The sequence below is a fragment of the Psychrobacter sp. BF1 genome, assembly GCF_019279065.1.
In the GTDB taxonomy this organism is placed as follows: domain Bacteria; phylum Pseudomonadota; class Gammaproteobacteria; order Pseudomonadales; family Moraxellaceae; genus Psychrobacter; species Psychrobacter urativorans.
This window is the reverse complement of record NZ_JAGYWV010000008.1, coordinates 1-115,343: the sequence shown is the minus strand read 5'-3', so window position 1 is coordinate 115,343 and position 115,343 is coordinate 1. Positions and strand designations below refer to the sequence as shown.

Here is a 115,343-nt window from a genome sequence, read left to right as displayed (position 1 = left end):
CTCATTAAGTTAAATTTTTTATAAAAATTATCTATGTTAATAGCATCTCCATCATCTATGGCTTGCCATAAATTTAATATGGCCTCTGTTCTATCCTCAACATTACAAGAGCTTTTCAAACGTTCAATATATCTTAATGTACTAATAGTTAGAGCTTGTTCAGTTGATGGGAATGTAAACCCTAAGCCATTGACAACCTTTATAAAACCGTTGAAGTTATCAACTTGTTTAGAGTTTAAACCTTCTATTGGTTCGTAATACCAAAAATAAAGCATAGCGTCATGGTAGTAACCCTGTTTTTGCCACTCCTCGATATAATAGCTGTAAAAACCATATTCTTGTTCATCGATTCTCCAGTGTTCAATCATAAGCTCTACTAGTTCGTCGAGGAACGCTATCTGAGTAACGCTAAGCGCAGAATTTAAGTCCATTTAAATAACTCCCAATCATCCAACCTCAACACTAGTCACATTCTAAAAGCCTCTTGGTAACTGGCCACCACGGCTTAAGGTATCGTCAATATCAAAAAATATCATTTTTGGCGTGGGGATAGAGACGGGGTTGATGTTTTCTAAGCTTTTGGTTTTGTTTGAGGTGGGCATGAGTGTCCTTTTGTATTAAAGCAGCCTTGCTTAAGGCAAGGATTATTTTAGCACTGTGATTACCAGTGAGTATAGAAGTGGCCTTAACCATTTGTAAGCGGTTATTCTGTAACGGATTTTCTCACGCTATAATTAAATACAAGCTAGGCCGTAGGCTGGGCTTTTAGCCCAGCATTCTATCTAGGCAGACAAAATAAAGGTAAAAAATATGCGAAACTACCTTAGAAACAACTGTAAAGGTGGCACTTATTTTTTCACCATGAATTTATTAGATCGAAAAAGCCAGCTTCTTACCACTCATGCTAATCAATTTCGACAAGCCTATCGAATAACCAAACAAAATCATAATTTTCAACTTCATGCGCTAATATTACTGCCTGATCATATTCATATACTGATTACTTTAGCAGAAGAAAGCGATAATTATGCTGTCATTATTTCAAGTTTAAAAACTCATTTTTCTCGTCAGATAGCCAAGTCAGATGATGAGACGATTAACCAGTCTAGAATTAAAAAGCGTGAACGCGGTATTTGGCAAAGGCGATTTTGGGAACATAGAATCAGGGATGAGTTAGATTACCAACGCCATATGGATTATATTCATTACAATGCAGTCAAACATGGTTATGTGGAGCGTCCTATTGATTGGCCGTATTCGACTTTTGAAAAATGTGTAGATGAGGGGTTTTATTCTTCTGATTGGGGTGGGGCAGGTATTGATGGGTTTGATTTAGATTATGATTGATTTTAGGGATTTGGGTTCAGTTTTTTGGCATAGTTTTGCTGGGCTAAAAGCCCAGCCTACGCTAATTATATCTCGATAGTTAAAATAATTACTTGTTATAGTTTAACAGAACTTTTTCAACTGACTCTTTTAACAAGTAACTATTTTTGATGAGGTAAGCATTAATATCAATCCATTCACTTTGCTTCTCATACTGCCAACTATCATTACTGATGACGGCAACTTTTCTTATATAGGGTGACTCCTTCCAGTACATCTTCTCAGAGAAGTGTTTTTGAATCTCGTTTGAATTTTGCTTTAAGTATTCGAAAATTCTAATATTTTGCTCTAAACCAATAGCATTTCTTTCATCTTTTGAAAGCTTAGATTTTCTAGGAACTTCAGGACTTGAGTAAATAACCAGAGTAACATTTACACTAGTTTGATTTAAGTTCACATACACGCTGACGCCATTGAACTCAGTTTGCTTTACTATACCCTTCTTACTAGTTGTACTATTATTTGCATAGATATTATCATAACCTGAGATTCTGGCTTGAATAAACTGATTCCAAAATTGCTTTTTAAGTTCATCCTTTGCTTTATTCATAATGTTCTCTTTTATGTTTATATCAAATGAATGGAGTACAGTTGAGCCATCGTAGGTTAGCATTTTAAACGCAAAAAATACGAAATCACCCTACCTCAACACTCGTCACATTTTGAAAGCCTCTTGGTAGCTGACCACCACGATTACCCCGAGTCCCTGTGTAATTCGCTAAGTCCATTGGTTTCAAGGTCACATGACGTTTGCCAGCAGTGATAACTAAGCTGTCTTGCTTGCTTAACGGAGTGATAGCTAGCACTTCTTCACCCGTTTTTAGAGTAATCATCTTGTTGCCTTTACCACGAGCCTGTTCCGGCAAATCATCCAAAGCAAAGATCAATAAATAGCCAGCGTTAGTCACCACAGCGATATGATCAGGTGTAGCTTCTATAGAACCATCATCGCCGCTATTAGCATCAGTACTAACATTGTAATTGGCGTCAATACGAGCGACTGGTAATAGGCGACTATCAGCCGCTAGAGTGATGATGTTTTTACCGGCTTTTTGATTGCTATCAAGATTGCCAATGGTATTGATGAAGCCGTAGCCTTGCGAGCTGGCAAGGATAATACGCTGCTCATTATTGCCAGTTAATAGCTGCTCAAAGTGTGCGCCAGCGGGTGGCTTCAGCACACTAGTCAATGGATCGCCTTGACCACGCGCGGAGGCTAAATTATGGGCGTCAATACTATAGCTACGTCCGGTACTATCAAGGACATAGATCTTCTCATTAGACTTGCCACGCACATAAGCTTGGTAACCATCTCCAGAGCGATAGCTCATAGTGGTAGCGTCAACATCATGACCTTTGGCAGCACGTATCCAACCAGCTTTTGATAGCACAGCAGTGATTGGCTCGCTCGGTACTAGATCAGACTCTTTTAGCGCTTGTGCCTCTTCACGCTCTGCTAGTGGTGACATGCGATTATCGCCATGAGCTTTCATATCTTCAGTGAGTTCATCAATAATCAAGCCAGTTAGGCTTTCAGGATTATCTAAATACTCTTGAATAATGGCCCGTTCTGCGACTAGCTCATCCTGCTCACGTCTAAGCTCGAATTCTTCTAGTTTTGCTAATTGACGCAGACGAATATCTAAGATGGCATTGGCCTGAATCTCACTCAGATCATAGCCTTGCATCAGCGCCAGCTTTGGATCTTCCTCTTCACGAATGATGCGAATCACTTCATCGATATTAAGATAAGCAATCAGTAAGCCGGCTAAAATGTGCAGACGCTTATCGATCTTATCGAGGCGGTACTGCAAGCGGCGTACGACCACTGAGCGCCGACAGACTAGCCATTCTTCTAGGATATCTTTCAAGTTTTTGACTTGTGGCTTACCATTTAAGCCAATCATATTCATGTTGACCCGGTAGTTACTCTCCAGCTCAGTAGTGGCAAACAGATGACTCATTACTCGTTGCACATCGACGCGGGTAGAACGTAGCTCCAAGACGATACGACAAGGGTTTTCGTGATCAGATTCATCATGAATATCGACTACCCAAGGCAGTTTTTTATCGGTCATCAGTTTAGCGATTTGCTCTTGGATCTTATTACCCGAGACTTGATAAGGTAGCGCATCGATGATGACGAGGTTCTTTTCCTTATCATCGATATGGTAAGTGGCGCGCATCTTATAACTGCCACGTCCAGTCTCATACAGCGCTTGCAGATCTTTTTTGCTAGTGATGATTTCGGCACTAGTAGGTAAGTCTGGGGCTGGTATTGATTGGGTGAGCTGCTTAACCGATAGCTCAGGGTTTTTGAGCAGACGGATAGCCGCACGGACTACTTCATTAAGATTATGCGGCGGAATATCGGTGGCCATACCAACGGCGATACCTGTCGTGCCATTTAATAAAATATTTGGCAAACGTGCAGGCAAAGTGGTTGGCTCTTGCATGGTGCCATCGAAGTTATCTTGCCAATCAACGGTTCCTTGCCCTAATTCTGCCAGTAAAGTATTGGCATAAGCCGACATTTTAGCTTCAGTGTAGCGCATAGCAGCAAAGGATTTAGGATCATCAGGACTACCCCAATTCCCTTGACCCGTAATCAGCGGATAGCGATAACTAAACGGCTGCGCCATGAGTACCATAGCTTCGTAACAAGCACTATCGCCGTGCGGATGATATTTACCCAGCACATCACCGACAGTACGTGCCGACTTTTTGGGTTTAGCTGTAGACTTAAGACCTAGCTCGCTCATGGCATAGATGATGCGGCGCTGGACAGGTTTTAGACCATCAGCAATATTGGGCAGTGCGCGATCCATGATGACGTACATGGCATAGTTGAGATAGGCTTGCTCAGTAAACTCGGCTACTGAGCGCGTGTCTAGCGCATCGTCCGCTAGAAGGGCAGTATCGTTATCGATAATATCAGACATAGAATAAATTTCGCTTTTATAGTGATCAAAAATTTGCTGCAAATAGGGTGCTACGTATAAAGGGTCTACTGTTAACTAGATAAGTATTTATTATTATAAGTAGAATAAATATAAATATCCTGCATTCAAAGGCGCTTGGCCTAATTAGCATAGTGCGTTCAGCATCTAGGCCAAAAATAAAATAAGCTAGCGCTATCGTAAAGGATATTGCCGCAATTAAAAAGCCATCTATGACAATAAACGACAGGTCATGACGTGCCAATGCTGATTTTGTTTATAGCTTTTATCCTCTAAGATTAGTATAGTGATTTTAATGGTTTTTTATTATTTACTTAGTTGATTAGCAGCTAGTAACTGGGGCTGCAAAGGCATTATCGCTGAAGCAGTACTTAGTAGTCCCCAATGACTTTAGAGCTATGACTTTAGAGCAATGATAACTATCTCCTCACTAAACAGGACGCCACTCATGTCATCAATTCAGTTAGCTCATACTCGTATAACTATTATGACTCGCAAAGCGTTAGTGTTAACGACACTAGCTGGCTTAGGACTGAGCGCCTGTAGCACGCAACAGATGGTTCAATCTAGCGCCGAAAGTGTCAGTACCATTGCTAGTACAAGTGCTAGTACCACTAATACTCAAGCTGTTGCTCCAGCGCCAGTTGTAGTGGTCTCAGCAACAGCAGCACCGCAACAAATGGCTAGCGCTGATTACGCGGCTAACCCTAGTATGCTTATCCGTGCTGTGCCACAGAGCAAGATAGTCCGACCATCGCCCTTTATAGTAGCAGAGTCTCAGTCAGGCGATAATTATCAGGATATAAAACCTAATTTAGTACATAAGACTAGTGAGATGGCGGTAGCTACTTTATCTATAGATACTGATACTGGCAGCTATGCTAACGTGCGCCGCTATCTTAATGAAGGTCGGCTGCCGCCAGTTGACGCCGTACGTGCTGAGGAGCTGATCAACTATTTCAATTACCAATTCGCTGATGGTAAGCGTTTAGGAGCAGCACCCTTTTTGGTAGCCACCGAAGTGGTTGATTCGCCGTGGGATAGAGCCGATCAAGGTAATAAGATTGTCAAAGTCGCTATCAAAGCGGTCGATACTAGCTTGGCAACGGCCAGTAATACTAACTTGCCGCCAGCGAATTTAGTGTTTTTAGTTGATGTCTCTGGCTCTATGTCCTCCAACGATAAGCTGCCGCTAGCACAAGCCTCTCTTAAACTGCTAACTCAGCAGTTACGGGCGCAAGACAGCGTTAGCATTGTCACTTATTCTGGTAGTACTAGCGTCGCCTTACCTGCCACTAGTGGTGATAAAAAATCAAAAATAATAGCGGCTATCGATAGCTTGACGGCAGCAGGCTCGACTAATGGTGAAGACGCCCTTATGCTCGCTTATAACCAAGCTGAACAAGCGATGCAAAAAAAGGGTATTAATCGTATTGTCATGCTCACTGACGGTGATTTTAATGTTGGCATTAGTGACGTCAATGAAATGCTAGATTTAGTTAAAGCCAATCGTGATCGTGGCATTTCTTTATCAACTTTAGGGTTTGGTCGCGGTAATTTGAATGATTATATGATGGAGCAGATGGCCAATAATGGTAATGGCAACTATAGCTATATTGATAGTCTGACAGAAGCTAAAAAGGTCTTTACTGATGAGCTAGGAGCGACTTTCAATACCGTAGCCAAAGATGTGAAGATTCAGCTTGAGTTCAATCCGGCTGTGGTTAGTGAGTGGCGCTTAATCGGCTACGAAAACCGAGTGCTTAACGAGCAAGATTTTAATAATGATAAAGTTGATGCTGGCGAGTTAGGCGCGGGTAAAGCAGTGGTTGCTCTATTTGAAGTCACGCCGACCGGCCAAGTTGGTCTCTATAGTGAGCGTCGCTATGCCAGTGATAAACGGGATAAAACAGTAGCTACTACGCAAAAAGCCAATGAGCTGGGCTTGCTAAAAATACGTTACAAGTCTCCTGAAGGGGGCAGCTCTAAACTCATTAGCCAAGCTATTATCAATAATAATCGTGACTTGAGTAATGCTAATATCGATACCCAATTTGCCATTGCAGTCGCCGGATTCGCGCAGCGCTTAGCTCAAAGCGATTATATCAACGAGTGGAGCTTTAGGGATAGCGGTAAGTTGGCTAGTAAAAGCATCACTAGCCAGCCGAGCAGTGATACAGACGGTATACGGCGTAATTTTGTTAGCTTAAATGAACTGGCCGACGCTCTTAAGAACCATAATTAAAGACAAGCTAACCATAAAAATATGCTCCAACTTATACCTAGTTGCTTATAAGTTGGGGCTATTGATTGTTAAAAGTGCTTAAGGCTATTAACAAATGCCCCCTTACTTGGGCAGACGAGCTTAGTCAATAAGGTGAGGGCTTTATAACAATATACTGATCTAACCAATGATATTGAAGGTCAAGTGTCTTTAAGGACTGAAGTAGCAATCTTTTGTATTGAGTAGTCTGTGCAAAGTGTGTATGTTAAAGAATAAAGGGCTATTTAGCATATTACCATTAGGAGAAACCAGATTATGGACAATCAAATGCCAAGCAATCCAACCCGTCATAATAAAAAAGTTTGGCTCAAAACGTATGAAGATCTTGGGCTCACTTATGATATCGTAATGCCAGCCGATAATACCTCGCTGATTGATATTTTTGAGAATAGCTTTGCCAAATATGGTAATAAAACCGCCTTTATATGTATGGGTGCATCCATTACCTTTAAAGAAGTGGATGAACGCAGCAAACAAGTAGCCGTTTATTTGCAGTCTCTAGGGTTAGTCAAAGGCGATAAAGTAGCCGTAATGATGCCTAATGTTTTGCAACTTCCAGTTGCGGTCATCGGTGTATTACGTGCAGGCCTGACCTTAGTGAATGTCAACCCTTTGTATACTACTAAAGAGCTTGAGCATCAACTAACAGACTCCAATGCCAAAGCATTGATCATGGTAGAAAACTTCGCTAAAACTTATCAAGATATAGGTCGCAAAGTAGTCGAGCATGTGGTCATTACTGGTATGGGCGACATGATGGGTACGCTTAAAGGCTTTATGGTCAATGCTGTCGTTCGTCATGTCAAAAAAATGGTCCCAGAATACAATATTGCTAACAGTGTCAGCTTTAAAGCGATGCTAAAAAAATCTTCTGCCAGTAAATACAAGCGTCCAACCGATATCAGTCTGGCAGACATTGCGGTACTACAATATACCGGTGGTACTACTGGTGTGGCCAAAGGGGCTATGCTGACCCATAAGAATCTAGTGGCTAACTTAGTACAAAGTAATACTTTTTTAGGCACCGCTTTTGACGAGTTCGATAAAAGAGGTGAGCAGCCTGTTATCCTGACCGCTTTGCCGCTTTATCACATCTTCTCCTTCACTGTCTGCGGTATGTTTGGTATTTATCGCGGTTGTGCTGGTCTACTAGTGCCTAATCCACGCGATCTTGATAGTTTGATAAAAGCCTACAAAGCCAATCCACCCTCGTTCTTCCCAGCAGTCAATACTCTATTCAATGCTTTAGCTAATAATGAAGAGTTCAAAAGTATGGATCACAGTAAGCTAGTGGTCTCTATGGGCGGTGGTATGGCGGTAGTCAGTGATACGGCAGAGAAATGGCGTCAAATCACTGGCAATATTATCCTACAAGGTTATGGTCTCTCTGAAACCTCACCAGTAGCGACCGCCAACCCTATTACTAGTGTAAGCTTTAGCGGTACTATAGGCTTACCTATGCCCTCAACTGATATCGCTATCATAGATGATGCTGGTAATGAAGTAGAGTTAGGCGAGCGCGGCGAAATAGGGGTTCGCGGTCCACAAGTGATGAAAGGCTATTGGCAGCGTGAAGAGGCGACTCGTGAATCTATGACTGACGATGGATTCTTCTTAACAGGTGATATCGGCATTATGGCTGATGATGGCTATGTGACTATTGTCGATCGTAAAAAGAATATGATCTTAGTATCAGGTTTTAACGTCTATCCGAATGAAGTCGAAGAAGTGATGGCGGGTCATCCTCAGATCATAGAGTGTGGCGTTATCGGCGTTCCCGATGAGAAGAGTGGCGAGATACCGAAGATTTTTGTGGTGCGTAAAGACGCCAGCTTAACTGAGGAGCAAGTCCTCGATTATGCTAAAGAGCATTTAACTGGCTATAAGCGTCCTCGTTATGTTGAATTTATCGATGAGCTGCCTAAATCAAACGTTGGTAAAATTTTGCATAAAGATCTGCGTACGATGGAAGAGAAAAAAAATGCCTAGTACGGGGTGGTTATAGTGAGTTGCTAATAGCTATATAAGTATAAGCTGCTTCAGTGCTATAACTCACTCACTACTGCGTTAGCATTAAATAAATGGATGATAAGGCAGCTTAATAACTGCTTTATCATTTTTTTATGTCAAAGTTTTGAGCAAGAGTAAACTATAAAAGATAGGATGATAAGGCTATAGATCGATAGTGTTGATGCTAGAGAATTTACCACAAAACTGCTATAGTGCCAGCAAATACAGGCTCAAAATCAGTAGCCTGGGCATAGTTTTTTGCTATAAATTGATATCAATATAAGTTTTTATAGAACTCAAAACCCTAGATTATAAGCCAGTCAACTACAATAAAGCACAGGATAATCAACCGATGGCACACGCTACCCAATTCCCTACGATGCCGAATATTCCGAGCGATAGACCTTGGCTCGCTGCTTATGAACGTTATAATATCGATGCGACTATCGACATGCCTGATGACGAAACCTCACTACTAGAAGTCTTTGAGCGCAACTTCCGTCGCTATGGTAAAAAGCCCGCTTATATCTGTATGGGCGCTGCTATTACCTTTAAAGAGTTGGACTTATATAGCCGCCAAATAGCCAGTTATCTGCAATCTCTAGGCTTAGACAAAGGGGACAAAGTCGCAGTGATGATGCCGAATATCTTACAGTATCCGGTGGTGGCTTTGGGTATTATTCGTGCCGGTATGGTACTAGTGAATGTCAATCCGATGTATACCAGCCGTGAGCTTTCACATCAGCTGCATGACAGTGGCTCTAAAGCTTTGTTCATCGTTGAGAACTTTGCAAAAACTTATGAAGACGCCGAAGACAAAGGCGCAGTTAAGCATGTAGTGGTCTGTAAGCTGGGCGATATGCTGGGTCTGCTAAAAGGCACGGTAATCAATCTAGCAGCTCGCTATGTCAAAAAAATGATCCCTGCTTATAGCTTGCCCCATAGCACTAGCTTTAAGGAGGCTTTGAGTAAAGAGTCAGCTAGCGCATATCAGCGCCCTGACTTGAACCTCAGTGATGTGGCATTGTTACAATATACGGGTGGTACTACGGGCGTTGCTAAAGGGGCTATGTTATCGCATGGCAACTTAGTGGCCAATATGCTACAGATTAACGCTTTGATGAATAGCGCCTTTGAAGATGATGCTACTGCTGATAACGTTATCTTGACTGCACTGCCACTTTATCATGTGTTCTCCTTTATGGTCTGTGGTATGTATGGCATGTACAAAGGCTATGCGGGACTATTAATTCCTAACCCTCGTGATCTAGATGGCCTCATCAAAGAGATGGGCAAATATAAGCCATCGTTTATCCCAGCGGTAAATACTTTGTTCAATGGCTTAGTCCATAAAGAAGCCTTTGCAAACTTAGATTTCTCTAATCTAAAAGCAGCTATCGGTGGCGGGATGTCGGTATTGCCAAGTGTAGCTAAAGACTGGCACAAAATCACCGGCTTACCTATCGTTGAAGGATATGGTTTATCTGAAACTTCGCCAGTAGTAGCCTTTAACCCGATGACCATCGCTGAGTTCACTGGCAAAATCGGCATACCTGCTTCTAGTACTGATGTCATATTAATCGATGACGAAGAAAATGAAGTGGCTATCGGTGAGCGTGGAGAGGTTAGTGTAAAAGGCCCACAAGTGATGATTGGCTATCAAAACCGTCCGGATGAGACCGCAGAAACTTTTACTGCTAATGGCTACCTAAAAACTGGTGATATCGGCATCATGGACGAAAAAGGTTTTATTAAAATCGTCGATCGCAAAAAAGATATGATTATTGTTTCAGGCTTCAATGTCTATCCCAATGAGATTGAAGAAGTGATGTCTGAGCATCCAGGAGTCTTAGAGTGTGGAGCTATCGGCATACCCAACGATCAGCGTGGTGAAGATCCGAAGCTATTTGTGGTCAAAAAAGGCGAAGTTACTGAGCAAGAGCTAATAGATTTCGGCAAAAAACAATTGACTGGCTATAAGCGTCCTCGTCACATACAGTTCGTTACTGAACTACCAAAATCTAATGTAGGCAAAATACTACGTAAAGAATTACGTAAGATGGAAGGCTTAGAATAATCAAATATTGATCGTTTGTCGTTTGTCATCAGCCATCAGCCATTAACTCAGCTGCTGTGATTTTTTAGCCAATAATTAGGGCTGCAACCAACCAGTTGTCAGACCAGCAATGCAATTGTAAAAAGCTATAGCGCTATTAGAATAAGTTTTGGTAGTCGCTATAGCCTTAACCCTAGTAACAGGCCTAGATATTCACCGCAGTGTTTTATTTTACCTTGGCTAGGGTTTAAATCGGTTGCAGTTCCCGTTGATTATAGTTAGGATTTAGGCTTAATAAAGTATCACTGCTATCTGCTTTTCTTGCTATTGAATCGAGGTCACGTTAGGATATCTCAGTTATTTTGTCCTCAATCATTACAAGATATTGTCGTTAATAGCTCTATATCTAGCAGTAAAGGCTGCATTTGTCTGATAACAAGCGCTGTTTATGTCATTGAAAATATATGATCACTCATTGTTTAGCCCTCTAAAACTATTTATTATTTCTATACTAGGATACCTTATGCGTATTGATAACCGTGAGCTAGACCAACTTCGTTCGATCAGCTTTGAGCGTCATTATACCAAGCATGCTGAAGGATCAGTGTTGGTCAGCTTTGGCGATACTAAAGTATTGTGTACTGCCAGTGTTGAGTCCGGTGTCCCGCGCTGGCTAAAAGGCAAAGGTAAAGGCTGGATCACTGCCGAATATGGCATGTTACCGCGCGCCACTAATACTCGCAATCAACGCGAAGCTGCCCGTGGTAAGCAGTCAGGACGTACCCAAGAGATTCAACGCTTGATCGGTCGTAGCCTAAGAGCGATGATAGATCTCAGCAAGTTAGGCGAAAATACCATCTACCTTGACTGTGATGTACTCCAAGCAGATGGCGGTACTCGTACTGCTAGTGTCACTGGTGCAGCCATTGCCCTAATTGATGCCCTAGAAACTATCCAAAAAACTAAAAAACTAAAAGCCGATCCGTTAATTGGCTTAGTGGCTGCGGTCTCCGTCGGTATGAAAGATGGCGTGGCATATTTGGATTTAAATTACCAAGAAGATGCCAGTTGTGATACTGATCTAAACGTAGTGATGACCCAAAAAGGCGAGTTCATTGAGCTACAAGGGACTGCTGAAGAGAAGCCATTCACCCGCGCGCAAGCAGATGATATGTTAGCATTAGCTGAAAAAGGCATTGCTGAGCTTATCATTATGCAAAAAACAGCTTTAGGCTGGTAAGTAGTAGTAAGTACTGGTGATTTTGTTTTATTCAGCAGTTGAGACGTTTTATCCGCTAATTAATAGGTAGTACTGCATGCTTAAACTGACTGATGATGGTGCCAAAATCACTTTGCAAGGGCAGCCGCCAGCAGGGGATAACGGGCTATTTTGGTTTGGTTCAGCACTGTTGGTAGGGGCAGTAGCCGTAGTATTGGCTATGAGCCTGCTACCGGAGCGCTTATCGATCGGCGCTCTAGCATTACTTATTATTGGCAGCTTTTTCTTTAATCGCCAGCGCCAACAGCGCAAAAAAGCTATGAGTGGCGTTATTAGTAACGGTATTCTATGGGTGCGCAATAGCGAATTAGTCCATGATAATCAAGGCAAGCGTGAGCAGATTCATCTAGCTGATGATGATCAAATCACTGTGCATGGCGAGCAACTGCAAATTATTGCTGCTGATAATAGCTGCAAATACCACATCATTGGCTTCGATACTATGCAAGAGGCGCAGGCCACCAAAGCTATCCTACAAGGGCAAGTGATTAATAAACGCTCTGTCAATATTAAGCTCAATGCTGACTAAACCTTTGGTCTGATTTTATATACCTGCTATCCCTGTCAAATAACTAATAGTACTTGCGACTTGCCCCTATAATAGTTTATAACTACAGCTTCTACCTTTATCGCTGCCGAATTTAATGTCCTAGCGATTTTGTTTTTTTGCTGTTTTGCCAGGAGCTGATCATGTCGTTAACATGGATGATTGCATCGAAAACTGTTTCATCTAAGACCATAAATCTGATACCAGTAGCGATTTTGGCTTTGTCTGTTTTGAGTGTCCCAAGCTTTGGACACGCTGATGATATGAGCCAGATGATTGCTCAAAAAACCACACAAACTATGCTGCCAGTACCCGCCGCTAGGGTTAGTACTAGTTCAAGCATTCGACGTGCAGCGCCCCCTTCAGCAGCAACGCCTACTTATAGTAATATTACTAATTACAAAGCTAACAACTCTAGCCTCAACAGCTCTAGCTCTAATAGCTATGCCTCTAACAACTCTACCCTTAACCCTTCTAACGCTATTAGCTATACCTCTAACAACTCTAACCTTAACCCTTCTAACGCTATTAGCTATACCTCTAATAACTCTAACCTTAATAGCGCTAATCCCAACAGCTCCAATCCTAACAGCTATGAGCCTAGTAGTTCTAAACCTAGTGCATCTCGCGTTATCACCGCCTCTGCTGCTAGCAGTTATCGTTATCCTCAAGTATCAGTAGCGTCGCCAGTAGTATCCTCTGGCTGGTCAAACACTAGTAGCTCCAAGATTACTGCGTCTGCTGCTATCACGGCCTCCGCCCCTAGTAGTTATCGCTATCCTCAAGTATCGGCAGCGCCAGCAGTACTACCAGCGTTCTTATCGGGCAACTATGACAATGTAGATAGTGAGTATTTGCCACTACTCAGCACTGCTGAATTACAGAGTAGCAAGGCGGCTCGTGGGGTGATCAGCATTGCACGTACTATGGCGCTCAATGAACGTACTATCATTCAAGGTGGCTGCTGGGACTATCTAAATGCCGTGTTTAACCGTGCTGGAGTCAGCCGTAATACGCTACACAAAGGCACTTATAGAGAAGGGCCTTATGCTAATAGTAGTGAGATTGAAATTGGTGATTGGCTGTATTATATTAACCACGGCTATAAAGGTATCGAACACAGTGGTCTGTTCGTCGGTTGGGTTGATGAGTCAGCCAAGCAAGCGTTAATGCTCAGTTATGCGGGCGAGAATCGCCGCGAGCCTGCACGTTATCGAGTTTATGACTTGAGTAATGTCTACCAAATCATGCGCCCCATTATTTAAGCTATAGTCGATCTACTATAAAATACTAGGTTAACCAATGAAGTGCTACTGGGATGAATTTTGTGCAGTCTCTGGGCACGCAGCACACCAGAAAAATTCATACCATTAGCACGCGGTAATGGCTGTACTCTTTTGATTTAGGATTAACTCTAGTTTGAGTATCCGCTTTATAAAGCAGTCGGTTTCATTGTAGGGTTAAACAAAAAAGCGTCCATAGCTAATAAACTAGGGACGCTTTTTTAGGACTTATACTAAGCTTTCACCTTACTAATAGGGGACAGCTTAGCTGCGGTAAAATCAGCTTTAAAAAGGTTTTACTATTACTAAAATCACAATAATCACTAAAGCAAAGACTGGCACTTCATTAAACCAACGCCAGAATACATGAGACTTATACTGTGGGTTGTCTACTAGCTTTTTACGATAGAAGCCACAAGCGCCATGATAGCCTGAAAGCAGGATGACTAGTACTATCTTAACGTGCAGCCAGCCTTGAGTTTTGTATACTTCCCAGCCCGATATCACCATCCACAAACCAAAAATCCAAGTAGCGATCATCGCTGGCGTCATGATACCGCGATACAGCTTACGCTCCATAATAACAAAGCGCTCTTGGCTAATAGTGTCTTCACTCATTGCATGATAGACAAACAGTCTTGGTAAGTAAAAAATAGCTGCAAACCAACAAACCACAGAGATAACATGCGCCGCTTTAACCCAATTAAAATAATCTGCCATACTCATTTTCCTAATGTCGATATGCTGATAGCTATATTTGAATGCGGGCAAGCTTAGCGCAGATTGCTTTAGTTTGACAGTGCTACTTGTGACTTATGACCACTCATAGCGTCGAGCACAGGCAATAGTTTTGCAGCTTTTGGCGCTGCAAATTGCTTAGTTAAGCCCAGTTCGCGCAGTAAGCGATCATCATTGGCTTGACTGGCATTACCAGTGGTTAACAGCTTATCACCATAAAAGAATGAATTAGCCCCTGCCATAAAGGCTAAGGCTTGCTCGGCATCAGATAGACTCTCACGTCCGGCTGATAGGCGCACATAGCTAGTAGGGCAACAAATACGAGTTACCGCAATAGTGCGAATCCACTCAAGCACAGATAGCTCACCTTCTGCTAGTACTTTATCGCCTATCGGTGTGCCAGCAATAGGAACTAGTAAGTTGACAGGGATAGATTCAGGAGCCTTAGGCATTTTGAGTAATTCGTATAACCAATCTACACGATCATCACGGCTTTCACCCATACCGACGATATTGCCACTACAGACATTAATACCTGAATCACGCACATTGTTCAGAGTATCTAAGCGATCATCATAGCTGCGCGTACTTACCACTTGCTCATAGTAGCTTCTAGAAGTATCGAGATTATGATTATAATAGTCTAATCCAGCATCGGCTAATTGGCCTGCTTGTTCAGGGTTGAGCATACCCAAGGTCATGCAGGTTTCAAGCCCTAAACCTTTGACTTCTTTGATTAGCTCCACTACATAAGGCATATCTTTGGCACTTGGATGTTTCCAAGCGGCACCCATACAAAACCGTGATGAGCCAGTCGCTTTAGCACGTTTGGCCGCAGCAATAACTTTATCAATCTCTAAGCGTTTTTCTGCTTGTAGCTTAGTTTTGTCACGATGATGACCAGACTGCGAGCAGTAACCACAGTCCTCAGGACAGTTGCCAGTTTTGATCGATAATAAAGTGCTAATTTGCACCTCGTTAGCGATGAAGTGTTGGCGATGAATGGCTTGGGCTTGCGATAATAAATCTAGCAATGGCAATTCAAAAAGCTGAGCGACTTGCTCACGGCTATAGTTATTAACAGGCTCAATAGCTTCTGTAGCTAATGCTTCAGGATTGAAATATTTGCCTTTGGGGAGAGTAGAAGTAGGAGTAGGTTCGGTAATACTAAGCAATCCTGCCATGATAAATCCTTGGGTAATAAGTAGCACAACATTTGAAAAAGCTTCGATAATAAAATTTCATTAGGGTGTATTGAGTTATTCAAAAACTAAAGCGTGGTTTATAAGAAGAGTAGCACTAATAGTAACAGCGACTATTAATTAGTAAATAAAAAATTTAGATTATAAAAAAATTACCACATAAAAAAAGGTTGCAGCAACCGTAGTATACCGCAACCTTTATAATAACAGCAGAGTAGTGCTAAGTGACAGCAATAATGCTTCGTGTCATACAGCAGCTACCTACTAGGGCAATTATTTACCTAGTTTATGCTTGGCAAAGCCGATCCAATGCTCAGCGAACTGCTGGGCTTTATAAACATAAGGCTTAGCATTTTGGATATGAGGTTTTAGCTCTTCTGGGATCTCTGGTACGATATGTTTTGCCAGTTTATTGAACCACATTAGCAAACTATAATCGCCCTCAATGCTTAAGTTACCTTCTTGAACAGCAGTCATAAAGGCCGGCAAGCTACCTTTAGTCAATAGCTTAACACCAGTCATTGAATCTTTAAAATTGATAGTTAAGTCAGCTTTTTCAGCATGACCACTACGCTGACTAAACTCACCATTATCGAAGCTAAAGTAACGAGCAATATCAGACTCTTCGCTTGCAAACTCAATAGTTACCTTACGCTCAGTCAATAGTGCTTTGAAGTCTTCGTTATTGCTATCAGCAAGCATAGACAAGCGATAACCAACTACCGCTAATAGTACATCTAAAGGATCAGATTTTACATCCAAAACAGGAACAGTAAACATGGTCAAACTCCTAAAAGTGGCTAAAAATAAAACGTACTTTATAGCAATTATCACTATAATCATATAGTTAAATTATAACTCATTCTTCAGCCGCTACTCATTAGTATTTGCGTAGACAGCTTTAAGTATGTGTAACAAAGTAATAATAATCGATAAAAAAAGCGCCAATAGTAGGCGCATGCTTTTACCATAGTTTGATAACCATAGTTATCAGCCAACGCCGCCTCTAAACCAGCGGTGTTTTTAAATATTAGTCGTGTCTTTAATCAATAGTAGGCCAAATTAACTACTGAAGATACTATTCAAAACGTGGCGTATAGTCATCATCATAAATGGGACTGTGCTCAATATAACGGGCTGTTTCAATCTCACGCTGCTGTTGCAAAGCTGCACTAACATCATCATAGCGTAGGGCTCGATACAGCACCCAAGCGAATAAAGGTAGCCAGCTAATGCCCATAGCAGCGACATAACCATGCCACTCTGTTAGGAATGTCCAGCTCATGAGTAGGCTGTGAATGACCTCAACGGCTAACCAATACACCACCCCGCCCAATACGTACCAAAGTAGCCAGCGCTGCGAAGAGAGCGCAATAGCCATGATTAGACTGATTAACAAGCCATAGCCCAATAGGGCGCCACTGCTCAAGGTGGCTATCGACATGCTGGATAAGTAGCTACTAGCTAATAATGTTAAAAGCATCATTCATCTCGCTCTGCAAAAGGTGAATTTCAATAACACCATTATGAGAGTTCTACTGGTAAACCGAAAGGCTAAAAGGCGACTTTGCGACAACCGTTGACGTCTATTTTTAGCAGCAATAGGCCACTTTTTTAGCGAGGTGTAAGTGCGTCTTCAAGCTTAGCACTGACAGCTACTAAGCTTAGCTTTAGTGAGTAGATTGCTTGAATTAGCTGCTACGATGACCCCACCAAGATAGCAACGATACTAATATAGCACCTATTAACATAAGGCCTAAAGTCGTTAACCAATGAGGGCCAGTAGGGTATAGCCAAGGGGCGACATTATGGGTAGCTTCTGTCGCTAAAGTCCCTAAAGAATCAGTTTTCCAAGGCCATACTTTTACTAAGGAGCCAGCGATAAAGCCAGTCAGAAGCGCTAAAGTCGCTTGATAATAGCGTGACAATAGCCACTTAAGCATTCGAGTAAATAACAATAGCCCCGTTAGCATGCCAGCCATTAAAGTGAAGATAATAGTTAGATTAAAGCTATGTACTGCCTCCAACACGGTGTCGTAAGCGCCTAATAATAATAAAATAAAAGAGCCGGAGATTCCGGGTAGTATCATGGCACAAATCGCTATGGCTCCAGCGAAAAACAAGTAAGGTAAGCTTGGAGTAGTAGTCAGCAAGGGCAGACTGCTAATAGCTACTGCTGCAATCGCACCGATAATGAATAGACCCATTCGTGCTACAGTCCAGCGAGTAATCTCGGTCAATAAAATAAGTACAGTGGCAACTACTAAGCCAAAGAAAAACGACCAGATCAATAGCGGCTGATGCTCTAATAGGCCTTTAATAATACCAGCCAAAGTGACAATACTAGTGCCAATACCTAGCAATAAGAACAACAGAAAAGTCGCATCAACTTGACGCCATACGGCTAATAAGCCTTTGACTCCGCCTTGCAGACGGAACACTGACCACAGATGAGGACCGATGCTACTAATAGCATTGATCAAGCGCTCATAGATACCAGCAATCAGGGCAATAGTACCGCCAGATACGCCAGGGACAACATCCGCAGCCCCCATAGTCATGCCTTTAATATATATCGCTAGTAGTTGCTTAGGGCCGTCTTTACTAGAGGGTGCTGGCTCATGAGACAAGCTTGACGACTTTGTTGATGTTACAGTGGATGGCTCTACTAACGAGTCATCTTGCTGTGGGGATTTCAATGCCGTCATGGACGACTCCTTGTACCATAATAAGGGTGAAAAATAAGCCGAGAGAACGATATAATCGCTGACTCAGCTTATAGAGTAGGGAATGATAACAGTAGGTAGTGGTCAGCTTAAGCAACGCTCTATAGTCGGGCAATTGCTTGAGCTTATAAATATTTACGACTGTTTGGCAATAAATGCTGGATAGCCAAGAGCGTAGAGGACGCCTTCAAGGCCAGTGACATTCACCGCAGCATCAGCACGCGCTTGTACGATAGATTTAGCACGGTAAGCTACCCCTAAGTCAGCACTAGCCATCATTGGTAAATCATTAGCGCCGTCTCCAACACAGACTACTTGCGACATAGCGATACCTAAGCGTTCGGCGGTATGGGCAACGATAGCGGCTTTTTTGGCACCATTGATAATAGGCAATTGAACATGACCGCTGACTACACCTGCACTGATATCTAGGTTATTAGCATGGACTTCATCTATGCCCAGTTGCTCAGCGATATAGCGGGCAAAATAAGTGAAGCCACCAGAGACTAGTACGGTGTGATACCCTAACGCTTTTAGAGCGCTGATAGTAGTATGAGCACCTGTCGATAGGCTGAGTCGTGCACAAATCTCATCAAGTACTGAAGTTGGAACCCCTTTTAATAACGCTACTCGTTGGGCAAAAGACTCATCAAAGTCGATCTCACCGCGCATGGCCGCTTCAGTGATGGTGGCTACTTCTTGGCCAACCCCAGCAGTCTTAGCCAACTCAACGATGACCTCTTGTTCAATCAAAGTTGAGTCCATATCGAAACAAGCCAGTTTATGGGTGCGCAACATATGGCCAATAGATAAAATATGACAATCTACTAAGTCTGCGTTATCGAGCCTAGGTTTTGCTGAAGTATTGGCAGAATGGCTATTGTTTTGCGCCAGTTGATGCTCTGCTAAGTCATGGCGTAGGCGTGAAGTCAGCTGCTCGTCAATCATATGCGCAGCGGCTACTTTTTTGCCAGCATGCATTAGGGTATCGGTGACTGGTACTAACAGATAACGAAAAACTTGCGCAGAGACAAACGCCGGCTTAGCAGTAGTGTTAGGAGCTGCAGAGCTATCTGATGGGTTATGGGGTTCTACCTTACTACTGTTAGCATTATTCTCATTACTGCTATGGATACGGACGCCTGCCGTTACATAAGCTGGGCTAGTCATTGTGTGCTCAATAGGAACCTCTACAAAGCTGGCTTCTTTATCTTCGGCTACAGTCACTAAATGCCAGTTCGGTTGCTCGTCAACCCAAGACTGTACATACTGATGAATGTCTAGAGTAGGTACTTCTACCGGCAGCACTACTATCAACGCAAACAAAGGCAAAGATTGCAGCGCATCAAAATCATGCAAATTAATATCATCAGGTAGTAATTCCGCGATAGAATTGACGGCCTGTTGCCAGGCTTTGCTGTCTTTTGGTAACGAGTATGATGTATTTTTTGCCATGGCTTAATTGTCCCTTGTATGCGCAGATAAGATTAGGAATAATAACAGCTTTACTAGGTAGCGCCTATAGATGAGCTGTGAAGTAATTTTGCCATAGTTTGGTAAGCTTGGCTTATCATAATGGCTGTTATAAGCGGTTATACATTAACCGTTACTAATTATGAGACACTATTGATTATAAAAGGTAAATCCCTCGACAAAAAAGCGTTATGATAATAAGGTACGCTTATTTGCTTGTTAAAATAGGGCTTTGAGCAATAGATCGTCATTTTGTCACTGCTGTGGTCGAGTGTTCAACACGCCCTAGTAGTACAAGCAGCATACTTTTCTGGAAAATAAGCGAAAGTCTTGTTTTTTAATTTTCTCCTTCAAATAAGTCTACTCTATCATGATGTATTTAGCGCCGCGGCAAGGGTTGTTTGCCATTATTATTCTGGTTAGTTTTTGTCTGCAAACTCTGTTATTGGTGATCAGTACCGATCAACAGTTGAGCAAAAGTCGGGCGCACAAAGGCGAACAAATGGTCACCCAGTTGATCGATGAGGCACGCCTGTCTTTAGAGAATAAAGACCGAGTCAGCCTCAGTGTGATCGCCAATCGTTATACTAGCGAGCAGGACGTTGCGCGTTTAGTGATCAAAGACAGCAATAATGAGATTTTGGTGCCAGTAGGTAATGCACCTATGCAAAAAGGCATCACTATTGATCAGAAAGCGACTAAGGGTGATGCGGTAATTGGCAGTGTGGCGCTAACCTTAAAAGATATCAGTAAAGGCGAGATTATCGCTATGCAGTGGCCATTTGTCATTGGCTCGCTATTGTTACACTTATTACTATTAGCCGCTTACGGCTATATCGCTCGTCCTACTAAGCAGCAAATCAACGCTTTAAGTCGCGAAATTGACAACTTGCATCGTGATACTTATGCAAAAACTAATTCGTTAGACAGCAGACGACAGTCGAATGCTGATACAGAAGATGCTGATAGTAAAACCTATGATAGGGAAGACGCTAATAATAAAGCACCCAACAGCAGTGCTAATCCTATATCTACTAAAGGAAAAAGTACGGGTAGCGCTGTTAATACTGCGGTCATTCATAACGAGCTCAATGCTTATCTCAAGTCGCAACAGGGTACTGGCAGTGTAGAGGAGCAGGCGTTAGCCTCTGCTGATAGTCGCTCATCAGCTACTGAAACCACTATCGACCTATTACAAAAACCAACTTTTAAGTCGCAAAAATCCGTTATAGCTACTAATAAATTGTCTGCTTCGCGCAGTTATGATAGCGTAAGCGTGCAAGTTAGATTCCATGATGAATACAAGATGCTAGAGCGCTTAGCGCCTGAAATGCGTGTGCCTTATCTGGCACTATGTACCCAGCTATTTAATGAGGCTTTGTCTGAGCTATTACAGTTGCCTTTGTTATTAGGGGTTAGCGTGATTAATGAGCCTCAGTTTGAAGGTAATGGTGCAGTAGCATTACTAAAAGCGAATAACAGTCATGCTAAAGTTGCGCTGGCAGGAGTGATGTTGGGTAAGCTGTATTTGATGCTTAATAAAATCATTCATGACAAGCACATCGAGCTGTCGAAATTTGCCTTGCCAGTGACGGTTGGGGTCAGTGATGAAGCGCAAAGCGAAGCCATGGCACAATTGCTCAAAAGTGTGGGAAAAAAAGAGCAGATGCTGATCTTGCTACCTAATGAGGGGCTGAAGCAAATTGCTCATCATGTCAAAGTCTATAGCCTCAAGCGCCCAACCACCGTTTATGAACGTGAATGTGCCGTATTTGAAGGTGGTAATGATGCTATGATTCAGCGCTTAGCAGATGTGCGTAATGCCGTATTAATGACTGGGAATGAGTGATAAAAATAGCTAGCAGCGCCGCACGGCGCTAATAGCAAACTAACGATAAATGCAAAAACTATTGACAACGTCTCATAGAGACTTTATAAGGCATAGGTATCTATGTTTTTTACCCTTTTACTACTGACAGGAGCTTGCCATGAGCGATGCTGATATCGACGATGATTTTGACGATGATTTTAGCGATGATGATGATGCAAAGATGGTTGAAGAAGCAGAGACTAGTGTGCGTACGCGTTTAAGCAGCCTAGAAAAACGACGCTTGATTGACAATTTATTAGAAGAAAAACGTCTGGCTAAAGAGCTAAAAGACGAGCTTGATGATTTAGATAACTTTGATGAAGATGGTGATGATTGGGAAGATTAGCATAAAGGATTTTCATCTTATTTAAATAAGCTATCAAAGTAGTTATATTGACTATCAAAATAGCTATAGATGTCACTATCCAATCCCTTATCACAATTAAGTTATGCTAAGCTAGTTACTGTATTAAGACGGTTATTTTACCTATTTTTGCTATCTCTCTTTTATGATAATATTTTCCCATTTGACAGATGATATGTTGTGAACCAAGCTGATTCTTGAGTTCGCAGCGTTACTGTACGGATGTAAGGACCACTGTAATATGAGTAATCCAATGAGCTTTGACGAATTATTAGACTACTTGGATAACCAAGAGAGCCAATATGTGCTGGATAGTGTGGCTATGCATGGTTTCTTAACTGCTACGATTATCGGTCCTGCATTACCGAACTGGCTAGACGCACTGTTTGAAGGTCAAGTGAGTAAGCTTCCAGAAAACGTGGTTGACGGTGTTAAGCGCTGGCGCAAGTCGATTATGGACGAGCTAAAAAATGAGACACCTATCGAGCTACCGTTTAGTGAAGATGTCGGTAATGAAGAAGTAGACTTCGATTTCTCTGAGGAATCTGATATCGTTGCTTGGTCGATTGGTTTTGTCGATGCCATGTATGGTGATGAAGCCAGCGATTGGATTCAAAACGAAGATACCGCTGAAGATGTGGCAGTATTGACTTTGCCTATGATTGTACTTAGTGGTATCGACGATGAAGACCCTGAGCTATTACAGATGCGTAGCGATGAAGACAAAATGGCGCAAATGGCCAATAGTATCGAAGGCAATTTAACTGAGTTGTTTTTATTGTTCCATACTAATGACTAGTTGCTGATAGTTAGCTACTGATAGTGAATAGACGCGCCTATTAAGCAAAAAGTTACCTATCAATAAGTTATTACTAGCTACTATATTAGTAACTTTGAGCGTGGTGGGCTGCACGACAGTGTTTTTATTATAAAAACCATAGCAACGATGCGCTTAGGCAGTACTAATAAAAGTTCAGAACACGCTTATCTAGATGCACTCTGTAAACATATAATCGATGAGGTTTATTAATTGAGTAATATTCAACTGTCCAATCTTGAGCACTTGCCTAATTACCAAATCACTGAGCGTTTAGATGTGGTTTATGGTAGTACTGTGCGCTCAAAGCACGTAGGTAAAGACTTATTTGCTGGACTAAAAAACATCGTTGGTGGTGAGTTGACGGCTTATACTGAGCTGTTAGACGAGTCTCGCCAACAAGCCATCGATCGTATGATAGTTAAGGCGGAAGCTTTAGGCGCTGATGCGGTAGTGGGTCTACGTTTCTCAACCTCAAGCATTGCTCAAGGAGCCGCTGAGCTGTTCGTCTATGGTACGGCAGTCAAAGTAGTAGCTCTTCAGCAGCAACAAGCTACGCATTATCAGCCACCCAGCGCTCCTCATGATCAAGCAAGCCAGTACCCAAGTGCGCCAGATCAAGCGCCAGCACCTGCCGAAGATTTACCGCGTTTTAATCCTTTTGGCTAGTTGATTAGTTAAACAGCTAATGCTTTTTATGATAAGAGACAAGCCATGAATAACTCTGTTACCCAAGTGCTGTTTAATTATGCGCCGCTTGTTATATTGTTTGTGGTCGGCTGGTTCTTTGGCTCACGTCATGAGCGTCAACATTTAGCACGACTTGCGATCTCTGAACAACAAGTAAGTCACGTGATCGTTTCTACGGAACGTTTTTATCAGCCAGCATTAGCTGATCATAGCCAAGGCGAGCTGGTATTAGGTAGTGTCGTTATTGCCCAAGATTATTTTAAGATGATCATTGCTAGAGTGATGAGTCTATTTGGCAAAAACCTAACCACTTATGAGACTTTGCTAGATAGAGCACGTCGTGAGGCAGTAGTGCGTATGCGTAGCCAAGCTCATGCTAAAGGTTATAACCACATTTATGGTTTACGCCTTGAAGTTAGCAATATTAACCAGCTTGGCAGTATGGTAGAAGCTATCGCTTATGGCACAGCAGTAGTAAGTATTAATCCTTAAGTGATAAGCATTAAGTGCTAAATAACAAAAGAACCAGCTAACACACTGCAATAACGATTTTATAATGACCAACGATGCCACAAAGCTAACCCTTAAGCTTGTGGCATTTTTTATGAGTTAGTACTCAGACACACAGTTAGATAGCTAGTTAGATAGATAGATACATAGCTAGACAAGTCTACTCATTCACTACTTTTCATACCTCACAACTGATAGCTGACAACTGCTAGCGTAGCCGTGAATTCATCCGTGCCGCTTTATGTCTTTTTTCATCCTTAGCTTGCTGTTTATTCTGTTCAAAATCAAATAAAAAGGTGCGGTTTTTAAGAATAGCTACGAATACTACGCCGCCAATAGTATTACCGACTAGTACAATCCCTAAGAAATATAAGTAGCTCAGCAAGCTCACTGTATGACCATATACTAAGGCCGAAAACACTTCGATGTTACCCACAATACTGTGATGCAAGCCCAAAAAGCCAATGCTACCAGTAATCAAAGACACTAGTAAAATACGGCTTAGAGTGTCGCGTGCCGAAGTCACTAGCCAAGCGGCAACCCCCATCATCCAACCGGCTAGGATTGAACTCCCAAAGATCACCCGCCACTCAAAATCTAATACGTGCTGTGCATAAGCATCTATATCAGCGCTGCTGAACAGCTCCATATTAATCCCTAAGCCGATCACTAAGGCTGCAAATAGACAGCCACCGACGACATTACCAGCGATAACAATACCCCAAAGCCGCAGCAGTTTTCGCAGTGGCTCTATGCCGTTGAGGACTGGTAGACTAAGTAACGAGGTTTGCTCAGTAAATAATAGGGATTGACCGATAACGACGATAATAAAGCCGAGTGGATAGAGTAGCGAGGCCAATACCATAGCGTAATGACTCGGTAGAACTTCGCTCAAGAGTGCAAAGGCTGACAAAATGACAAACAAGCTAAAGCCTATCTCCAGACCTGCGGTAAAAGCACTAGTAAACAGCGACCCTAAAGAGCGATTAAAGGTTTCGTTAGCATCAATGACTTGCTCAACTAAGATGCTGGCATAGCTTTTAGGCGCGCTGACATTGTCATCGTTAGCGACTTTTTTAATCGCTTCTTTATCTTCCTCACTAATGCCTTCAGAAAAATCTTCGTCTTTTAGATTTTCAGTGACAGCCTCAGTGACGATCTCAGTAACCGGCTCAGTAACGGACATAGCACTATTTTCGTTGATTTGACTGTTGTCACGGTCGCCACTAGCATGAGCACTAATGACTTGAGAGTCGCAAGCGAGTTTAGCTGATTTTGACTCAATAGCGGTTGACTCATCGCTGTTTGCGTTGAGGGCGCTTGACTTACTAGGGGTTGACTCAGGAGTTTTGGTCACAGGCAGCTCGCTGTTTATAAGAGGATAGCTTTAAGCTTAGCAACGTCTATTTTAGAGCATAAGCGCTGTCTATTATGTTGAGTGTTAAACCGATTGCTGTTGTTAATTGTTTATCGGGTGACTTAACTGATTTTACCTCTCTACTATGCTTATCTATCTACTGTTGTTAACCTTTTACCATAGCGCTAAATATACAGGGCATTGATGATCGACATATAGGCTATCTGTAAACAGGCTATAATGACTTTAAAGACCTATTAGTTATAGTTAGAAAATAGCTATTACTCTACAGTTAGCAGCGGTGGTTAGATCGTAATAAGCAAAAAATAGACGCTATTTTTAAGCGGCTATACGCTTAAATTAGCTAAGCGCTAACAAAATTCTGTCATCTGCGTTAAAATCACTTTATCAATTATTTTAAATTTTTTATATCCATTTTTTACCACCTCCATTATTAACCATAAGAATTTTTTATTATGAGCAATCCCACTAACAAAACCAACTTAACCCAATCTATTCAAGCGGCCTTAAACCAACTTGAAAACGCCTATAGTCCAAGCGATGTTGAAGCTGGCATGTATCAAGGTTGGGAAGAAAGCGGTTATTTTGCCCCGACATTTGATAAAGAACAGTCCTTCTCTATTGCCTTGCCACCGCCGAACGTCACAGGCTCGCTACATATGGGTCATGGCTTTAATAATGCCATTATGGATGCGCTAACTCGTTATCATCGGATGGATGGTGACAATACGCTATGGCAACCAGGTACTGACCATGCTGGTATCGCCACCCAAATGGTGGTTGAGCGTCGTCTCAATGCTGAAGGTATCAAGCGCCATGACTTAGGCCGTGAGGCTTTTATTGATAAAGTCTGGGAGTGGAAAGAAGAGTCGGGTGATAATATCACTACTCAAATTCGTCGTTTGGGCAGCTCTGTTGATTGGAGCCGTGAACGCTTCACTATGGATGATGGCTTATCTAATGCAGTAAAAGAGGTGTTTGTACGTCTGTTTGATGATGGCCTAATTTATCGCGGTAAGCGTCTAGTCAATTGGGACCCTAAGTTTCAGACTGCTTTGTCGGATTTAGAAGTAGAGAACCATGATGAAAAAGGCTCGTTATGGCATTTCCGCTATTGTTTCACTGATAAAGATATAACCACTCAAGATGGCAAAAACTATCTAGTAGTAGCGACCACTCGCCCTGAAACCTTGTTAGGTGATACCGCAGTAGCAGTTAATCCTAGCGATGAGCGCTATGCGCATTTAGTGGGCAAAACCATTACTTTGCCCGTTACCGGAAGAGTAATCCCTATCGTAGCTGACGATTATGTCGATATTGAATTCGGCACGGGCTGTGTAAAAATCACTCCTGCTCATGACTTTAATGACTATGAATTGGGTCGCCGTCATGAGTTGCCATTGATTAATATTCTTGATGGACACGCTAATATCTTAGCGGATATGGAAGTGTATCCGGATCTGCAAACTCGTGACCCTGAGCTTGAAGCCACGCCAACTGACCATAATGGTAGCCCTTACGCTGGCGTGGAACGCTTTGCTGCCCGTAAGCAAGTAGTCGAACAAGCCAAGGCAGAGGATTGGCTAGAAGATATCGAGGACTACGCACTTAAAGCGCCACGTGGTGATCGTAGTGGCGTTATCGTTGAGCCTTGGTTGACCGATCAATGGTACGTGGCAGTAGACAAGCTAGCTAAGCCAGCCATTGATGCGGTAGAAGACGGTAGTATCGAGTTTGTGCCAGCGCAATATAAAAATATGTATATGGCTTGGATGAATGATCTGCAAGACTGGTGCATTAGCCGTCAGCTATGGTGGGGACATCGTATCCCAGCTTGGTATGACGAAGAGGGCAATATCTATGTGGCACGTGATGAAGCAGAAGTGCGTAGCAAATATAGTTTAGCCCAGAGCATTAAACTGCGCCAAGATGAGGATGTCCTCGATACTTGGTTTAGCTCGGGTCTTTGGACTTTTAGTACTTTGGGTTGGGCTGATGCCGATGCCGATGCAAAAGTGATGGAGACTTTCCATCCTACTAGCGTGTTGGTCACGGGCTTCGACATTATCTTCTTTTGGGTAGCCCGCATGATCATGATGACCATGCATTTTGTCAAAAACGAAGATGGCACACCGCAAGTACCGTTTAAGACCGTTTATGTGCATGGTCTAGTTCGGGATAGCTTTGGACAAAAAATGTCTAAATCTAAAGGCAACGTGCTCGATCCTATCGATATCATCGATGGTATCGATCTTGAGACGCTAGTCAATAAGCGCACTAGCAATATGATGAACCCGAAAGACGCGGCTAAAATTGAAAAGCAAACCCGTAAAGAGTTCCCTGAAGGTATCCCAGCCTTCGGTACTGATGCACTACGCTTTACTTTTACCTCTTTAGCTAGTACTGGCCGTGATATCAATTTCGATCTAAAACGAGTTGAGGGCTATCGTAACTTCTGTAATAAAATCTGGAACGCCAGTCGCTTTGTATTGATGAACTGCGTCGATAGTGAAGGTACGGCTAAGCCTATCGATCAAATGGCTCGCCCAGAAGTTTGGGAGTTACCTGAGCGCTGGATCATGAGCCGTCTGAACTCTAGTATCCAAAATATCCATCAGCATTTCGCTCAGTATCGCCTCGATATGGTCAGCCACGATATCTATGAGTTTATCTGGAATGAGTATTGTGATTGGTATGTTGAGCTTGCCAAAGCGAGCTTGAATGATGACTCAGTATCTGCTGAGCGCAAGGCGCAAATCCGCTATGTACTGCTACATGTCTTAGAGACGGCGCTACGCTTTACTCATCCTATTATGCCGTATCTCACTGAGCAGATTTGGCAAACTATTGCACCGCTATTAGATCGCAAGGCTACTGAGAGCATCGTTATCGCTAGCTATCCAAAAACTGACTCCACACAAATCAGTGAGCAAACCGAAGCTGATATGGCCTGGTTACAACAGCTAATTGCGAGCGTGCGTAACATTCGTGGTGAGATGAAGCTGGGCAATGCGGTACGTCTGCCTGTGTTATTACAAAACATCTCGCAAGCGGAAGATGAGCGCCTAGCCCGTATCGCTAATCAGTTTAAGGCACTAGCAAAAGTAGAGAGCTTAACGATCCTAAAAGCTGGTGATGAGGTGCCACTGTCCTCATCGAGCATGATTGGACAGCTACGCATATTAGTGCCTATGAAAGGGCTGATCGATCCAACCGCTGAGTTAGCTCGTTTGGGCAAGTCATATGACAAGCTAAAAGGACAAGCGGAAGGTATCGCCCGTAAGCTAGGTAATGAAGGCTTTGTCAGTAAAGCGCCTGTCGAAGTGGTAGAAGCTGAGAAAGCAAAACTGGCTGAGTTAGAAGGGCAGTTGACAGCGATGACCGCCCAGATGGAAGAGTTAAAGGCTTTGTAGGTTAAGCCTGCATTATTATCAGTAGTGTGGCTTATTATAAAATCTATAATAAGCCATATTTTTAAGCTTTTGTAGGGTGCGCTGTGCGTCCAATAGTTAGTTAGAACCCTGTTAATGGGGCGCACGGCGCACCCTAGGCATAGAAACGTCGAGAGTCATGATGTTTTTAATCAATTATTAACAATCCCCACTATTCATAACACCTCATTTAAACCGGAACCTGCTTATGGATAGTATTTATTTCAAACTGCTCATTATCCTATTGCTACTAGCTATTCCTAGCTATTTATTCTATCGCAGCAGGATGCAGGACTCGCCAAAATATCGTCAGTTAAAGACCTACTCCAATATTGATTATGATAGAGAAGAGTACTATGAGAGTCCCTCTAAAAGTGCTCTATTATATGTAGCGACTTTAGGCAATCATGAAAACTCAATAAAAAGTAGACACTCCTACGATAATACTTATGAGCAATATAGCTTTATCTTTAATAAAGTCACTGAACTGCAAGAGAAGATCAATCTTGGCATCGCTAAGTTGGAACAAAATATAGCTTTGATCCTAAAAGAGCTAAAGACTAGCAGCCGCTTAGTTACTGACCCGACTAGGGTAAGAACGGTGATAGAAGCGATCAAAAGCACTGATAAGATTGATAGCCAAGTTGATACTATCGATGGTCTTGGCTTCACTAAAGCCGCTCGGTTGAAAACTTGGTTTCCATCATTCACCGTCTTCACTGGCATTATGGCCGGGCTACTGACCATAATGGTCATCTGGTTCTTACTGTTAGCGTTGGGCGGTAGCGGTACTAGCCTTCTGAGCTATGTGATAGTGCTGGTTATTATGATCGTGCCTATGATTGCTTTTTCGGCCTTTAAGTCGCGTGCCAATACTAGCAAGTTTGCGCAGCAAGATAAGGTACTGATCGAGAAAATACAGTCCATTTTAGATAATTCAGAAAAGCTGGAAAATACGGTTAGGTTGCTCAGCACTAACAATCGTACATTAGAGTCTTATCTGAGTCAGATCACGGCTATCAATGCTGAGGTCACTGCGGCGCTGTATAAGAATAGTGCTTATATTAAGGCGGCTAGGAAGTCGAGGGCGCTATTTAAAAGGGATGATTATAGTAAAGAAGAAATTGAGTTATCAAATAGGATCAATATGGCAGTTGATGGCTTGCGAGCAGAGGTCGAGATTAGTTCTTTGTTGGGTTAGGATGTTCTGATTTAATATATGGGTAAACTTTAGTTTAAGTTATTAATTAGATTTAACAAAGGATTCAACTGTATGCAAAGTCAGTCTATGGATTTCAGTGATAAAGCTTCAAAACTACTCTGTGAATATGAATCAGATTGTCAGAACGATGACGAAATGGGGGATAAGTCACATAATTACTTGATGAAATTCTATGAAATACTGGGCGAGTATATAGCAGCAGAAACTTTCATTAAACTTGAAGAGTTACGGTATGAATGTACGAGTGAGCAAGAAGCTTATGAGTTAGATGAAGATATTAAGGAGTTGCACGTTCATTTGGCAGTCGGAGAGTATTCAGGAGTTTCTGGCACTTTAAGTGAAAGACTGGGAAATATAAATATCGTAATTGAGAACATTGTTTTTCCTAATGACGATAATTTAAAGTATCTTGAAAGTGAAATTCGTGAGATATTATGGAGAATGGGTAGGATAGATTTTATAAATTGTAAATTTAAATCCAATAATTTTAGAATAAATAATAATGTTTATTTTGAAGACTGTATTTTTCAAAAGAGTCTTTCTATCAAGCCATTTTCTAAAAATAAATTTAATGATAGATATCGTTATTTAGACTGTACTTTCGATAAAGAAGTTTACGTAATACCCTCAAATGAAAATGAAGCAGTATTATGCAATTTATTCAAGGAATGCAATTTCCTAGATAAACTAAATATTCGAGATTTAGTATTCAAGAAATTCTTGTTTAGTTTTTCAGATCCACTGAGTATATTAGAGAACCAAAGTGTTACTAATCCACAAACTAATGAGAAAATAAATATAGAAAAGATAGAAGAACGTTATATTTTTGATGATTTAATAATAAATAACTGTGTATTTGAAAAAGATTTAAAATTAAATGGTTTTAGTGAAGATTATCTTCAAAAAATTAGAAATTTAGGTTGTAAACTCCAAAAATCTGATTTAATAATAGGAAATTTAGAGATAATAGACACTAAGTTTGAATCTAAGCTCGAAATAAAAAGTACAAGTATCGAAAATTTTAAGTTTACTAACTCTAATGTAGAAAAGATATTCGATACGTTTCAAAGTAAGTTCATCAAAGCAAAATTTAGTAAAAGCATTTTTAGTGATTTTGCAGGGTTTGAAGAGGTAAAATTTGGGTCAATAGATAAGAAAGATAATATAAGTTTTATAACTATATTTGAACATGTGACATTTCTAGACTTCTCGAGTTTTAGGGAAGCTAATTTCAAATCAGGTTTAGATTTTTCAAAAACGAATCTAAAAGATAAGCCTAATTTTCTAGGTGTAAAGATTGACTCATTAAATACCAAACGCGAAACGTTTAGAATTGTGAAAAGTTCTTTTGATAACGCAAGTAATCAAATTGAAGCTAATAAATATTTTGTTAAAGAAATGAATGCTTATAGAAGAGAGTTAAGAGAGAATAAAGGTGATTGTTCAGAAAGAGTTATATTGTTTTTTAATAGAATAATATCAAATTTTGGAACTAGCTACATTTGGCCAATACTATATTTAATCTTATTTATAATTGTGTATACATTTTTACTGCGGACTTACCAAAATGAGATGCAATATAGAACTTATGCTTTACCATTATATTTAGATTGTATAACTGAATGGCTAAACACTGGAGCTAGAAATTTTTTACCTTTTGCAAGATTTGTAGGCGGTAGTAAGGGTTTCGAATTTGTAAGCTTACTTTTTTATATTATTTTTGGTGTTTTTATATGGCAGATTATAGTAGCAGTTAAGAGACATACGCAACGTTAATTCAAACTATGAACCATCTAACCATCGTACAACGTCTACCTTTAAGTAATCTTAACATTGACGATGCTGCACCAATCATTCTTAGAGTCACTCGACAAAGTCCGATAGAGATGGATATTAGCTGCTTCGCATTAAATACAGCGGGTAAGTTGATTAACGATGATTATATGATGTTCTATAACCAACCAGCCTCGCCATGTGGTCAGATAAAGCTGATTCATTATGAAGCTGCTCTGACACCGGATAAAGGCATCCAAGCAGAGTTTGAGATTAACTTAGCTAAACTGTCTGCAAACGTAGATAGTTTATTCTTTGTGTTATCAGCCGATACGCCACTAAATAAAATCCAATCTTTAGAAATAGGTATTTGGCAGCAGACCCAAAAAGCACAAGCGCATTATCAAGCCGCAGATTTTGCTCAGCAGCAAGCCAGCATGTTACTGCAACTTTATCGTAAAAACGGTGTTTGGCGCTTAGCTAATGTGGCACAAGGTTTTAATGGTGGTCTAGCTGCGATTGTGCAGTATTTCGGTGGTGATGTAGCAGCCGAGGTAGTAGAAGATAAAAATGCTACTGCCAATCAAACGCTATCTACAGCGAACATAAACACCTCTAAAGTATCGTTAGAAAAGGTGATGCTACAAAAAGCACCAAAGTTAGTTAACCTTGCCAAAAAAGCTAGCGTTTCACTAGAGAAACGCCAATTACAGCAATTAACGGCTAAAGTTGCCTTAGTATTAGATGCTACAGGCTCAATGAATCGGCAATATAAAGAAGGTCGGGTACAGGAGGTGGTCAATCGCTTACTGCCATTAGCCGTAAGTTTTGATGACGACCAAGCGTTAGACTGTTGGGCGTTTAGTGAGCATTCACAATATCTAGGCGAGGTTGGGCTAGATAATTACGAAGGCTTTATCGACAGTGTACAAGGCGGCTGGCGCAAATGGGAGCTAGGATCGAGAACCAATAACGAAGCAGGGGTGATGGAAAAAGTCACTCAGTTTTATAAAGATGACGGACTTGATGTACCCGTTTATATTTTGTTTATCAGCGATGGTGGTGTACGTGACACTCGTGGTATAAGTAGAATTATGACTGACGCTGCAAAGTTACCGATATTTTGGCAGTTTGTTGGTTTGGGTGGTAGTAGCTACGGTATTCTAAAAAAATTAGATGATATGACCGGACGACTTGTTGATAATTGCAGCTTTTTTGAGCTAGATGACTTGGATGATATCAGCGAAGAAGCTTTATATGAGAATATGCTAGAGGAGTTTCCTAGCTGGCTAAAAGAAGCCACTGAGCTAGGATTAATAGCGAAATAATATAACAGTTACAACCCTAATATCAATGTTTAAAACCGCTCTAGCCTAGACTGTGAGCGGTTTTTTTACGGTAAAAAATAAATCTCAGTTATAGGCCAATCACTAAAGCAACTAGCAGCATAGGCAGCCATAGCTGAGGCTGCTACTAGGGCACACTTTTTTACAAATCAAAGTAATGGTACTGATAGTATGAGTAGGTAAACAGTAACTTTTACAAGGGCTGAGGCTCTACTATCACTAAGCATTATATTGAATTTTATTGATACAGAAAATATTTTTAAATCGAGTTTCCACGGATTTAGGGGTAATGACTATCATAAATATACATGTATTCTTCTGGGTCGGTCTGACATTCTTCGTCTTCCTCATTACCGCTAGTAATGTCAAAGGTCATAAATTAATCATGACTGGAGACTCTGTCCCCAAAGCCCTTAGTAGTGACAAACTTAATATTGAACACAGTTTTTATAAAGCTGATGCCACCTTGCACGATGTTATATTTTTTCATGCTTCAGCGTCAGGTGTAGCAGTTGTTCTATTAGTCTTGATCATCAAAGGTGAAGTTCTATTTCCTGGCACAGTGATATTTTTTGGTGCAGCGTCTTCTTTGGCCATATTTGCTATTAGGACCGTGCTGCTGTTATTAGCATTTTACTTTTATACTATCTCTATTTTAAAGCTCGGTGATACTTTAGCTAGACTGAAGATCGATGGTAAAGACGTCAACACCTTGTATGCACTGTTAGCAGTCTTTGGTTATTTTCTAATATTTCCGATAATGGCATTGATACTAGTTTAGAACCTCTCTATTAACACGGCTTTATATAGTAAGCAAAAACCGCTCCTAGCTTAGACTGTGAGCGGTTTTTTATCGGCTATAACTGGTTAAATAGTCAATATCTGCTTAGCTAACAGAGACTATAGTAAGCATATAAAAGTTTAATAGTTTTCTATAGGGCATAGTGCTTATTGACAGCTCCGCTTAAGCTATAGTCATCAGCCAGCAACTGTTATAGCCACTGAATTTCAATGACAGGTATTAATCACAGGTTTTAGTGACAAATTTTAATAATGGCTCGGCCGCTATAGTGCAGTATTCTGCGCGCTATAATAATATACTAAAGGGGGTTCTTAGCTGGCTTAAGTTGCTACAGAGCTAAGGGATTAGTAGCGAAATAACTGGAGAGTAACTATTATGAAAATAATGCCGATACTATCAACTGCCAAATTAACCGCCCTAAGCGCCTTAATAATAAACCTAGCAGCTTGCGTTACTGCGCCTACTAACGAAGACACTATGACTGATGCTGATCTCATTCAAGCGGCAGAGCAAAAAGAGTCTGCACCAACACAAGGGGCGCAGCAATGGGTCATCGGCTATCATCATGGCACTGAAGTTATGAAATCTTTCCAGTGCTCAGATCTGTGTCCTCAGAACACTTTGCGAGTTATCTACTATAACGTTGCTGATAAAGCAGCGTGCGACAGTATCGGTGGCGTGACTAAGTCAATATTAGTACCAATCGCTATAACAGTGATGCCCAAAGACTATTGCTTCCCAAAAGCCATTGCCAAATATTGGGGGAGTGAGGCTTAGTAACAAAATCACTCAGTAATAAGCCCTACCTATTATCTTTGTGATAACAGGTAGGGCTTATATTTGACCTGACTTAGTCGAACTTAACTGTGAGCCAATACAGTATCTAAGGGTTTTGACCTACTCATAATTATCGATATATTCTTTTACTTCATAATAGCGCTCGCCTATTAGTTCAGTAATGCATTCTGTACGCACATATTCTTGCCAAGCAGGATCTGCCTCTCGAGCACGATTAACACAAATCTCATCACGCTCTGCAACCCACTCTCTTTGTCCTTCTGCTAATGACTCTTTTACTTCATCTGATGCTGAATTCCACAGCTTATTGAGCTCACTACGTTTGTAATCCATAGTGGCTTTGGATTTGGCTTGTTCAGCAGACACTTCAGCCAGTTCACCTGCCGCTTCACGACGTGCTAAAACCGTTGCTTCTGCCACCAATGCCCTCTCATCTTCCTGCGCCTTGCTTTGCGCCAGCTTAGTGGCTACCTTAGCTTTTTGTTGCTGAGACTTTAAGGATTGCACAGAATTTTTTTGCATAGAATTAACGATAGCAGTCCCTATGAAATCAAACAGCTCAGTGCCATTTTGTAGTTGACCGTAGATGTTGGTTCCGTCATCAGTAGGTTGTATCGCATACTCTAAGGAATAACTTATAGTGTTGTTGTCCATCTCAATATCTTGTTCAAATGCCAGCTCACTAAGGTTAACTTGCTCATAGTAATCAGTGACAAAGTTAGCCCGATTCACTAGCTCTGAATTCAGAGTAGTAGATAGCGCTGCAACACAAAACACTTTAGTACTATTAGGATCAGTCTTTGAAGTACGAACATCTGCCAAAGTAAAATCAATTTGGCTAGCACTAGCTCTCAACGCCGCACTGTCAGTCGTTACTCCCTCATTGGATGCGATGTTTTTTACATAAGATTGAGTATTGTCTTTTAATAGGGTTTTAATGAGCTGTAGCGAGTTCTCGTCACCGCACTTCACGGCATTACCGGAGATAGTGCTAATGCCTTTATCACAGCCAACTAGCCCTATTAGAATAGGAAAGGATAGTACCAGCGCAAATTGTAGTTTCATAGCCTACCTCGTACATACCGTGGCTTATATATTTACGGTTTTGATGATTTATATTAGGGAGCTGTTTTATTAATACAAAAAATAAACTGGCTATAAATAATATAGCAACATAAGCAGTATGGCTCATTAGCGTCCAAGTTTCTATCACTTTAAATGTAATCAATTCACTATTTCTATAGTTATCTAGAAACTATCTTGCCGTCAAAAAACCACATAAAGCTGCAAAACTAATCTTGTGTGAATTTGGGGCTTATTGCATGCTAAGTTGAGTTTTGTAGAGTAGCTTTTTAAAGTAGCTTTCTTTTTTAAAGTAGCTTTCTTTTATAACAAGCTGTCACCTCTTATCGTTATCTTTGCTTACTTAATAGGGTTGTAGTTAATAAACTTATGATTGAGAAGAAAAAAGCTTTTTATTATCGTCCCAAGACCAACCAGTCCGCTAACCCTACGGTTCGTTGGACTTTTCTTATTACCGGTTGGATATTTTTTGTACTGGGTATTATTGGGGTAGTGCTGCCAGTGATGCCGACTGCGCCTTTTATATTACTAGCTGCTGGATGCTGGGCACGTAGCTCACGACGCTTTCATTTTTGGCTAATTAATCATCGATTCTTTGGTAAGTTCGTGCGTGACTGGGAAAATAATCATGCCGTACCACGCTATGCCAAATTTTTGGCAACCCTGATGATGGCCATATCAACCACTATGTTGTTTTATAAATTGCCAGCCGATATGTTATGGATGGCTTGGGTCGTAGCCACCGTCTGTACTGGGGTCGCCATCTACCTGTTTCGGTTACCTGATGCTTAACTTGACTGTCAACGCTCATTGCATCGATGGGGCTATACAAGGAATAAAAGGGGGCAAGGCTAATTATTTTTTAGGCTGTTACACAAAAGATTTAGATAATACTTGCCATAATTCTGGAAGCCCCCTATAATACGCTCAAGCTTAAGAGCAGTTCTGCACCAAATCATTACCACGTAGTATTAGTTATAATCCTTCGTTTTAATATTTACCGTCAGTAGCTATTTGCAAGCATTATCGGTCATTTGACCATCAATAGATTAAAATTAGGATTAGAATTATGTCAGATACTATGAAAGGTACAGTTAAATGGTTCAACGAAGCTAAAGGCTTTGGTTTTATCGCTCCAGAAAGCGGCGCAGACGTTTTTGCTCATTACAGCGAAATCACTGGTTCAGGCTTCAAAACTTTAGCTGAAGGCCAAGAAGTTGAGTTCACTGTAACTCAAGGTCAAAAAGGTCCACAAGCTCATAACATTGTTGCTATCTAATTTTTAATTAGAGAATAATGTGTTAAAAAAGCGAACCTCCGGGTTCGTTTTTTTTGCTGTGTGATTTGCCGGTTTAGGATAAGGGTAACTTAGCTAATGCTTTAGGGTAACTTAGTTAACGCTTATTGAAACCGCCTGAACGCAAAAAGCCTAAGTTATGGTAACCATAACTTAGGCTTTTATACTTTTAACAGCTGGATTGACAGTACCAAGGGTTAGTAGTAATAAAGGTTAGCAGTAATAAAGGCTAATGCTTACAGACTGTTTAGATAAAGCTAATACCGATGTTGATCAGGCCACCGCCAATGATCAGCCAAGCAAACATTATCGCTCCTAAGATTAGCGGTTTAGCGCCAGCTTGTTTGATAGCGCTTAGATGGGTAGTTAAGCCTAAGGCGAACATAGCCATAGCTAATAATATATCATCGAATTTGACCATAATAGCTTCAAAGCCTGCGCTCATAGTCAGCCAAGTATGCAGCACTACAATTAAGATAAAGATAAAAGCGAACCAAGGCACTTTTACTTGTTTGACCCGGCTCATGACAGATAGTTTTTCACCATTAGCGCCACCGCTTTTGGTTAAGGCAAATGACAATATCAATAAAAAAGGCGCAAGCATCATCACTCGAATCATCTTAGTGACTACCGCTGTATCACCGACTTCAGGACTAACGGTATTACCAGCGACGACTACTTGTGCCACTTCGTGAATAGTTGAGCCAGTGTAGATACCGTAGCCTTGCGCAGTTAACCAAGGCTGTAGCCAACCCAAATGATATAAAAACGGATAGAGCAGCATAGCGATAGTACCGAAGACTACCACCGTTGCAACAGCGATAGTGACTTTATGCGCTTCGGCTTTGACTACTGGCTCGGCTGCAATCACTGCCGCCGCTCCGCAAATACTAGCCCCAGCACCAATTAGCAAGGTGGTCTGCTTATCCACTTTTAGCCACTTAGTGCCCAACCAATAAGTTATTAAAAACGTTGAAGTCAGCACTAAAGCATCACTCATCACGGCTGGCATACCGACGCTAGCGACTTCTGTTAAAGTCAATTTAAAGCCATAAAACATAATGGCTAAGCGTAAAACTTGCCCTTTAGCAAAGCCAACCCCTTCAGATAAGCTTGGCGCAAACTTAGGATAAATGGTATTACCTAAGATCATACCGAGCAAAATAGCTAGAGTTAAGGATGAGAGACCAATGATGCGTCCATTGCTCCATACATCCAAGCTAGTATTGAGCCATAAACAAAATAAGCTGCCGATTAATACTAGGATAAGTCCTAATAAATGGCGGGTCCGGGGAATATAACTGCTAACGGCTTGGGTAAAAGCGTTCATGAGTTTCCTATTGACGCGTTTGTTATTTTAATAATGCTAGTTATAGCGTTGAGCTGATAAGTAGACATTATAAACAAAGCTTATCTATAATAAAAACAGATTAATAAGATACGAACTATCTATTTTTTGGGTAGGTTGATATACCTTAGACCTATACAAGTAAACTTGATAAAGTCGCGTAGGCTGTGGCTTTAGCCCAGCAAACAGTAATGTAATATCGCAATAGGGAAAAATAACACCACGATTAACGGAATATAAAATAGTAAATGAGCTGTTTATTCCTAGAAGATATAAATAAAAATGCTGGGCTAAAAGCAGCAGCCTACGAAATAGCTAGCTTAGCTAAGAAAGTCGTGTAGGTTTACGAAACGCACCTCATTATTTGTTAACGTTAATTTTTTTATTTGTGAGAGAATAATTCAGCACTTTTTTATGATAAACAAACGCAAAGATAAAAAAGAGAAGCCAAATGCAAACTATAGCGCAAACCTTACCGAAAATTACGCTAAAACAGCTAGCAGTATTTGTCAGTATTTATCAAACCGGTAGCACTAGTCGTGCCAGTGAGCAGCTGCATTTATCGCAGTCGGCGGTTAGTAGCGCTTTGAGCGAACTTGAATCTCGCATGCAAATGCCCTTGTTTGAGCGAGTAGGGCGCCGCTTGAATCAACACCCTAATGCGCATGCCGTTTATGTGCAAGCTCAAGCTATATTGGGTCAAGCCGTGACCCTTGAGCACTATCATAAACACCAAGCTGGGCAGATTCATATTGGAGCAAGTACCACTATCGGTAATTATGTATTGCCACCGCTACTAGCTAAGCTGTATCAAGTATTACCTAATGCCAATGTCAACATGTACATAGCCAATACTCAAGAGGTGGTCAGCGAAATTGAGCAACTCAATATAGATATTGCCTTAGTCGAAGGCATGCCGCGCCCTATAGACAGTAAAGTCATTGAGAAGCGTGCTTGGCGAACCGATACGCTCATATTATTTGCTAAGCGTGATAGCAAATGGTTGGCTGATCTGACAGCTTATGATCAGGGCGAAAACTGCTATCGGCTGACTATTGAGCAATTAGCCCAGCTGCCATTGTTAGTTCGAGAGCCGGGTTCAGGGACTCGGCAAATTATAGATGAGCAGCTATTACAACACCTGCCCAACGCTGAAGTAATCATGGCGATTCAGCAGTCAGAAGCCATCAAGCATATGGTCAGCGCTGATATTGGTTTAGGCTGTCTATCGCAACATGTCATCGAGACCGAGTTAGCTTGCGGTAAGTTAGTACCAGTCAAAGTAGCTGGCATAGATTTGGCGCGCAGTTGGTGGTTAGTTTGGCATAAAGCTCGTCACCAAAGCGCTATTTGGCAGACCTTTATTGATATCATTCAGGCTAATTAAACTTAGAAATAGCTCAAACACAGCCATTAAAAAAGCGCCGCATAGATAAGATTCTATAGGGCGCTTTTTTAGGGCTTTGATACTGGGCTTTAATTCTGGGCTTAGCTATTTTTTCGTTACTTGTTTATTAAGTCTGACTACTAAGCTGTCACAAGGTACGTTGGGTAAGATATTATCCGCTGTAGCGCCACTGATCCAAGCGGCTATACCATGACGCTCATGGCGACCGATGACTAATAAGTCTACGTCGTTTTTTTCGCAATAAGTGACGATGCCTTCACTGTTGGAGATGGCAGTAGTGACTTCTGAGTTTACCGCATTTAGTTCATTACGCTCTAAGAACTGTGCCAGCTTTGCTCGCGCTTCTTGACAGCGTTCATCATCAATCTCATCGTATAGACTAGAGGCGGGCACTAGCTCATAGCCAAAGCCGACCATAGTATCTTTGACAATATGCAATACTGACAGCTTAGAACCTGGACGATTAACCACGATATGCTTAGCTTTTTGAGCTACGATATCAGCATCAGGTAATAAGTCGGTGACTAGTAATATATGTTGATAACTCATGAGTGTACTCCTCTTAGCAAGTACCCTTAACTATAACACTAGTAATGGCTGCTGTTAAGTAGCTACAGCAGCTTTGCTAGTGCTGGGATCAATTCTATCTATTGATAAATTCATTAATAATCTATAAGTAGTTAAATAGGTTTTGTATATCCTGTAGCGTCGTACCTTGTAGCTTAGTGCCTTGACTTCTAACTAAGCCAACCCCATCTAACAGCGTTAGGCAATTTCTATTTTTACTTTAGCCAATCGATATAAGCCTTAGAATATAGGCTTGCCACCATAAGCCGAAAATATCTCCACTGACAGTTATCCATAATATTTTTATAAAATTATTTTCATTTATTTGCCGCTATTGAACGGCACGCCAAAAGGACTATTATGACTGATACCGCATTTAGCGCTGACTTAACCTTGCACCCTGCATTTGAGCTGCTTGAGCACCGCCATATTGAGGCACTATCGATGGATGTGCTGATCAGTCAGCATGTGCAGACTGGGGCAATGCACTATCATCTGGCCCATCCTAGTGATGAGAATGCGTTTTTAGTTGGCTTTCGTACTCAGCCGATGGACTCCAAAGGCGAAGCTCATGTATTGGAGCACGTGGCTTTATGTGGCTCTGAAAAATTCCCAGTACGTGATCCGTTCTTTTCGATGATCAAGCGCTCGCTCAATACTTTTATGAATGCGATGACGGCTGCTGATTGGACCGCATATCCGTATGCCACTCAGAATAAAAACGACTACTTTAACTTATTAGCTGTCTATCTTGATGCTTCGTTTTTCCCTAATATTCATCCGTTAGATTTTGCCCAAGAAGGCATTCGCGTGGAGTTAGATAGCGATGACAAGCCACAGTTCAAAGGTATTGTCTTCAATGAGATGAAAGGCGCAATGAGTGATGAGGTTGATCAGCTTTATCATGCGGTTGCCCATCATTTATTCCCGACTACCACTTATCATTATAATTCAGGCGGTGATCCTGCTGATATTCCAGACTTAACTCATAACGAGTTGGTTGAGTTTCATCAGAGCCATTATCATCCTTCTAACAGTGTGATAATGAGCTTTGGTAATATTCCAGTAGCGCAAACGCAAGCAAAAATGCATGAAGATGCGTTGATTCAGTTTGAGACTGGCAAGAAGCATGTATCACGTCCAGAGCAGCGCTTCACTACGCCTGTCATTGCTACTGATACTTATACCGCTGATGAAGCTGGCCCTGATCAGACGCATCATGTTATCGCTTGGCTATTACCTTCGATTACAGATCCCAAACAGCGTTTAGCACTGCGCTTATTAGAAGGGGTATTGATTGAGCATGCTGGTTCGCCATTACGTGCGTACCTCGACAGCCATCCATTAGGTAAAGCACCAAGTCCATTATTAGGTCTTGATGATAGCCATTTCGAGATGGTGTTTTATACCGGTCTGCGTGGCTCTGAAGCTGAACATGCTGAAGCGGTCGAGCAAGGTATTATTGACTTACTAACTGAAGTGGCCAGTAAGCCTGTCGATGATGAAACAATCGAAACTATATTGCATCAAATCGAGATTGACCAGCGCCATATCGGCGGCGATAGTATGCCTTATGGACTGAACTTATTGCTTGAGGGCTTTAGTACTGCCATTCATGATGGTAATCCTCTCGACGTTTGGGAAGTGGATGAACACTTATTGTGGCTGCGTGAGCAAGTCAAAGATGAGCAGTGGTTGCCTAACTTAATCAAGACTCATCTACTCGATAATAAGCATCGGGTACGAGTAACCATGACTCCTGATAGTGAAAAAACGGCTCGTCTTGCTGCTGCTGAACAAGTGCGACTAGATACTATCGCTATGGATATGACGGCTAATGATATCGAAATTCTACGCCAACAAGCGTTAGATTTAGCTCAGCGTCAAGCGGCACCAGATGATCTAAGCTTATTACCTAAAGTCGGTCTAGAAGACGTACCTACGGATATTAGCTTTAAGCAAGGCCGTCAAAAACAAATCATGTTAAGCGGTCAACAAAGCACCCTATTTGAATATGAAGCGGGTACTAACGGTCTTTACTATTATCAAGTCATCGTACCTTTAACTGACCCTATTAATGCTGAAAATGCGGACGAGCTCCCAGCTAATGACGTGATTAATCATCCGCTGCTGCCTATTTATTTGAGCTTGTTATCAGAATTAGGCACTGACTCACTGGATGCTTATCAGTTGCAAGCTAAGCAAGCCGCACACTCCTCAGGGGTGACTGCACGAGTGAGCCAACGTACTACTATTGATGATAGCCGTGCTATTAGCAGCTACTTCGTTATGGCTACCCGAGCATTGAATCGTAAGCCTGAAGCAATCGATTTGCTCAAAGAAGTGATGGAGCATAGTGTCTTTACTGAGCATGACCGTATCAAAGAGATATTACAGTCACGTCAGGCCTCTTGGCAGTCGCGTTTATCTAGTGCCGGACACGCTTATGCGTTACAAACAGCTAGCCGTGGTATGAGTCGCCAAGCCCAGTTAGAATATGTGCGTAGCGGTCTACCTGCTCTCAATGCGCTAAAAGACTTTTTGACGCATGCTAGTAGCGATGATCAGCTTTGGGATCAATTAGCGACTAGTTTGATGGCCTTACATCAACGCTTAATCAGCTTACCTAAGCACGCCGTTATTATCTGTGAAGGTGATCAAACTGAGCGCTTAAGCAACTTAGTAGTGGAGAGCTGGAAGGAAAGTAAAGCCAGTAATCAACAAGATACAACAGCTACAAATATTGAGGCTAATATTCCAGCTGAGTTCGCCGATTTGGTTTTAGATACCGCTTTAGATGGTGAGCAAGACCCAGTCAGAGCTATCGAAAGTGGGGCAATAGTTGATGTCGAAGATCTCGCTTGGTTAGTGGCTACTAACGTTTACCATAATGCTAGTGCTTATACGGTACCTGCTGCCAACCATCCTGATACCGCAGCGTTAATGGTGCTAGCGCCTTATCTACGTAATGGCTACTTGCACAGTGCTATCCGTGAACGCGGTGGCGCTTATGGTGGGGGTGCAGGCTACGATGCCAATGCTTGCGCCTTTAAGTTCTTTAGCTATCGTGACCCGCATTGTGCGGAGACTTTTGATCATTTTGATGCCAGTATTGAATGGTTACTAAATGAGCCACAAAGCGATGAGCAGTTAGAAGAGGCTATCTTAGGTATCATCTCAGGTATGGATAAGCCTGGCTCTCCAGCTGGCGAAGCAATTAAAGCCTGTTTTGCTAATCTGCATAATCGTGGTGAGGCTTGGCAACGTAAGATGCGTGCTGCGATACTAGCAGTAACTATCGCTGACTTACAGCGTGTGGCTAAGCAGTACTTGCAAGGTCAGAAGCATGTGCGCTCGGTCCTAGCACCATACGACAAAGAGCAGCAAGTAAGCGCTTTAGGCTTTAAAGTGTGTAAAATTAAAAGCTAATATCAGCCGTTAAAGCATCACTTTCAAGCGTCATTTTCAAGCATAGCTTTTAAGAATAGCCTTTAAGCATAAAAAGCAGATAATAGTTAACTATTATCTGCTTTTATTTGTGCTATCGATAACTTAAGCTATAGTTGGCAATGCTTTCATTAAACCAGTAAGCTATTAATAGCGATAACCCAGATTATAGTTAACAAAGCAGACAGACTAATAGTGATACGCTGTACAAGGCAGGCAAGTTGACTACACAGGAGTAGCAAGCAACGTGGCAAAGCATCATCCTATGCTGATCTCTGAGCATACTCAGTCTTTTAAAAGCTTATCGGCTTATGCTATACCTTATGGCATTGGTTATATGGTGCTGCCTTATTTTTTAAGCTACTCAGGCTTTATGCTAGGTGGTTTTGTATTAACTATTTTTATAGTCATTGTACTCAATATTGCTGTCATTATCCTATTTCGCCAGCGCCAGCATAGGGGGCTTGAGAAGATAGAGTGTAGCCGTATTGCCTTAATATCGATGCTGTTGACCCTTATAATGTCTATGGCTGCATTTTATTTTAATATTATGGAGGTTCCTTGGCTACAACTAGGCGATAAAGGTATCTATCGACTCATTAGCATAGTTGGGCTAATGGCCTTTGTTATCAATTATGCAGTGATTTTTTATAGCTTATGGCTGATGCAGAGGTTTTGGCGACGCTCATAAATAATGGCGTTGTTAGACCAGTACTTTTATAATCAGCAGCTAGTAATAAACCATAAAAGCCAGCGCTGTTAGATAAGACGCTGGCTTTTATAGTTACTTCAGTTACTTCAGTTACTTCAGTTACTTCAGTTACTTCAGTTACTTCAGTTACTTCAGTTACTTCAGTTACTTCAGTTAGTTTGGTGCTAGAAACAGTTGGCAGTGCAGCTTAGTAGCGCTTAATGCTCTGATCTTTGGCGATTTGATCTTGATGAATCGGGAACTGTTCACGACTATCATACTTTTTACGATCAGCAAAATAGCTAGTCAAAGTTCGACGTACGGCTTCAAAAGCGATAGTGTCCCAAGGAATATCTTCTTCACTAAACAAGGCACAGTCTAGGCTTTCAGAGCCAATACCATAAGCGCCATCTTTTAGATCCGTCAAGTAGATAATATAAATTTGGCCGATATCTGGAATGTCATAGATACTGTATAGTTGCGGATTAGTGACTACCGCATCTGCCTCTTCAAAGCTCTCGCGTGCCGCACCTTCAGCGATAGTCTCACCGTTTTCCATAAACCCTGCTGGGATAGTCCACAAACCATACTGTGGTTCAATCGCCCGACGACATAACAATACTCTATGCTTATGCACTACCAAAGAGCCACAAATAACTTTAGGATTTTCGTAGTGAATATAGTTGCAATTGGGACATACCAAACGCGGTATATTATCAGTTGCGGGGATTTTGCGTTCAGCTTCGTGGCCGCATTCGAGACAATAGCGCATATTAACTGCCTTGTTTTGATAGAGGTAAGGGATAAGATTTTATTATTGAATGTTAACAGGCGTGCAGGTTGTTTTTAGTTAATACTATTTAGCTTAAGATAGCACAGATTTGCTAAGCATTGAGCGCTGATAAAGCTATAAACCAATTTTTGCTGCTATTATTATGCCTTATTTAGGCAAAAATAAGCGTTTATTGCTAGGCTTAGTTTTAGGGTGTAGATCCTAAATAAGTAGAAGGTTTATATTTCTATCATAAGCGTATTATAGGCAAAATGTAGCTACTCTATGCAGCACTACTGAGTTTGTAACTGATGACTGTGCAGGTTAACCGCTAGTCTAAGCATAAGGTTTAGACTATCATATAAATAGTCATAAAAACCTAGGGCAGCTCTATACAGGCCGCTTCACTCTAAGATGAGTGCTCTCTAGCAAAGACTTATCCGCTAAAATCCAGTACCGAAAAACAGAAGGTGATTCTAATGACAATCTCGCAGTATTCTGCAGATTATAATGAATTGGCAGTGGCTCTGCCAGCCTATATTCAGCAGCCAAGGCTAAGACAGCTGGCTGAGAGAATGCAGCTTGAGCTATTGGCAGCAACCGCAACAACTGCAGCATCGATGTCGCCGCAAGCTACTGACATAGCGCAAAGCGCACGTATTTTGAATACCTTATATCAGACTCCGATTGCTGACGCCTCTATCTTAGTGGCTATTACTCATGAGCTGCGCCCAAAAATACTTTTGACTCGCCGCGCTGTACATATGAATAGCCATGCTGGTGAGGTCTCCTGCGCTGGTGGTAGATACGAGATTGGGGATGGTAACAATGTGGTTACTGCTCTACGTGAAGCTTGTGAGGAGACAGCGCTACCGCCTAGTAAAGTACAGATAATCGGTCAATTACCGATACAAACTTCCAAAAGTGGGATGAGTGTGCGTCCTATCGTCGCCTTGATTGAGCCGGACTTAGTGTTGGTTCCGGAGCTTGGTGAGATATCGCGTATTTTTTGGGCAGACTTTGAGCGGCTTATTACTCAGCCAACGGTAGAATACTCTGTGCAATATCGTATCCAAGATCATCTGCCAGAGCAAATGGCTACGCTATTGACACCCAGCTGGGAAGTGGATGGAGAAACGGTTTGGGGATTGACAGGGCGAGTGCTAGCTAGTCTTTTAGAGACTGGGTTTGATCGTCAGCTTGAATGGTATTATCGTCTAAAAAACTAACAGTCAGAGCAGGCTATTAACTGCTGTCAAAGCTTATGGCTGTGATCGCTGTATTTATCTAGTAAGTACTTTGTATCTCTATACTTTATTTATCTTTGTTAGCTTGAATAGGTTTTTACCAGCTAAAATGAGCTATAACAACAGCGGCTCAAGATCATTTATAATACTCATCATTTTTCTTTAGCCACCAATTCATATTATCTTGACGCTTAGCGCGAAATTGTTCTAACTTTTGTGCAACAGTACTATTATATTGTCTGGCGGTGTCAAGAGTGAATAGAATAGGCACTGAGGACAATACCCCGTAGCGTATTTTTGATTTAGGTAAATCAAGACCGTCACCGATATCATCACCGACTAAAGTGCGCGTAACGCTAGCATTAACCATTTCTACAAAACGACCACGACGGTTGTCCTCACCCATCAGCTGGCGCGGCAAGTCATGCAAGGCTTTAGCTAGTGGCTGACCCATCTTAAAATCAAGCTGCTGAATCGACAGGTAAGTATATAACCACTCCCAACAGGCCGCCTCATTCTGTGGCAAGCGCTGCAGATCAACGCCCATCCAATAGCTGGCTAGATTCCATAAGTGCAGGATACCTTGTGCTTCCTCAGGGCTAATACGTGCCCCCAAGATACGCAGACCACGCATAATCAGTAGTGAAAACTGTAGGTGAGTGGCAATCATATCGCTCTGATTAATAGGGAGACCCCAATACTCAGTGTTCCAACTGCCATCAGCGTTATGATGTTGATAGCTATCAGAGATAACGCCATCAGCCCCAGTCAGCCTACCTTTAAGCAAGTTCTGGCGTACTAAAGTATGGATTTGACGAACTCTAATAGACTGACGCCAGCCCTCAGAACCTATAGCTAATACTTGGCCAATTGAATCTTGCTCAGCGCTGGTTGTTGCCTGTGGATGTTCAGATACTGCCAAGATATAAGCATAAGTACGCATCAATCGTGGCAGGGCATCATGCATCAGCGCACCGGTTTGGATAAGCGGTAAGGAGAGGGCAGGAATACTATAGCCGGCCATCAACGCTACGTTGCGCAATAACCAAATTAGCATCAATGGATAGCGGCGATAAGCAATAGCGCCAATCTCAGCAAGCTTAGGATCGTACCAGTCGGGGTGACGACTGAACTGTTCGGCTAGTGCCATAAACGAGGGGTTAGCATTGAGATCATCAGTAAAGCTACTAACAAAACGGCCATTACTCGCCGCTTGCTGTAAGGGCTTAGCAAAGCGCACGTCATCGCTAGCCAGTTGATCAGCAATAGGGTCACCGATATCATAACCCGCTACTATCTCTGCCAATAAATCAGCTGAAATAGTAAAATCCTTAGGAAGTAGATGACGTTTTATGCGCCGCAATACTTGCAGATCACTATGATCATCAATAGCAGTAGTGCGCCCATGACGCTGGTAACAAGAGGCGGGCTGATGATGGGTTGGGTCGTTGCAGACCTTGGCTGTGCGTTTGTTATTTATACTCATCAAGTATTCTTATCATCAAGTTTAAGTCGTTAAGCCCTAGCTGTAGTTTTTATTGATTAGCCCTAATAATTTGCGCTAATGATTGGCAATAATAATGACAACTGTCTTTCATTAATGTGAGGCTACTAAGCAGGCATAACTTCAATAAAAGCATGCTCATAGCCATCTATTACTGTAATGCAAATTCTGCAAAAACAATGTAAATATTAATGACGAGTTAAATCTACTGAGGTGTTACTGATGTCATCTTTTAGGGTCACTTTGAGCATGATATAACCTGCAATACCAGAAACGATTGAACCCATGATAATGCCTAAGCGCTCATCGAACACATAGTCGCCACCTTCGAATGCTAAGCCACCAATGAATAAGCTCATAGTGAAGCCAACACCGCATAATAAAGCGGCACCGTAGATTTGCTTAAAGTTCATACCGTTAGGCATTTTGGACACGCCCAGTTTGAATATAATCCAACAGGCGATCATAACTCCCATCTGCTTACCAATAAATAAGCCTGCGGCAATACCTAGGGGTACTGAATGGAATAAATCAGCAAAGCCGGCACCTTGTAATGAGATACCGGAGTTAGCAAAAGCGAATAAGGGCAAAATTCCATAAGAAACTGTGTTCTGTAGGTCATGCTCTAGCTCTTCTAAGGGTGAGTGCTCAGGATCAGTACGATCAAACATCGGGATAAATAGCGCTAATACCACCCCAGCTAAAGTGGCATGGATACCGGATTTGAGTACCGCAATCCACATGATAATACCGATAAGTATATAGGGAGTAATGCTAGTGACGTTACGGCGATTGAGTATGTACAAGAATGGTAGACATAAGCCAGCTACCGCTAATGAGCCTAAAGATAAGTCACTAGTATAAAATAAGGCAATGATTAAAATAGCGCCAATATCATCAAAAATAGCAATGGATACTAAGAATACTTTTAAAGAGTTAGGCACACGATTGCCTAACAAGCTTAGAATGCCGATAGCAAAGGCGATATCAGTAGCTGCTGGAATGGCCCAACCTTTCCAATATTCAGGATGATTATAGTTAAAGAGGATATAAACAATAGCTGGAAAAATCATCCCCCCTAAGGCGGCGCCTGCAGGTAAGATAATTTGCTTAACATTAGATAGCTCGCCAATGAGCACTTCACGTTTTAGCTCAAGACCCACTAAAAAAAAGAAAATCGCCATCAGACCATCATTAATCCAATGGTGAGCGTCTTTTGCAATCTCAAAAGCACCTATTTTTATAGCAACTGGGGCGTGAATAAAAGCCTCGTACCAAACATTGAGAGGGGTATTGGCAATAATCATGGCAGCAACGGCAGCCATAGCTAGAACAATGCCGCCCGCTGCTTCATATTCAAAAAATGCCTTGAACCTTCGTAGTGCCATATTATCCTCAGTTGCTAAGTATTCAATGAACCTAAGCCAACGTTTCAGCATAGGCTGATGCTTAGATCTATTGGTTTAAGTTGTGCGTAACTCTATCAATTTAAGCTGGAAAATAAGCCAAACCATAGCTATCAAGCGACCCTGTAGTAAAGACAGTAATAATGCGGCACTGATATTAGAGTATCGCTAATGATGACTCCTGGTAGGCTATCCTTATTATGAACTGGTATAAAATATTTTTCTTAAAATTTTATAGTAGCCAGCTAGCACTTTATCATGCTTTTGCTGCTATTAACGCAGCAATCTATTGCCGCTCAAATAGCGTAACATACAAAATTGCTAACCCCTAACCTCATAGAATATAAAGCGGTGCTACGATTATGTCTAGTGATAGCGCAAATATAATTAAGATAAATCTAGGCGACTTTGTCAGCTTTTTGGATTTTTTTGCCTTTTTAACTCTATAATAGAACGTTTTTATTACCTATCCCTTTTTGCCTATTTTTTATCGGCTGTTTTGTCGCGTAGATACCTAGGCCATTCATAACCAATATGCTATTGCTAGCATATGTTTCCTCACAAGGCCATTTCTATGGACTTATCGCTTTCTTTAGAAGTTATTTTAATGCTAACGGCAGTAGCTGCCCTAGCTGGTTTTATTGATGCGATTGCTGGTGGCGGTGGGCTGCTGACTATTCCGGCGATGCTATTGGCTAATATTCCGCCAGTATTAACTTTAGGCACTAATAAGCTACAAGCCGCCTCTGGGGCATTAGCGGCCTCTATTACTATGATTAAAAAAGGCGTGGTTAAGCCGCAGCGTATCAAAGTAGCCATTATTGCCGCTTTTATCGGCTCAATTATTGGTTCAATCGCAGTTCAGCTATCGCCTCCTGATTTGCTCGAAAAGCTAATACCTTTTTTGATTGCTGCTATTGGTATCTATACCTTATTTGCGCCAAAGTTAGGTGAGGCAGAAACTACCCCGCGTATCTCAGAGGGCAAATGGCAAAAAGTTGTTGCGCCACTGATTGGTTTTTATGATGGTTATATGGGACCTGGAACCGGAATGTTCTTTGCGCTAGGTAATGTAGCTTTGCGTGGTCGCCAAATTATTGAGGCCACTGGGGCCGCGAAAGTATTGAACTTATCTACTAACATTGGCTCGCTAATATTCTTCATCTTAGGCGGTAATGTACTGTGGAAAGTGGGGCTAGCGATGATGGTTGGACAAACTATCGGTGCCTATTTTGGCTCGCATATGGTGGTGAAAGGCGGTAGCAAGCTGATTCGACCCATGATTGTAGTCGTGTGTTTAGCCATGATCACTAAATATGTGTTTGGTTAACTCTTTAAAATATCTCAATAACTAAACCCATTATTTATCTACAAAATAAAACCCCCAAGCCATCATGGCTTGGGGGTTTTAAAATTAGTGAAATCGTTTTAGCCAATGATTAGAACGGTATTTTAGTAAATATCTGTAATACCGTAGCATTGATAATATCAACGAAGAAAGCGCCAACCATCGGTACAATTAAGAACGCCTTTGGCGAAGGTAAGTAGCGATCGGTGACAGCCTGCATGTTCGCAATAGCGGTCGGTGTTGCACCCATACCAAAGCCACAATGACCCGCTGCCAATACAGCAGCATCGTAATCCTTGCCCATTATTCTAGAAGTTACGAAGTAAGCATATAAGATCATAACAATGGTTTGTACTAGTAATATAATTAATACCGGACCTGCTAAATCAGTTAATTGCCATAGTTTTAGAGATAATAATGCCATCGCAAGGAATAGACTTAAAGACGCATTACCAATAACGTCAATCGCTCGGTCAAACATATCGAAGTTAAACACGATAGTAAGTGAGTTACGAATAATCACCCCAGCAGCTAGTGCCCAAACGAACGTTGGTAGCTGAAACCAAGTACCTTCAGCAACGATGGTCATGATGTCGGCAATAGCCAAAGCGGCAGCGAATAGCGCTAAAGTCTCAATAGTAGAGGAGGCAGTGATAAGACGAATGTTATCAGGCTTTTCAAACATCTCTTCTTCGCGATGATCTCCATCTTCATCATGCTTAGTGCTATATAAGGACTGCGCGCCAGCGACTTTTTCAGCTTTAGTCGGATTTGGATTAGCTGGTGCTGGTTGTAAACCAAGGTTTTTGATTAATCGGCGGGCAACAGGACCACCAACAATACCGCCAGCTACCAAACCATAGGTAGCAACTGCGATACCTAGTGTGGTTGCGCCAACAACGCCGTACTCTTCTTCTAATACTACGCCCCATGCACCTGCAGTACCATGGCCACCAGTTAGGGAAATAGAACCCGTCACTAAGCCGAGTAAAGGATCCAGTCCAAGTGCGCTTGCCATACCGACACCGACCACATCCTGTAAAACAATAAATACAGATACTACGGCGAGAAAAATTAATAATGGGGTGCCACCGGCTTTAAGCCTACCAAAATCAGCACTAAGTCCGATAGAGGCGAAGAACATCAGCATCGTCGCAGTCTGTAGACCTTGGTGAAAGTTGAAGGTATACCCCCAAAAAATATTGAGGGAATAAACAATAATTGCTGCAACTAGACCACCTACTACAGGCTCTGGTATATTAAAGTCTTCGAGTACCTTAATATTTTTAATCATAAAGCGGCCGAGTAACAGCACTAGCGTTGCAAATATCAGGGTGTAATAGCCGTTTAAGGTGATTTCCATAACTTTTTCCTCTCTATATACACCTATCAAGCTAAATTTAGAATAATCCTAGTCTTGTCCTAAATTTAGCTTGATTGTAAGTGGTTTAATAAGCTTCTCAGAAGCTAATCAATAGTTGTGTGTGAATTACGCAATAGTTATTAGCTGGCATGACGTTCAGTACTAAAAGCAAAGATTTGCACTTGGCGCATTTTAGCAGACAATATGAAATAATGGTTAGGGGCACTGCAAGATTTTTTTATCAATGTCATTTATTGATTAAAAACAGCAGAGTATGTGCTGATATATAAAAAAAGCAAGATTGTCGATAGCCGACAATCTTGCTTTTTACTGCTCTTTAATGGTTTTGCCATTTTTAACCGTTATCTAGCCATGGCTGTTAACTGTACCTAAGCTTGGTGATCTTCCTCGCGGCGCAAACCATCATGCCATTTTTCATTGGTTGCAGCGTCGGTGTTGTTATTATTGCTCGGTATTTGAGCAGAGGTAGGATGTTCACTGTGGTTATAACTCATGCGCTCGCTCAGTATTGATTCTGCATCACGAGTACGATGATGAAACGCTTCATTTTTAGGCTGATTAGTGCTGAAATCAGCTTGCTGAGTCACTTCTTTAACCGTACTTTGCTCGCCGACCATTTTTACATCGCCATCAGTCTCATAGCCATGATCTGGATTGGCGTCACCTGTCTGCTGTTGTATAGGCGCAGCCGCATTATTAGTAGAGCTGCCTGCGGTAGTCGTTTGCTGCGCTTGACCAGCTAGCGTAGTATTTTGCACAGTGGCATTAGTTTTTGGATGAACATTGTTTTTAAGTTGAGTTCTGTTCTTAAGTTCAGCGTAGTCAGTAAGCCTATCTACAGCGTTCTCTAAGCTATGTGGATTAAAGCGTTCTAATACTTGATCTAAATGTTCATCGAACACGTCAGTTAATAGCGAATCAAAGCGTAAAGCGTTATAACTAATGAGCTGCTCAGCCTCAGTTTCAGTGATCTCGCCACTTTGGCTGGCATGTACTACATGATCTTCAAAAGTTAAGCCCTCAAAGCTGCCTTTATGTTCAGATTTTTTGAACTTCTGCCATAAAGGTTCCATTGCCAACAGAGTCTGATAAGCGTGCTCCATGCGTCCGGTAACATCATCAGGCTCAGTATTGTAATAAACCATAGTTTTGAGGTAATCACGGAATGGATTTTCTGCAAAGTCATCCATAAAAGTATCGCCAAGCTGACATTTTAGCTCATCACTGGCTGGGGTAAAGATACGACCACTAGGAAAAGTGACAAAGCTGACTAGGGTAGCTGCTATGCGATTAGGGAAGTTAGCAAACAAAGCCATAAAAGCTTCTTGAATAGTATATAAGCTGTGCTGTAGGGCGACCTCAGCATGTAAACGTTCGGCTTTAGACTTACTGCCATGCTGATAGAACTGCAAAATAGCGGTGGCAATAAATAAATGTCCATGAATATCTGCTAGACGACCAGAGAGCATCTCTTTACGCTTAAGATCCCCTGCCAATAAACCTAAGGCCATATCAGCAGTTAGTGCAAAGCTAGCACTCAAGCGGTTGATATGCTTATAGTAGGGGCGAGTAAAGCCGTCGGCAAAGCTAGGATAATCATTGCTGCCTCCGACATAACCAGCAATAAAGGCTCTAGCGCCACGATTAAAAGTGTAGCCTAAATGTTTAAAGAATAAAGTATCGAATTCTTTTACCGCGCTGCTCTTATCTTCGCTTTGCAGCAGTTGCAGCTCGTCAAATAGATAAGGATGACAGCGCATAGCACCTTGACCAAATATCATCAATGAGCGTGTAAGAATATTAGCGCCTTCAACGGTAATAGATACGGGAATTGCTTGATAAGGAACTGCTAAGAAATTACGTGGCCCCATCTGAATAGCGCGACCACCGACTACATCCATACCGTCATTGACCAAATCACGCATAGTCTCAGTAGCATAGTATTTGGCCATAGCAGTCATCACTGAAGGGGTGCCGCCTTGGTTCAATCCACAAGTAACTAAGTGGCGAAAAGCTTCTAGCATATAAGTCTGACTGGCAATGCGACTAGTAGCATCTTGCACCCCTTCAAACTTACCTACTGAAATCTTAAACTGCTCACGAACTTTGGCAAAGGCCCCGACTGATAGATAAGTCATTTCGCTCGCTGAAGTGGATAGAGCGGGTAGAGAGATACCACGACCGACACCAAGACACTCCATTAGCATCCGCCAACCGCGACCGGCGTTCTCAACACCACCGATGATATAATCTAGTGGTATAAATACATCTGTACCATCGACTATACCATTCATAAAAGGTGAGCCACTAGGGCTATGGCGTGGTCCAGTGATTACCCCTTCGTGGTTAGCTGGGACTAGAGCACAAGTAATACCATAATCAGTTTTATTGATATCTCCTAACAGCGCTTCAGGGTCATACATCTTAAAGGCAAGACCGACTACAGTAGCGATAGGCGCTAAGGTGATCCAGCGTTTAGAAAAATTCATCCGCAGTCCGAGTACTTCCTCACCTTCGTGCATCCCATAACAGACCACACCAGTATCAGGAATGGCACCAGCGTCAGATCCGGCTTCTGGTCCTGTAAGACCAAAACAAGGGACTTCATCACCTATCGCTAATCCCGGTAACCAGCGCTGCTTTTGTGCCTCAGTACCATAGTGCATCAACAGCTCGCCAGGCCCTAAAGAGTTGGGAACCATACAAGTGACGGCAGCAGTTGGCGAGCGTGAGGCAATCTTACTCATCACTCGGCTCTGGGCATAAGAAGTAAAGGCTAGACCACCATATTCTTTAGGAATAATCAAACCTAAGAAGCCGTTGGCTTTTATAAACTGCCAAGCTTCTTGCGATAGCTCTTTATCTTGGTGTTGGATTTGCCACTCATCGAGCATAGTGCATAAAGTTTCCACTTCATTATCGAGGAAGCTTTGCTCTTCTTCTGAGAGTTGCGGGTAAGGATACGCAGCAAAAGTATTCCAGTCGGGCGCACCCATAAATAGCTCTTTTTCCCACCAGCTAGTACCCGCATCGAGGGCTTCGCGTTCAGTATCACTCATACTCGGCATCGCATTGCCTAAGGCCTTGTATACTGGCTTAGTGAGCAAAGATTGGCGCAGAGGTGTGATCAATAGAACTATACACAATAGCGCAATAGGGATCCCTAATATTAGCGACCATGGACTAATAATGGCGGCGATTACTACTGTGACTAGCGCTACGATACTGCCAGTGACTCTGGATAGCGACAGCAAAAAGATGGCCAAAACGACGGCTAACTGGATGATTACTGCCAAAATAAATAAGCCAATCGCCATGACGATCTCCTTAGCAAAACTTAGTTAGTTATGAATGTTAAATGAGTTATTTATAGTGGTTTATTTACAATGATTTATTAGCTTATAAAACCCGCTAATAGCTATTGGCTGATCAATAGCTGACTATAGACTAATGGCTATCAAAATAATACTTTACTAAGACAAAATACTGATAAATATGTCTACTACTATGAAACTAGTTGAGCTAACTAGCAATAGTGAAAATGCTACCCTGTGTCGAAAATGTGTATCAACTCTACTAGCTATATTATAACTACAATACCTATCTGACTTTATTATTTGTCTTCATCAGCAGTTGCTCATTATTAGTAGTCAATACAGCTGGGTCAATACATATTAGTCAAAAGGTGGCAAGCTGCTCTCGGCATAAGATAAAGTATTATTACGTCCAACAATAATATGGTCAATCAATGATAGATCGATTAGATCACAAGCTTTTTTTAATTCGTGAGTTAATAAGTTGTCAGCAATGGAGGGCTGAGCATTAGTATGAGGGTGATTATGAGCGATAATCAGCTGACTGGCAGCATGATTCAGAGCATGGCGCAATACATGTTTGATACAGACTGAGCAGGAGGATAGGCCGCCAGTAAATAGAATCTCAAAGTTCAGTAAATTCAAGGTATTATCTAAACATAATACTGCAAATACTTCACGAGACTCACTACGCAATTGAGTGCTAATATAGTCTTTGACTGCTGATGAACGTCCAAGGGCTTGACCGGTCTTGAGCTGACTATCGAGATAACGAGTACCCATCTCAAGCGAAGCTAACATTTGCGCATATTTAGCAGGACCAATGCCATGACAGGCGAGCACACTTTCTTTGGGCGCTGCTAATAGCTCAGCTAAAGTGCCAAACTGTTGGATCAAATGGCGGGCTAATTCGATAGCGGATTGCGCTTGAGTGCCAGTACGCAAAAATATAGCTAGTATTTCCGCATCAGTAAGATGAGGCGCCCCAAATTTTAATAGCTTTTCACGTGGTCGATCATCCTCATGCCAGTCTTTGATGGCCATTATCATCCCTTAGTTATAGAAAAAATGCACCGTCTTAGTAGATAAATGCGTAAAACCTTACCTAACTTATCTCATAATTGTTACTATAAGCGCAATTTTATCTTTCCCTCTTTTTTCTATTACTCTTCTATTAATTATAGTTATGTCACGCTTATGAAAAACATTGTGCTCGCTATCACAGGCGGTATTGCCGCTTATAAATCTGCTATCTTTGCTCGCCTTTTGATTAAGGCCGGGTTTGAGGTGCGCGTCATTATGACTACTGGTGCGCAGGCTTTTATCACCCCGCTAACTTTGCAAGCTTTGACTGGCAACGAAGTCCACACTTCTTTGTTGGACGAGCAAGCGGAAGCAGGTATGGGACATATCGAACTGGCTAAGTGGGCAGACTTAATTATCATAGCGCCAGCTTCGGCCAACACTTTAGCGCGTTTAGCGATGGGCATGGCAGATGATTTGCTAACCACCGTCTGTTTAGCGACCACCGCCCCAGTGATTATTGCTCCAGCGATGAACCAGCAGATGTGGGCGCATCCAGCGGTTAATCTAAACGTGCAGACGCTACGTGACATGAACTATTACCTTATCGATCCGGCTAGTGGTGAGCAGGCGTGTGGTGACGTAGGAGCAGGGCGCTTACCTGAGCCTGAACAGCTACTGGACGCAGTACGTTTGTTTTGCGCGCAGCAAACCACCGCCCAGTTACTGGCAGACAAAACAGTAGTGATTACCGCAGGGCCTACTGTCGAAGCTATCGATCCAGTGCGCTATTTATCTAATCATTCTTCTGGAAAGATGGGCTTTGCATTAGCCCGTGCTTGTGTTGAGGCAGGAGCACAAGTGATCTTAATCGTTGGTGGTAAAGTGGCTCTACCGACCCCGCTGGGCGTTACGCGTATTGATGTATTGTCCGCCGAAGATATGCTTATTGCTGCGCAGCAATGTGTCGATGGCAGCCATGTGTCTATGCAGGCTATGGATACTATCAGCTCTCATAATGGTGATAGCCATGAGCATTCTCATCAACATGACCATTTTCACCAAGACGGTAGCTGCGATTGCCATCATGAGCATGAGTACGAGCAGTCAGATACCCATACTCCAGTAGCCACTGAACTGCAAAGCTTAGCTGCTGATATTTTTATCTCCACAGCAGCTGTTGCTGATTACCGTACTGAAGAAGCCGCGCCGCAAAAAATCAAAAAGACCCAACAGTCTATGAGTCTAAATTTGGTCAAAAACCCTGATATTTTAGCGACTATCTCTTTGGCACATCCACAACTATTCGTAGTGGGCTTTGCCGCTGAAACGCAAGATGTTGAGCGTTATGCTCGTGGTAAGTTGGTGGCTAAAGATTTGGATCTAATCGCTTGTAATGATGTATCGCGCAAAGATATTGGTTTTGCTAGTGATGACAATGCTATGCAAGTATTTTTTGCTAAGCGCTATGAGCATGAGGCAGTAACCCTTGAAAAAGCTAGCAAAGATAAAATAGCGCAGCAATTGGCTACTATTATTGGCGAGACCCTACGTCAACGTTAAATCAATTAAGCGGCTAATAATAGGGCCGACAGTGCTAACACTGAAAAGGCATTATTGATGTTTATATTTGCATTTTCCTGTTTATCACGGGGTATTAGCGAGCTGGCAGGGAATAACAGCGTTGTTATAGTAAGAGGATACTTATGATGCCATGCAAGCGTTGTTTAGCTTGCATGGCATTGTTGAAATCTTAGCCAGTAGTGGCATAGCAATTAGCAATCACCGTATAGAGTGGACTCTACGGCTAGTAATTTACCGTTTAAACAAATTTAACAGTATGCTGGCAACTATACTTATCACTATCATAGTGACGATTGGGAAGTAAACCCTAGTATTGCCTGATTTGTATTTAATATCTCCTGGCATATTGCCTAACCACGAAAATGCGCTGGGAAATACTAGCCAAATGCAGCCTATAACTAACAATAAAACACCTAGGGCAATCAATATTTTTGCCATATAGAAACCCTCTCATTAAGTTATAAAACTATTAATATTTCGAGACGCCCTAATCGGCAGCCTCACCAAAATAAAGGCGCTGGGCAATACGAAAAGTATTGCAATGCGCTTCAACCACATCTTCAATATTCTCTGAATAGCCGCCACCCATGACGATAGCTACTGGAATATTAGCGGCTTTTGCTTGGCGTAACACATACTCATCACGTGCCATACAGCCTTGTTGGGTTAATCCTAGCTTACCCAATTTATCAGTAGCTAACACATCGACCGCAGACTGATAAAAAATAATATCCGGTGCGACGTCTTTTATCAAGCGTGGCAAAGTCTCTGCTAAAATTTCCAAATATTCTTCATCAGCAGTATCATTTTCCAGCTCAATATCTAGATCAGATATCTGCTTACGAAATGGATAATTTTTGGCACCATGAATACTAAAGATGAACACCCGCGGCTCGTTTGCCATAATACTGGCATTGCCGTTACCTTGATGGACATCCAAATCTACTACTAGTATTTTTTGTGCCTGCCCGCGATTCAATAATAAATTGCTGGCGATACAGACATCGTTGAACACACAAAATCCTTCACCATGATCAGCAAAAGCATGATGAGTACCGCCTGCGACATTCATGGCTACCCCATATTGTTGGGCATATAAGGCACATTCATAAGTTGCATGAGCAATATATCGTCCACGATCTACTAAGCTGGGGGTCATCTCAAAGCCAATCGGTCGCGCTTCTTTTGTACTCAAGGTTTGGGTTTTTAGTTTGTACCAATATTCAGCAGTATGAGTCGTCAAAATCTCATCTTCGGACAAGCGTTTGGGGGCGAAGAAGTTAGCGCTAGTGATGGTTCCTTCCGCTAGCAGCCGCTCTGGAATCATAGTGTACTTTTGCATCGGAAAACGATGCTTTTCAGGTACTGCATAACGAAAAACGTCAGAGTAGGCAATTTTTAACATAATTTTGGTCTGTCATTTTAAGAGCGCTGGCTAATAATGGGCTCTAGGAAGAAATTTATTTTAATACCAGTTCACTAGCCAGATAAAGTAACTAGCCAGATAAAGCGCCCTTATCCGGCGCTTATTGTTTTTTAGTATAACTAAAAAAATATTTGGGCCTAAGCTTGTTTACTACCGCTCAAATGCTCTGGGGCGATACTGAGTATAATGGCATGGCTTACGGCGAAAATAGCTTTTTAGCTAATCGATAAAGCTTTAACCGTAGTGTCAGCTGTAAAAACTAAAACTGTCTTTAATGGTCGGCTGATTATAAAAGGCTTGTAGCATTTCTCTAATATGGGCACTGACCCAAGGGCTATTGATAGCGTCTTGTGCTAACGGAAGCAGGGCAGTGCTCAATTGTGTCACTGCTAGCTCATCGACATTTAAACTATTCGCTAAGCTGGCAAAAGTATCAGCTTGATGGTTGCCATACCAAGTCGCGACTCCAGCACTGATTAGACTACGCAAATAAGGTGAGACTCTTAAGCGCTCATAGCTCTGCTGGACACTAGCTTCAATATGATGAATGCTTCCAGTGTCAGGATCGGCGTTCAAATATGTCTGAATATGGCTGACTGGTTGATCCTTGATACGCGCCCATCCGCTAGTCAACAGACGAGCTACCTCTTGGTTGGATAGATGTTGTTGAGCGTTGACTTCTGCACGGCGAGCTAAATCTTTGATATTACGATTGAGATAAGTTTGCAGCTTTTCATCCAAACTACGATTGGTGGCTTTTTCAAAAGAGCTGCGGCCCATTTTCATCAATTTACCAACGCCACCCGCTTTTTCCAAAGTACTTTCCATAAAGTCATTGATAGCATGATAGAGCGTTTGGGTCAGTAAATCAGCAAAGGTATCGTTCCCTATCAAGGTATGGATGAGCATAGTGCGCTGCTGTTCATGACTACCAATATAATTAGCCAAGGTATCGATTTGGCTATCTTCAATCAGCTCAGACAACGGCACAGTATCATTAGCCGGATGATAAATAACTTGCTGCAAAATATCACGAATATCAGCACGCATAACTACACTCATTGATTGGCCCAATAGCCAGTCGTTGATTAAGTGTTGTATATCCTCGCAATGCAGATAATGACTGATTGGTTGCTCACCAAGCCACTGCCAAGCTTGTAGTGCTAAAGGCTGAGCTTGTTGATGTAACCAGTGCTGCATAAAGGCTACTTGCGCTTCAATGAGCTGATCGGTATTTAAGGGCTTTACAGAAGCAGCCGTCATAGAGTCTTGGCTGTCTTTTAGGGTCAGGTCTTGAGTATCTTTTAAGGTCATAGTCATCGACAATTTGTTATACTGTATGTGATAGTGAGCATAGCCTATTATGCCATCAAGATAGTATCTTTTTATGGTGAATATTTATTGCTCGCTCAAGTAAAATATAAGAGGTTTAGATAACTGTAATGTCTCTATCTGCAATGGTCATTAGTGCGCCATCCATACTACAGTTTGAGCAGTTGACCGTTCAGCGTGGGGAAATTCCTTTGTGTGAGCAAGTCAAATTATGCTTAACGACTGGTAATATCTGTCATTTAATCGGTGCAAATGGTACGGGTAAAACGACCTTGCTGATGCAGCTGGCAGGCCTATTGCCAGTATTAATAGGCAAGGTCAGTTATCTAGGATTAGCAGGACTACCAGTGCAGCCTTTATACGTTTCGCACCAGTTGGGTATCAACTCAAGCTTGACCGTGGCACAAAACTTGACGTTCTTGCTGAATTTATATGGTATCAGCCCTAGCAATGCTGATATTGACGAGGCTCTAGCTTGGGTCGGGCTACAAGGCTTTGAAACTATTAGTTCAAGCCATTTGTCAGCCGGTCAAACCCGGCGCATTACTCTAGCTCGATTGTATCTATTGACTCCAGCAATCACCCCCTTATGGTTGCTCGATGAACCTTTTACGGCGCTTGATGTCGATATGGTGATCCGAATGGAGACTCGGCTACGTGAGTTTGCCGATGCAGGCGGAGCGATACTGATGACTAGCCATCAACCTGTAGGCGTGGCAAACCAAGTACTTGATTTGACAGAGTACATGGCATGATTAGGGTGAACAGTAGCAGTCCCAAGGATAAACTATGATAGATAGCCGACTAGCAGAGAGCTCAACTGCTGATAATAGAATAACTGTGCTCAATATCGATAATATGACTGAGCTAAAAGCGGTGCAGGGTATTGAGCCGCGTAGCATTAGCTTTATGCAGCTTTGGCGTCGCGAATGGCAAGTCAAGCAGCAAGGTGCAGTGCAGTGGCTTTATCCTTTAGTACTGTTTTTGGTCATTGTTACTTTGTTTCCATTAGCAGTAGGTAGTGAGCCTGAACTACTGAAACGTCTAGCAGTGTCAGCGGTGTGGATTGCCGCCCTACTATCATTGGTGATGGGCGTTGATGGTTTGTTTAAGCCGGCGCTCGATAACGGTACTTTGGCGCAGTTAGTAGTAGCTAAAGCATCGCTGCCATTATGGGTACTCATTCGTCTAACTATTCATTGGCTATTTAGTAGCGGTATTGTGGCGTTACTGAGCTTGCTGGCAGTGCCATTGTTTCAGCTGAGTTGGTTTGAAGCGGGTATTTTGATGCTGTCTATTATAGCGGGTAGCCCTATGCTGTTGATGCTCTCAGCAGTAGCCAGTAGCTTGACCTTATCGCTAAAAAATGGGGCAGTACTAGTGCCCTTGATCGCCTTACCCATGCAGCTACCAGTACTGATTTTCGCTACTGGCACAGTAGATTTATTTGCCACTGGTCTTAATGGATTGCCTATTTTAGCTTTGCTATTAGCCGGTAGTATTATCTCAGTATTAGTAATGCCTTGGGTTATAGCGCTGACCCTAAAAATGTCATGGCTTAATTAAGGCCTGTGTATTTGTTTAACACCCTGTCACTTAGCGGAAGCATTAACATCATGGTGCAAAGCGCCAAGTTTGTTATAATGAGTGGTTAGATCATTAGGTATATATTCTGTCAGTATTTAACGCCGGCAGGTTAAGTCGATATTAGTATTAGCCGCTTAGATGGCAACTTACGATATCCTTTTTAATCACACGCTGTGCAATAGGTCCATCCTCATGCCCAACCTGAATAATAGCTCAACCCCCAGCCTATGGCAGCGCATTTGGCAAGGTTTCTTGACCACTGTAGGTACTAAGCAATTTTTCCATATGTTCGCTCCTTGGGTCAAATGGCTCGCTATTTTAGCGGCTATCTGCCTGACTATTGGTAGCATTTGGGGTTTGGCTTTTGCGCCACCTGATTATTTGCAGGGTAATAGCTATCGGATTATTTTTATCCATGTGCCAGCGGCTAGCATCGCCATCTCTATCTATTTTGCCCTAGCAGTACTAGGAGTCATCTATTTAGTTTGGAAGATAAAGACTGCTAACTTAGTAGCGCAAGCATTAGCGCCTATTGGCTTTTTACTATGCGTCATTAGTCTGTTTACGGGTTCTATTTGGGCTAAGCCAACTTGGGGTACCTATTGGGTTTGGGATGCTCGTCTGACTTCTATGCTGATTTTGGCATTTTTATATGCTGGAGTGATGGCGCTGTTTGCCGCCTTTGAGCATACCGCTAACCGTGGTAAAGCGGCGGCTATACTGTCCATCGTCGGAGCGGTGAATCTACCTATTATCAAATACTCGGTTGAGTGGTGGAACACTCTACACCAAGGCGCGACTTTTACTTTGACCGAAGCGCCAAAGATGTCTGCAGATATGTGGATGCCGTTATTGTTGATGATTATTGGTAGCTATTTGCTAGTAGCGACTTTAGTAATTTATCGGACTAATACTTTGATTCTCTATCGCGATCAAGGTAAAGCTTGGGTAAAAGAGTATATCCGTAAGCAGAATAAATAAGCTTCTATAGCATCATTGCCAGGGTTATTATCGCCTAGCGTCTAAAAGAATAAAGTTTTAGGAGTATAATATGCAACCCTATTTTTATAGCTTATCTGAGTTTTTTGCTATGGGTAAGCATGGTGTTTTTGTTTGGTCATGTTGGGCGATCACCTTTGGCATGATGTTTATTTTCATCATCTATAGTCGTCGACAAAGACAAGCACTTATCAAGCAGCTTACGATTCAGCAAGCAAGGCAAGCGCAGCGTAGCACTACTACTACTACTAAGCCCTCAAATTATTGATTTTATTGTTGATTAAGAGTTTTTTAGTAGAGTAGTAGTATTTGTAAGAGGTTGTTGATTTATAGCAAAAAAGTTACCATATAGCTATCATAAAGGCGTGCTTAGCACTATAACGACTAGTAACGCCTAAGATATTTTCTGTGCAGTAGTCACGCATTAATGAGGTAGTAGTATGAACGCAGTTCGACGCAAAAAACTCATGTGGGTTTTCTTTACACTGGCTGGTGCAGCCGTGGCAGTAGTACTCGTATTGTATGCTATTGGACAGCAAACTGATTACTATTTTGATCCTACAGCTATTGCCCAAGGTGACGCACCACAAGATAAGCGTATTCGTGCTGGTGGTATGGTAGTAGCAGGTAGTGTGCAGCGTGCCGCAGATAATCCACTTAATGTAGAGTTTGCTATTACCGACTTTAAATCAACAGTGCCCGTTACTTATCAAGGTATTTTACCGGATTTATTTGCTGAAAATTCTGGAGTAGTGGCTACAGGTAAAATGCAAGGTGATACTTTTGTGGCAGGTGAAGTGTTGGCTAAGCATGATGAGAACTATATGCCACCAGAAGTCGCCAAATCATTAAAAGAGAATAATCGCCAAATGACTATTGCTGCCTCTGAGCAGTACAATCCTGCCGAGCCAGTTCATGAGAGTAAGACGCTAGTACAATAATGCTTAGTGGCTCAATAGTTAAGCTATTTAAACCACTTAAGCTATTTAAACCACTTAAGCTTAGTTAGCTGTTAGTCTAAGCCGCAAAAAAGCCACTGATAATATTATCAGTGGCTTTTTTATCAGCTAAATTTTATCAAAATATTTACAGTACTAAACTTTGACAGCAGCAGGCTGTTACCATCAATCATCCCATTCAGGAGTATAGTCTGGGTGCTCAATCTTGCGCCCATCACTACGCGCAAGGCTATCGATTTGCTGCAATTCATCTGCACTAAGCTGTACCTTGATGGCGTCTAAATTGCCTTGTAGATGCTCAGGATTAGCGGTCTTTGGAATAGCTACTCGGTGTTTATCTGACAAGATCCAAGCCAAAGATATCTGTGCTGGAGTAACATTATGAGTATCAGCAATACTTTTTATCACTTCATTATCAAAAACATCACCACGTGCCAACGGCGAATAGGCTTCTAACAAAATGTGATGATTGGCTAAAAAGGTCTGCAGAGTATGTTGTTTAATAAACGGATGAAATTCAACTTGGTTGACCACAATTGGCACATCAGCGTATTTTTGAGCTTCGAGTAGATGAGCAATATTAAAATTGGAAACCCCAATATTACGAGTTAATCCTTGTTTTTGTAACTCGCACAACATTGGAATAGTTTCAGACAAAGGCACTCGATCATCAGGCCAATGCAACAGTAATAAATCTAGATAATCAGTATCGAGATTCTCTAATGAGCGTTTAGCTGCTGCTAATAACTTCTCTGGCTGAAACTTTAAATCATCAGGAAATATTTTAGTAGTCAAAAAGAACTTATCACGGCCAACGCCTGACTGCTTGATACCTTGACCAACTTCTTTCTCATTACCATAAGCTTGAGCTGTATCGATATGCTCATAGCCCATTTGCAAGGCTTTACTCACCACTTCAATGCAGTCAGCTCCTGTTGATTGCCAAGTGCCTAGACCTAATACTGGAATTTTTGCTTGACCGGCGGTGCGCATGTTATAGGTTTTAGAGCTCATTTTATTATCCTTATGATTTTGTAAAGTTAACCTTGTTATAAAGCCGGCGCTGGATCGAAATAGTTGCAGCTGCGAATTCATGACTAGCTTTAATTTAGGCTATGGTTATGCGGAGCATTCTTTATAATAAAAATGCGACTGACCTACTATAAGAAAAATTGCTATAAAACTAAAGAGCTAGTGATACTTCCCTACAAAGGTCAAACAAGGCGTTAACGTCATTTGCCAATAATAGATAGGGTTTAGCAAAGGATTGCATTAGTATTAAGCACAGCACAAAAAAACGCCCACTAGCAATAGGTAGTGGGCGTTTTAGTAACGGTTAGCTGTAAGGATACTGTTATAAAGATACTGTTTATAAAAGCAATTGTTATAAAAGCATTTACTATAAAAATATTGACTTCATTACTCAAATTACAGCTGCTAAAAGCTCAGGCATTATAATGTAAGGTTGTTTTACTTAGCTGCTGCAGCGGCAACTTCACCAGTAGCAGGTGCCTTGGCAGCAGTAGGCGCAACTGCAGTCTCGTTACCCATCCAGATTTTAGGGTATTTGTAGCCTGGGAAAGTATCATGAGCATACTTTTTAAAGCTATCAGAGTTATAAGCTTCTGTGACATCTTTAACCCATTTTTTCGAAACATCTGCTGTTTTGATTGCTGACCAGTTCACATAGGCGAAGCTTGGCTCTTGATATAAAGCTTCAGTCAATTTGATGCCAGAGTCAGTAGCATAGTTACCATTAATAATAGCAAAATCAACTTCATCACGAGCACGTGGTAGCTGAGCGGCTTCTAACTCAACGATTTTGATTTCGTACTTGCTGTTATCAGCAATGTCAGACTTTGCCGCTTTTAAAGGATCGATATTATCCTTTAGAGTGATCCAGCCTAGCTCATTCATCATCACTAAGGCACGTGCAAAGTTACTTGGGTCATTAGGTGCAGAGACACTCATGCCTTTGTAGACTTCTTCGATTTTGGTTTTTTTACCAGAATAGACGCCAAGAGGAGCGGTAGGGACTTGGAATAACTCTATCAAATCAAGCTTGTTCTCAGCTTTAAAAGTATCTAAATAAGGCTTGTGTTGGAAAATGTTGATATCTAAATCGCCATCAGCCAAAGCTAAGTTAGGACGCACATAATCAGTAAAAGTAATCAGTTCGACTTCATAGCCTTTTGCTTCGAGTGAGCCTTTGACTTGGTTACGAACCATATCAGCAAAATCACCTTCAGTAGTACCGATAATTATTTTTTTGTGGTCAGGATCTACGTCGCTAGTAGCGGCTACTGTAGTTTCACTTTCAGTAACGGGTGCTTTAGTAGTTTCTGGTGCTGATGAGTTATTACAACCAACAAGTACTAGACCTGATACGCCAACAGTTGCTAGAGCAGTGGCCACCTGACGGCTAATATCTATTAATTTCATGGGTGTTCCTTAATAAGAAAATAGAGTAAATATAACAAAGTTTTGATCAAGACTAATAATGCATAAACAGGCCTTACTTAAAATACATATAAGTTAGCCATTAAAAAAGCAACATTATGACCATAATCATGAGCCATAATGCCGCTATATAACAAAATATTTGAAGAATAACAAAGTTATGCCTAGTCTGCCATAAATTAAGGCTTTTTGCTTAGTATTAATCGGCAATAGCTGTTAAGGATTATGCATTAGTAGCGAAACACTAGCGCAAGTTAACGTTTATCCAAACGAGTGGCTAGCCAATTACCAAAGGCTTGAATAGAGATGACCATCACCGACAACATGATGACGATAAATACCATCACCTCAGTCTGATAACGGTAATAGCCATAGCGAATAGCTAAGTCACCAAGACCGCCACCACCGATCATGCCTGCCGCTGCTGAGTAAGACAGCAGACTAATACACAGAATAGTGACCGACAGCACTAGTCCTGAGCGTGCCTCATTGAGGAGTACTTTGATAATAGTGAAGGGGCGTGCACCCATCGACTCTGTGGCTTCGATAATACCACGCGGGACTTCACGTAAATTCTGCTCAACCAAACGTGCAAAGTAGAATGAGCCCGCAATAGCTAGTACTAAGGAGGCGGCAAAAGGACCAATACCTGTACCGACGATGACCTTAGTAAAAGGACTCATAGCAATCATCAAAATCACGAACGGAAAAGCACGCATAAAGTTGGTAATGCCGCCCAGTATTCCGTATAGCGCTTTATTCTGTAAAAACTGCTTATCGCTAGATAAGAATAAGAATATGCCAAATAAACCACCGATAATGATCGCAGCAGTAGTGGAGATACCCAGCATAATAAAAGTATCAAGGGTTGCTTGCCAAATCTCTTTGCGCAAGGTCAACAGTTTCTCTATCGAGGCGGATAGTTCAGCGCCAGTTAACATCGTTATTTCTCCTGGCTCATTAGTCCTCAACGACTAGGGCTTTGCCGATTGGGGTAGTGGCTTGAATTAGGCCATCGTGAATAGGGGCAACTTCCAGTAACTGTCCTTGATGAAGCAAAGCTGCACGATGACACAAGCGCCGAATAACGCTCATCTCATGAGTGACGATAACTATAGTGACGCCCAGCTGCTCATTGATATCACGCAAGCAAGTGAGCAAACTACGAGTAGTCGCTGGATCAAGAGCACTAGTAGGCTCATCAGCTAGCAATACTTTGGGACTCGGAGCGATAGCGCGAGCAATACCAACACGCTGCATTTGACCACCCGACAATTGAGCTGGGAAGTGACCGGCCCGATCGATTAGATCAACAATCTCTAAGCATTGCATCACTCGTTTATTGATATCTCGACTAGGATAGCCTGAGACCGTGAGATTAAAAGCCACGTTATCATATACCGTACGATTGGACATCAAGTTGAACTGCTGAAAGATCATGCCTATATTATGCCGAGCAATACGCAAATCACTAGCAGACAATTGAGTCAAGTCGACACCGTCGATGATTACTTCACCACTGTCAGGACGCTCAAGCATATTTATTAAACGCAATAAGGTTGACTTACCAGCACCTGAATAACCCATCAAGCCAAAAATTTCACCTTGCTTTATAGCTAGCGACGTAGGTTCAACAGCAGTAAACCAATGCGCTTTGCCATCGGCACCCTTTATGGAGCGATCACTCATAAAGCTTTTAGTCACATCATTTAGGACGATCATGTCACTCATTTCAGGCTCAAAATTCAGTAGATTTTTGGACAGTTATTGATCGTGCAGTGAACCCAAGCTAAGTTTCAGCTAACCGCTCACCAGCCACGCTCAATAACGAGATAATAGGGGGCAATAATATAGCATATTATGTAGGGTTTTGGATATGATGATTGTTGACTGGCAGTAGGGATAGATTAGCCTGTTAGGTTATGGCTATCATGGTCGTTATAATTGTAATCAGGATCATGGTGCACCGGTAATACTACCAAAAACCGTGTGTAGCCATTGATAGTGTCAGTCGTAATGCGGCCTTGATGAGCGGTGACGATTTGTGAGACTAATGATAATCCCAGTCCCGACCCTTTTTTCTTCTGTTGTAATCGTACAAAAGGGCTAAAGATTTCTTCGCGTTTAGCTTCAGGAATCCCTTGACCTTCGTCAATTACTGCCAGCACTACATATTTAGGCAATGGGCGCATAGGCTCAGCTTTGGATTTTTTTAAGTGCTTTTTAAACAAGCTTTCTTTACGAGGAGCGTTAGCAGTGTCTTCTGATGCTTTGCTAGTTTCAGCTTTATCTGCTTTCACTAGCGCCTTATCATTATTTTGATTAGGCTTATTACTGTCATTTGAGCTGGTATTTTTGATGATAGGTTCATCGTCATAGATCACAGTGTCTGTCAATGTTGACGGCGACCCTGTTGATCGAGATGTTAAAGCTGGTTGCGTACTAGCATCAGTACTATAGTCAAGAGCATCAGAGTGATCGCTGTTGTCAATAATATCAATACCGTCTATCAAGGTCTCGCCATTGCAATAAATAATAGGTGCCGGTAGTGTATCTATGCCTGTAGTAGACTCGAGGGATTCAGCTTTAAGCTTATCACGGTTATCTTTAGCTTTTTGATTATTGCTACGAGACCCATCAGTAGCAACATTATTAGCTTGTTCATATTGACTAGGTTTTGACGACTCAGCCTCAGTGAATGAGTCATCATAATGGCTATAAGCTGAATTATTATAATCAAGCAAACTGTTAGACAATAAAGACTGCATCAAGTAATCAGGGACAGTATCGGCTTTATCGATACTTTGTACCCCATATAATAAGACAGTGACTGGTGGCTCGCCATGCAGCATAGCATTAGTCAATAAGTTACGAATGAGGTGAGTCAGCATAGCCGGTTGACCATCAATGACGATATGCTCACCAATCAAAGTACTCTCAGAGAAATGTTGGCGCTCTTGATTGACTAAGTCATATAAGTCTAAGGTCTCTATTTGTTGCATCACATGACCCGCATCCAAACGGCTGACCAGCAAGATACTCTCGACCAAATCGTTTAGACCCGACAAGTCACGATTGATGGCTTGAGCGCGTTTATCAAACTTTGCTTTATTATCGCTGGGTAGCGGCTCAGTAAGCATATCCATAATTTCGATTTGCAAGCGGATACGAGTAATAGGGGTACGCAGCTCGTGTGAGGCATGGGCTAATAATAAGTTATTAGCATTGATTAGATGCTCAATCTTTTGCGCTGCTTGGTTAAAGCCACGTGCTAGTAGGGCAATCTCATCATTACCACGAGCATTCACTCTGACGCTAAAGTCGCCATCACCCAACTGTCCCATTTGCTGACTCATCTGGTTGATACGCCAAGTCATCGAGCGGGCAATCCACCACAGCGCACCCGACATGATCAATAGCAGTAATAAGGTGCCAGTGAATAAATTTAGTGCAGCAGACAACACAGGCTTTTTGGGCGGCAAGCGCGATTCGTATAGCAAAGTGTAGCCAGTACTACTATAAACCTGAGCTTGTTGGGTCGGCGGGGTATCTACAATAGAAGGGAATACGCGAGATAATAAAGAGGGCGTTGCTGGCAGCTCTAATGGCAAATCGCTATTATCAGTCTGCATCAACAACTTACCTTGATTGTCATACAAGCCCATTTTGGCTTGTAGCGACTCATCAAAGATATCGAAGCTTTTTTTTACTACTGCCAACATAAAGCGTGCTTGCAGTCTATTTTCTTTACTAACTGAGACATTGAGCTCTTGTAAAAAAGGGTCTATTTGTCCCAAAATTTGAGTCGCTAATACTTCAGAGCGAATACTAGCATCTTTGTCATGTACCAATTGAGTTAGCAATACCATTGCTACGGCAAATAAGATAAGTGCCAGCATGACGCTGGCAAATAGTCTGGCAAAAACAGAGTGAAACCCTAATTGCTGCATTAAATAGTCTCTATTATCATAAGCTCAGATCAATTTTTAGTACTTAATAACCCTCATTATAGCGGTTATTAAGCGCCAGTTTAATATTTATTAAACTTGATCAGTAGCGAATTGATAACCAACACCACGTACAGTAATAATGCGTTTTGGCTGGCGTGGATTATCTTCAATCAGCGCACGCAGGCGTGAAATGTGTACATCAATAGCGCGATCTATATTGTCTGAGCTATCATCATTAGGCATCGCTTGCCATAACTGTTCACGATTAAGTACTTTGCCAGAATGCGTGGCAAAATAATGTAACAACTGAAACTGATGGGTAGTTAGGCGTACTGGCTGCTCATCGATAGTGACTTCATGACTATCAGGATAGACACTCAAACGACCAAAAGTTAAGCTGTCTGACTGGCTTTCTGCTTGATTAGGCTGCTCGTGACGGCGGATAACAGCACGAATACGGGCTAGCAGTTCACGTGGCTCAAAAGGCTTAGAAATATAGTCATCAGCACCCATCTCTAGCCCTAGGACGCGATCGGTAGTATCGCCTTTGGCCGTTAGCATGATGATAGGTACTTTATTAGTCATATTGTTCTTATTGCCACGAACCTTCTGACAAACTTGCATACCATCCATATCTGGTAACATCAAATCTAAAACCACTAGATCTATATCACGCTCTTTGGTATCCAAGATATCTAAACCTTCTTGACCAAGACCAGCATGATGAACGTCATAGTAATTCATAGTTAAGTAATCGCTGATCAATTCAGCTAAATCTGGATCATCTTCGATCAATAATATCTGCTTGCTCATAAGGGGTCCTCTAATGTAGTGAGTAATAGTATAAGTATTAACGGTATCGTCTATAAAAATAATTAATGAGTCAACTGGCTATGGTTATATTTTTTGCTTTTTTAACGTAGCTTTTTTGTCTATCTGGCTGTTGATACAGCCGTAGGCTTTGATCCCACAGTCAGAGTTACTGCTATCTTGCCGAATTAACACCTCAGCAAACAAGACTTGGTTTGTTACTAATTCTACGCCATGTTACAGCTGCTGCTATTAAGCACTATAGCTTGAGGATTAATAGTGCTACTTTTATTGGTAATAATAGACTGAGCGTTAAGAAATAATGACTTTTTTACCAGCAGATTTCAGCGGTAGTTCTGCTAAGCAGATCAGGCTATCGTTATTAATACCAGCGATCAGATAGCGATCAGCAATAGGGTCATATTCGATAACTTCTACTGGTTGACGAGTGAGGCGTTGGTCTTGTTGAATAATCCAAACGTTGGCTGTCAAAGGCATAATAGGTCGATAAGGGGCGACTTTTAGCACTGACAAATCGACATCATGAATAGCGCTTTCAGGAACGATAGTCCCAACCTCTATCTGTCCATAGTCTACCCGACCATTCACTGCCACATTAGGTTTGAGCTTGCCACGGCTGGCTTCATTATCGATGATATGCACATAAACTTTCAGTTTATCAGGGCTATCACTGGCTAGCAGTTCACTGACTTGTCCAGTGAATTTATCATTCATACCTTTTCTGGTGAAATTGACGTTTTGACCTACAGAGAGTTGCGACTGCGCTTGCATAGGCACGGTTGCGATGAACTGTAGATTATTGTCATCCCCTAAACGCAGCAACGGGGTATTAGCCGCTATTTGCTGCGCTGCTGCTATATTGAGTCGATCTACCCGACCAGTAATAGGCGCTTTGACAGTTATCAGCTCTATGGTAGTCGCTTTAGAGGAAGGGGGCTGACCGACTTTTATTCTATCAGTCCCTTCATTAGTACTTGCATCAGTACTTGCATCAGTACCTTCATCGGTAACCTCATCATTTTGAGCCGATTGTTTAAGTGCTTGGCGCTGTACTACGAATAGGGGCGTTCCCGCTTCCACCCATTGACCTTCAGTCACTAATACTTGTTGCACTATTAGCGCTTGGGCTGACTTAAGACGAGCTTGTCTTATAGGTTCGATATCGCCTTGCAAGCCTAAACTTGGTTGATAGCGTGAAGGTTTGATACTTAAAATATGATTTTGACTCATAGTCACCGTCTCAGCATCAGCGACGATAGGCGAGTTTTCACTGTTAGGAGCAGGAGCAGAAACTTCATCAGTAGCTGGCTGACAGCCGACAATAAATAGCGTGCTTAATAGCAGCAGGCTATTTTTGCGATACGGTGATGTTTTTTTACTAGCTAGCATACTAACTCTCATCTTCACTACTACTGTTGTCATAAAGGTTATTTAATTATATAGACAAAGCGCAAGGGGGGAAACCAAACTGTCTACTTCAACTTGCAATTAAATATTATTAGTTGATGTCAGCACTGCCCAAAGTAGCAATAATCTGTCACTAGCAATCGCCACTACCAGTAAGCCGACTGGTCAAATATTAAGGGGCTAATTTTATAAACAATTTGAATATTAAGATAATGTGAATGATCAGTTTAGAATTTCTCTTAAAATTATAGATCCATTAAGTGTTATAGTTGTTTTTTAATTAGCAGACTATAGTCTATCAATAATATAGTAATCAATAACGATGTTAGTAATAATAACGGCTCTAAATAGGCTTCGATAGTAGAAAAATAGTAATATTAACCAAATGAAGCCATTTTTATAGCCAATAAAGATACTATTAAAAACCAGCTATTGTTCATAGGATAAAGATAATGGAAAATAATTTTGAAGGTTTAAAGGTGATGGTTATTGACGATTCAAAAACCATCCGCCGTACTGCTGAAACTTTGCTACAAAAAGCGGGCTGTGAAGTGGTGACGGCTGTTGATGGTTTTGATGCCTTAGCAAAGATTGTAGATAATAATCCAGACATTATTTTTATCGACATCATGATGCCACGTCTAGATGGCTACCAAACTTGCGCCGTTATTAAGAACAACCCTGATTACGCCAGCAAGCCAGTCATTATGCTGTCTTCTAAAGATGGCTTATTCGATAAAGCTCGTGGACGTATTGTTGGTTCTGATGAGTATTTAACTAAACCTTTTAGTAGAGATGAGCTGTTTGAGGCGATCAATCATTACTGTTAATAGTTAACGGTTCGCTTCTTCTAGCATCAAGGTTACCAGCTTCAATACCCCATTAATATTGACAGCTACTAAATACCTTGGGCGGTTCAATTATATATCTTCAAGGATATTATCGACAATTAAGGAATTCCCATGACAACGGTTCTAGTCATCGACGACTCACCATCTGAAATAGCAAAATTTCGTGACATGCTTGGCAAAAACAGCTATCAAGTCTTGGAGGCAGTTAATGGTGAGCAAGGTTACCAAATGGCTACTGAGCATTTGCCCGACGTTATCTTGATGGATGTGGTGATGCCAGAGATGAATGGCTTTCAAGCTACTCGTAAAATAACCCATGACAAAACCACAGCCCATATTCCGGTGGTGATGATCAGTACCAAAAATCAAGAGACTGACCAAGTTTGGGGTAAACGTCAAGGCGCAAAAGAGTATTTGACTAAGCCTATCGATGAATCTGAATTGATGCGGATTATGCGTATGGTAATGGAGTAAAGGGTGGCTTCTAGAGGGTTCATTGAACTACTGCGTCTAGCAGATTTAGCTCAAGCACGTCTTAGTGGCCGTCAAAGCGGACAAGATTATGACTGGCGAGGGGTGGTATTTGAGCTTGGTGGTCAGCGCTTAGTTGCCCCTATAGGAGAGGTGTCGGAGGTGCTTACAATGCCTGAGTACACTCGTATGCCGCTCGCGCAACCTTGGTTATTAGGTGTTGCTAATGTTCGTGGACGCTTGTTGCCACTGACTGACTTATGCAAATTATTATCAGTGCCCAGTCAGTTGCCAAAAATGAACCAACGTAAAGTGATCGTCATCGATCATCATAGCTTATTCTCCGGATTGATCGTCGATCGAGTGTTGGGTATTGAGCAGTTTACTCGTCAACAGTACTGTGCTGAGCCTATAGATATTCATTCGCCATTTGCTCTTTATAATCATGGCAAGTTTCTAAAAGACCAACAGGATTGGTTTATTTTTATGCCAAGTTTATTAGCACAAGACCCACGCTATAGTGATGCGGCAATATAAAGGAATAACCACAATGAATGATATGACGAAAAGCGCTGTACTTAGGGTTAATAAACCTGTGCTTGCTACTGAAGAAAACGATAATAAATGGAAAGTTTTATTAGGGTTTTTTGCCTTAGTGAGTGGGGCTTGCTTACTATGGATGATCCATTCTCTAAATTCAGTAAGCCAGTATTTAAGTAATTTTAATCAAGCAGTCTTACTACCGTCAGTAGTGTTTTTATTAGGCTTGCTGTGCGCGGTATATGCTTTAGCTCAACTATTCAAACAGCGGGGTAGTAGTGAGCGGGATTTGATTGAAAAAGAAACCTTACGTCGTCGTCAAGAGGCCGAAATAGAGTCGGAACGCGCCCGCCAAATCCAACAGGAAAATGAGCGTAACCAGATGGCTATTTTGCGCCTACTAGATGAATTGGGGGATTTAGCAGAAGGGGATTTGACGGTTAACGCTACTGTATCAGAAGATTTTACTGGTGCTATTGCTGACTCAGTTAACTTCGCTATCGATCAGTTGCGTCAGCTGGTATTAGTTATTAATAGTACCGCTGACCAAGTTTCTCAATCCTCGGAGCAAACCCAGCTCAAAGCCGGTGAACTGGTAGCAGCTTCCGAGCTACAAGCCCAAGAGATTACTGGGGTGTCAGCAGCCATTAGCGATATGGTGATATCGATTGACCAAGTATCGACTAACGCTACTGAATCAGCGACTGTCGCTGAGCGCTCTGTTGCTATTGCCTATAACGGAGCAGAAGTAGTCCAGCGTTCAATCGAAGGTATGAACGTTATTCGTAACCAGATTCAAGAGACCTCAAAGCGTATTAAACGCTTAGGTGAGTCCTCACAAGAGATTGGTGATATCGTCAACTTAATCAACGACATTGCCGATCAGACTAACGTTTTGGCACTCAATGCCGCTATTCAAGCATCGATGGCAGGGGAGGCTGGACGAGGATTTGCGGTGGTGGCTGACGAAGTACAGCGTCTGGCTGAGCGCTCAGCCAAAGCAACAAAGCAGATCGAGACTCTGGTTAAAACCATTCAAGCTGATACTAGTGAAGCAGTGATATCGATGGAGTCCACCACCTCAGAGGTTGTGCGTGGCGCACGTTTGGCAAAAGATGCAGGTGAAGCCCTAGAACAAGTACAAAACGTCTCTAACACTCTTTCCGATCTGATTCAAAACATCTCCAATGCTGCACAGCAGCAAGCGCAATCAGCTGGTCAAATCTCCAGCACCATGACCGTTATTCAAAACATCACTTCACAGACCTCTGCAGGCACTATGGCGACCGCCCGTTCGGTAGGTGAGCTAAGTGCAATGGCAGGAGCATTGCAACAGTCGGTTACAGGCTTTAAGTTATCAAATAATAGCTAGCGCTTTGATATAGAAAATAGAGCTTTGATGACAAAAAATAGAGCTTTGACGATAAAAAATAGAGCTTTGACGATAAAAAATAGAGCTTTGATAATAGAAAGTAGCTTCTCTATGACAGCGTATATATAGGCATTGAGCAGCCAAATATACCGAGCGCTTACAGCTATTTGCTGAGTCATAACTAGTGTTAAATTAACAGTATTGTTGGGTCATAAATATAGTCGCTAAAAGAAACAACTGGCAATAATTGGTGTTTTAATAAGTTAGGATAGTCCTATGAAAATCCAGTCAAATGAAATTCTGAGGCTTGAATGGCTTTTGCCGCTACTCGATCAGCAACTAGCGCGAGTACTCGATGGCTGGCAACATAGTAGCGTTGCTGTTGACACTATGTCAGCGCACTATCAGCAAGTTGCTAGTACTTTAGTTATGGCCAATCTGCCAAGGTTGAGCCATTTAGCCAGTAAACTTAGCCAGCTGGCAGCAGTAGCTGAGCACACTTCGTTGATAGCACGCTTAAAAAGTCTAGGTTATTTTGCCCATCAGCTGCTCAGAAATGAACTAAATTATTATGTACAGAATGGGTATTATCATCGGACGGTGATCGATAGTACTGTTGATGAGATCAGCCAAACGCTGTTGTCCATAGGACAGTTAGAAGCAGCAAGGTTGGCTGTGCCAGATAGTGCTGAAGTTAATTATGCCAGTAATACTCACTATATTAATAAGTCATTAATAAATCAAAGTGCTACTGATGTCTTGCGTTATGACGATAGTGGTGAGGTAGTAGCCAGCGGTCAGTTGCAGACAACTGCTACTGAGTCCGATACTGAGTCCGATACTGAGCAAGCAACAGTCCATAAAGCACCAGTAGAGGACACTAGTCGTCATAGCTTTATGGCTCAAGCTACAGAAATCACTAGTAACTTGCAGAGTTTTTTCCTAATTTGGGCAGAAGAGCCAGAAGATACAACTGCATTGACTGAAGTTAGAAGAAACTTCTATACGCTACAACAGTCTGCGCAGAGTGTCGATGCTGATAATATCAGCCATTTGGCAGGCCAGCTTGCTGAGCGGTTAGCGCAAGTATTGGCGGGTACTGTAATTATCAGTGATGACTTAATGATGAGTGCGCGACAATTAATACAGCAGCTGCCAAGCTTAATCACTGATTTTTTAGCGTCACAAACGTCACCTGTAGATGGGACTAACCTAATACAACAAAGTGATAACTTAATATTGGAATTGCCAATAGCTACTAGTATCAATAATGCTCAGGTAGATGGCTTCGACGATATAAAGGCAACTCTTGAAGTGTGCAGTCACTATAAGCATCAGTCTTTAGAGTCAGACAGTAGTGATAAGCAAGCACTAACAGCTACGACGCCCCACAGCGTTAATATTCCAGATTCGCAAGCGCAAATGCCCACTGAGCTTTTATATTTTATAGAGCAAGTAGCGCCCATGCCTGCAGATACTAACGTTATAGATCCTGATATCAAAGAGATATTTATTGAGGAAGCCAAAGAAGTATTGGCTGAGATCCAGCCGTTATTCACGCTATGGCGCCAAGACCCTAATGAACTTAAAGAACTAGTAGATATTCGTCGTGGCTTTCACACCTTAAAAGGGTCAGGACGCCTAGTTGGTGCTAATTTTAGTGCCGAGCTGGCAGGGTCAATTGAACATCTGCTTAATCAGTTATTAGCACAGAGTATTAGCGTTTCTAGAGATGTTGAGCAGTTAATTATGGATGTGTTGAGCTGTTATCCACAGCTGCTTACTACTTTTGCTGAAAATAGAGAAGACTATCCAGCTGACGCATTGCTATGGGTGGCTTGTGCTAATGCTTATAGCCAAAGTAAAGCGCAAGAATTTAGCTACTATGCTTGGGGTAAGCAGAGGCTAATAGCTAGGGCGCAATTGGTCAGTGATATGGATATTATCACCGTCAATGAGCAGACTGATAGCCATGCTAATGCTAGTCTACAAACGATTTATTCTGTTAATGAGATTATGGCGGAAGCGGTTGTAGTAGTCACCCCGCAAAGTAAGGCAGAGCAGGCCTTTTACCAAGTATTTAGCGAAGAGGCTCATAGTTTATTACAACAGATCACTGATTTTGTGCAGGCTAATGAGCAGCAGAGCCAGGTTGAAGTCAGTGATAAAATTGTCCGCGCCTTTCATACTTTGCGTGCGGCCTCTGGCTCTAGCGCTTTGCTGGCTATTAGTGAAGTCAGCGCTACTATTGAGCAAAGTTTAGAGCAGCTACAACAGTGTGATATACCTATGACTTCGCAGCATTTGCAGGCCCTTACCCAATCGGTGGCATTGATAACCAGCTATTTGAGTCGCTACGATAAAAACATACAACAGCAAGCCAATACTGTTAGTGATGATCCACAAGGCTATCAAGATTTGGCCTCTCTACAAGCTATGCTCGATGACTATGAGGAGGAGGCGCTAGTCAATGACCGTCTATTAAACATTACTCACTTATTAGACGGTGATATTGATGCTTTATTAGATGCTGAGTGGCAGTTAGATGCTGCACTAACTACGCAATCAGAGCCAACAGCAAATGCGCTAAGTACTACCGACGATTTACAGCGAATCCATAGTTACATTAGCCAGATGCGCCAGCAGATTGTGCAACTAACCGCAAAGACCGGACAGTCACCGAAGTTCACCATTTTGCTCGCAGCTTTAGATAATGCGTACGCTTATCTTGATAACCAGCCAATGAGAGCGACTGATGCGCAAGTGCGTAACGCCCTGTTAAATGGTCATGCGCAGCTGGTCGGTTTATTCGATGCCTTAGCAGGCAGTATGTCGCTAAAGATTGATACGCAAGTAGTTGAGAGCTTATATGCTATTAGTAGGCAAGTCGGGCAAGCTACTAGGGAACAGCCAGCAGAAGTAAACCTTATAGTGCCAAAAAGCCAGCGCTCTATTGAGCCACTAGTGGTAAATAATAAGGACAGGCAAGGGCTGGACACGCTAAAACATACTACCAGTATCAAGCAGCTGATTGCTGACTCATGGCCGAATGGACAGCCCGACCCTGATATCCTAGAGGTTTATTTAGAAGAAGCTGATGAGTTAGTCAGTAGTAGTAATAACTATCTACAGCAGTTTTTGCTACAGCAGTTTTTGACTGATGATCAAGACACTGAGGCTCTACAGTCACTACAGCGTAATTTGCATACTGTTAAAGGCGGCGCTCGTATGGTAGCGGCCAATGGTATTGCGGATTTGGCGCACGAGATGGAGACAGTGTACGAAAAGCTGGCCAAGCAGCGCCGGCCAATTACCAAGATGCTGTCCGAGCTCCTTACTGCTTGCTATGACTGGATAATTGACGCTATTTTTATTCTTAGGCAACGAGTTAATCCGTATAGGCCAACAGCATTGATTGAAGCATTAAAACAATTTAGTGCCGATCCTGAGGGATTAAAGCAAATCCCTAATCACTCATTGCAGGCGCAGCGTGACGCTATTATAGCTGCTAAAGCTGAGCGCAAGCCCCAACAGTCAGCTACTAATATTGATCAGATGCCAGCAATGACGGGTAGCTTTGCTGAGCAAGGTGACAAGAATAGTAGTACAGAGATGATTAGTATCTCAAGTAGTTTGGTCGAGCAGATGATTAATCTATCTGGTGAATCAGCGATCAACCGTGCTCGTATTGAGATGGGTATGAGCAGCTTGACTACTAGTATCGAGGAGATGGGTACTACCGTTCAGCGTTTGGCCGATCAGCTGCGCCGTATGGAAGGTGAGCTTGAAGTGCAGATACTGGCACAGATCGATGAAGAGCTGCTTGATAATAAAGACTTTGACCCTTTAGAATTGGATCAATATTCATCGTTGAATCAATTGTCTAAATCTTTAAGCGAATCGGCTTCGGATTTAGTCGATATTAATAGTACTTTATTAGAAAAGACTCGTGATAGTGAAAGCTTATTATTACAGTTATCGCGCACCCAGACTGAGCTGCAAGATGGCTTGATGAAGTCGCAAATAGTACCTTTTACTCGTCTTACCCCTCGTCTTGAACGTATAGTGCGTCAAACTGCCAACGAACTCAATAAATCTGTCGAACTAACTATCATCAATGCTGATGATGAAATGGATAGAAATATTCTTGAGCGTATAACTTCACCGCTTGAGCACATGCTCAGAAATGCAGTTGATCACGGTATCGAAGACACGCAAACGCGCTTGCAAGCGGGCAAAGAGCGTAACGGTCATATTACTTTAGAGGTACTGCGCGAAGGTAGTGAAGTGATCATTCATCTCACTGATGATGGTTGCGGTATCGACGTTGAGGCAGTACGTAAAAAAGCCATCGCCAAAGGCTTGATTGATAGTAATGACGATACGCTTAGTGACTTAGATGTGATGCAGTATATTTTTAATGCTGGGCTTAGCACTACTGACAAACTGACCCAAATATCTGGTCGTGGTATGGGTATGGATGTAGTCATTAGTGAGATTCGTCAATTAGGCGGTATAGTATCTGTATCGTCTGAGCCTGGACAGGGCTCGCAGTTCACTATGCGAATACCTCTGTCGGTGGCCATCTGCGATGCTTTAGTAGTGCGAGTAGCTGATCATTATTATGCTATTCCACTAGTACAGATCGAGCGGATAGTAAGAGTCAAGCCAGAGCAGCTTTATGACTACTATCAGTCAGGAGCCGCGAAGCTAGCTATCGAAGACCGTGACTATCGTATTCGTTATTTGAACGAGATACTCTGCGGTAATAAGTTTAATGAGCTGCTGGTTACTACTAATACTAGCTTACCTTTGATTATCATTAAAAGTCGCACTGGACAGAATCTTGCCCTACAAGTGGATCAGATTGCAGGCTCGCGTATCGAAATAGTAGTTAAGCCGTTAGGCCGTCAGCTATCACCCATAGCTGGTATATCTGCGGCTACTATCATGGGTGATGGCTCAGTGATGTTTATCTTAGACTTAATAGCGCTGATGAGAAATGCACCGTCGCAACCAGTGATAAATTCAGTGCTTACTACTGATGAGCTTAGCATGACAGTACAACCTACCATATTAGTAGTTGATGACTCAGTGACGGTACGCAAAGTTACTTCACGCTTCCTTGAGCGTCAAGGTATCAAAGTACTTATCGCTAAAGACGGAATCGAGGCTATAGAGACTTTACAACAGACTACTCCAGACTTGATATTGCTAGATATTGAGATGCCACGGATGGATGGTTTTGAAGTGGCCACCCAAATAAGACATAGCAAGCACTCGCAGCATATTCCTATTATTATGATCACTTCACGCACGGGCAAAAAGCATCGTCAGCGTGCGTTTAAGATTGGCGTCGATGACTATATAGGCAAACCTTTCCAAGAAAAACAACTGCTAAAAAAGATAAAGTCATTGCTAGCTCATAAAGTAAGCTTAGATTAGCAAGCATAGCTTTATTACTGTTGGTTAACTCCTTAGCCATTGAAACCTTTGAATTCATCGTGAGTAGCTTATGGACCAGATCATAAAACATTCATTTGAAGCCGTCAGCCTATTGACCACTGCTAGAGGCAGGCTAGACGTTACCATGATTCCTGCTTACAATCAGCCCGACTGGCTTATACCCAGTAGTCTTATTCTTGCTATTGATAGTTATCAGCAATGGACTGATCATTATTTATGGCAACAGCAACAACTGCCAGTCTTTCACCTGCAAGCGCCTGAGCAAGCGGTAGATAAAATAATTATTATAGAAGGTAACACTGCCAAGCAGCGCATGGCTTTACAGACTGCAGGAGAGTTGCGCCAAATACAGTTGTGTATCTCTGAAGTTCGAGATATAGTCTTACCAAAACATTATCAGCAAACGTCTACTGCCGATAGTATTGCGGATAGTACTATTGAGACTAGCTATCAAGGCTATCAAAGCCACACAAGCTCAGAGCCTACTATTGAGCGCAATGCGCTAGATAATAACGCTGGTGACTATCAACAATTGACAGAAGAGAATATAATCAGTTATTTATTGCAAACGGTAATGATTGATGAACAGCCTTATCTAATAGCTGATTTGGATAAAATTGCTCATCAATTGCTTGCAGCAGTTGATTAATTACCATGCCTAAGCCAAATAGTCGCAAGGCTGTTGGCTAATTCCTCTAAGTAAAAACCTGCTCAATATTCCTTTATCCAATACAAGCCCAGTTAATAAAAAGGTATTTTATGAACAATGCCAGTATACAGCCGAGTAAGTGGCCGGTTAGCAGTCGAATATTTCATTGGATAAGCGCTCTATTATTGCTAGTGACTTGGTTGCTAATGGTAGTATACCAGTACACTGAAACTAAGCTATATATAGGGCTGCACAAGGCTTTTGGTATTAGCGTATTGTGTTGGATGATAGCGCGAGTTCTCAATCGGATATTGACCAAAGCACCAGCCCCTGTACCTATGCCTAAATGGCAAATGCTAGTATCGCAGTTAAATCACTTTGTTCTCTATGCGTTATTGATTGCCATGCCCATAGCTGGCTTATTGATGTCGGTTTATGGTGGTCGCCCAGTGGATATTTTTGGACTGTTTCAAATCCCCGTCTTCGTCACTCCCGATCGCAGTGCCGCACGATTATTTGATGATATTCATACTAATATTATTTGGCCGATGATTATAGCTTTTACCGTATTGCATATAGGCGCTGCGCTATATCATCAGTTCTTTATGAAAGACAAGCTTATCAACCGCATGAAATAATGAGCTTTGCGTACCTAGCACTAGATTGTAGTTAGGGCTGAAAACTACAGCTAAAAAATCTCTACAAAAAAAGCCCTACACATAACGAGTAGGGCTTTTGTTATAAAGACGGTCTGCTAGCCTGTTACTTTTTGTGTTCAGGCAAGCTGATATTCATCTCTAATACATCTAAGCTGTCTTCAGAGCGGTGATTAATATTAACATCATCAATCTGTACGCCATTGACATACTTATTAACCACTTCTAATATCTCACGTTTCATCTTTTCGATACGATCAGCCGTTAAGCGATTGTTTAGACGATTTTCGCTAGCGACAATAACCTTTAGACGTTCAGTGGCCATATTAGCGCTACCGGAGCTAGTGTCATCTGCACCGAATAGATTACTCCAAAATCCCTTTTTCTTACTCATTACTAACCTCCAAACCAGCGCTGAAATAGACTCTTTTTCTTAACATCAATATGACGCAATGGTCTCTCTTCTCCTAGGAAACGAGCGACAATATCGTCATAACATTGTCCAGCTACTGAGTCAGTATAATGAATGACTGGTTCACCATGGTTTGAGGCCTCAAGTACAGCGTGACTCTCAGGAACGACACCTAATAAAGGTACTTTTAGAATGTCATTAGAGATAGTATCGATGTCCATCATCTCATTAGCCGCCGCACGTTCAGCATTATATCGAGTAATGATAAGATGCTCACGGATAGTTCCTTGACCTTCTTCGACCTTTTTAGTACGGCTTTGTAAGATACCTATTATGCGATCAGAGTCACGTACTGATGAGATCTCAGGGTTAGTAACAATGATAGCTTCATCAGCATGGTACATAGCTAATTGTGCACCGCGTTCGATACCAGCTGGTGAGTCACAAATGATATAGTCAAATTGTTTTGACAGCTCAGCCATGACTTCTGACACCCCTTCGTCAGTTAGGGCATCTTTATCACGGGTTTGGCTAGCAGGTAGAATAAATAAGTTTTCTAATTGCTTGTCTTTGACTAACGCTTGCGATAAACGGGCATTACCGTTAATGACGTCAACGAAGTCATAAACGATACGATTTTCACAACCCATAATCAAGTCTAGATTACGGAGGCCAACATCAAAATCGATAACCACTGTTTTATAGCCACGTAGTGCTAAACCAGCGGCAAAAGAAGCGCTAGTGGTGGTTTTGCCCACACCGCCCTTACCTGAAGTGATTACAACAATCTTCGCCACGATGGCACACTCCTATTAATCAATGGGATGTCTATTAAATAAGACAATATAATAATCGGTAAAACAGTTAAATATAAACATCAGCTTTCTATAAGAATAGCCCTCTAAAAGACAGCCATTCACTATAGCTAAGTGCTAGATAATCTAAAGACAGTATAGATGTTTTCTAAAAGCGTAAGCCTAGCATAAATAAACAAAAATTTATAGCTAGTCACTACCCAACATAAGTAATTTTAATCGATAACGGCATAAAATAATTAGCATAAAGTAATATTTTTATTGTACTACCTTTTTGCAAGTATCAGCTATCTGTATAACTAAGGTTTGCATTAAAAGTTTAGGGTAGCGCCTAGTAGCACCTGGTGCTCAAATAAACTTGATTCATCATCAAGTAAAAGCTTGTGCTACCTTGACTAAGCAACTAAGCAACTAAGCAAGGGTAGCACTAATAACTATAAGCTATATATCTTCCATAACTTTAAAGACTAAACCTTCTCCTTCAACGAAGCGTACTTGTACTGACTTATCGATAACATGTGCTGGTAAATTGTCTCGTAAGCAATAAGTGCCTGCCACAGAGACTAACGAAGGGTTGAATGCTTGACAGAATATACGAGCATCCTTATCACCAGTAGCGCCTGCTACTAAGCGTCCTTGAGCACGGCCATAGACATGCAGGCTATTATCAGTGATAGCTTCAGCACCGCTATTGATACTATTAGTTAGGATCAAATCACCACCGACATGGTTCAGGCTTTGGCCTGAGCGTAACATTTGATCATAGATAAGACTAGTGATCTGCTCTGCGCTTATCAGAGTTTCTGGAGTCATAACCGCCGCATTTAGCGTATTTGTATTGGTCTCTGCAAACCTCTCAGCGCCTTCAGTAGCTGTACTGCTATCGGCAGGCTGAGCCACTGGCGTCTGTAGAGCCGTTTTTTTACTAGGTAAAATACGTTCGATGCGTTTGCCATCAGCAGGGAATATAGCCAAACGTTGGCTACGGGCCTGTTGCTCTAATAGTCCTTTTACTACACCAATAGGTTGTAGCCCCCAAGACCACAAGAGGTCTACTAAAGCAGGCAAGTCCTGTTCGACATCGCTATCAATGAGGACAGGGATATTACTGGTTTTGTTGCTAAGCATAGCGCCCAATTGGGCATCAATAATGCTCAAATCGCTAGTAGTTATTTGCAGACGAGAAAAAGTAAGCATTTTGCCATAAAAAGTCACAGCAGGAGTAGCTTGCTCGGCGTTATCCAAAATCGTCATAAAGTCAGTCCTTAAAAATACTGGTAGCGCTTTAATAACGAACCAGCTTGGCCAATTTAGCCAGTTCAGTTAGGTTATTAACGCTATATCAGGCCGATCATTTGTTAAAGTTGTTTTCGCTAGTATGTTAAATCAATTGACGGCTAAAACAATAGCCGATAACTAAAATTTCAGCATATCTTGGTATTTCCATTGCTGTACTTTTATTTGTGCCTCAAACTCGGTCAAACTATCAGTGACAATACTGGCTATTAAAGTATCGAGTGCCGTATTATTGATATCAATATGAGCAATGCTGTGTGCAATGCTAACTATCAGGCTATCAACAAGCTCAGGATCCAGCAAGCGTTCATTTAGCGAGTAGACCACGTTTTCACCAACACTATGACCGATACTCTGTAGTTGTGATTCAATCAAGCTACCAGCAATAGGGATCAGGCGTAATAACCGATGTAACTCAGGAGTATTAGCGATACCATCTTCAATCGCATTACCGACCTCACTGGCAAGTTTATTACCAGCTGGTGATTTACCTGAGAGCTTCTGTAGCTCTGGGACTAGTTGCGTGCGTAACAATGATAACAAAACGGCTTCCATGTCATCGCGATTGCTATCAACTAAATTTCCTATCAGCGACTTTTGCATAGCGGAGTCAGTAAGCTGCTGTCGATAGTTATGAATAGTAGTCAAGATGACGCGGTCAGACAGCTCTTCTAATAATAAGTTGATATAGAATTTTATACGATCGATCCAAGGCTGTGGCAACACTTGATAGCCTAATTGGTATAGACGTCGACCAATAATGACCACCCGAAATAAACGCAATGCACGCAGCTGTGGAAAACAACCAAGCAGTTCATACCAATGGATAAAGGGAAAGAAAAACCAACGATAATAGACTTGTTGCTTAATAGCAATAGCCCAACGTATTAGCAGCTCAAAAATCAAAAATATAGTAAAAAATCCACCGGCAGTACGTAAAGGTATGTGCAACGCATTCTGATACCAATTGAGTCCATCACTAAGCATTAGCCAACTGGCAACCTTGATACTGAAGTTACTCATCAAAATCGCATCCAAGCTGATCAATAACAGATCAATACTGATAGCGATAATCATCGTAATATCATAGCTCAGTTTAAGGTAATTCGGTTTAGGATCTAGAGGAGGCTTAGCATTGTCGCTGGATTTGACGGGATTATTAGTTAGCGGATCGCTTGCTGGCTTGGGTAGCGTCTTAGAGTCAATAATCGAGTGGGCAGAAGAGGCGGGCACAGTCAGACCTTAAGTTGAGTGAATGTTACTATTGCAGTGCTATGACTACATGAAGGGCTATGGCTACAATAGTAACGCTACAAAACTAGATATGCCAGTGCTTATAAACCAATAGGGCAGTATTGATAAGTTTGCATATTAAAAACAATACTCTGTAGAGAGTCGCTAGTACAGTCTCCAGCTTGAAGCGACTGGATTGTGCCTACTAGCCACTGTTAGTATTATTCCTAATAGCATGGATTGTTAAGCGGCTTACGGAGAAGTAATAACCCTGTGAGCATTCAGCATTGCTAGCACTAATCCTGCGCACAAAACAGCAGGGTGAATAGCGCTAATCGTAGGCCTATTTAGCTGTAGAGTCCTCTGCGAACTCAGCAAGCATCTTGCTAATCAACTTATCTTTTTGTTGCCAAGCATCGTCCAACCAGTCAAACAGCTGAGCTTTGATAGCTTCGTCTTCCTCATAGCTGCCTGATTCAACTTTGTCAAACAGGTCTTTTGGCATTTTAATGTGGCGAACATCAACCCCCAAACGCTTGATATTACCTTTCCACAAGTCGCTATAAGTGGGCACTCCATCAGGATAAACGATGGTCATGTCTAAGATACCATCTATATTTTCCCCTAGGGCGTTAATAGCTAGCGCTAGGCCGCCAGCGCGAGGTTTTAATAGGTGCTGATAAGGAGACTGCTGCTTGTCATGCTTAGCTGCGGTAAAGCGCGTACCTTCTAAATAATTAAGTAAAGTAAAAGGCTTATTTTTCAGTAAGGCACAAGCGCGTTTGGCCTCGATGATATCTTTACCTTTTAGAGCGGGGTTCTTAGCTACCGCTTCTTTAGAGTGCCGGCGCATCATCGGAAAGTCTAAAAAGTAAAAGGCTTGTCCAACTACAGGGATATAAATTAGTTCAAATTTGGTGAAAAACCGCGTCAAAGGTAAGCGTTTCGCACTAATATACTGCACAATGCTAGTATCAACCCAAGACTGATGATTGCTAATTAGCAGATACTTACCTTCAGGATGGACGTCGTCAGGTAAACTAATGCGCCAATCTCTATCCGGCAACATAGTATCTATCATGTCGTTATTGCTACCGATCCAGCGATTAGTGATTTTGATAACTTGATCATCGGCAGTTTGCGAACCGGTGATGACCTTAGTTGCACCCATAACCCATAAAGGCACACTTGCTCGAAAGCTGCTTCTAGTGATGACTCCTGCAGCAGTGACTAATGACACGGCTTGGCCAAGCTTCGGTGAGCGTTTATGCAAGTTTCGAACAGAAGAGGCGATGCTCATATAAAATCCTTTTTTTTACAATAGCGGTCTAAATAGCTGTTTAATAGTTATTTGTTATCAAAATAGATTAGCTGATTTTAGCAGAAACGAACCATAGAATATCTGCTTAAAGATGACTTGTAGTAGCAAATATGAACGATGATTTAATCTGCTTTAAGGCTAAAGGCAACTGGCACTGTTATTAGCTACTCCGATCTCGCTATAATTGTCTACAACCGCCTTAATAACACGTTAGCTGTAAGATTTCATGCACTTTATATACATAGATGTGACAAAATATTACACACGGATAGATTGAGATTGCGATAATAATGACGGATATGAAAGAACCTTCATAAATAAAGAACAAGCATCAAGCAAAACTTATTATAAAGCTAACTTTGCACTTAAGAGGAAAAATTATGCGTAACCAAATTATGATTTTAGCAGTAGCATCAGGTCTAGCTCTTAGTGGTTGTACTACTGATCCTAGTACTGGACAACAGCGTCTAAACAAAACTGCTATCGGTACTTTAGCAGGCGCAGCAGGCGGCGCAGTTATTTCTAAAGCAACAGGTGGTAACAAAACTGGTCGTGATGCCGCTATTGGTGCAGCATTAGGAACGGGCGTTGGCTATTACATGGAACGTCAAGCTAAGCAGCTTGCACAGCAAATGGCCGGTACTGGTGTAACTGTTACGCCAAACGCTAACGGTAACATCGATTTAGTTATGCCTGGTAGCATCACTTTCTCATTCGATGACGCTACTCTAAACTCATCGTTCAAGCCAACGCTTAATAAGCTTGCTTCTACTATGAAAGAGTATAACCAAAATACTATCACTATCGCAGGCCACACTGATAGTAAAGGTGCTGCTGCTTATAACCAAGGTCTATCACGTGACCGTGCTTATGCCGTTGCTAACTACTTAACTGCTAATGGTGTACCAAGCAGCCGTATTAATGTAGTAGCTTATGGTGAGTCACGTCCAGTTGCTGATAACAACACTGAAAATGGTCGTCAACAAAACCGTCGTGTTGAGTTAACTATTAACTCTCCACAGAGCGTTAATTAATCTAGCTTTATATATAGTAATGTCATAAATAGACAACTATAGAATAACAGCAATTAAAAAAAGGTCAGCATAGCGCTGGCCTTTTTTTTGTCTTTTTTTCTACTTTTTCTAAATAATCCTGTGGTTTTACTAGGGTTTAGTACGGTTTGATCCTGCATAAATATCCCTAGCTACAGTCGGCTAATTAACGCCATCCAAAGCCAAGTTACAGATTTTTAATATATAGTTGATAATCGTTATCAATATCATTATAATTTGGATGATTAACATCAATGATCATGAGCTGAATGCTAAATTATTCTCTATAATTCTTCAAGGATATGTATGACTATCACTACCACGACTAACCGTAAGATTTTGCCGACAACTTTAGCTGCGGCGCTTGCCGGTATCTTGCTGTTGTCAGGCTGTACTAAGCAGGCTGATGATACGGTCGCTACTGATAATCAAACGCAGACTCAAAAGGTAGCAGATAGTGCAACTACACCTAATGCTCAGCAAGCTAATATTGATAGATTACTGATCAGCTATGCTGATATGGCCCACGCCGCCTATAAAGACTCTCTTGATACGGCAAAGCTCTTACAGACCGCAATAAATACATATGTGGATACGCCTACTGAGGCTAATCTTGAAGCAGCAAAAGTCGCCTATAAAGCAGCACGCCTACCTTATTCACAAACAGAGGTTTTTCGTTTTGATGAGGGGTTTGTGACTGCTAATGATAAGCGTAAGATAGCCAATATCGATGGCTGGGAAGGGCAAGTAAATGCGTGGCCACTTGATGAAGCGTTAATTGATTATGTGAGCGACAGCTATGAGGGTGAATATAATAGCCCAGATAATATTATCAATAGTGACAGTATTAGTGTCGGCAGCCTAAAGCAAGACACTAGCACTATTACTCCTGAACTATTAGTCGAGATGAATGAGATTGGTGGCAGCGAAGCTAACGTGACTACTGGTTATCATGCGATTGAGTTCCTGTTATGGGGCCAAGATACTAATGGTGTTGGTGAAGGGGCAGGTACGCGTCCATTCACTGATTATATTACCACTGATGGTCAGTGCACTAGCGGTGAGACTACTAATACAGACGCCAGTGTTTGTACCCGCCGTGGTCAGTACTTGAAGGCGGCAACTCAACTATTAGTCGATGATTTAAGCGCCATGGAAGCTCAGTGGCAGGCTGAAAGCGAAAATACTTTACGTAGCGATATGATAGAGCGTAAAAATGGTAATGCGGTACGTCAGGTTATGTATCAAATGGGTAGTTTAGCTCTTGGTGAATTGGCTTCTCAGCGTATGCAAGTTGCCTTTGTCACTGGTTCGACTGAAGATGAACATGACTGCTTTAGTGATTTGACTCATCTGAGCTACGCTAATAATGCCCGTGGTATTCAAAATATCTTTAATGGTAACTATAAGACAGTTGCTGGCAAGTCGATTGGTGGCTATGGTATCAAGCAGTATCTTATAGATACTGAGCACAAAGATGCGGCTGATAAACTGACGGCAGACTTCAAAAACGTAGAAGATGCCTTTAATGTAATCGTTGAAAAAGCTGAAAAAGACGGTATCAAAGTTGATCAAATGATCGCTACAGTTGGTCAGGCCAGCAAACACAATATCTCAAGCGAGGAGCAAAATAAGCGTCGTGGCTGGATTGAGAATGGTATTAGTAGTTTGCAGCAGCTGACTGCAGGCATTGAAAATGCGGCTAGTGCTATCGGTATCGATAACTTAGATGCTGATGCAGGCTCACCATTATAAACTCACCATTATAAACTCAGTATTATTGGCCTAGATTTGCTCATTAGTGATCTTAATTTTCTATCTTATTTATGGTTAATAAATGCCTGATAAGTCGCTATTAGTTAATGAGAATTATTTTGATGACCATATGATTTAGGTATAATAAGCACGTTGCTAATATTAGTTGGTAGCGTGCTTTTACCCTTTTGACAGTTCTACAGTAAAGCTAAAGAAATCTTTATGAGCTCTATAAAGGCGCTACAGCCAGCTTTTAGTTTTTTATCTACTCAGGCTGATAAGCACTCCTTTAGCTCTTATCCTAAGCTAGTATTTATAGCGCCCAGTTACATGATGAAGACCACCCTAATGTCAAAAAAACTATCAACTCATAACTATACTAAGCTGTCGTTAGCGCTAGGGTGTGTGCTAGCTATTAGTGCTTGTCAGCCAACTGATAGCGCGTCCAAACAAGAGTCTTTAGCGAGCGCTGATAAAAGCTCGTCTGCAGCCTTATCTGTTGAGCGTAGCCAAACTATTGAAGGGCTGGCTGGTGTACCCTTACAGCAACTAGCTACTTTTGATCCGCAAGAAATTAAACAAGGTGGTGATACTGGTATTACTATCACTAGCTCTGAGAGTTATTCAAAACCTTCGTCGAACCTATCGGCTTCACGTAAAGGCAACTTTTTTATTGGTAATGCGTTCTTTAAGCAGCCTTGGGTGATCGCGCCTGCTAGTACTGACAGTCGTGATGGCATTGGAGCATTATTCAACGTTGCTGCTTGCCAATCCTGCCATGTAAAAGATGGTCGCGGCCATGCGCCAATGACTAGCGAGGATGATGCTGATAGCTTATTGATTCGTTTGGCTATGCCGGCTACTACTGACGAGCAACGTCAGCAGTTACAGCAGTCGATGATCGAAAAAGTAGCGCATCCTATGTATGGCGGTCAGTTGCAAGACCGTGCTATCCAAGGTGTTCCTGCTGAAGCTCGTATTGCTGTGCAATGGACAGACAAACCAGTTACTTTTGCTGACGGCCATATTGAAACTCTGCGACAGCCTACCTTTAAGCTAACCAATCCTGGCTACGGGGCTTTTGATGACGAGCTGATGGTTTCGCCACGTATTGCTTTACCAATGATAGGTCTTGGGCTATTAGATCAGATTCCTGAGGCTGCTATCAAACAACAAGCTGTCAGTGCTGATAAGAGTAGCAATAACATTAGTGGCAAATTCAACTGGGTAATGGATCCACAAACCGGCCAAAAAGCCTTGGGACGTTTTGGTTGGAAAGCTGGACAAACCAAACTTATTACCCAAAATCAAAGCGCCTTTAATGAAGATATGGGCTTGACCTCTAATATTCGACCGATAGAATCTTGTACGCCTTTGCAGACCGCTTGTCTAAAAGCCACTACTGGCGCTGATGAACAAGGTAACGGCAAGCCCGCCGTTGAAGTCAGTGATGAAGTGGTGAAGTTCGTTGAGTTTTATACTCGTAATCTTGCGGTTCCACACCGCCGCGATGCCGACAATCAATTAGTATTAGCTGGCAAAAAGCGTTTTTATGATATGGGTTGTCAGAGCTGCCATACTCCTAGATATCAGTTGCCAAAAACTGACGATGATCACCTTGAGCAACACGGACAAGTAATCTACCCTTATACCGATTTATTGCTGCATGACATGGGTGACGGCTTAGCGGATCGGACTATCGCTGGTAAATTACCGGCGAAAGACTTACAGGTTGAGTTCTTAGCCAACTCTTATGAGTGGCGCACGCCAGCATTATGGGGCATCGGTCTGGCGCAAACGGTGGATCCGCAAGCGACATTCTTACATGATGGTCGCGCGCGCACGCTAATGGAAGCAGTGCTTTGGCATAGCGGTGAAGCAGCAAGCCAACAACAAAAAGTTTTGCAGTTAGATAAGCAAGGTCGTGATGAGTTACAGGCCTTTTTGAAATCGTTATAAAGCGCTTAAGTGCTAAGTAATAAGTAACCAAGTAACAAGTAACCAAGTAATAAATAACCAGCAATTCTATAAATGATTATGCTTATGGAGCTAGAGTTATCCGCTTTAGCTCTCAATCAATAGAACCACTAGGCCACTACCGAGAACACTATGAAAAAGAACCACGCTTTAATGATGGCTCTATCCGCGCTCAGCGCTGGATTATTAATCAGCTGTGTTAAGCCGACTGATGACAATCAAAAAGCTGATGTTAATAGTCAAGAAGTAGCCAAGCAAAGTGCCGCTGCTACCGCTGCAAATGACCCAGCAAGCAGTGAGCAGAGCGTCAATATCAAGGCAGTCGCTATTAGTGCTGAAAGCCAAAAAGCTTACCTGACTCACGTCGCTAATAATATCGTTATCCCAGCATATGCTGATGCCGCTAAACAAAGCACAGTGCTGCATGAGTTGGCTCAGCAGCACTGTAAACAGTCTCCTGTCAGCGGTGATAAGCTACAAGCTCTGCGTGATCAGTGGTTAGTGTTAGCTCAAGCTTGGGCTAGTGCTGAGATGGTTAACTTTGGTCCCGCAACTGATAGTATGAGCAATCTATATATCAATTATTATCCTGATGAGCGTGGGCTAGTACATAGTGGCGTTGCTGATCTTATTAGCGCCAATCCAACTTTGACGGCTAAGCAGTTGATGAATGAAAGTGCTATCGTACAAGGTGTACCAGGTTTAGAAGAGGTGCTGTATGCTAACGACAGCTTAGATGCTGGCCAATGCGCTTATGTGATAAGTGCCAGCCAAGCGTTAAGTACCCGTTTACAAAGTATTGAAAAAGACTGGCAGAACAGTGCCACACAGTTATTAGCTATTGATAAAACGGCTACTAGTAACCAAGGTCTTAATCAATGGTTTAACTCCTTACTCTCATTGCTAGAAGTTATGAAAACTAACGCTATCGATCAGCCTTTAGGTTTAACCGGAAAGGCTAAAGGTCATCTGCCAGCAGCTACTGCTGGCCAAAGTCGAGCCATTATTAATGCCAAACTAGCAACGCTTAATAAGGTGCTAACCGATCCGGTATTGACTGCTATCTTGAACAGTAATAATGACAGTAAAGTCGGTAATGAGCTGGCAACAGCATTGGCTGACACTACAACTTTATTGGCCCAAATGCCAGAGGATTTAGCGACTGCGGATAAAAACACACAGCAGCAATTATTCGACAGTTTGACTAAAGTGACTCGTTTGATTAAACGTCAGTTGATTCCGACTCTTGGTATTCGGGTTGGTTTTAATAGTAATGATGGTGATTAGATACTAGCCATCACCTAACAATTAAATGATAGTTTTAGCGATGATAACTAGATAATAACTGAAGGCGTTAAAACGATGGATAAGCATGGACATTCTAAGAGCAGATCAGCATTAGAAGCTAACGTTGTAAAAACTTCTTTAAGTACAGCATTCGGCACAGTGCTGGGTACTGTAGCTTTAGTTGGCATTCATCATCGTTATCGTAAACAACGTTCGCCAGACGCGCGCTTGCAGGATTATTTGACGGGGCTTAATGTTCAGCTCTTAACTTTAGCACCGTCTTTGTCACTAATATCGCCAGCCGCCTATCTGGCGCAGCTTAAGCGTTTGCAATATACCTATCAACAGGCGACGTCTGCTTATCACCATTATGATGGCCTTAGCCTAAGTCGCCTAAGTAAAGACAGTATGGATCTAACCACAATCCATACTACTATGCTAGCGCGGCCAGTTAGCTGGGTGAGTGGCGTATCGTCTATGCCAAAAACTAACTCGCTTACTAGTGAAAGATGCTGCGGGGTAGTAGGTATTGATGCTGATCGGCAAATCGTCTGGCAGACGACTATGCCTGAACGCGTACATGATATCGTAGTACAACCTGCTGTTAATAGTATTAACAAAGCTAACGCTACTACCAACTTAAGTCGAGATGTAGTAGTAATGGGGCGGCGTCCAAGCGAAAGTTTTTGGGTGTTGGACACTGCTACTGGACAAGTGCAACAGGCCATAAAAGCAGGAGCTGATCGGCATTTTTATGGTCATGCTTGTTATAGTCTAGATGGTGGGCAGCTGTATGTGACTGAGAACGATACGCTTACTTTAGACGGTAAGATTGGGGTGTATGACGCTAACAATCATTATCAAAAAATAGCCGAGTTTGACTCTTATGGTATCGGTCCCCATGAGCTGATTATCCATCCTGATAGCCAAACTCTTATTATCGCTAACGGTGGTATAAAAACTGAGCAAGCCTCGCGTGAAGAGCTCAATTTAGATACTATGCATCCCTCATTGGTTTATTTGAATCGCCATAATGGAGTGCTTTTAGAGCAAATCGTTCCTGAGCACAAGCAGATGAGCATTCGCCATTTAGCTATACATGATGATGGTACAGTAATGATAGGTATCCAGTTCCAAGGCGAAAAGCACATAAATGTACCACTAGTGCTCACTCATCAGCGTGGTGATAGGGAGTTTAAGCCGTTAATTGTGCCTAACAATCAATGGCAACGCTTTCACCAATATATCGCTAGCGTCGCTGTTGATAGCAAAAACAATCTATTGTGCGTCACCACTCCGATAGGGGGCTGTGCTGCGATCTACGACTTAACCACTCGTGAGCTGATTGATGATGTGCGCTTGTTAGATTGTGCAGGAGCGTCATTGCTATCAGGTTCAGAGTTATCTGGCAGTACTATGATTAGCGATACTGAACTAGCCTGTCAAATCAGTGCCAATGATGACACTTATGCCAGTGCGGGGCGTCCAGGTTTTATCGTTAGTGATGGGCAAGGGCAGCTAACCACTCTGTCAGTCAATATTAGGTGCGCAGATGGTGCGATAAATGCTCAGCCAGTAGGAGCAATTATAATAGACAGCCAATTACATAAAATGGCTTTCGATAATCATCTACAAGCGCTGTAAATAGGCGCGCTTTATGCTGATTATTTGACAGTAATTGCTTTTTACTAATTGCTTCTTATTAATTACTTACTACTAGCTATTTTTTAGTCATCGTTGGTTTCTAATTATTCTTTATTAAGGGCTCGAGGTAGACATCATGACAACAGCGTTGAGCGAGTCCTTATTAACGGCTCTCATTGAGCGTTTAGCAGCAGCAGATATTGAGTTAAAAGTAAGTCAAAAACCAGTTAGGAATATTAATTTTTCTCTAAAACCTTATCAGTTAGCGGTTTCCGTACCAGTAGCAATTAGCGCTAAGCAAGTTGCCCAAGCTATAGATAGGCGGGTGGATTGGGCGTTAGATCATCATAAACAACTGCTTATACGCCAACAGCAACTCTTCTCTATGACTCCAACAGTTGCCCACCCTATTTTACTATGGGGCAAAGCACAGTCGATAAATCTTAATGAGCAGGAAAAATTAGTTTACTATCGACAGCAACTGGCTGAAGTTATGCCAGAATTATTTGATAAATGGCAACCTATCGTTGGGGCTCAAGCTAAAGAGACTCGCATCAAAAAAATGCATACTCGTTGGGGCAGCTGCAATACTCGTGCGCAGCGTATTTGGCTGTCGGTCTATCTACCAGCTTTTCCTATCGAATGCACTGAGTATGTAATCGTTCATGAGTTATGTCATCTACATCATGCTAATCATAGCCGTGCGTTTTGGCAAACCGTTGAGACTGCGATGCCAGAGTATAAGCAGTGGCATAAGATGCTGGCCGGTAAGGCTGGCAAGCTAGATTAACCCTACTTTGATTGGATAATACGATTTACTGTTATTAGTAATTATTTTAGCTGCTGATAATAGCTTAGGTTGCGCAATTCTGAAGATGTCATCACTCCACACTAGATGTCATCATTGTCAACTATCTGGTAGTGAGCGATTTTTAATTACTCTGTCGTAAATCATTCATTAAACGGCAGCAAAAAACGCAAGTTCACGGCTAATGTTTTGCCGAGCTTGCTGCTCTAAACGCTGATAGTAATCAGTCAAATATAATCTGGGATGGGTTAATAATCCTGCTAATACTGAAGTACGACCGCTACGATAATCAGCGTTTGTAACGTGAGCGTATTCTCGTCGTATCGCTTGCGCATACTGCTCGTACTGTAGCCAATCGGACGCCAAAATACTTAAATCCATATCCAATAAATAAGCGGCATCAGTATCTGTCTGATCGGTAAGCTCATGGCTGGCAGTCATTATAATCAGTTGATATATACGCGCTATCAAGCCACTAGGCAACAGCTTTGCATAGGCCTGCTTTAAAAAAACCGCGCTTTTTAGCTCATTGTCTTGTCGGCTTGGATCATAAATAATATCGTGATAAAACAGTGCCAAAGCCACAATACTTGGCTGTCTTAGCTTATTTTTTACTTGTGCAAATTGCTCGAATAACTGTTGAAGATGAGTCAGATTATGATAAGCACGAATCGGTTCACTATAATAGCCAACGATGCTCTGCCATAGGGTTTCAGTAATGGCAGGGGTAATACAGGGATCGATAATCGCTAAGTGCTGAACAAAGTGCTTATATAAATCGCTAACCATTTGTCTGTCTATGTGTCTATTTCTTTGACTCTCTATGTGACTCTCTAATCCAACAGTATTCAGCGATGTTAGCGATGGATGGTTATCAGTCATTCTGACGGCTCTATTGAGGATGAGCGCTGTCGTATAGCGCTTGCTTAAAGACTTCGCCTAATAGATTGACATCATCAACACGGGCATAGTTTAGGCGAGTAACAAAGGCAATATGGCGATGAGGACCTTTCTCGGCAAGCGGAATAGCTACAGCATTTTGATTCTGCAAGTGTAATTGTTCGAGAGCCATTTGCGGTGCCAAAGTAGTACCCATATTCGCCAAAGCCATTTGAATAAGCGTGTTTAAGCTAGCATCAGAAAAACTAGACTTCATTTGTTCGCGATCAAAATGACAAACGGATAAGGTCTGATCAGTCAAACAATGCCCTTCACCGAGTAACATTAAGTTAGCAGCAGCCAGTTGGTCAGAATCGATAGTCTCAAGTTTGGCATGGTCATCGTCTTTTGGAAATACCGCAAAGAAATCCTCGCTCCAAAACTCAAAGCTATGTAGCCCATCAATAGCATAAGGTAACGCAATGATAGCAGTATCGATATGACCGTAGCGTACTTGCTCAAGCAAGCGTTCAGTCTGCTGTTCGATAATAGACATACGAAATTCTGGATAATGTTGGCGTAAGGCAGGCAACACTTTAGGCAGTAAGTAAGGCGCAATCGTTGGAATAATACCTACAGTCATAGGATAAGCCAGTGGCGTCTGATGACTGTGAGCACGAGTGGTCAAATCGTTGACCTCAGAAAATACCCGCTGCGCTCGAGTCAAGATGTCTTGTCCGATAGGGGTGATCAGTACTTGCTTATTATTGCGCTCAAAAATTTGGGTATCTAGCTGTTTTTCAAGCTCTGCTATGCCTAAACTAAGTGCCGATTGAGAGATATTACAATCTTCAGCAGCGCGTTTGAAGTGACGGTGTTTGGCGACTGCTAAAGCAAATTCAAGCTGACGTAAGGTGATCATATAAATCCTTTAGTAAAGGGCTTTTGATAAAGATAATAAGTGTAAGACTTAACAAAAGTTAAAATGTGACACACAGGGCTAATAATACTATGATTTTTACTTACTTTTTTTAGCGGTTATATAGTCTCTCTATTCTATAGTGAACAAAGCGGTAGGCATAGGTGGTTTACGTATAATTAGATAATGAGCAATAGGCTTTAACAACATTAATAAAACCAAACATCAAAATAGAAACTTTTAAATAGAGTAATCATAGAATTAGCGTATAGTCTGTTTGGTAAGCCTAGTTAGGCCAACCGCTAACTGAGATAAATATTAGCGAGTCTACTAGACAAGTGGTAATCAATTAACTTAATAATAAAGGATCTACTCATGGCAGCTATTATCAATCAAGAAATCCCAGAATTTTCAACCCAAGCATTTGTAAATGGTGAATTCAAAACTATCACTTCAGAAGACGTAAAAGGTAGCTGGGCAATCTTTATGTTCTACCCACATGACTTTACTTTTGTATGTCCTACTGAATTAGAAGATATGGCTAATCATTACGAAGAGCTAAAAAGCTTAGGCGTAGAAGTCTATGCAGTATCTACAGATACTCATTTTGTTCATAAAGCATGGCATGATTCTTCAGACGCTATCGGTAAAGTAACTTACCCAATGCTTGGTGACGGCACTGGTAAAATCACTCGCGGTTTCAACATCATGATCGAAGAAGACAACGCAGCATTGCGCGGTACTTTCTTAGTGGATCCAGATGGTCTTATCAAAGTTGCAGAGATTCATGACTTAGGTATCGGCCGTAGTGCAAAAGATATGCTACGTAAAGTTAAAGCGGCACAATATGTGCGTGATAATGATGGTGAAGTATGTCCAGCAGCATGGGAAGCGGGTCAAGCAACCCTAAAACCAAGCCTAGACTTAGTTGGTAAAATCTAAGCCAGTTATAGCGTGTTTAAGTACATTTTACGCTGTAAAGTTTAGCTATTAAAAAATGCCCCATTAGCTTAAGTTGATGGGGCATTTTTATGCTCTAAATGAATTGAGATTATAGTTTGTTTTTATCTATTATTTTATAAATCTCATCTTTGAGCTTTAATTTGCGGCGTTTCATTTGTTCAATTTCATCATCACGGCTGGCATTTTTAACCCTATCTTTCTCAAGCTGATTAATTTGCTGGTCAAGTAGAGTATGCTCATCAAACAGCACCGCGAAGTGGCTGTCTTTTTGCTTGAGTTCGGCAATGATATCTTTGTTGTCTTGAAAAGTATCAGTTTTTCTCATGAGGTCATCCTTGTTTTATGTGGTGCTAGTATGAGAACTAGCACTTTATGATGAAGCTGGAGTTTTCTTAGCTACTTCAACAATAAACCGGTGGAGCTAGCTTATCTTTTTAATAAGTAGCTACCCTTGATTGTAGCGAAATAATCACCTTGATACTATCTCTAACCGTCTACAGCAAGCTATTACAACACTGTCATAACAGCTCTGTATCTATTTAAAATACAAAATACTTATCATTATACGATTGGTTTTACTAAAGTTAATATTCGGATTTCTCAGCTTGCCCAAAATAATGAAACCCCTGATAATAGAGTTATCAAAAGTTAGTAGATAGCTGGTAACAGCTTGCCTATATTGAGCAACGGCTAATACTTAGTAACTACTGACTTGCTACCTTTTAAAATTTTAACGACATTTACTCTATAATAAAATAGGAATCACCATGATAGACCAAAGCTTATTAGATGCAGTCAAGAGCTATAGTGAAAATATGACCCGTCCTATTACCTTTGTATTGGGTAGAGGCGAACACGCTAAACGTGCCGAATTGATAGAATTTTTGACTAGTATCGCTAGTACTACTGACAAGATTAATTTTAATCCTGAAGCCAATGACAGCAGTTTGCCAAGCCCTATTAGTTTTGCGGTGCGTAGCCATATTGATGATACTTTAGTTGATAATGGTATTGTGTTTAGTGGTATCCCTGGTGGCCATGAGTTCACGTCATTGATCTTAGCTATTTTGCAAGCGGGTGGTCATACCTTAAAGCTGGATGAAGGTATCCAAAAGTTAGTGAAGCGTTTTAACAAGCCGCTACAGTTTCATACTTACGTATCTTTGTCATGCCACAGTTGCCCAGAAGTAGTACAAGCACTCAATCAGTTTGCCTTATTGAATGAAGGTATTAGCAATGAGATGATTGATGGGGCCTTGTTTCAAGAGCAAGTAGACGCTAATAAGATCCAAGGCGTGCCTGCGGTATTCTTAAACGGCAAGCCCTTTGCTAACGGTTTGATTGACACTGCCAAACTAATCGCAAAACTACAAGAGCAGTATCCAGACTTGTTAAGTGAAGCGAGCGCAGAAGATACTGAGCAACTTGAGCAGCAAGATGTCACTATCATTGGTGCCGGACCAGCTGGCGTTGCAGCGGCAATCTATACGGCTCGTAAAGGCCTAAAAGTCACTATGGTCGCTGACCGTATTGGCGGACAAGTTAAAGATACTCAAGATATCGAAAACTTGATTTCAGTCCCTTTGACTAATGGTACCGATTTATCGAATAATTTGATCAAGCATTTGGGTGAATACAACATCACCATAAAGCAACACGTCAATGTTAAGTCGCTTGATCAAACTGAAGACGAAAACTACAGCATTCATCTGAATACTGGTGAGACTTTTGAGAGTCGTAGTATTATTCTAGCGACTGGGGCTCAATGGCGTAAGCTTAACATTCCAGGCGAAGAAGAAAACACGGGTAAAGGCGTAGCTTATTGCGCTCATTGCGATGGCCCTTTCTTTAAAGGTAAAGATGTTTCAGTGATTGGCGGTGGTAACTCCGGTATCGAAGCAGCACTAGATTTAGCTGGTATCGTCAACCATGTTACAGTCTTTGAATATGCTGATGAGCTAAAAGCTGATCAGGTGTTAATCAATAAAGCCCGTGAAAAAAACAACATCGAAATCATCACTAGTGCGGCGACCAAAGAAATCAAAGCCACAGATGGTAAAGTTAGCTCTATCGTCTATGAAGACCGCAAAACTAGCGATATTAAGGAAGTTGATTTAGCTGGAGTATTTGTGCAGATTGGACTGATACCTAATACTGACTTTATCAAAGGTTTCGTCGATATGAATCGCTTTGGTGAGATTGAGATTGATGAGCGCTGCCGTACCGATCGCAAAGGTATCTTTGCTTGTGGCGATGTCACTACTGTACCGTTTAAGCAGATTAATATTGCTATGGGTGAGGGTAGTAAAGCTGCATTAAGTGCTTTTGAATATCTAGTAATGCAGTAAGATTAATACTTCTCAATAGAGTGAACTTATTTTAAAAAACCATCTCGATATCGAGGTGGTTTTTTTTGTAGCTAATCTTGCTTTGCGCTCCTATCTTGCTCACCCACTGGAGCGGTGACTAGAGTCTGATGGCGTCTCGATAACTCCCCCAGCCAAGTCCCCGCAATCGAGTGTTTAAGCAAGGATAACCACTGCAATCAAGGCTAAACCGCTTTTTGCAGCAACGCTGATAAAAAACGCCCATCATTATTTATGATAGGCGTAGTTAGAGACAGTAGGCACAGACTATTTAGTTTAGTCTTTAGGTAGATCAGTCGTCTAACAAATCCATCTGCTTGGCCGCTTCATAGATACCTGTTGAGCGCGCACCCGTACGACAAAATATCAAGATTGGCTGTTCGGCTTGATTAAAAAAATCGGCGAACTCTTCAACATGAGGCTGAGTAAGTCCAGTTCCTGCAAAAGAAATCTCTTTGTAAGCAATACCGGCCTTTTCGGCAGCAGCAGCAATATCAGCGCTAGTAGGCTGATTACTCTCTTCGCCGTCAGGACGATTATTAATAATGGTTTTGAAGCCATTTTCAGCCAGCATAGCAACTTGTTCAGGAGTGACTTGTCCTTGGATACTAATATTATGCGCCATAAAAATTCCTCGGTTTGGATTATTGAGTTAAAACGGTGATAGGTTTAGCTATCTAGAGCAGACCTTGCATTAATGCACTTTGATAAAGCAATTTAGCGCGAGCGCCAGTACCACAAAACATCAAGATAGGCTTAGGAAAAGCATGATAATAAGTGGCAAACTGCTCGACCGTGAGTAAGCTTAAGCGTTCATCGTCAAAAGGTAGATGATGGTAGGCTAAGTTTGCTTGCTTAGTAGCAGTGGCTAGCTCTTGGCTACTTGGCTGAGTGATATGCTCATCATCAGGACGAATATTAATCACTGAACGATAGCCTAGCTCAGCAATCTTAGCGCATTGCGTAGGATAGATTTGTTTATAAATAGTGAGATTATCAGTCATAAGTAATGTCAGTTGCTTGTGTTGAGTAGCGGTTACTTGAGTAGCGATTACTTGAGTATTAGCCTCTAAACAGAATTTTAAATGGTAGCCTTACAGTATAACTGAGCTTAAGCGTGGTGAATATAGTTCAATTAATAACTTGGTTATAGGCTAGGCTGCTTTTATAGGGAATATTTGATGCCGACTATCTTCTAATTAGTGCCTTCTGCTCAGTTATTTAGGTTAAATGTCTTACACCCATTACGTTGTGCTAAGTCGTTTACCTTGCTGAGCAATGAGCAATGAGCAATGAGCAATGAGCAATGAGCAATGAGCAATGAGCAATTTAGGGTTCGCTCGTTATCGCTCAACAAAATGCTATTTTATAGCATACAAGCAATACTCATCAGCGGTGCAAAATAGCTTAAGTATCTTTTAGAGCAGTAACAGCATCCATATTGCTCAAATAGACTTGCCCAGATAGTTCAGAGATCAATGGCGTATGTTCAATAATATCCATGACTGGCCCCTTAATAAAGCTAAAATGTAGACGCTTGTTCTGCGCAGCAAGCTCTTGATTAAGGGTGATTAGCATCTCTTGAGCGGTGAGGTCAATATGATTGACAGCAGCCATAATTAAGATGATTTCCTTGGCCTCAGGATACTTTTTTGTCGCTTGTATAACGTGGCGATGTACCGATTCGCTATTACCAAAAAACAAACTCTCATCAACGCGTAGCATCACTAAGTTATGATAAGTGATGACGTCATGACGATTAATATTGCGAAAGTGTCCAGTACCTGCCAGCTGCCCGACGACAGCTACATGCGGCTGGCTGGACTGCAAAATCAAGCTAGCAAAAGACACCATCAAGCCGATAACTAAGCCAGTATTTAAGCCAAATATCAGCACCCCAATAAAAGCAGCTATAAAGCTTGCAGCATCTAAACGATCACGCTGCCAAGCCGATTTAAAAGTAGCAATATCAATCAGGCCAATAATCGAGGCCATAATAGTTGCGCCTAGTATCGCATAAGGCAGGGGAGCCAGGGCTGTGCCAAAGGCGATCAAAGCAGCAATCATCACGATTACAGTCACTAAACTGGCCAGTGGGGTTTTAGCCCCTGAGTCAGCGTTAATAGCGGTACGCGAAAATCCACCAGCAACCGCAAAGCTCTGAAAAAATCCACCAGCTAGGTTAGCCAGCCCTAAGCCGGTCAGTTCACGATTAGCGTCAAAGGTTTCCCCGCGTAAGCGCGCATAGTTACTAGCAACTGAACTACTGGAGACAAAGACAATCAATGCCATTAGACCTGCTGTTGGCAATAGGTTCAGCGCCTCACGTAAGTCTGGAATATAAGGCAAAGTAAAACTAGGTAATCCCTGCGGAATAGCGCCAATAGTGGCTACTCCAGCAGAAGACCAGTGCAGTATTGAGCTCAGTAACAGCGCGCTGATGAGTAGGATAAGAGGAAACAAGCGCTCAGCCCATTTGGCGTAGCTGACCGAGAGCCACGAGCGCCAGACCCACTGGCTGGCATAGCGATTAGCGACTAACAAGCTAAAGGCCGCCACCCCAATCAATAGCGTTAATGGGTGCAGTTGCTGAGCATACTTCACCATACTCGACACATAGCCAACTAAGCTGTTGCCAGCGACTGGAATATCCGTTAAATATTTGAGCTGGCTGACGAAGATCAGTACGGCAGCACCGCTAATAAAGCCAGCTGATACCCCGCGACTAATGAACTGCATAATCCAGCCAAGTTTCAGCCAACCTGCTATCCATAACAGTGCTCCGACCATTAACGCTAATAGACTGGCCATTAATACGTACTGCTCAGCCCCTTGATCCGCGTAAGCGTGTAGAGCACTAGCGGTCATAATGGCGGTGATGGCAACAGGGCCCACTGCCTGTACGTTACTAGAGCCAATCCAAGCATAAACCATAACTGGCACTATAGCGGCATACAGCCCATAAACAGGCGGCAGACCTGCTAACACCGCATAGCCTAAGCTTTGTGGAATGACTAACACCCCTACCACTAATCCGGCGACTAAGTCAGTCAATAGGGCAGAGAGTGGGTATTGGCGCAACCAAATCGGTATCAGACGCTGAGCAGCATTAGTCATAAGAAAGTACCATCGTCTTGAACAGTTATCAGGTTAAGCTTAGCATACAAAACAGCGGTCAAATCACAGCGCTAGCTGTCAATTTTACTTTGAACAAAAGCGCTCATAGAGAAGCTGCAACACCGCTAAAGCATCATCACTGGCGATACTATAATAAATTTGTTTGCCTTCGCGACGAGTAGCTACTAGCTTGTCTTTACGTAGAATGCCAAGCTGTTGTGATAAGCTTGGCTGTCCAACACCAACTGAACTCTCAAGCTCGCTAACACAATATTCACCTTGGGTTAGCTGACATAGCAATAGCAAACGATCAGGGTGTGATAATGACTTCAGAAGTTTGCTTGCTTGCTGTGAAGCTTGTTGCATTTGCTTAACAAGATCTAGCGGGACAAAGTCAGCCATATTTACTGATTCTAAGCCATCGCTTTTATCAGTATCAGTCGGTATCAACGGGGTCGTTAATGAAGTAGTAGTTGTCAGAGCGGACTCCTTAAGTAGTCACAGTAATGTCATTATTTTATACTAATTATTATGTTATTTAGGGCGTTTTGGACATTTACAAGTCGATTACTGCTGTAGCTGACTGTCCAACATTATCTAATCTGAGCGAGCTGAAGGTTAATTATATAGTATACCCAATATAATTATCAAAATTTACATTATATAAATTGATAAAGTGTTTAGGGGTTGTTATATTGACCATGAGTTCGACTATTAACTAAAGCTGCCAAACTCTATTACATCTTGGCAGACCATCAATATAATTAGAAGCTAGCGATAGTAGCTTAAGACTAAACCCTGAATACTAGGTTTCGATTACAGCGAGGACAGCATGCAAGTACATTCTTTCTTACATCAAGACACAGAGACTTTTACCCACGTATTAGCAGATACCTCAAAGCAGCTATGCGCCGTTATTGATCCTGTACTGGATTTTGATCCTAAGTCAGGAAGTACTGGCAGCACCGGAATCGATGAGGTTATTGAGTTCGTGCGTAGCCAGGAGTGGCAGCTGGTGTATATTATTGAAACGCATGCGCATGCTGATCATTTATCTGCGGCTATCCACTTGCAACAAACCTTAGGTGGCGAATTAGTGATGGGTAAATATATCACCCAAGTACAGAAAATATTTAAGCAAATTTTTAATTTTGATACTAGTTTCCGTACTGATGCCAGTCAGTTCGATATTTTAACGGCAGAAGGTGATACTTTGGTGTTAGGTGATATTACTATCACTGCTATGCATGTGCCCGGACACACGCCTGCTGACATGGCCTATATCGCTACTGATGACAGTAAAACAGCAGTCTTTGTGGGTGACACGCTATTCGCCCCTGATGTGGGCACTGCACGTTGCGACTTCCCAGGCGGCGATGCCCGAACTTTGTATCAGTCTATCCAAAAAATATTAGCTCTAGCTGATGATACGGTCATTTATCTATGCCATGACTATCCTAGCCAAGGTCGTAAGCACTGTGCGACTACGACAGTTGCGGCGCAGAAATTGGCTAATATTCATGTCAAAGAAGGTATCAACGAAGCCGAGTTTGTAGAAATGCGTGAGCGCCGCGATGCGACTTTAGAGATGCCACGCTTAATAATCCCTTCAGTCCAAGTGAATATCGATGCTGGTAAATTGCCTGAGCCTGAATCGAATGGAACTCGTTATCTAAAAGTACCTATTAATGTACTTGGGCAATGATTCTACAGCCTAAATCAGTATGATATAAATAGTCTTTTTACTATGGCTAGTCCAGATATGTCTAGCTTATTATTTAAAGTTTCTGAGCGCATCAGCAACTGCAATAAAGGAGTTAATTATGCAGATTAATATTGGCAACAACGAGAGAGTACTACGCATTATTGTCGGAGTAATTATCATCGGCCTTGGGGTTTATTTTCAGAGCTTGTGGGGTATTATCGGGTTAGTGCCTTTATTGACTGGTATATTCCGTTTTTGTCCGTTATATACTATGCTGGGTATGAATACCTGCAAACGTTAAGCTAATGCCATAGCAAAGCCGCTGCTCTGTTGTCAAAGGTCAATAATACTTAGTGTTATTGACCTTACTAAATGCAGTAAATAGCGAAAATAAACTATTAGCTACTGCGGCAAATGGAGAACGCAATGAACCCTTACCAACGCTATGTACTGCCAAAAATAATTGATATAGCTTGTAGCACTGATGCTGTGATGAGTGCCCGCGCCAAAATCGTTCCGCAAGCACTAGGCGAAGTATTAGAGATTGGCATCGGTAGCGGTCTTAACTTAGAGTTTTATGATGGGCAAAAGGTGGCAACTATAGTTGCAGTTGACCCAGCTGCACAGATGCAGACTGTGGCACGTCGGCGTGCCGATGCTATTGGTATCCCCGTTGAGATAATGGCTGTTGATGTGCAGGGCATTCATGCGGCAACCGATCGATTCGATACTATTGTTATGACTTTTACACTATGCAGTATCAATGAGCCAATACCAGCGCTGCAAGAAATGATGCGAGTGCTGAAACCAGCAGGGCGATTGCTATTTTGTGAGCATGGCTTAGCACCGGATGCCCCAGTTGCGCGTTGGCAACAGCGATTGACGCCTTGGTGGAAGCCGCTAGCAGGTGGCTGTCATCTCAATCGTGATATTCCAGCACTTATTGAAGCAGCTGGGTTTAGCATTGAGGAGCTAAGGGCAGAGTATTTATCAGCGCCACGGGCGCTAACCTATATCTATAGCGGCTCAGCCCGACCATCATGCCAAAATTAGCAATTAGCAATTAGCAATTGTTGCTGTGCAGAACATTCAATCAACACTGTAAATAAACTAGGCAGTACCTTGCTAAGTAAGTCTCTGCAACAAAGCGTAAGCCCATATAGTATTAAGTCCGCCAAACGTAAGCATAGAGCCATAAACTCAATAAAAGTGTTAACCTAGTTAGTAATAAGCACCTCTTTTTAAGTTAAAGCCAGTTTTTTAGCTATCCGCGCTTTAAGCTAACAATCATGGATCATGATAACCAGCAAATAATAATTAAAATAGGAGTTACCGAATGAGTGAACAAAGCTTGCATATCGTTTGTAATAATTGCCAAGCGACTAACCGGTTACCAGCGGAGCGTCTAGCGGCTAATCCTAACTGCGGTAAATGCGGCGAGGCATTGTTGACAGCTAGCGTGCATGAGCTAACGACGCAATCGACCAATAAAGTTATTCAAAAGAATGATGTCCTAACTATTGTGGACTTTTGGGCGAGCTGGTGTCAGCCCTGCTTAATGATGGCACCACATTTTAAGACGGCTGCTAGTCAATTACCGCAAGTAGTGCTGGCTAAGCTGCAAACCGATAAATACGAGCAAGCCGCCGCCCATTATAATATTCGTAGCCTACCGACGATGGTGGCTTTTCGAGGCGGTAAAGAAATAGCACGGCAGTCAGGTGCTTTGTCTAGTGGTCAGATCGTACAGTGGATACAAAGCTTGCCATCATAAATAGCTTTTGATGCTAATTGCCTGCATTTAAGCGACAAAAAAGCCAATACTTTACTAAGGTATTGGCTTTTTTATGTTGAACATTTGAGATTAACTATTGTTTAACTTTATTCACCATAAATCTTAATACCATTGGCAAAGCTACAGCGCTTAATACGGGCAGATTGAATGATGGCATCACGCTCACCATAAAGCCGTGATAACTTAACATCGCGAGCGTTGGTGTCGTTGCTTTTGCCCACCCCAAAACTGATATTGGGAGAGATACCCCAGCGTCCTGCAGAGATACCTACGCCGACCCCAGAGGATGATAAAGTTGAGCGCTCGTTACGTGTAGCCTCAACATAGCTATTGACTCGATTATACTCTTGAGTGAGTGCTTGGCAGTCGTAGCTTTGATAAGTGCTGGGCGGTACATATTGTGGGGTTAGATTGCCAGTTGTTGCACAGCCTGAGAGACCAAATATACCAGCTGCGCTCAAAAGCGTTGCTGCTGTGAGTTTTTTCATAGTGGCTCCGTAAGGCTAAGGTATTGTATTTGCATGGAATATATTAATAATATAATACAAGTGCTTAAGATAGCAAAATTAAAGCGCTGGTGATACTAAAAACATAGCATTTGAAGTCTAAATCGATGCTAAAAAACAAGAGCATTAATTATAGAGTGATTTAGACCCAAAACTTAGAACTTAAAAAAAGTTAGCCGGCTTGGTACAAGCTAATACTACTATGCCTATATAAGCTATGGTGGCGATAGCAACCCCCACTTTAGTTTGTGACGGCAGGGCATTGGGACTAAAGGCTTTGATACTGGCGCTAATAGCAGCAATGAGTAAAACAATTTTGGCCAATACCCATTGAATAGGAGCATTAACGCTTAGTAGCTGCATGAGCATCCAGCCGCCTGAAACAATAATCAAGGCGTAAAGAATATGGTTAGCAATTTTGATTACTCGTGGCGGCCGTTTCTGCGCGCTCAATACTAAGTAGCTCTGATATATAAATAGGCCTATCACCAACAGTGCCAACAGAGTGTGCAAATGTTTCATTAAGTGTTAATCCTTTAGTATGAAAGTTCACGAACGAGAGCGATGATGCACAAATTCATATGAAGTCTGCTGGAAATATACTTTTATATAATGATAAAAGTATATTAGTAAAATAGCTGTTATTTATAAGCGATAATTTTATAGGCACTAAGGTTAGCTAGCAGCTACTATAAGAGTAAAGATACTATTATTTTGTCATATCTATTATGAGTTTTGACCTGCACATAGCGGGCTAGTAGGGCTTTGAGTTTGCTGCTGCCACTCCGCAGGCGTATAAGCATGAATAGCAAGCGCATGAACATTACCTCCTTTTGAAGTTAATAATTCTGCGACTGAAGCATAAACCAGCTGATGACGTGCCACTAGACGTTTATTATCAAAAACTGCGCTGACGATAGTGAGCTTAAAATGGCTCTCCTTACCTTCAAAATAGCCAGCATGATTCATGGACTCATTAATCAGTTCAAGGTGTTGAGGATGTAATTCCTGTAGCCCTAAGTCAAGAGCAGCAGCAGTAGGCGTATTCATAGTTATACCTCAATGATCTAAACGCTAAACAGTTATAAAATTAAGCGTTTAGTATAACAGATAGTAAAACCTTAATAATATAGAGCTAAAGTAGGGTAGCAGTACGCTAGGAATGGTTGTACCTTACGTATAGCTGATTGATATACCTCAGTATATAAAACACTCAAGCAAAAAATAGAGCATGAACAGTCATTCATACTCTATTAATAGTTGTGGTTTCTCAAATGCTAGACTTACTTAATTTACTGTATTAATCATCAATAGTTAGCAACTAGCGACGTGATTTTTGATACAGCGGCGTGACCTTAGGCATCAAAGCTTGCAACTGGGTAATACGATTGCTACTCGATGGGTGAGTGCTTAAGAACTGCGGTGGCTCACCTTGGCTGGCACGTTGCATTTTTTGCCATAAGCTAATAGCTGCTTGTGGGTTATAACCGGCACGTGCCATTAGCTCTAGACCGATTTGATCTGCTTCACTCTCTTGCGTACGACTATGAGGACGACTTAAACCAAAGTCACCAGCTAAGTTTGCCAGCTGTGCTTGACCTTGTGAGAGACCGAATACACTAGCAGCTACACCAATACCAGTTTGCGTTGCATACTCACGCGATAAGCGTTCACGTGAATGCTCACGTAAAGCATGCGACATCTCATGACCCATAATGGCAGCAATTTCGTCGTCGGTTAAATTTAATTTATCAATAATACCAGAATAGAACATGATCTTACCACCAGGCATAACAAAAGCGTTTAGCTGATCAGACTTGATGGTGTGAACTTCCCAATTCCATTTGGCTGCATCTGGACGATAAACGCCTACTTGACCTACCAAGCGATTAGCGATGCCTTTTAAACGATTAAGTTGAGCTTTATTAGTATCCAGTACGCCTTTAGCCCGTGCTTCTTGAATATTTTTGTTATAGCTTTGCGCTGAAAGCTGTAATACTTGCTCGCTAGATACTAGCAATAGTTGCTGACGATCGACACCGATAGCACCACCGTTAGTAGTAGTACTACAACCTGTTAAGCTTAGTACTGATAGTGATGCTGCCATAACTGTAGTAGTTACTAGCTTTTTCATAATATACGTCCTCGTAAGAGATAAAGTTGTACAAATAATAAAGATGAAAAATAATTCGCTTTATTATAATAAGCATTACTGTGCAAATCCAACACTGCAATAGTAACAATACAGCGTAGCATTGTAAGTAATACGATTTACTAGCATGTAATTCATAAGTTATGTAATGATAGGTAACTAAAACACAGATATTGCTTGATACTAAAGCTGGGAAAAGGCGGTAGCGATAGAAATAGTAGTCTATAAAAGATCCTAAACTCTAGCCGTTGCATCTAATTTTATCAGACATTGTTATAAGAGCTGATTATTAGATTACCTTTTTTAAAATTTTAATTAAAATAAAAAATATTTATACTGAAGAAATATAGTTTTAAATCAATTGTTTGAAATCGAATCTAGTATTATTATAGGTCTAAAGAGTCTATGGTAGGTGTTATTGAAGAAAATAAAGATTGACACTTTCGTAGAAGTTGCTAGAATAGCCAGCCTATCCAGAGGTAGTCGTGAATAACGCTACATTTTGATATATGCGGGAATAGCTCAGTGGTAGAGCATAACCTTGCCAAGGTTGGGGTCGAGAGTTCGAATCTCTTTTCCCGCTCCAAATATGGCTTGAAAAAGCAGGAAGCCTCACTATGTAATGTAGTGAGGCTTTTTTTATGCCTGCAATTCGGTGCTTAAGTCGATAAATCAGCCGCCTTCTATATCTTAATTAAAGCTGATACAGAATTGATTTGATCCTTAGCATAGTGGTGGTCACTGTAATTGAGCTTATATTAGTGTATTTTTCATATTCTCTGCATCACCTATTACTCCAAGCCAATTTCGCTATATCATTTTTACCATCAATTAGCTACACAGTATACGGGCCTTTATTGAATATCAATTAAGCGGGTAGCTGATTTTAGCTACAGAGCTTCAAAACTATTCATTGCCCCATGATTCTTGCTAATTGAAAGGTCTAATACACCGCTCTAATACACCGCTCTAATAAATATTAAATCATATCTGACCATTCGCTATCAAAAAATAGTAATTTATACTTCTATCATATTAATAGAAGTAGCAGACAGTCTATATAAACGTTTTATATGACAATTGTTAGCACTGAATATCAAAATCCCAGCTTAATAGCTGGGATTTTTTTTTGCTAAATAATGATCGCCTATTATTACCAAACGTTTTGCAATTCCAGCTTAAGTAAATTCCTGTCACAACTCACGTGTTCTGTAGTCCGTTTTCTAAAGCTTATCAGCAGCATAGTTATTTTTTGCTACTAGCTTCAGTATTCATTACTAGTAAGCACAGTAATCCCTCTAATGAGTATGTGATGAATAAGAAATGAATGGTCATTACTGGTAAGCAATTTATCTTTTTCAGGCTCTTCTAAATAATTTCAGGCTTTACCTCATGTCATTAAATTTGATTTTTTGCTGTGAACCTTAATCAACTGTGGTATATTCATTAAAACGAATATTTATATCCGTTTATTCGAATATAATTAATTTTAACTCTAACTATCATATTTTCTCTGAGTTTACTGCGTTTAGGTCGGAATATTGAAACGATGAAAATAGATGGTTTTACAATAAATTAATAATGTTAATAGAAAGCATTAACAGCTACTGGGATAGCTGCTAATGCGTTTGTTGTATTAACAAACTAAATTCAATGAGAGAAATAAGGCTTTTTCTGCTGTTTTTGTAGGATGGGTAGAGGCTCAGTAGAACAAATACCAATAGGCTTCATTTTTCGCTTACTTAGAGGTAATGACATGAATAGCAAAATATTATTATCGCCAGTACTAGTAATAGCAATGAGTCTAATTGGTTGTCAAATGATGGCTGGCAATCAGCTATCCAATGCTGATATTGCAATCAATAAAATCAAGTGGAAAAAGAGTGGAGTTGTTTTTGAGCAGCCCAGTGACAACATGCTAAAAGCTAACGAAAGCCGAATTGTTTTTATACGTCAAAGTGAGACTGCTACTGAAACAAACCCTATCGTAGTGGGGATTGGTTCTGATGATCTTGTTGGCGCTAATTTAGACAACCTGTTTCAAGTTAGCTTAACTAATAATCATTATTCAGATGTTGTTATCTGTAATGGCTCACAGATAATTACTGTTCAAAATATGAATAGCATAAGCGCACAAGTACTAGCTCAGTCAAAGCGGTTTGACTTTATACCGCAAACCACGACTTATTTAAAAATAAGCCTGTCTGCAGCAGGCGCACCTACGATTGAAAAACTGCCTACTACACAAGCATTGTCGCTGTTGAGTCAAAGCATGCGTCAAACGCATCAAATTAGTCGTGTTTTCATAGACTGTAGCAGCCCTCAACCAGCAGTAATTCCTCAACCTATTGTTGTAATGCCCTTAACAGTAGAATCTCCAGCATCAAATCAACCGATAAGAAATGAAAAACAGTTCACAGTCTTGTTTGACTTTGACAGCACTAAAATTACAACCAATACTACAGCTGAGTTAGGTGCAATGGCTGACTTTATCAAAACCCGTCGTACGATTAATAAAATTATTTTAGAAGGTCACACTGACAACAAAGGCTCTGATAACTACAACTTAGAGCTTTCTCAGGCACGCGCTAATAAAGCTAAAAGTATTTTAGTAAATATATATGGCGTCGACAGTATGAAGCTGACTCCTATGGGATATGGCGAATATAAACCTGTAGATACTAATACTACTAGACAAGGACGTCGAAATAATCGTCGAGTTGTCGCTACTGTCATATCGGAAGAATAGATCTCTCAATAATTTTATTTCGATAATAATTTCCCTCAAAATCAATAGTCCAAGGATGAACTTATGAATAACATTATGGTTAAAGTCAACGGTAAAGACAGTGTCATTGCTGAAAAAATCATTGTTACAAAAGATAGCTTACCTACAGTTATCCAAGCCAGAAATAAAGTGAACTATGAGCTTATTGAGCAAGTTACTGGAAAGGCACCAGATCATATAATAACTAAGCGGGTAGGCAAGCATTTAGAAATCTCATTTGAAGAGGACAGTAATACACCTGATCTTATCATTGAAGGCTTCTATGACAGCACCGATAGCGCTCTTATAGGTTTAGGCGAAGATGGTAGCTACTATTACTACGTGCCAGATACAGGAAAAGTAGGGGATTACGTTACTGAGTTACAAGCTGGTGAAATTGAAGGCCAAGCGATTGGCGGTCAGTCACAGGCTTCCCCTTGGTGGGTTGGTGCTACGGAAGGCTTTAATGCTCTTCCTTGGCTAGTTGGACTAGCTGGTGTTGGTTTAGCAGCAGCTATTTTCGGTCATGATGATGATGACAGCGACGCTGACGCTGACGCTGATGCCGATGCTGACGCTGATGCCGATGCCGATGCCGATGCCGATGCTGACGCTGACGCTGACGCTGACGCTGATGCTGATGCTGATGCTGATGCTGATGCTGATGCTGACGCTGACGCTGACGCTGACGCTGACGCCGATGCTGATGCTGACGCCGATGCCGATGCTGATGCCGATGCTGATGCCGATGCTGACGCCGATGCCGATGCTGACGCCGATGCTGATGCTGATGCTGATGCCGATGCTGATGCCGATGCTGATGCTGATGCTGATGCCGATGCTGATGCCGATGCTGACGCTGACGCTGATGCTGACGCCGATGCTGATGCTGATGCCGATGCTGATGCTGATGCTGATGCTGACGCCGATGCTGACGCCGATGCTGACGCCGATGCCGATGCCGATGCTGATGCCGATGCTGATGCCGATGCTGATGCTGATGCCGATGCTGATGCTGATGCTGATGCTGATGCCGATGCTGATGCTGATGCTGATGCCGATGCTGATGCTGATGCTGATGCTGATGCTGATGCTGATGCCGATGCTGATGCTGATGCTGATGCTGATGCTGATGCTGATGCTGATGCTGATGCCGATGCCGATGCTGATGCCGATGCTGATGCTGATGCCGATGCTGATGCTGATGCCGATGCTGATGCTGATGCTGATGCTGATGCTGATGCTGATGC

At 41.8% G+C, this 115,343-nt stretch carries 97 protein-coding genes, 1 tRNA gene and 1 pseudogene (1 of these 99 running past the window's edge); 53 read left to right on the top strand and 46 right to left on the bottom strand.

The annotated features are described in order from the left end of the window. Positions 1 to 431: the 5' portion of a hypothetical protein gene (locus KZA12_RS10420; RefSeq protein ID WP_218690186.1), read on the bottom strand. The gene continues 316 nt to the left of window position 1, outside the view; the window shows 431 of its 747 coding nt (coding positions 1-431); its start codon is at positions 429 to 431; its stop codon lies beyond the left edge, outside the window. A 42-nt stretch (positions 432 to 473) separates the two neighbouring features. Next, the gene (locus KZA12_RS14915) at positions 474 to 602 is read right to left on the bottom strand and encodes a hypothetical protein (RefSeq protein ID WP_256932932.1); all 129 of its coding nucleotides are present in this window, start codon (positions 600 to 602) and stop codon (positions 474 to 476) included. Between the two features lie 208 nt (positions 603 to 810). Between KZA12_RS14915 and KZA12_RS10415 the strand changes: the two genes are divergently transcribed. Beyond that, positions 811 to 1,347: a transposase gene (locus tag KZA12_RS10415; RefSeq protein ID WP_218690185.1), complete on the top strand. Its 537-nt coding sequence runs from the start codon at positions 811 to 813 to the stop codon at positions 1,345 to 1,347. An 88-nt stretch (positions 1,348 to 1,435) separates the two neighbouring features. Here the strand turns inward: KZA12_RS10415 and KZA12_RS10410 are convergent, their stop codons facing one another. Continuing rightward, a complete protein-coding gene (locus tag KZA12_RS10410) occupies positions 1,436 to 1,936 on the bottom strand; it encodes a hypothetical protein (protein WP_218690184.1) in 501 nt (166 codons plus the stop codon). An 85-nt stretch (positions 1,937 to 2,021) separates the two neighbouring features. Continuing rightward, the gene (gene parC / locus KZA12_RS10405; RefSeq protein ID WP_218690183.1) at positions 2,022 to 4,328 is read right to left on the bottom strand and encodes a DNA topoisomerase IV subunit A; all 2,307 of its coding nucleotides are present in this window, start codon (positions 4,326 to 4,328) and stop codon (positions 2,022 to 2,024) included. 466 nt (positions 4,329 to 4,794) lie between these two features. Here parC and KZA12_RS10400 point away from each other — a divergent pair, with 466 nt between their 5' ends. The 6 genes from KZA12_RS10400 (at position 4,795) to KZA12_RS14910 (ending at position 13,787) form a co-directional block, all read left to right on the top strand. Continuing rightward, a complete protein-coding gene (locus KZA12_RS10400) occupies positions 4,795 to 6,591 on the top strand; it encodes a von Willebrand factor type A domain-containing protein (RefSeq protein ID WP_256932931.1) in 1,797 nt (598 codons plus the stop codon). Between the two features lie 294 nt (positions 6,592 to 6,885). Beyond that, positions 6,886 to 8,619, top strand: coding sequence for an AMP-binding protein (locus KZA12_RS10395; protein ID WP_201623296.1), 1,734 nt, complete (start codon positions 6,886 to 6,888; stop codon positions 8,617 to 8,619). A gap of 373 nt (positions 8,620 to 8,992) precedes the next feature. Then, positions 8,993 to 10,717, top strand: a complete 1,725-nt coding sequence (locus tag KZA12_RS10390) for an AMP-binding protein (protein ID WP_218690181.1) — start codon at positions 8,993 to 8,995, stop codon at positions 10,715 to 10,717. 502 nt (positions 10,718 to 11,219) lie between these two features. Continuing rightward, positions 11,220 to 11,936 (top strand): ribonuclease PH, encoded by a 717-nt coding sequence (rph, locus tag KZA12_RS10385; RefSeq protein ID WP_201623298.1) that lies wholly within the window; start codon positions 11,220 to 11,222, stop codon positions 11,934 to 11,936. A gap of 76 nt (positions 11,937 to 12,012) precedes the next feature. Then, a complete protein-coding gene (locus KZA12_RS10380) occupies positions 12,013 to 12,504 on the top strand; it encodes a hypothetical protein (protein ID WP_201623299.1) in 492 nt (163 codons plus the stop codon). A 161-nt stretch (positions 12,505 to 12,665) separates the two neighbouring features. Next, positions 12,666 to 13,787 (top strand): hypothetical protein, encoded by a 1,122-nt coding sequence (locus tag KZA12_RS14910; RefSeq protein WP_256932930.1) that lies wholly within the window; start codon positions 12,666 to 12,668, stop codon positions 13,785 to 13,787. 303 nt (positions 13,788 to 14,090) lie between these two features. Here the strand turns inward: KZA12_RS14910 and hemJ are convergent, their stop codons facing one another. The 6 genes from hemJ to serB all read right to left on the bottom strand — a co-directional run bounded on the left by hemJ (position 14,091) and on the right by serB (position 19,926). Further along, a complete protein-coding gene (gene hemJ / locus KZA12_RS10370) occupies positions 14,091 to 14,525 on the bottom strand; it encodes a protoporphyrinogen oxidase HemJ (protein ID WP_201623301.1) in 435 nt (144 codons plus the stop codon). Positions 14,526 to 14,593: 68 nt separating this feature from the next. Next, on the bottom strand, positions 14,594 to 15,727 hold the full coding sequence (gene bioB / locus KZA12_RS10365; RefSeq protein WP_201623302.1) for a biotin synthase BioB: 1,134 nt from the start codon (positions 15,725 to 15,727) through the stop codon (positions 14,594 to 14,596). Positions 15,728 to 16,018: 291 nt separating this feature from the next. After that, entirely contained in the window at positions 16,019 to 16,525 is a 507-nt protein-coding gene (locus tag KZA12_RS10360) for an SCP2 sterol-binding domain-containing protein (RefSeq protein WP_201623303.1), read from the bottom strand. 298 nt (positions 16,526 to 16,823) lie between these two features. Then, entirely contained in the window at positions 16,824 to 17,231 is a 408-nt protein-coding gene (gene aciT / locus KZA12_RS10355; RefSeq protein WP_256932929.1) for an AciT family ciprofloxacin tolerance protein, read from the bottom strand. A 205-nt stretch (positions 17,232 to 17,436) separates the two neighbouring features. After that, positions 17,437 to 18,453 carry a DUF368 domain-containing protein gene (locus tag KZA12_RS10350; RefSeq protein ID WP_218690180.1) on the bottom strand — a complete coding sequence of 339 codons (1,017 nt, stop codon included), beginning with the start codon at positions 18,451 to 18,453 and terminating at the stop codon, positions 17,437 to 17,439. Positions 18,454 to 18,606: 153 nt separating this feature from the next. Beyond that, complete coding sequence (serB, locus tag KZA12_RS10345) at positions 18,607 to 19,926, bottom strand: phosphoserine phosphatase SerB (RefSeq protein WP_256932928.1); 1,320 nt, start codon at positions 19,924 to 19,926, stop codon at positions 18,607 to 18,609. Between the two features lie 388 nt (positions 19,927 to 20,314). Between serB and KZA12_RS10335 the strand changes: the two genes are divergently transcribed. The 5 genes from KZA12_RS10335 (at position 20,315) to KZA12_RS10315 (ending at position 24,177) form a co-directional block, all read left to right on the top strand. Next, positions 20,315 to 21,793 carry a hypothetical protein gene (locus KZA12_RS10335; protein WP_218690179.1) on the top strand — a complete coding sequence of 493 codons (1,479 nt, stop codon included), beginning with the start codon at positions 20,315 to 20,317 and terminating at the stop codon, positions 21,791 to 21,793. Positions 21,794 to 21,932: 139 nt separating this feature from the next. After that, positions 21,933 to 22,160, top strand: a complete 228-nt coding sequence (locus tag KZA12_RS10330) for a PA3496 family putative envelope integrity protein (RefSeq protein ID WP_201623306.1) — start codon at positions 21,933 to 21,935, stop codon at positions 22,158 to 22,160. Between the two features lie 259 nt (positions 22,161 to 22,419). Then, positions 22,420 to 22,977: a YecA family protein gene (locus tag KZA12_RS10325; RefSeq protein ID WP_201623307.1), complete on the top strand. Its 558-nt coding sequence runs from the start codon at positions 22,420 to 22,422 to the stop codon at positions 22,975 to 22,977. A gap of 231 nt (positions 22,978 to 23,208) precedes the next feature. Beyond that, positions 23,209 to 23,664: a YbjQ family protein gene (locus tag KZA12_RS10320; protein ID WP_256932927.1), complete on the top strand. Its 456-nt coding sequence runs from the start codon at positions 23,209 to 23,211 to the stop codon at positions 23,662 to 23,664. A 45-nt stretch (positions 23,665 to 23,709) separates the two neighbouring features. Further along, positions 23,710 to 24,177 carry a YbjQ family protein gene (locus tag KZA12_RS10315; RefSeq protein ID WP_201623308.1) on the top strand — a complete coding sequence of 156 codons (468 nt, stop codon included), beginning with the start codon at positions 23,710 to 23,712 and terminating at the stop codon, positions 24,175 to 24,177. A gap of 226 nt (positions 24,178 to 24,403) precedes the next feature. On the opposite strand, the gene KZA12_RS10310 is transcribed toward KZA12_RS10315, so the two are convergent. Beyond that, positions 24,404 to 25,552: a formate/nitrite transporter family protein gene (locus tag KZA12_RS10310; RefSeq protein WP_373416612.1), complete on the bottom strand. Its 1,149-nt coding sequence runs from the start codon at positions 25,550 to 25,552 to the stop codon at positions 24,404 to 24,406. 476 nt (positions 25,553 to 26,028) lie between these two features. Between KZA12_RS10310 and KZA12_RS10305 the strand changes: the two genes are divergently transcribed. From KZA12_RS10305 to KZA12_RS10280, 6 genes are all read left to right on the top strand, one after another. Continuing rightward, a complete protein-coding gene (locus tag KZA12_RS10305; RefSeq protein WP_218690178.1) occupies positions 26,029 to 28,986 on the top strand; it encodes a valine--tRNA ligase in 2,958 nt (985 codons plus the stop codon). 226 nt (positions 28,987 to 29,212) lie between these two features. Further along, positions 29,213 to 30,205 carry a hypothetical protein gene (locus KZA12_RS10300; protein ID WP_218690177.1) on the top strand — a complete coding sequence of 331 codons (993 nt, stop codon included), beginning with the start codon at positions 29,213 to 29,215 and terminating at the stop codon, positions 30,203 to 30,205. 72 nt (positions 30,206 to 30,277) lie between these two features. Then, positions 30,278 to 32,002, top strand: a complete 1,725-nt coding sequence (locus KZA12_RS10295; protein ID WP_218690176.1) for a hypothetical protein — start codon at positions 30,278 to 30,280, stop codon at positions 32,000 to 32,002. Positions 32,003 to 32,010: 8 nt separating this feature from the next. Next, on the top strand, positions 32,011 to 33,327 hold the full coding sequence (locus tag KZA12_RS10290) for a VWA domain-containing protein (RefSeq protein WP_218690175.1): 1,317 nt from the start codon (positions 32,011 to 32,013) through the stop codon (positions 33,325 to 33,327). Between the two features lie 307 nt (positions 33,328 to 33,634). After that, the gene (locus tag KZA12_RS10285) at positions 33,635 to 34,126 is read left to right on the top strand and encodes a hypothetical protein (RefSeq protein WP_201623598.1); all 492 of its coding nucleotides are present in this window, start codon (positions 33,635 to 33,637) and stop codon (positions 34,124 to 34,126) included. A 396-nt stretch (positions 34,127 to 34,522) separates the two neighbouring features. After that, positions 34,523 to 34,924 (top strand): hypothetical protein, encoded by a 402-nt coding sequence (locus KZA12_RS10280; RefSeq protein ID WP_256932926.1) that lies wholly within the window; start codon positions 34,523 to 34,525, stop codon positions 34,922 to 34,924. Positions 34,925 to 35,044: 120 nt separating this feature from the next. On the opposite strand, the gene KZA12_RS10275 is transcribed toward KZA12_RS10280, so the two are convergent. Next, positions 35,045 to 36,010 carry a DUF1311 domain-containing protein gene (locus KZA12_RS10275; protein ID WP_218690174.1) on the bottom strand — a complete coding sequence of 322 codons (966 nt, stop codon included), beginning with the start codon at positions 36,008 to 36,010 and terminating at the stop codon, positions 35,045 to 35,047. Between the two features lie 387 nt (positions 36,011 to 36,397). On the opposite strand from KZA12_RS10275, the gene KZA12_RS10270 reads away from it, so the two are divergent. Beyond that, positions 36,398 to 36,820: a YbaN family protein gene (locus tag KZA12_RS10270; RefSeq protein WP_201623596.1), complete on the top strand. Its 423-nt coding sequence runs from the start codon at positions 36,398 to 36,400 to the stop codon at positions 36,818 to 36,820. A 277-nt stretch (positions 36,821 to 37,097) separates the two neighbouring features. Next, positions 37,098 to 37,307: a cold-shock protein gene (locus KZA12_RS10265; RefSeq protein WP_062533834.1), complete on the top strand. Its 210-nt coding sequence runs from the start codon at positions 37,098 to 37,100 to the stop codon at positions 37,305 to 37,307. Positions 37,308 to 37,572: 265 nt separating this feature from the next. Here the strand turns inward: KZA12_RS10265 and KZA12_RS10260 are convergent, their stop codons facing one another. Beyond that, a complete protein-coding gene (locus KZA12_RS10260; RefSeq protein WP_201623595.1) occupies positions 37,573 to 38,655 on the bottom strand; it encodes a YeiH family protein in 1,083 nt (360 codons plus the stop codon). A gap of 469 nt (positions 38,656 to 39,124) precedes the next feature. On the opposite strand from KZA12_RS10260, the gene KZA12_RS10255 reads away from it, so the two are divergent. Further along, positions 39,125 to 40,060 carry a LysR substrate-binding domain-containing protein gene (locus KZA12_RS10255; RefSeq protein WP_218690173.1) on the top strand — a complete coding sequence of 312 codons (936 nt, stop codon included), beginning with the start codon at positions 39,125 to 39,127 and terminating at the stop codon, positions 40,058 to 40,060. A 105-nt stretch (positions 40,061 to 40,165) separates the two neighbouring features. Here the strand turns inward: KZA12_RS10255 and KZA12_RS10250 are convergent, their stop codons facing one another. After that, positions 40,166 to 40,630 carry a universal stress protein gene (locus tag KZA12_RS10250; protein ID WP_201623593.1) on the bottom strand — a complete coding sequence of 155 codons (465 nt, stop codon included), beginning with the start codon at positions 40,628 to 40,630 and terminating at the stop codon, positions 40,166 to 40,168. 378 nt (positions 40,631 to 41,008) lie between these two features. Between KZA12_RS10250 and KZA12_RS10245 the strand changes: the two genes are divergently transcribed. Continuing rightward, a complete protein-coding gene (locus tag KZA12_RS10245; protein ID WP_218690172.1) occupies positions 41,009 to 44,077 on the top strand; it encodes an insulinase family protein in 3,069 nt (1,022 codons plus the stop codon). A 265-nt stretch (positions 44,078 to 44,342) separates the two neighbouring features. Further along, the gene (locus KZA12_RS10240; protein ID WP_218690171.1) at positions 44,343 to 44,786 is read left to right on the top strand and encodes a hypothetical protein; all 444 of its coding nucleotides are present in this window, start codon (positions 44,343 to 44,345) and stop codon (positions 44,784 to 44,786) included. Positions 44,787 to 44,994: 208 nt separating this feature from the next. Here KZA12_RS10240 and KZA12_RS10235 read toward each other — a convergent pair whose 3' ends face one another. After that, the gene (locus tag KZA12_RS10235) at positions 44,995 to 45,558 is read right to left on the bottom strand and encodes an NUDIX hydrolase (RefSeq protein WP_201623590.1); all 564 of its coding nucleotides are present in this window, start codon (positions 45,556 to 45,558) and stop codon (positions 44,995 to 44,997) included. Between the two features lie 479 nt (positions 45,559 to 46,037). On the opposite strand from KZA12_RS10235, the gene KZA12_RS10230 reads away from it, so the two are divergent. Next, the gene (locus KZA12_RS10230) at positions 46,038 to 46,787 is read left to right on the top strand and encodes a CoA pyrophosphatase (RefSeq protein ID WP_218690170.1); all 750 of its coding nucleotides are present in this window, start codon (positions 46,038 to 46,040) and stop codon (positions 46,785 to 46,787) included. Between the two features lie 154 nt (positions 46,788 to 46,941). Here the strand turns inward: KZA12_RS10230 and KZA12_RS10225 are convergent, their stop codons facing one another. Both KZA12_RS10225 and nhaA read right to left on the bottom strand, forming a co-directional pair. After that, complete coding sequence (locus KZA12_RS10225; RefSeq protein ID WP_218690169.1) at positions 46,942 to 48,291, bottom strand: oxygenase MpaB family protein; 1,350 nt, start codon at positions 48,289 to 48,291, stop codon at positions 46,942 to 46,944. A gap of 206 nt (positions 48,292 to 48,497) precedes the next feature. Beyond that, on the bottom strand, positions 48,498 to 49,697 hold the full coding sequence (nhaA, locus tag KZA12_RS10220; protein WP_201623607.1) for a Na+/H+ antiporter NhaA: 1,200 nt from the start codon (positions 49,695 to 49,697) through the stop codon (positions 48,498 to 48,500). Positions 49,698 to 50,289: 592 nt separating this feature from the next. Between nhaA and KZA12_RS10215 the strand changes: the two genes are divergently transcribed. Then, on the top strand, positions 50,290 to 51,045 hold the full coding sequence (locus KZA12_RS10215; protein WP_201623587.1) for a TSUP family transporter: 756 nt from the start codon (positions 50,290 to 50,292) through the stop codon (positions 51,043 to 51,045). Positions 51,046 to 51,154: 109 nt separating this feature from the next. Here the strand turns inward: KZA12_RS10215 and gltS are convergent, their stop codons facing one another. The 3 genes from gltS to radC form a co-directional block, all read right to left on the bottom strand. Next, positions 51,155 to 52,426, bottom strand: a complete 1,272-nt coding sequence (gene gltS / locus KZA12_RS10210; RefSeq protein WP_218690168.1) for a sodium/glutamate symporter — start codon at positions 52,424 to 52,426, stop codon at positions 51,155 to 51,157. A 389-nt stretch (positions 52,427 to 52,815) separates the two neighbouring features. Beyond that, entirely contained in the window at positions 52,816 to 55,764 is a 2,949-nt protein-coding gene (locus tag KZA12_RS10205; protein WP_218690167.1) for an acyl-CoA dehydrogenase, read from the bottom strand. 357 nt (positions 55,765 to 56,121) lie between these two features. Then, entirely contained in the window at positions 56,122 to 56,805 is a 684-nt protein-coding gene (radC, locus tag KZA12_RS10200) for a DNA repair protein RadC (RefSeq protein ID WP_201623584.1), read from the bottom strand. Positions 56,806 to 56,958: 153 nt separating this feature from the next. Between radC and coaBC the strand changes: the two genes are divergently transcribed. Continuing rightward, on the top strand, positions 56,959 to 58,347 hold the full coding sequence (gene coaBC, locus KZA12_RS10195) for a bifunctional phosphopantothenoylcysteine decarboxylase/phosphopantothenate--cysteine ligase CoaBC (protein WP_218690166.1): 1,389 nt from the start codon (positions 56,959 to 56,961) through the stop codon (positions 58,345 to 58,347). 252 nt (positions 58,348 to 58,599) lie between these two features. Here the strand turns inward: coaBC and KZA12_RS10190 are convergent, their stop codons facing one another. From KZA12_RS10190 to KZA12_RS10180, 3 genes are all read right to left on the bottom strand, one after another. Next, the gene (locus tag KZA12_RS10190) at positions 58,600 to 58,806 is read right to left on the bottom strand and encodes a DUF2905 domain-containing protein (RefSeq protein ID WP_201623582.1); all 207 of its coding nucleotides are present in this window, start codon (positions 58,804 to 58,806) and stop codon (positions 58,600 to 58,602) included. A 49-nt stretch (positions 58,807 to 58,855) separates the two neighbouring features. Further along, positions 58,856 to 59,773: a histone deacetylase gene (locus tag KZA12_RS10185; protein ID WP_218690165.1), complete on the bottom strand. Its 918-nt coding sequence runs from the start codon at positions 59,771 to 59,773 to the stop codon at positions 58,856 to 58,858. Between the two features lie 267 nt (positions 59,774 to 60,040). Beyond that, complete coding sequence (locus tag KZA12_RS10180; RefSeq protein ID WP_227677289.1) at positions 60,041 to 61,114, bottom strand: hypothetical protein; 1,074 nt, start codon at positions 61,112 to 61,114, stop codon at positions 60,041 to 60,043. Between the two features lie 122 nt (positions 61,115 to 61,236). On the opposite strand from KZA12_RS10180, the gene ccmA reads away from it, so the two are divergent. The 5 genes from ccmA to ccmE all read left to right on the top strand — a co-directional run bounded on the left by ccmA (position 61,237) and on the right by ccmE (position 64,653). Continuing rightward, positions 61,237 to 61,881: a heme ABC exporter ATP-binding protein CcmA gene (gene ccmA, locus KZA12_RS10175; RefSeq protein ID WP_256932925.1), complete on the top strand. Its 645-nt coding sequence runs from the start codon at positions 61,237 to 61,239 to the stop codon at positions 61,879 to 61,881. Between the two features lie 154 nt (positions 61,882 to 62,035). Further along, on the top strand, positions 62,036 to 62,692 hold the full coding sequence (locus KZA12_RS10170) for a heme exporter protein CcmB (RefSeq protein WP_218690204.1): 657 nt from the start codon (positions 62,036 to 62,038) through the stop codon (positions 62,690 to 62,692). 213 nt (positions 62,693 to 62,905) lie between these two features. Further along, complete coding sequence (locus KZA12_RS10165) at positions 62,906 to 63,694, top strand: heme ABC transporter permease (RefSeq protein WP_201623580.1); 789 nt, start codon at positions 62,906 to 62,908, stop codon at positions 63,692 to 63,694. A gap of 70 nt (positions 63,695 to 63,764) precedes the next feature. Continuing rightward, positions 63,765 to 63,980: a heme exporter protein CcmD gene (gene ccmD, locus KZA12_RS10160; protein ID WP_201623579.1), complete on the top strand. Its 216-nt coding sequence runs from the start codon at positions 63,765 to 63,767 to the stop codon at positions 63,978 to 63,980. Positions 63,981 to 64,152: 172 nt separating this feature from the next. After that, positions 64,153 to 64,653: a cytochrome c maturation protein CcmE gene (gene ccmE / locus KZA12_RS10155; RefSeq protein ID WP_218690164.1), complete on the top strand. Its 501-nt coding sequence runs from the start codon at positions 64,153 to 64,155 to the stop codon at positions 64,651 to 64,653. Positions 64,654 to 64,836: 183 nt separating this feature from the next. Here the strand turns inward: ccmE and KZA12_RS10150 are convergent, their stop codons facing one another. The 7 genes from KZA12_RS10150 to KZA12_RS10120 form a co-directional block, all read right to left on the bottom strand. Beyond that, a complete protein-coding gene (locus tag KZA12_RS10150) occupies positions 64,837 to 65,685 on the bottom strand; it encodes an aldo/keto reductase (RefSeq protein WP_201623577.1) in 849 nt (282 codons plus the stop codon). A 456-nt stretch (positions 65,686 to 66,141) separates the two neighbouring features. Beyond that, positions 66,142 to 67,113, bottom strand: a complete 972-nt coding sequence (locus KZA12_RS10145; protein ID WP_201623576.1) for a MetQ/NlpA family ABC transporter substrate-binding protein — start codon at positions 67,111 to 67,113, stop codon at positions 66,142 to 66,144. Between the two features lie 272 nt (positions 67,114 to 67,385). Next, on the bottom strand, positions 67,386 to 68,072 hold the full coding sequence (locus tag KZA12_RS10140; RefSeq protein ID WP_201623575.1) for a methionine ABC transporter permease: 687 nt from the start codon (positions 68,070 to 68,072) through the stop codon (positions 67,386 to 67,388). A gap of 19 nt (positions 68,073 to 68,091) precedes the next feature. Then, on the bottom strand, positions 68,092 to 68,862 hold the full coding sequence (locus tag KZA12_RS10135) for a methionine ABC transporter ATP-binding protein (protein ID WP_201623574.1): 771 nt from the start codon (positions 68,860 to 68,862) through the stop codon (positions 68,092 to 68,094). Between the two features lie 176 nt (positions 68,863 to 69,038). Then, complete coding sequence (locus tag KZA12_RS10130; protein ID WP_218690163.1) at positions 69,039 to 71,081, bottom strand: sensor histidine kinase; 2,043 nt, start codon at positions 71,079 to 71,081, stop codon at positions 69,039 to 69,041. A gap of 90 nt (positions 71,082 to 71,171) precedes the next feature. Beyond that, positions 71,172 to 71,894, bottom strand: coding sequence for a response regulator transcription factor (locus KZA12_RS10125; RefSeq protein WP_201623572.1), 723 nt, complete (start codon positions 71,892 to 71,894; stop codon positions 71,172 to 71,174). 309 nt (positions 71,895 to 72,203) lie between these two features. Beyond that, positions 72,204 to 73,334 carry an efflux RND transporter periplasmic adaptor subunit gene (locus tag KZA12_RS10120; RefSeq protein WP_218690162.1) on the bottom strand — a complete coding sequence of 377 codons (1,131 nt, stop codon included), beginning with the start codon at positions 73,332 to 73,334 and terminating at the stop codon, positions 72,204 to 72,206. A 437-nt stretch (positions 73,335 to 73,771) separates the two neighbouring features. On the opposite strand from KZA12_RS10120, the gene pilG reads away from it, so the two are divergent. The 7 genes and pseudogenes from pilG (at position 73,772) to KZA12_RS10085 (ending at position 83,306) form a co-directional block, all read left to right on the top strand. Continuing rightward, a complete protein-coding gene (pilG, locus tag KZA12_RS10115; protein ID WP_201623570.1) occupies positions 73,772 to 74,149 on the top strand; it encodes a twitching motility response regulator PilG in 378 nt (125 codons plus the stop codon). 132 nt (positions 74,150 to 74,281) lie between these two features. Continuing rightward, entirely contained in the window at positions 74,282 to 74,644 is a 363-nt protein-coding gene (locus tag KZA12_RS10110; protein WP_201623569.1) for a PleD family two-component system response regulator, read from the top strand. 3 nt (positions 74,645 to 74,647) lie between these two features. Further along, positions 74,648 to 75,178, top strand: coding sequence for a chemotaxis protein CheW (locus KZA12_RS10105; protein ID WP_201623568.1), 531 nt, complete (start codon positions 74,648 to 74,650; stop codon positions 75,176 to 75,178). A 367-nt stretch (positions 75,179 to 75,545) separates the two neighbouring features. Further along, positions 75,546 to 76,553, top strand: a pseudogene (locus KZA12_RS10100) (methyl-accepting chemotaxis protein); the annotation flags it as partial. Between the two features lie 276 nt (positions 76,554 to 76,829). After that, positions 76,830 to 81,998 (top strand): Hpt domain-containing protein, encoded by a 5,169-nt coding sequence (locus KZA12_RS10095; RefSeq protein WP_218690160.1) that lies wholly within the window; start codon positions 76,830 to 76,832, stop codon positions 81,996 to 81,998. 70 nt (positions 81,999 to 82,068) lie between these two features. Continuing rightward, entirely contained in the window at positions 82,069 to 82,668 is a 600-nt protein-coding gene (locus KZA12_RS10090) for a hypothetical protein (RefSeq protein WP_218690159.1), read from the top strand. Positions 82,669 to 82,778: 110 nt separating this feature from the next. After that, entirely contained in the window at positions 82,779 to 83,306 is a 528-nt protein-coding gene (locus KZA12_RS10085; RefSeq protein ID WP_201623564.1) for a cytochrome b, read from the top strand. Positions 83,307 to 83,430: 124 nt separating this feature from the next. Here the strand turns inward: KZA12_RS10085 and minE are convergent, their stop codons facing one another. The 5 genes from minE to KZA12_RS10060 all read right to left on the bottom strand — a co-directional run bounded on the left by minE (position 83,431) and on the right by KZA12_RS10060 (position 88,380). Further along, positions 83,431 to 83,718, bottom strand: a complete 288-nt coding sequence (minE, locus tag KZA12_RS10080; RefSeq protein ID WP_201623563.1) for a cell division topological specificity factor MinE — start codon at positions 83,716 to 83,718, stop codon at positions 83,431 to 83,433. Between the two features lie 2 nt (positions 83,719 to 83,720). Continuing rightward, a complete protein-coding gene (gene minD / locus KZA12_RS10075; RefSeq protein WP_201623562.1) occupies positions 83,721 to 84,533 on the bottom strand; it encodes a septum site-determining protein MinD in 813 nt (270 codons plus the stop codon). A gap of 459 nt (positions 84,534 to 84,992) precedes the next feature. Next, on the bottom strand, positions 84,993 to 85,805 hold the full coding sequence (gene minC / locus KZA12_RS10070) for a septum site-determining protein MinC (protein ID WP_201623561.1): 813 nt from the start codon (positions 85,803 to 85,805) through the stop codon (positions 84,993 to 84,995). Positions 85,806 to 85,967: 162 nt separating this feature from the next. Beyond that, entirely contained in the window at positions 85,968 to 87,080 is a 1,113-nt protein-coding gene (locus KZA12_RS10065; RefSeq protein WP_256932924.1) for a hypothetical protein, read from the bottom strand. 343 nt (positions 87,081 to 87,423) lie between these two features. Next, positions 87,424 to 88,380 carry an acyltransferase gene (locus KZA12_RS10060; protein WP_201623560.1) on the bottom strand — a complete coding sequence of 319 codons (957 nt, stop codon included), beginning with the start codon at positions 88,378 to 88,380 and terminating at the stop codon, positions 87,424 to 87,426. A gap of 401 nt (positions 88,381 to 88,781) precedes the next feature. Here KZA12_RS10060 and KZA12_RS10055 point away from each other — a divergent pair, with 401 nt between their 5' ends. The 6 genes from KZA12_RS10055 (at position 88,782) to KZA12_RS10030 (ending at position 96,906) form a co-directional block, all read left to right on the top strand. Continuing rightward, positions 88,782 to 89,435, top strand: coding sequence for an OmpA family protein (locus KZA12_RS10055; RefSeq protein ID WP_201623559.1), 654 nt, complete (start codon positions 88,782 to 88,784; stop codon positions 89,433 to 89,435). A 324-nt stretch (positions 89,436 to 89,759) separates the two neighbouring features. Further along, a complete protein-coding gene (locus KZA12_RS10050; RefSeq protein ID WP_201623558.1) occupies positions 89,760 to 91,208 on the top strand; it encodes an imelysin family protein in 1,449 nt (482 codons plus the stop codon). A gap of 330 nt (positions 91,209 to 91,538) precedes the next feature. Next, positions 91,539 to 93,167, top strand: coding sequence for a di-heme oxidoredictase family protein (locus tag KZA12_RS10045; RefSeq protein WP_218690203.1), 1,629 nt, complete (start codon positions 91,539 to 91,541; stop codon positions 93,165 to 93,167). A gap of 150 nt (positions 93,168 to 93,317) precedes the next feature. Continuing rightward, a complete protein-coding gene (locus KZA12_RS10040; RefSeq protein WP_218690158.1) occupies positions 93,318 to 94,472 on the top strand; it encodes an imelysin family protein in 1,155 nt (384 codons plus the stop codon). A 75-nt stretch (positions 94,473 to 94,547) separates the two neighbouring features. Beyond that, the gene (locus KZA12_RS10035; protein WP_218690157.1) at positions 94,548 to 96,116 is read left to right on the top strand and encodes a DUF1513 domain-containing protein; all 1,569 of its coding nucleotides are present in this window, start codon (positions 94,548 to 94,550) and stop codon (positions 96,114 to 96,116) included. Between the two features lie 136 nt (positions 96,117 to 96,252). Next, positions 96,253 to 96,906, top strand: coding sequence for a M48 family metallopeptidase (locus KZA12_RS10030; RefSeq protein ID WP_201623555.1), 654 nt, complete (start codon positions 96,253 to 96,255; stop codon positions 96,904 to 96,906). A 168-nt stretch (positions 96,907 to 97,074) separates the two neighbouring features. Here the strand turns inward: KZA12_RS10030 and KZA12_RS10025 are convergent, their stop codons facing one another. Next, positions 97,075 to 97,806: a hypothetical protein gene (locus KZA12_RS10025; protein WP_256932923.1), complete on the bottom strand. Its 732-nt coding sequence runs from the start codon at positions 97,804 to 97,806 to the stop codon at positions 97,075 to 97,077. Between the two features lie 10 nt (positions 97,807 to 97,816). Beyond that, entirely contained in the window at positions 97,817 to 98,725 is a 909-nt protein-coding gene (locus KZA12_RS10020; protein ID WP_201623554.1) for a hydrogen peroxide-inducible genes activator, read from the bottom strand. A gap of 372 nt (positions 98,726 to 99,097) precedes the next feature. Between KZA12_RS10020 and ahpC the strand changes: the two genes are divergently transcribed. After that, positions 99,098 to 99,664, top strand: a complete 567-nt coding sequence (gene ahpC / locus KZA12_RS10015; protein WP_201623553.1) for an alkyl hydroperoxide reductase subunit C — start codon at positions 99,098 to 99,100, stop codon at positions 99,662 to 99,664. A 109-nt stretch (positions 99,665 to 99,773) separates the two neighbouring features. Here the strand turns inward: ahpC and KZA12_RS10010 are convergent, their stop codons facing one another. Continuing rightward, positions 99,774 to 100,010, bottom strand: a complete 237-nt coding sequence (locus KZA12_RS10010; RefSeq protein WP_201623552.1) for a YdcH family protein — start codon at positions 100,008 to 100,010, stop codon at positions 99,774 to 99,776. 442 nt (positions 100,011 to 100,452) lie between these two features. On the opposite strand from KZA12_RS10010, the gene ahpF reads away from it, so the two are divergent. After that, positions 100,453 to 102,033: an alkyl hydroperoxide reductase subunit F gene (gene ahpF, locus KZA12_RS10005; RefSeq protein ID WP_218690156.1), complete on the top strand. Its 1,581-nt coding sequence runs from the start codon at positions 100,453 to 100,455 to the stop codon at positions 102,031 to 102,033. Positions 102,034 to 102,343: 310 nt separating this feature from the next. Here the strand turns inward: ahpF and KZA12_RS10000 are convergent, their stop codons facing one another. The 4 genes from KZA12_RS10000 to KZA12_RS09985 form a co-directional block, all read right to left on the bottom strand. Beyond that, entirely contained in the window at positions 102,344 to 102,676 is a 333-nt protein-coding gene (locus tag KZA12_RS10000) for a TIGR01244 family sulfur transferase (RefSeq protein WP_201623550.1), read from the bottom strand. Positions 102,677 to 102,728: 52 nt separating this feature from the next. Continuing rightward, positions 102,729 to 103,055, bottom strand: a complete 327-nt coding sequence (locus KZA12_RS09995) for a beta-lactamase hydrolase domain-containing protein (protein ID WP_201623549.1) — start codon at positions 103,053 to 103,055, stop codon at positions 102,729 to 102,731. A gap of 403 nt (positions 103,056 to 103,458) precedes the next feature. Further along, a complete protein-coding gene (locus tag KZA12_RS09990) occupies positions 103,459 to 105,168 on the bottom strand; it encodes a SulP family inorganic anion transporter (protein WP_201623548.1) in 1,710 nt (569 codons plus the stop codon). An 84-nt stretch (positions 105,169 to 105,252) separates the two neighbouring features. Continuing rightward, positions 105,253 to 105,570, bottom strand: a complete 318-nt coding sequence (locus KZA12_RS09985) for a metalloregulator ArsR/SmtB family transcription factor (RefSeq protein WP_256932922.1) — start codon at positions 105,568 to 105,570, stop codon at positions 105,253 to 105,255. 430 nt (positions 105,571 to 106,000) lie between these two features. Between KZA12_RS09985 and KZA12_RS09980 the strand changes: the two genes are divergently transcribed. The 4 genes from KZA12_RS09980 to KZA12_RS09965 all read left to right on the top strand — a co-directional run bounded on the left by KZA12_RS09980 (position 106,001) and on the right by KZA12_RS09965 (position 108,647). Beyond that, positions 106,001 to 106,873 carry an MBL fold metallo-hydrolase gene (locus tag KZA12_RS09980; protein ID WP_201623547.1) on the top strand — a complete coding sequence of 291 codons (873 nt, stop codon included), beginning with the start codon at positions 106,001 to 106,003 and terminating at the stop codon, positions 106,871 to 106,873. A 118-nt stretch (positions 106,874 to 106,991) separates the two neighbouring features. Beyond that, on the top strand, positions 106,992 to 107,174 hold the full coding sequence (locus tag KZA12_RS09975) for a DUF2892 domain-containing protein (RefSeq protein ID WP_201623546.1): 183 nt from the start codon (positions 106,992 to 106,994) through the stop codon (positions 107,172 to 107,174). 125 nt (positions 107,175 to 107,299) lie between these two features. Continuing rightward, the gene (locus tag KZA12_RS09970; RefSeq protein WP_218690155.1) at positions 107,300 to 107,926 is read left to right on the top strand and encodes a class I SAM-dependent methyltransferase; all 627 of its coding nucleotides are present in this window, start codon (positions 107,300 to 107,302) and stop codon (positions 107,924 to 107,926) included. A 283-nt stretch (positions 107,927 to 108,209) separates the two neighbouring features. Next, positions 108,210 to 108,647: a co-chaperone YbbN gene (locus tag KZA12_RS09965; protein WP_218690154.1), complete on the top strand. Its 438-nt coding sequence runs from the start codon at positions 108,210 to 108,212 to the stop codon at positions 108,645 to 108,647. A 107-nt stretch (positions 108,648 to 108,754) separates the two neighbouring features. Here the strand turns inward: KZA12_RS09965 and KZA12_RS09960 are convergent, their stop codons facing one another. The 4 genes from KZA12_RS09960 to KZA12_RS09945 all read right to left on the bottom strand — a co-directional run bounded on the left by KZA12_RS09960 (position 108,755) and on the right by KZA12_RS09945 (position 111,308). Next, on the bottom strand, positions 108,755 to 109,156 hold the full coding sequence (locus tag KZA12_RS09960) for a hypothetical protein (RefSeq protein ID WP_201623543.1): 402 nt from the start codon (positions 109,154 to 109,156) through the stop codon (positions 108,755 to 108,757). 180 nt (positions 109,157 to 109,336) lie between these two features. Continuing rightward, positions 109,337 to 109,696 (bottom strand): SirB2 family protein, encoded by a 360-nt coding sequence (locus tag KZA12_RS09955; RefSeq protein WP_201623542.1) that lies wholly within the window; start codon positions 109,694 to 109,696, stop codon positions 109,337 to 109,339. Between the two features lie 204 nt (positions 109,697 to 109,900). Beyond that, positions 109,901 to 110,224 carry a BolA family transcriptional regulator gene (locus KZA12_RS09950; protein WP_201623541.1) on the bottom strand — a complete coding sequence of 108 codons (324 nt, stop codon included), beginning with the start codon at positions 110,222 to 110,224 and terminating at the stop codon, positions 109,901 to 109,903. A 271-nt stretch (positions 110,225 to 110,495) separates the two neighbouring features. Then, a complete protein-coding gene (locus KZA12_RS09945; RefSeq protein ID WP_201623540.1) occupies positions 110,496 to 111,308 on the bottom strand; it encodes a M48 family metallopeptidase in 813 nt (270 codons plus the stop codon). A gap of 529 nt (positions 111,309 to 111,837) precedes the next feature. Here KZA12_RS09945 and KZA12_RS09940 point away from each other — a divergent pair. The 3 genes from KZA12_RS09940 to KZA12_RS09930 form a co-directional block, all read left to right on the top strand. Then, positions 111,838 to 111,912 (top strand) — tRNA-Gly (locus KZA12_RS09940). Between the two features lie 1,170 nt (positions 111,913 to 113,082). Then, on the top strand, positions 113,083 to 114,075 hold the full coding sequence (locus tag KZA12_RS09935) for an OmpA family protein (protein ID WP_227677283.1): 993 nt from the start codon (positions 113,083 to 113,085) through the stop codon (positions 114,073 to 114,075). Between the two features lie 63 nt (positions 114,076 to 114,138). After that, a partial coding sequence (locus KZA12_RS09930) for a hypothetical protein (protein ID WP_218690153.1) occupies positions 114,139 to 115,343 on the top strand: 1,205 nt, incomplete at its 3' end.

Excerpts from the sequence above, each read along its gene's own strand:
- nhaA (WP_201623607.1), bottom strand. The coding sequence starts at position 49,697 with ATGGCACTACGAAGGTTCAAGGCATTTTTTGAATATGAAGCAGCGGGC.
- KZA12_RS10055 (WP_201623559.1), top strand. The coding sequence starts at position 88,782 with ATGCGTAACCAAATTATGATTTTAGCAGTAGCATCAGGTCTAGCTCTT.
- KZA12_RS14915 (WP_256932932.1), bottom strand. The coding sequence starts at position 602 with ATGCCCACCTCAAACAAAACCAAAAGCTTAGAAAACATCAACCCCGTC.
- KZA12_RS10110 (WP_201623569.1), top strand. The coding sequence starts at position 74,282 with ATGACAACGGTTCTAGTCATCGACGACTCACCATCTGAAATAGCAAAA.
- KZA12_RS10270 (WP_201623596.1), top strand. The coding sequence starts at position 36,398 with ATGATTGAGAAGAAAAAAGCTTTTTATTATCGTCCCAAGACCAACCAG.
- KZA12_RS10090 (WP_218690159.1), top strand. The coding sequence starts at position 82,069 with ATGGACCAGATCATAAAACATTCATTTGAAGCCGTCAGCCTATTGACC.
- KZA12_RS10275 (WP_218690174.1), bottom strand. The coding sequence starts at position 36,010 with ATGAAACTACAATTTGCGCTGGTACTATCCTTTCCTATTCTAATAGGG.
- ccmE (WP_218690164.1), top strand. The coding sequence starts at position 64,153 with ATGAACGCAGTTCGACGCAAAAAACTCATGTGGGTTTTCTTTACACTG.
- ccmD (WP_201623579.1), top strand. The coding sequence starts at position 63,765 with ATGCAACCCTATTTTTATAGCTTATCTGAGTTTTTTGCTATGGGTAAG.
- KZA12_RS10415 (WP_218690185.1), top strand. The coding sequence starts at position 811 with ATGCGAAACTACCTTAGAAACAACTGTAAAGGTGGCACTTATTTTTTC.
- serB (WP_256932928.1), bottom strand. The coding sequence starts at position 19,926 with ATGGCAAAAAATACATCATACTCGTTACCAAAAGACAGCAAAGCCTGG.
- KZA12_RS10170 (WP_218690204.1), top strand. The coding sequence starts at position 62,036 with ATGCAGCTTTGGCGTCGCGAATGGCAAGTCAAGCAGCAAGGTGCAGTG.
- coaBC (WP_218690166.1), top strand. The coding sequence starts at position 56,959 with ATGAAAAACATTGTGCTCGCTATCACAGGCGGTATTGCCGCTTATAAA.
- KZA12_RS10285 (WP_201623598.1), top strand. The coding sequence starts at position 33,635 with ATGACTATCATAAATATACATGTATTCTTCTGGGTCGGTCTGACATTC.
- KZA12_RS10020 (WP_201623554.1), bottom strand. The coding sequence starts at position 98,725 with ATGATCACCTTACGTCAGCTTGAATTTGCTTTAGCAGTCGCCAAACAC.
- KZA12_RS10390 (WP_218690181.1), top strand. The coding sequence starts at position 8,993 with ATGGCACACGCTACCCAATTCCCTACGATGCCGAATATTCCGAGCGAT.
- KZA12_RS09945 (WP_201623540.1), bottom strand. The coding sequence starts at position 111,308 with ATGAAAAAGCTAGTAACTACTACAGTTATGGCAGCATCACTATCAGTA.
- gltS (WP_218690168.1), bottom strand. The coding sequence starts at position 52,426 with ATGGAAATCACCTTAAACGGCTATTACACCCTGATATTTGCAACGCTA.
- KZA12_RS10225 (WP_218690169.1), bottom strand. The coding sequence starts at position 48,291 with ATGAGTATAAATAACAAACGCACAGCCAAGGTCTGCAACGACCCAACC.
- KZA12_RS10125 (WP_201623572.1), bottom strand. The coding sequence starts at position 71,894 with ATGAGCAAGCAGATATTATTGATCGAAGATGATCCAGATTTAGCTGAA.
- KZA12_RS09935 (WP_227677283.1), top strand. The coding sequence starts at position 113,083 with ATGAATAGCAAAATATTATTATCGCCAGTACTAGTAATAGCAATGAGT.
- KZA12_RS10380 (WP_201623299.1), top strand. The coding sequence starts at position 12,013 with ATGCTTAAACTGACTGATGATGGTGCCAAAATCACTTTGCAAGGGCAG.
- KZA12_RS10235 (WP_201623590.1), bottom strand. The coding sequence starts at position 45,558 with ATGCGCTATTGTCTCGAATGCGGCCACGAAGCTGAACGCAAAATCCCC.
- KZA12_RS10215 (WP_201623587.1), top strand. The coding sequence starts at position 50,290 with ATGGACTTATCGCTTTCTTTAGAAGTTATTTTAATGCTAACGGCAGTA.
- KZA12_RS10085 (WP_201623564.1), top strand. The coding sequence starts at position 82,779 with ATGAACAATGCCAGTATACAGCCGAGTAAGTGGCCGGTTAGCAGTCGA.
- KZA12_RS10410 (WP_218690184.1), bottom strand. The coding sequence starts at position 1,936 with ATGAATAAAGCAAAGGATGAACTTAAAAAGCAATTTTGGAATCAGTTT.
- rph (WP_201623298.1), top strand. The coding sequence starts at position 11,220 with ATGCGTATTGATAACCGTGAGCTAGACCAACTTCGTTCGATCAGCTTT.
- KZA12_RS10165 (WP_201623580.1), top strand. The coding sequence starts at position 62,906 with ATGCCCAACCTGAATAATAGCTCAACCCCCAGCCTATGGCAGCGCATT.
- KZA12_RS09960 (WP_201623543.1), bottom strand. The coding sequence starts at position 109,156 with ATGAAAAAACTCACAGCAGCAACGCTTTTGAGCGCAGCTGGTATATTT.
- KZA12_RS10260 (WP_201623595.1), bottom strand. The coding sequence starts at position 38,655 with ATGAACGCTTTTACCCAAGCCGTTAGCAGTTATATTCCCCGGACCCGC.
- KZA12_RS10255 (WP_218690173.1), top strand. The coding sequence starts at position 39,125 with ATGCAAACTATAGCGCAAACCTTACCGAAAATTACGCTAAAACAGCTA.
- KZA12_RS10120 (WP_218690162.1), bottom strand. The coding sequence starts at position 73,334 with ATGACAACAGTAGTAGTGAAGATGAGAGTTAGTATGCTAGCTAGTAAA.
- parC (WP_218690183.1), bottom strand. The coding sequence starts at position 4,328 with ATGTCTGATATTATCGATAACGATACTGCCCTTCTAGCGGACGATGCG.
- KZA12_RS10305 (WP_218690178.1), top strand. The coding sequence starts at position 26,029 with ATGAGCAATCCCACTAACAAAACCAACTTAACCCAATCTATTCAAGCG.
- radC (WP_201623584.1), bottom strand. The coding sequence starts at position 56,805 with ATGGCCATCAAAGACTGGCATGAGGATGATCGACCACGTGAAAAGCTA.
- KZA12_RS10300 (WP_218690177.1), top strand. The coding sequence starts at position 29,213 with ATGGATAGTATTTATTTCAAACTGCTCATTATCCTATTGCTACTAGCT.
- KZA12_RS10035 (WP_218690157.1), top strand. The coding sequence starts at position 94,548 with ATGGATAAGCATGGACATTCTAAGAGCAGATCAGCATTAGAAGCTAAC.
- KZA12_RS10010 (WP_201623552.1), bottom strand. The coding sequence starts at position 100,010 with ATGAGAAAAACTGATACTTTTCAAGACAACAAAGATATCATTGCCGAA.
- KZA12_RS10050 (WP_201623558.1), top strand. The coding sequence starts at position 89,760 with ATGACTATCACTACCACGACTAACCGTAAGATTTTGCCGACAACTTTA.
- KZA12_RS09965 (WP_218690154.1), top strand. The coding sequence starts at position 108,210 with ATGAGTGAACAAAGCTTGCATATCGTTTGTAATAATTGCCAAGCGACT.
- KZA12_RS10025 (WP_256932923.1), bottom strand. The coding sequence starts at position 97,806 with ATGACTGATAACCATCCATCGCTAACATCGCTGAATACTGTTGGATTA.
- KZA12_RS10095 (WP_218690160.1), top strand. The coding sequence starts at position 76,830 with ATGAAAATCCAGTCAAATGAAATTCTGAGGCTTGAATGGCTTTTGCCG.
- ccmA (WP_256932925.1), top strand. The coding sequence starts at position 61,237 with ATGTCTCTATCTGCAATGGTCATTAGTGCGCCATCCATACTACAGTTT.
- KZA12_RS10315 (WP_201623308.1), top strand. The coding sequence starts at position 23,710 with ATGAATAACTCTGTTACCCAAGTGCTGTTTAATTATGCGCCGCTTGTT.
- KZA12_RS10190 (WP_201623582.1), bottom strand. The coding sequence starts at position 58,806 with ATGGCAAAAATATTGATTGCCCTAGGTGTTTTATTGTTAGTTATAGGC.
- KZA12_RS10295 (WP_218690176.1), top strand. The coding sequence starts at position 30,278 with ATGCAAAGTCAGTCTATGGATTTCAGTGATAAAGCTTCAAAACTACTC.
- KZA12_RS09985 (WP_256932922.1), bottom strand. The coding sequence starts at position 105,570 with ATGGCTGACTTTGTCCCGCTAGATCTTGTTAAGCAAATGCAACAAGCT.
- KZA12_RS10030 (WP_201623555.1), top strand. The coding sequence starts at position 96,253 with ATGACAACAGCGTTGAGCGAGTCCTTATTAACGGCTCTCATTGAGCGT.
- KZA12_RS09980 (WP_201623547.1), top strand. The coding sequence starts at position 106,001 with ATGCAAGTACATTCTTTCTTACATCAAGACACAGAGACTTTTACCCAC.
- KZA12_RS10280 (WP_256932926.1), top strand. The coding sequence starts at position 34,523 with ATGAAAATAATGCCGATACTATCAACTGCCAAATTAACCGCCCTAAGC.
- KZA12_RS10060 (WP_201623560.1), bottom strand. The coding sequence starts at position 88,380 with ATGAGCATCGCCTCTTCTGTTCGAAACTTGCATAAACGCTCACCGAAG.
- minE (WP_201623563.1), bottom strand. The coding sequence starts at position 83,718 with ATGAGTAAGAAAAAGGGATTTTGGAGTAATCTATTCGGTGCAGATGAC.
- KZA12_RS10130 (WP_218690163.1), bottom strand. The coding sequence starts at position 71,081 with ATGCAGCAATTAGGGTTTCACTCTGTTTTTGCCAGACTATTTGCCAGC.
- KZA12_RS10000 (WP_201623550.1), bottom strand. The coding sequence starts at position 102,676 with ATGGCGCATAATATTAGTATCCAAGGACAAGTCACTCCTGAACAAGTT.
- KZA12_RS10140 (WP_201623575.1), bottom strand. The coding sequence starts at position 68,072 with ATGTTAACTGGCGCTGAACTATCCGCCTCGATAGAGAAACTGTTGACC.
- KZA12_RS09970 (WP_218690155.1), top strand. The coding sequence starts at position 107,300 with ATGAACCCTTACCAACGCTATGTACTGCCAAAAATAATTGATATAGCT.
- KZA12_RS10325 (WP_201623307.1), top strand. The coding sequence starts at position 22,420 with ATGAGTAATCCAATGAGCTTTGACGAATTATTAGACTACTTGGATAAC.
- hemJ (WP_201623301.1), bottom strand. The coding sequence starts at position 14,525 with ATGGCAGATTATTTTAATTGGGTTAAAGCGGCGCATGTTATCTCTGTG.
- KZA12_RS10250 (WP_201623593.1), bottom strand. The coding sequence starts at position 40,630 with ATGAGTTATCAACATATATTACTAGTCACCGACTTATTACCTGATGCT.
- KZA12_RS09975 (WP_201623546.1), top strand. The coding sequence starts at position 106,992 with ATGCAGATTAATATTGGCAACAACGAGAGAGTACTACGCATTATTGTC.
- KZA12_RS10360 (WP_201623303.1), bottom strand. The coding sequence starts at position 16,525 with ATGTTTACTGTTCCTGTTTTGGATGTAAAATCTGATCCTTTAGATGTA.
- aciT (WP_256932929.1), bottom strand. The coding sequence starts at position 17,231 with ATGATGCTTTTAACATTATTAGCTAGTAGCTACTTATCCAGCATGTCG.
- KZA12_RS10330 (WP_201623306.1), top strand. The coding sequence starts at position 21,933 with ATGAGCGATGCTGATATCGACGATGATTTTGACGATGATTTTAGCGAT.
- KZA12_RS10400 (WP_256932931.1), top strand. The coding sequence starts at position 4,795 with ATGTCATCAATTCAGTTAGCTCATACTCGTATAACTATTATGACTCGC.
- KZA12_RS09950 (WP_201623541.1), bottom strand. The coding sequence starts at position 110,224 with ATGAATACGCCTACTGCTGCTGCTCTTGACTTAGGGCTACAGGAATTA.
- pilG (WP_201623570.1), top strand. The coding sequence starts at position 73,772 with ATGGAAAATAATTTTGAAGGTTTAAAGGTGATGGTTATTGACGATTCA.
- KZA12_RS10290 (WP_218690175.1), top strand. The coding sequence starts at position 32,011 with ATGAACCATCTAACCATCGTACAACGTCTACCTTTAAGTAATCTTAAC.
- KZA12_RS10145 (WP_201623576.1), bottom strand. The coding sequence starts at position 67,113 with ATGAAATTAATAGATATTAGCCGTCAGGTGGCCACTGCTCTAGCAACT.
- KZA12_RS10135 (WP_201623574.1), bottom strand. The coding sequence starts at position 68,862 with ATGAGTGACATGATCGTCCTAAATGATGTGACTAAAAGCTTTATGAGT.
- KZA12_RS10185 (WP_218690165.1), bottom strand. The coding sequence starts at position 59,773 with ATGTTAAAAATTGCCTACTCTGACGTTTTTCGTTATGCAGTACCTGAA.
- KZA12_RS10040 (WP_218690158.1), top strand. The coding sequence starts at position 93,318 with ATGAAAAAGAACCACGCTTTAATGATGGCTCTATCCGCGCTCAGCGCT.
- KZA12_RS10230 (WP_218690170.1), top strand. The coding sequence starts at position 46,038 with ATGACAATCTCGCAGTATTCTGCAGATTATAATGAATTGGCAGTGGCT.
- bioB (WP_201623302.1), bottom strand. The coding sequence starts at position 15,727 with ATGGCAGGATTGCTTAGTATTACCGAACCTACTCCTACTTCTACTCTC.
- ahpF (WP_218690156.1), top strand. The coding sequence starts at position 100,453 with ATGATAGACCAAAGCTTATTAGATGCAGTCAAGAGCTATAGTGAAAAT.
- KZA12_RS10045 (WP_218690203.1), top strand. The coding sequence starts at position 91,539 with ATGATGAAGACCACCCTAATGTCAAAAAAACTATCAACTCATAACTAT.
- KZA12_RS10205 (WP_218690167.1), bottom strand. The coding sequence starts at position 55,764 with ATGGCGATTGGCTTATTTATTTTGGCAGTAATCATCCAGTTAGCCGTC.
- KZA12_RS10350 (WP_218690180.1), bottom strand. The coding sequence starts at position 18,453 with ATGACGGCATTGAAATCCCCACAGCAAGATGACTCGTTAGTAGAGCCA.
- ahpC (WP_201623553.1), top strand. The coding sequence starts at position 99,098 with ATGGCAGCTATTATCAATCAAGAAATCCCAGAATTTTCAACCCAAGCA.
- KZA12_RS09990 (WP_201623548.1), bottom strand. The coding sequence starts at position 105,168 with ATGACTAATGCTGCTCAGCGTCTGATACCGATTTGGTTGCGCCAATAC.
- KZA12_RS10180 (WP_227677289.1), bottom strand. The coding sequence starts at position 61,114 with ATGACTATGACCTTAAAAGATACTCAAGACCTGACCCTAAAAGACAGC.
- KZA12_RS14910 (WP_256932930.1), top strand. The coding sequence starts at position 12,666 with ATGTCGTTAACATGGATGATTGCATCGAAAACTGTTTCATCTAAGACC.
- KZA12_RS10335 (WP_218690179.1), top strand. The coding sequence starts at position 20,315 with ATGATGTATTTAGCGCCGCGGCAAGGGTTGTTTGCCATTATTATTCTG.
- KZA12_RS10395 (WP_201623296.1), top strand. The coding sequence starts at position 6,886 with ATGGACAATCAAATGCCAAGCAATCCAACCCGTCATAATAAAAAAGTT.
- KZA12_RS10150 (WP_201623577.1), bottom strand. The coding sequence starts at position 65,685 with ATGAGCTCTAAAACCTATAACATGCGCACCGCCGGTCAAGCAAAAATT.
- minC (WP_201623561.1), bottom strand. The coding sequence starts at position 85,805 with ATGACGATTTTGGATAACGCCGAGCAAGCTACTCCTGCTGTGACTTTT.
- KZA12_RS10265 (WP_062533834.1), top strand. The coding sequence starts at position 37,098 with ATGTCAGATACTATGAAAGGTACAGTTAAATGGTTCAACGAAGCTAAA.
- KZA12_RS09995 (WP_201623549.1), bottom strand. The coding sequence starts at position 103,055 with ATGACTGATAATCTCACTATTTATAAACAAATCTATCCTACGCAATGC.
- KZA12_RS09955 (WP_201623542.1), bottom strand. The coding sequence starts at position 109,696 with ATGAAACATTTGCACACTCTGTTGGCACTGTTGGTGATAGGCCTATTT.
- KZA12_RS10245 (WP_218690172.1), top strand. The coding sequence starts at position 41,009 with ATGACTGATACCGCATTTAGCGCTGACTTAACCTTGCACCCTGCATTT.